Here is a 114,593-nt window from a genome sequence, read left to right as displayed (position 1 = left end):
CATGGTGACTCCGGAGAGCGTCGCTGCACCGCCACTTATGTTGAGCGCGTTGGCATCGGCTCCATTGGCCGTCAGTGAGCCACCGGTCATGCTCAGCGTACCGCCGCTTGTCACGCCGGCCGCATGGGTGCCTGCGCCTGATGTGGTGACCGTCGAGCTGCCGTCGAGCGTGACGCTGCCCGAATTGTCGGCCTGCACTCCGCGGCCCCCGCTGCTGTTCGGAACGGTTACCGTCACGCCGCTCGCCGTGAGCGTGCTTCCGGCACCGCTCGCCTGCAGGCCGATCTCGCCCCCGCCGCTGCCCGTCGCGGCGACGCTGCCTCCCCTCAAGATGATCGCGCCGCCGTCGAGTGCCTTGGCGCCGACATCTCCACCGCCGCCGGAAACCGTGACCGCAACGCCGTTTGCCGTGACAGTGCTTCCGGACGATTGCGCCAAGAGGCCGGTTTCGCCGCCGCCGTTCCCCTCAACGTTGACGGTGCCGCCGGTCAGCGTGACCGCACCACCGGTGTCCGCGCGCGCGCCAACGTCGTTGCCGCCGCCGCCGGGCATCGAAATGGTTGTACCCGTCGAGCTAATCTGGCTGCCGGTGCCCGTTGCCCACAGGCCTGTGTTGCCGCCACCGCCGACCGCATAGGCGATTGAGCTGTTGAGCAGACTGACCGTCGCCGTGTTGGTCGCCTTCGCAGCGACGTTGTTGCCGGCGCCGTTGAGACTGACGGTGAGTCCCGTCGCGCTGATCTGACTGCCCGTTCCATCAGCGCTCAGCGCAGTTCCTCCGCCGCCGAAGGCCGGGTTGATGATCGAACCCGACTGAAAGATGATCTGGCCGCCGCTCTGTGCCGACGCGGCAGTGCTCCAGTTGCCGTTGATGCTCGCCCCGGAACTGAAGATGATCGTACCTGCAGCGTCCGCCAAACCGCCGATACTGCCGCCATTGAATGGGTTGATGTTGACGTTGTTGGTCGTGATCTGAGCGCTCGAACTTGTGTGAACGGCGGGCGTTCCGGTCAACGTCGTGTTCGCGTCGATCGCGCAGCTTCCACTCGTTGCGGAGACAGTCGAATCCGGCGCGACCGTGCAGGACTGAGCCGAGGCCGCATCAATCAGCGCGCCCGACGCCATCAAGGCAAGCGCGGCGAGCCGGAACCGGCTCAGACAGGTCGCGACACATGGTCCCGGCTTATTCCCGAAGAATTGGACCGATGATTGCAGGGCGGCGCGTGTTGATGCCTGTTCCCTGCAATTGCGCGCGCGATATCCAAGGAGAGTCGAGCCGGTAAAGCACTTCATTTGCGCCGCCTTCCAAACCTGTCGTTCTCAACAACGTCAAATTGAAAAGAACGGGTTGCTTGGTCGCGGTGCAAGAAAGCAGGAGCGGCTACAATTCAAGATCGCAAATCATCATCCGACTATCAGGACGAAGATCAAACTCGAATGTGGCGATCCGAAACGCGTGCTGCCGTTTGTTGGCAGTTGATGCTTTCGCATCACACAACTTGTGCAGTTCGTGCCAAACGTCGCGCGCACGTCCGACGCATCTCGGCGTAGTCATCGGGCAGTTCCGCGATGACGCAACCTTTCATCAATTTGCATTCTCGCTTCTCCCTCCGGGGTCGCCTGACGAATGGAATTGCCGTCACGTCGTTCACGAACTGATCGCGGCATCCTTGCTCGCCGCGACTCCCTGCCGCACCCATGCCGCCTCTGCTGAAGTCGGCATTCCAAATCGATCGGCAAGTCACGTCGATTTGATGCCGCGCACGAGATGCACAGGAACCACTTCCGGAGGTTGCATTTGGTTAGGTGCGAGAAAACGGGAACTTGCAGACCTGGCATTCAGTCATGCCAAGCTTCGCAAGCAAACCATCCAGGGAGCAAGCCATGATGAGTCTAAGAGTTCTTGGCGCGGCCGTGATAGTGGCGTCCGCAGTTTCGAGCCCCGCATCGGCGCAAGCGGTCTTCTCCAACCCGGCCGCCTGTTCATCTCAATTCGCCAGTGCCAACTGCCTCAATAGAGGAGCCGGGAGCCCGTACGACAGCAGGAGGGGCTATTATCAGCGGCGAGCCGCCTATCGCGAACCCGTGGGGCCGGTGGGGGCCGCTGCCGGCGTGGCCGGCGCTGCCGTCGGAACCGCCGCGGCGATCGCGACCGCTCCCTTCGGCGGCTGGCGCAATTCCTATGCCGCATACGGCACCTACGATCGGCCCGCCGCATATGGCGACTACTACGCGTGGAACGGCGACTGGAACAGTTACGCGTCGCACAACGGCATCGTCTGCAGGCCCGGCACCTATTTCAAGGGGGCCGACGGACTCCAGCATCTCTGCCAATAGGGCTCTTCTGCCCTCAGGCTAATCTACCCAGGCGGCCCGCAGGGGCCGCCTGCTTCTCTTGCCCTGTCGCTAGCGGCAGCGTCGGGCGCCGCTGCAGCTCGCGTCACCGACGACGTCACGACACCATGCATGGACGGAGTGGACCACACATGCCGACCAGACCATGGCGTCGACCAGCAACCGCTTCAGCCGTGTTCTCGTCCTCCAGCGTCTTCAGCCGCTTGGCTCCGACACCTCCATCCCGCCGAACTTCGCTCTTCATTTGTAGATGCTGGCGTCGCTGACGCCATGCTTGCGGCAGATCGGCGGGCCGAAACGTCGGCCTCATGCTCTTTCAAAATTCCGATGATCTGCCCTTCCGAAAGGCGGCTACGCTTCCGTGGTCTGGTCGTCTTGCGGCGCGTCATCACTGCAGTCCGCGTCGTAGCGTCGCATCATTCGGAACATTCTTGCCAAACCCCGGCGCAAGACTTTGACTTGTCCCAATAAAAAAGGCCGATCCGCAAAGGATCGCTATTCCAGGGGGAGGAGGCAGCCATGACCAAATCAAACAGGGGCAGAACTTCGAGCCGCCGCGGCTTTCTCAAGGTCGCTGCTGCGGGGGCCGCCGCGACGGTAGCCGCGCCGAGCGTCGTCAGCGCCCAGGGGCCGATCAGCATGCGCTGGCAAAGCACCTGGCCGTCAAAGGACATTTTCCACGAATACGCCCTCGACTACGCCAAGAAGGTCAACGACATGACCGGCGGCGAGCTCAAGATCGAAGTGCTGCCGGCAGGCGCTGTCGTGCCCGCCTTCGGCCTGCTCGACGCCGTCTCCAAGGGCGTGCTCGACGGCGGCCATGGCGTGCTTGTCTATCACTACGGCAAGCAGACCGCGCTGGCGCTCTGGGGCTCGGGACCGGGCTTTGCGATGGACGCCAACATGCTGCTGGCCTGGCACCGCTATGGCGGCGGCAAGGAGTTGCTCGCAAAACTTTATGAATCGATCGGCGCCAATGTCGTCTCGTTCCCCTACGGTCCGATGCCGACCCAGCCGTTCGGCTGGTTCAAGAAGCCGATCACCAAGCCCGAGGATATCAAGGGTCTGAAATTCCGCACCGTCGGCATCTCGATCGATGTGTATTCGGGGATGGGCGCTGCCGTGAACGCGCTGCCCGGCGGCGAAATCGTAGCTGCCATGGACCGCGGTCTTCTGGACGCGGCGGAGTTCAACAATGCCACCTCCGACCGCGTGCTCGGCTTCCCCGACGTCTCCAAGGTCTGCATGCTGCAGAGCTATCATCAGAACGCCGAGCAGTTCGAAATCACCTTCAACAAGGACAAGTACAACGCGCTGCCGGACAAGATGAAGGCGATCATCGCCAACGCGGTGGACGCAGCCTCGGCAGATATGTCCTGGAAGGCGATCGACCGCTATTCCAAGGACTATGTGGAGCTGCAGACCAAGGACAACGTCAAGTTCTACAAGACGCCCGATACCATCCTGAAGCAGCAGCTCGAGATCTATGACGGCGTGGTGCAGAAGAAGGCGGCCGAGAACCCGCTGTTCAAGGAGATCGTGCAGTCGCAGATCGCGTTCGCCAAGCGTGCGACACAATGGGAGCAGGACACGGTGGTGAACCGCCGCATGGCCTACGACCACTATTTCGGGCCCAACGCCGCGGCCAAGAAACTCTGATGCCGAAATAAACCCGGCACGGGCGCCGTCCGGACCACCCTCCGGACGGTGCCTTGTGTTACGTTGGGATCGTTTTTATGCCGAACCATATCATATGAGCGTCCAGAGTTTACTGTACAAGATCGACGGCATCTCGACCTGGGTCGGCAAGGCGACCGCCTGGCTGATGATCCTCCTGATGAGCGTTGTCTGCATCGAAGTGTTCAAGCGCTATGCCGTCAACATGCCGACGGCATGGATTTTCGACGCCGAGAACATGCTGTACGGGTCGCTATTCATGCTGTGCGGCGCCTATACGCTGGCGCAGAACGCCCATGTCCGCGGCGACTTCCTGTACTCCTCGATGCGGCCGCGCACGCAGGCCACGCTCGATCTCGTTCTCTATTTCGTGTTCTTCATTCCGGGCATCGCCGCGCTGATCTATGCAGGCTATTTCTACGCCGCGGATTCCTGGCACATCAACGAGCATTCCAACGTTACGGCGGACGGCCCGCCGGTCTACCACTTCAAGACCGTCATCCCGATCGCGGGCGCGCTGATCATGCTGCAGGGGATCGGCGAGATCATCCGCTGCATCGTTTGCCTGAAGACCGGCGAATGGCCGAGCAGGCTTGCCGACGTCGCCGAGACCGACGTCATCGGGGAGCAGCTCGCGCACTCTGAATTCGTGGACGAGGAATCGCGCAAGCTCGCCATCGAGGGCGCGGCGCGCATCGATGAAATGGCGCGGCAGCGCGGCATGGGCGGGGACCTGAACACATGAGCGATCCCGCGCTCGGCCTGTTGATGCTGGCGCTCATCGTCGTCGTCATCATGATGGGCTTTGCCACGGCGTTTACGCTGATGGGCCTCGGCATGTTCTTCGGCTTCATCGCGTTCTACGATCCGTCGCAGAACTGGACGCACAACAAGGTTTTCGAGCTGATGGTCCAGCGCACCTACGGCGCGATGACCAACGACGTGCTGATCTCCATCCCGTTGTTCGTGCTGATGGGCTATGTGATGGAGCGCGGCGCCCTCGTCGACAAGATGTTCTATTCGATCCAGCTCGCCTTCCGCCGCCTGCCCGCCTCGCTCGCGGTCGCGACCCTGATCGTGTGCACGTTCTGGGGCATCGCCTCCGGGCTCGTCGGCGCGGTGGTGGTGCTGATGGGCGTGATCGCCTTCAACCCGATGCTGCGCGCCGGCTATGACGTGAAGCTCGCCTCCGGCGTCATCACCGCGGGCGGCACGCTCGGCATCCTGATCCCGCCTTCGGTGATGATTATCGTCTATGCCGCGGTCGCCGGCCAGTCCGTGGTCAAGCTCTATGCGGCGGCGATGCTTCCCGGCTTCTTCCTGGCGTTCCTCTACCTCGTCTATGTCGTGGGTTGGGCGATGATCAACCCGAAGATCGCCCCGCCGCTGCCGGAGGAACAGACCTGCGTCAACGTGCCCGAATGGATCAGGAATTTCGCGTCGCTGTATTCGCCGAACCTGTTCGTCGGCCTGTTCAAGGCACTGCTCTCGCCCGCAAAGGCGAAGACGCTCCGGATCGACGGCAAGCCGATGGGCTATGGCGCGATCGTGCAGAACTTCCTCATTTCGCTGGTGCCGTTCCTGACGACCGCAGCCGCGCTCGGCACGGTCTGGTGGTACGTCGTGATCCACCAGCAGCCCGGCGCCGCGAGCGGAGCCGTCGAAGGCCTGCAGCAGCTCGGCAGCCCGGTCGAGCCGAAGGAGCTGTCGCCCGCTGAAAAGGGACCGGACACCCAGTTCTACGTCTGGTTCGCGATATCAGCCGCCGTGCTGGCTGCGTGGACGGCGCGCTCTTACTTGCGCATGGACGGCGAACGCTTCGAAGTGTTGAAGCTCCTGACGTCGTCGGTGATGCCGCTCGGCATCCTCACCGTCGTGGTACTAGGGGTGATCCTGTTCGGCATCACGACCGCGACCGAGTCCGCCGGCGTCGGCGCCGCCGGCGCCTTCATCCTCGCTTTCCACGCCCGCACGCTCGACTGGAAGCGCACCAAGGAAGCGGTGTTCCTGACCGCAAAGACGACCGCGATGGTGTGCTGGCTGTTCGTCGGCTCGGCGCTGTTCTCGGCGGTGTTCGCCATTCTCGGCGGTCAGGCGCTGCTGGAAAGCTGGGTGCTGTCGCTCAACATGACGCCCGTGCAGTTCATGATCTTGTCGCAGGCGATCATCTTCGTGCTGGGCTGGCCGCTCGAATGGACCGAGATTATCATCATCTTCGTGCCGATCTTCCTGCCGATGCTGAAGCACTTCAACATCGATCCGATCCTTTGGGGCACGCTGGTGTTCGTGAACTTGCAGGCCGCGTTCCTGTCGCCGCCGGTCGCGATGTCGGCGTTCTATCTCAAGGGCGTCGCCCCGAAGCACGTTACGCTGAACCAGATCTTCGCCGGCATGATGCCCTACATGCTGATCGTGATCCTGTGCATGGTGATCATGTATCTCTGGCCGGGCATGACGCTGTGGCTGCCGAACTATCTGTACGCGAGTTGATGCGCAGCGGGGAGCACCGGGCGCTTGTCAAACGGAAATGGTGCGCCATTCAGAACAAACCTGCGAACTCGTATGTCATTGAAATATCCATGTAGTTTCCAAGGCCGCCACGCCTGGCGCTTGACTCGCCGTCAAAAGATGCCTGTAGCCACTACCAGCCGGCAACTCCTACGGCCCGCCATAAGTACCCCCCGTCAACCGGGAGCACGACGCCCGACCCACGTGGGACGCATCATCGGACACGAGAAAAGCGACGGCAGCCGCGATTTCATCCGCGGCGCCAAGCCGCCGCATTGGCAATCGCTGCTCGATCCGGCCGCGGTTCGACGCGTGAATCGGCGAACATCTCCGCCGACATCGGCGCCTCGATATAGCCAGGTGCAACGCAACTGACCCGAATGCCTTTCGCGGCCCACTCGCAGGCAAGATTTCGCGTCAGATGCGCGATCGCTGCCCTAGAAGCGCCGTACCCGTTGGAACCGGAATGCCACCCAGCCCTGCCAACGAGCCGATATTGACGATGGCGCCTCCGCTGCCGCGCGGCAAGAAGCTCGACAAGCGAGGAAGGTGCCACGGAGATTCACGCCCGCACCCGGCAATTGCTTCAGCCGGGGAAGTGACCTGCGCGGGAAGATCCGGCTCTGTCGAGCCGTCCACGCAGTCGAGGCAATCGACCTATCTGGGTTGGGATCGATCGATGGCCCCGCTGTCCAGCAATGGCGCGGCATCGATGTTGTGCGCGTCCATCAGCATGGCCAGCCGCTCTACTGCAGCAAGGATCATGGCCTGCTCCCATTGCGGCAACTGGACGAAGCGATCTGTAAACGTCAGGTGAAGCAAGTCGGGTGCGTTGGCCACGATGTCCCTGCCTGCCGGCGTCGCCGTCAGAAGGAACTGGCGCTTGTCGTTTGCGTTACGCTGGCGCTGCACTAGATCGAGCGCCACAAGCCGATCGACGATCGTCGTGATCGTTGCCTGACCGAACTGAAGCGCCTGCGCAATGACACCCGGCGTGGTTTTCTCGCGCGCGTCGATCTCTCGCAACACGAGCCATTGCGATGTCGTAAGGCCGGTCGCAATGGCCAGCTGGCGACTGCCGATCTCAGTTGCCCGCAGCACTCTTCGCAGGGCGCGCAGCGTCAGTGAGGCGATCTCTGATTTCATGTGGCTTTTCTTATAGCTACGGCCGCGCCGAGGCGAATCGTAACCGGTTCCAAGTCAGTCCTTCAAATTTTATTCGTATAACGAAATATCTACGAAGCTTTTGATGTGAGATCTCAAGCCAATTTTCAAGATTTCGCCACTTATTTTCCTATAAGGTAAAGCGCTATATATTTCGGAGAATGAAGCGATTAATTCGAAATCTGAAGCAATAGCCGGCCGTCGGGTCGACGCTTTCGGTGGATTCTCGCCAGTGGCTTTCGACGCCGCTCCGGATGTCAGCGAAGCGTTCCAGTTGAGAAAGCCGTCGCCCGCTGACGGCCCCGCGGTTACCCGCCTGGTCGCAGCCTGCGCGCCACTGGACTCCAATTCCGCCTATTGCAACCTCCTCCAGTGCACGCACTTCACGGACTCCTGCCTCGTTGCGGAACGTCACGCGCAAATTCTAGGATGGGTTTCAGGTTATCGCCCGCCTTCGGAACCGAACAGCTTCTTCGTCTGGCAGGTCGCGGTCGCGAAGGCGGCGCGCGGCAAAGGCCTTGCTCAGCGCATGATCAACGCGCTGCTGGATCGCCCTTCCGCCGAAAGTGCCAAGTATCTCCTCACCACAGTGACCGACGACAACGCTCCATCCTGGGCATTGTTCAACGGACTGGCCCGCGCGTGGGGCGCTCCGCTGATCCGCAGTGTGATGTTCGAGTGCGACGCGCATTTCGCCGGTAAGCACGCCACAGAGTGGCTGGCCCGCATTGGCCCCCTGCCAAACCGACAGCCCGGAGCCAGAGATCAGGAGAACTGACGACATGACCACAACAACCACACTTGGTCGCCATACACGACCCAAGCCGACCAGCCATATCCCGGACCGATCCATTTACGAACGCCGGGAGTCGGTCGTGCGGAGCTATGCGCGCACCATGCCGCGCCAGTTCAGCCGAGCTGACAATGTCTGGATGTATGATAATCAGGGCGGACGCTATCTGGACTTCCTGTCGGGATGCTCGACGCTTAATTACGGACACAATCATCCCGCGCTGAAGCAAGCGCTGATCGACTACATCTCGACTGACGGCATCACGCACGGGCTTGACCTGCATACCGACGCCAAGGCGGAGTTCCTCGAAACATTCGAGTCGCTGATTCTGAAGTCACGCGGGCTGGACTACCGCGTCATGTTCACCGGACCGACCGGCACTAACGCGGTCGAGGCCGCCATCAAACTGGCCCGCAAGGTGACCGGCCGTGGACTGGTGATCGCTTTCACGAACGGTTTCCACGGCATGACCCTCGGTGCGCTGGCCTGCACCGGCAATGCCGCCAAGCGCACCGGCGCGGGCGTACCACTCAGCCATGTCAGCCACGAGCCTTACGATGGCTATCACGGCCCGGATCTCGACACCGCCGCGCTCCTGGAACGGCGGCTGTCCGACCCTTCCAGCGGGCTCGATGCGCCGGCCGCGATTCTAGTCGAGACGGTTCAGGGCGAAGGCGGTCTCAACACCGCATCGCCGGATTGGCTGCGTGCAATCGCCGATATCGCAAAACGCCACGGCGCACTCCTTATCGTCGACGATATTCAAGCCGGATGCGGGCGCACCGGTCCGTTTTTCAGCTTTGAAGGCATGGGTTTTACGCCCGACGTCGTCACCATGGCAAAATCGCTGTCCGGCATGGGGCTTCCCTTCGCGCTGACACTGTTCCGACCCGAGTTGGATCAATGGTTGCCCGGCGAACACAACGGCACGTTCCGGGGCAACAATCACGCCTTCATCACGGCAACCGCGTCTCTGCGGAACTTCTGGAAGGATGATGAGTTCGAGCAGGACGTCCAGCGCAAGGGACGATTGCTCGCACGACGCCTGGATGCCATCGCTTCTGGATTCGGCCTTTCGACACGCGGCCGCGGCATGATGCGTGGCATCGACGTCGGGTCCGGTGAAACTGCCGATGCCATCACCAGCGCCTGTTTTGCCGCCGGACTCATCATCGAAACGAGCGGCGCACACGACGAAATCGTCAAGGTGCTTGCACCTCTCATTATCGACGACGCCGCTCTCTCGGCCGGCCTCGACATCATCGAGGAGTCGGTCCGCGCGGTGCGGACCGGCAGCTACGGCATTGCAGCCGAATAACGAAAGGAAAGAACAATGATCGTTCGTCAACTCCGCGACATTCGAAAGACCGATCGTCTCGTCAAATCGAAGGGCTGGGACAGTGCCCGCCTTCTGCTCAAGAGCGACGGCATGGGCTTCTCTTTCCACATTACGACGATGCACGCGGGCGAAGAACTTAAGATGCACTACCAGAACCATCTCGAGGCGGTTTTCATACTGAAGGGAACCGGGACCATCGAAGACCTCGGGACCGGCGAAACGCACAAGCTCGCACCGGGCATCATGTACGCACTCAACAAGAACGACCAGCATATCGTTCGCCCGGACACCGACCTCCTGACGGCCTGCGTGTTCAACCCGCCGGTCACCGGCCAGGAAGTGCACGACGAGACTGGTGCCTATCCGACTGATGTCGAAGCGCCGCGCGAGGCGGCCGTTAACTCCTGAAACAACTGAAAGAGGGAAAGGCATTGACAGACATTTACCCATCCCGTCTCACCTCGGAGGCCCAGATGCTTCCGCGTCTCGATCCCGTTATTCATAGCGACTGGAGCGAGAGCGCACCGCTAACGCGGCAGCAGGCCGAGCAGTTCGATCGCGATGGCTTCCTCGTGCTCAAGGATGTCCTCTCTCCCGAGGAAGTCGACCACCTGCAGACGCAGGCAAAGAAACTGCTATCGAGCCCTAACGGCCTCAATCCGGAAACGATCATCGCCGAGCCGGACAGCCAAGAAATCCGTTCGGTCTTCGAGATCCACTCTCAGAGTAGAGTGATCGGGCGCCTCGCCGCCGACGCACGCTTGGCAGGCATCGCTCAGTTCCTGCTGAACGACAAGGTCTACATCCATCAGTCACGCCTGAACCACAAGCCCGGCTTCGAAGGCAAGGAGTTCTACTGGCACTCCGACTTCGAGACTTGGCACGTGGAAGACGGCATGCCGCGCATGCGAGCACTCTCCATGTCAGTCCTGCTGGCGGAAAATACGCCGGACAATGGCCCCCTGATGCTGATGCCCGGATCGCACCGCGTCTTCCTGACCTGTATTGGCGCGACGCCGGAAGACCACTATCGCACGTCACTGAAGAAGCAGGAGTATGGCGTGCCCGACCGGCAAAGTCTGACCGAGTTGGCGCACCGCCACGGCATCGTGGCGCCGACCGGTAAGGCGGGCACGGTGGTGATCTTCGATTGCAACACGATGCACGGATCGAACGGCAACATCACGCCATTTCCACGCGCTAACGCGTTCTTCGTCTATAACGCCGTGAGCAACCGGCTGCAGGCGCCATTCGGCGTCAAAAAACCGCGGCCGAGCTTCGTTGCCGCGCGCAGCGACCCGAAAGCTCTCGTGCCTCAGCACGGCCCGTTGATGGAGGATGCTCTCGCATGAGCGGTTTTCATAGTGTCGAGAAGATCGGCGGCACATCGATGGCCGCGACTGGCACGCTATTCGACGACGTTCCGATCGCGGAGCGCAAGGACGAGGACCTTTACAATCGCGCCTTTGTCGTCTCCGCCTATGCCGGGATGACTGACGTGCTGCTGGAGCACAAGAAAACCTACGAGCCTGGTATCTATGCACGCTTTGTTGCCGATGACGGCGCGGACGGATGGCGTCAAGCGATGGCCGACAGCGACATCGCTTGGCAAGGCTTGGTGTTCGATGCGCTGCGAGCCCTCGATAACGCACGAATCGACGTGATTGCGACGCGGCATCAGATTCGCAATGCTGACGTTCAGTTCGTCGTGACCGTTTGCCACTTCGATGCTAGCGCTAGGGTTCTGGATCGTGTCCCGGTGGAGGCCGACGGGGAAGCGGAAGGCCGGCGCGCGGCCTGACGGCGCGCGTCGCAATCGTCATGCTTGCGGCAATCTCCCCGGTTCGTAGCCTGCTGCTCGCCATCTTTATGCTCATGGCGGGAAGCGGGTTTATGGCGACGCTCCTGAGTTTGCGGCTCGAGCGGGCGGGACAGGGCACGATCGTGATCGGCGCGGTGGCGACCGCCTATTTTGCCGGGCTGGTCGTCGGAGCCCTGCGCTCGGGGCGTATCGTCCGGCGCGTGGGACATATCCGCGCCTTTGCGGCGTTCGTTGCGCTTCTCTCCGCGAGCACGCTCGGCTACGCGCAAATCATCCATCCTCTGCTCTGGTCGGGACTGCGGCTGATCGACGGCTTCTGCGTCGCCGGCGTCTTCGTCTGTCTCGAGAGCTGGCTAAACGAACGCGCTGACGCGGCCTCGCGCGGCAGCATTCTAGCGGCCTACATGGTTGCACTATATTGCGGACAGGCGGTGGGACAGTTGCTGCTAGGAGCCAGCGGTGATTTGCCTGCTGTTCCGTTTCAACTAGCCTCAATGCTAATCTCGCTCGCGATCATTCCACTTTGTCTCACACGCAACTCGGCGCCGCCGCCTGCCGAAGCCGCGGCGTTCGGAACCCGAACACTCTTTGCCGCATCTCCCCTCGGTGCTGTCGGAGTAATGACGACCGGCTTGATGTTAGGGGCATTTTACGGATTGGCCGCAGTGCAGGTTCGACGCCTAGGGTTCGATTTATCGCAGACAGCCCACTTCATGATGATCGTGATTCTTGGCGGCGTGATCCTGCAATGGCCGCTCGGACGCATTTCCGACCGCTATGATCGTCGCCAGGTCATCGTGCTCAGTTTCGCGGCAACCCTGTGTATCAGCTTGGTCATCTCCTTTCTCTCGTCGGTCGGCCCCTGGCTGCTGATTCTCGGAACAATGTTTGGTGGCCTCAGCTTTGCGCTCTATCCACTCTGCGTGGCCCATTGCAACGACCGTCTGCACGCCGCACAACGTATCGCCGCAAGTGGACGGCTGGTGCTGCTGTATTCCGTCGGCGCCGCGCTCGGGCCGATCGGTGGAGCGATATTCATGACAGGCTGGAGCAGCGGCGGGCTTTTCCTTTTCATCGCCCTTTGCGCCGGCGGCGCGGCCGCGTTCGGCATGTGGCGGCAGACGGCAACCCCACCTGTTCCTGCACCCGAGCAGCAGGACTTTCAGATTCTTCCACGCACGACGCCGATTGCATCGCTGCTTGACCCCAATACGCCCGACGCAGCGGTGATCGGAGAACAGCAATCGTGAATGCCTCTGTTTCCGCACCTGATCCAACTGCTGATCGCGCCACGTTGCGCCGTGCGATTGCCGCCTCTGCCGTCGGCAATGCGACGGAATGGTTCGACTACGGCATTTATGCGTATGGCGTGACGTACATTTCCGCGGCACTGTTTCCCGGCGACGTCGGGGAAGCGGTGCTTTTTGCGTTGGCCACGTTCGCGATCTCCTTCCTCATACGGCCGCTAGGCGGGATATTCTGGGGATCGCTGGGAGACCGGGTGGGCCGGAAATCCGTGTTGGCGCTAACGATACTGCTGATGTCGGGCGCGACGCTGTGCGTCGGGCTTATTCCCCCCTACAACAGCGTCGGCTTCTGGGCGCCACTGTCGCTCGTTCTTCTCCGCATCGTACAGGGCTTTTCGACCGGTGGCGAATACGGCGGCGCCGCGACGTTCATGGCCGAGTACGCTCCCGATGACCGACGCGGCTTTTATGGGAGTTTCCTGGAGTTCGGAACGCTGGCCGGCTTCTCGCTGGGCGCATTCCTGATGTTATCCTTCTCGCTCTTTCTGGGTGATCAGGCGATGCACGACTGGGGATGGCGCGTTCCGTTTCTGGTCGCCGCGCCAATGGGCCTCGTCGGCGCGTATCTGCGCGCGAGAATGGAAGATACGCCGGTCTTCCGTGCCCACGAAACTGCAAGCCAGGCACGATCCTCACCAGGCCTGATCGCCCTTCTGGCACGTCACCGGCGTCCTATGCTCGTCGTCGGCGGCCTGGTGGTTGCGCTCAATGTCGTCAATTATACGCTGCTCAGCTACATGCCAACCTATCTTCAGAGCCGCATAGGCCTGTCGCCGGATGAGGCGCTTGCGGTGCCGCTCCTCGGCATGCTGTTCATGATGCTGTTCCTGCCATTTGCTGGCCGGCTCTCGGACCGAATCGGGCGCCGTCCGATGTGGAGCTTCTCCCTGATCGGGTTGTTTCTGCTGGTGGCCCCTCTCTACATGCTCATGGGCACGGGCCTCGTCGGCGCCTGTGTCGGCTTCATTCTGCTCGGGCTGCTCTACGTACCGCAACTCGCGACCATTTCGGCGACTTTCCCGGCCATGTTTCCCACCCATGTGCGCTTCGCCGGCTTCGCCGGCGCTTACAACATTTCGACATCCATTTTTGGCGGCACGGCGCCGGCAATCAACAGCGGCCTTATCTCTGTTACCGGGAACGAGCTGATGCCGGCCTATTACATGATGGCTACATGCGTTGTTGGGCTGATCGCGCTGCGCTTCATGCCGGAGACAGCTGGACGGACTCTTTATGAAGATCCTTTCGCGCGATAGGCCTAGCTAGCACGCCAAGCTTCCGAGGCCGAGGAACGGCTGGAGCGCCTTTATGCGGCCATTGAGACCGGCGCTATCGACGGTGCCGATGGATCCGGATCCCTCAAGAACCGGATCGCCGCGTTGATGGCAAGCCGGGGTAGGGCCGTTGTGGCTCGCTATCGATCGGTTCACCCGCCTGATGCGTCAGCAACTCGTGTCGGGCGACGTCGCTGCTCGGAAGGCCTATCTCGCAAGCGTGGTCGACGCGATCATCGCGTCGGAGGACCGTCGGCTCAAATGACAACATCCGGTCCGTTTTCGGCCGAAAGGGTCAACCCAAACCTGGTTTCATAAATCTGTTCAGGAGTGGTGCCCAGGGAGGGAATCATACGCAACCACCGACACGACGAACCGCTGTTTGTCCTTAGTATGATAGCGTGAGTGCCGGCATGGCGGAGAGAGTTCAGTCACCCCCTTGAAAGATAAAGCATTTTCGACGTTCCTAGACCAAAATCCACCGTTCGACCTACGGTCCGAAATGGAATTTCGCCTTCCGACAAAGCCTGTTCCGCCAATGGCCGTCATCGATAACACGCCACCAAGCTAGCGAGGCAAATTGCCGTCGCACCTCCCGTTCAGTCTTTTCGCAGAATCCGACGTAGGCTGATTCAAGTTCCGGCCAACCCTTCGATTTCTTGTCGGGGGTTGACGTCGTGAAAGAGCCATAGCGCGGCTTCGGAAGGCGACGTAACGCGGAAGTAAGGAGGCTTCCCGATTCTCGGGTCTGATGCAGCCAGATCACGGAACGGCAGCAACTCAGACCTCAATTGGAAGTCGAACAGGCTTCGCCATGGCGTCCACGGCCAAGCTCCAAAACCGCATTGGCGCTATCGAGGAATTCGACCGTGGTGAACCACAAGTCGGCATCGCCAACGTTTTCAAGATCGTGGATCTTGTATTCGCTCTTCGCATAGGCGAGCGTCCGTGTCAGGTTTTGCGCTCCAAAGGCAAATGTCACACGTTAGAATCGTGTCGGGCGCGCCATTCAGAACAAAACAGCGAACTCATATACCATTGAACTTTCAATATAATCGACGCTCCCGCCATTAGCGCGCAGCTAAGCGCGGCTGGTGATGTCCCAGTCGCAGCAGAAGCTTTTGCTGATGCCCTGGTTTGTCTGTTTTTGCATAGCGGCGCAGGTTCGTTACGCACATGATCGCACGACGCTGGAGGCCGTGGCCGACATGTTGTTGAAGACGATTGCCGCCGTCGTTTCGAGCGCCACCGTGGCGCTCAAAAAGCCGCACGAAGGAAAAGGGCTCACTTCGATGGTTCTGGGGTTGCTCAGGCCGTATCGAGGCTGGCTACTCATCGTTTTCGCCGCCATGCTGATTGAGATTGCGATGAGCCTGGCGGCCCCCTGGCCGCTAAAGCTGGTCCTCGATGACGCGCTGGGACGGCACCGAATGCCGGACTGGCTGGCTTGGGCGCACGATTATGGGTTCGGACAACACACCGCAGGCGTTGCGCTGTTTGCTGGCATCGCAACCCTGCTGATCGCCGTCGTCGGCGCAGTCGCGGCTTATATCGACAACTACTACACCACCAGTGTCGGCCAATGGGTTGCCAACGATTTACGCGTACAGATCTACACGCATCTGCATCGGCTATCGCTGCGCTATTATGACAATGTCAAGACCGGGACCCTGATGTCTACGATCACCAGCGACGTCTCGACCATCCAGGATTTCGCATCGTCCGCGACACTCGATATCCTCGTCGATCTCATCACCATCCTGTTTATGCTGGGATTGATGTTCTACCTAGACTGGGACTTCACGCTGATCGCTGTCGCGCTCGTGCCCTTTCTGCTGGTGTTTCTGTTTCACTTCAAGAAGGCTGTGAAAGAGGTGACGCGAACCGTGCGCGCCCGGCAGAGCGAGATTGTTGCAGTCGTGCAGCAAGGAATCGGATCGGTTCGTGCAGTGAAGGCATTTGGTCGGCAGGACCTTGAGATAGCGCACCTGGAATCCGCAAGCCACGCCACGGTGGAAGCTGCGCTGAAGGCGCGCAAGATCAAATCCTTGATGTCACCGACGGTGAGCATTGTTGTTGCGATCTGCACCGGCATTGTCCTTTGGAGGGGGACGTCGCTGATCGTTGCGGGTGCCCTGACGGCCGGAGCGTTGACGGTCTACCTCGCGTACTTGGCCAAGTTCTTCAAACCCGTAAAAGATCTGGCGAGCATGACCAGCACGATCGCACAGACGACCATTGCGCTGGAGCGCATTCAAACGATTTTGTCGGCCGACGATGTCATCAACGACCCTGTGGACGGCGTCGATCCCGGACGGGTCAAGGGGGCCATCAGCTTCGATAAGGTGGCCTTCGGATATGACGACGTCCCGATACTGCGAGAAGTGAGCTTCGAGATAGAGCCCGGTCAGGTCGTAGGCCTTGTCGGACCCACCGGCTCTGGCAAATCAACTGTACTTAGTCTGCTGCCACGGTTCTACGAGGCGAGCAGCGGGCGGGTGCTGATTGATGGCCTGGACGTTTCTTCATATAGGCTCGCGACCCTGCGCTCGCAGGTCGGATTCGTGCTTCAGGAAACAGTGCTGTTTCGCGGAACGATCCGCGAGAACATCGCCTACGGTTGCCCAGGTGCCACCGAGGAACAGATCATCGCCGCGGCAAAAGTCGCCAACGCTCACGATTTCATCAGCGCCATGCCGCATGGCTACGATTCGATGGTCGGCGAGCGGGGCGACACATTGTCGGGCGGCCAGCGGCAACGTATAGGCATCGCCCGCGCCGTTGTGCGCAACAGCCCGATCATGATTCTCGATGAGCCCACCGCCGCGCTCGACACAGAATCGGAACACCTCGTCATCGACGCATTGCGTCGGCTGATGAAGGGGCGCACGGTCGTCATGATAGCCCATCGCCTCAGCACGATTGCCAACGCCGACAAGATCGTCGTGCTGAAGGATGGCGTTGTGGTTGAACAGGGCTCGAACGACGCGTTGCTCGCCCTGGGCGGGGTGTACGCCGAACTTCATCGCATTCAATACGACACTTCGAACCAGGCTTCTGCGAAAGCCGTCTCGTGATTGCAGCGTTTCGGCCCGGAGATTCATGAACATGTCGCACAGCCTCATCGTGCTTCCCGACGATACCGTCAACTCGATTCTCGATCCGATCAATGCGGCCAAGCGCTCGCTCAACATCCGCATGTTCCTGTTCACCGACCCGACGCTGCTGAAAGCGGTGATCGCGGCCAGGCAGCGTGGCCTTAACGTTCGTGTCATGCTCAATCCGGCCCGCCGCGACGGCAATAGCGAGAACGAAATCGCGCGCGAGCAGTTGACTGCCGGCGGTGTCGAGGTTCGATACAGCAGTCCTGATTTTGCCGTTACTCACCAGAAATCAATGGTGGTCGACGACGAGCTTGGCTTCATCGAATCTTTGAATTGGGAAACACGCGACCTGACCGAAACACGGGATTACGCGGTTGTCACGACCAAGAAGATCGAGGTTTCGGAGATGGTGAGGTGCTTCGACGCCGATTGGATGCACCAGAAGTTCGATCCCAGTGCGAGATCGGGGCTGATCTGGTGCCCGAACAACGGGCGCGAACGTATTGCGCGCTTCATCGATTCCGCCAAGGAGACGCTCTGGATCCAGAACGAGCGCTATCAGGATACGGTGATCATCGAACGCCTAGTCCGCGCCATTGAGCGTGGTGTCCGAGTTCACATCATGGCACGCCCGTCGCATAAATTGAAGAAGAACAAACTCGTCGAAGGAATCGGTGGCCTTCGGATCATGCATGACGTGGGAGCTAAGATCCACACGCTGAAGCACCTGAAGTTGCATGGCAAGATGCTGCTCGCCGATGAGGAGCGGGCGATCGTCGGGTCGATCAACCTCACACCGGGCAGCTTCGACGATAGGCGTGAGCTTGCCGTCGAAACTGATGCCCATCATGTTGTCAAACGACTGGTCGAGACCACTCGACACGACTGGAAGCATTCAAAAAAGCTTGATCTTTCCGATGCGGGCATTCTTGCGGACTTCGAAAAGCACGGCACCAAGGGGGCTGATTTGCTTGCCCTCGACCCCTCGCAAAAACACGAGAACGACTAATTGGCTGAGTCGGTCGATAATCAAGAACAAGAGCCCTCTATCTGGCAATGATCTCCTGCATCGCTGGTGCCTGCGAGAAACGGGACTGCTGCACATGTTTGCATTGCGCACCGACGGAGTTGCGAACGAACCATCGCACCTGCGAGAGAGGACAGCCACGGACTCGTCATTTGGCATCTCGGCTCGTCGTCGAGTGGACGCCACGGCGCTGGTCGGCGCCGATACGGCAAGTCGGAATTTTCCGTTAAGCGTTTGAGACCGGCTCCCGTCGAATGCCTTTCTATGTTCGACTATCATTTCCCGAACGGCCGGGAACCGATGACGGCAGAACATTCAACCTATCCCGTGTGCCAGGCATGCTACTGCGATCGCCTCGACGATGCGCTGGTCGGGACTGGCGTAACCACTCCGATCGACCTGTGCATGCGCCAATTGGATAATCGCAAGGCTCGACGACGCCGCAACGACGGTCGTTTGCCGCCCGGTCCCAGTTCCTCCTGTTCGCCCGGAACGGTTAGAGTTGGTTTTGTGCTCGGAAGCTCGTGTCCAACGAAGTGACAGCATAGCGCGGTGACTACAATTGAAAGTATCCATTGATTCATCCGAGCGGCTTAAAAGTCCGGACCAAACACATCGTTATTGAACTCGGCCGAGGCCTCGTCGTTGTCCATGCTGTTGATCAGGTTCTGCTCGGGATCCGTAAAGCCACCTGCTGAAAGCGCATCTGCCGGCAATGCGCCAAAGCTGGCGCGATATTTGTTCATCGCGGCCACGCTGCCGACATACGCACAGGTGCATCCGGTGGGATCGGCGTAGACATAGTAGGGCCGCCCGCCCTTTTGCCGTAGCTGGAATTGATTGGGCGGAAACGACATCAGTCGTTTCAGCATCTCCGGCGCGGTGGCGGCGATGGGATTGAAACCCGATGATATCAGCAATTGGCCCGTCGATTGCTGAGCGTAGACGCGGGCGCCCGAATATACCTCGGTGAGAAGAACGACCGAGACGATGGTGGCAGCGGCGCATGCAGATCGAAGACTCATTTTCTCCTCCGGGATGCCTGAGTGGACCACCGATTCGAGCCGAGAGTGAAACGGAAGGCGTCTATAGATATGCCGTGTACGAACCGATCCATACCAGGATCGACATGAGCAAGCCGATGACGCCGGCGTTGTCCGCGAACACGGTGGCGGTGGCGCCGGGCATGCCGAGCCTGAGCTGACTGCGGTCGATGGTTTTCGGTATGGAAATGGCGGCCGGATAGACCTTGGCGCCGCCGATCGAGCCGACGCGCGCCAGCGAACCCGAGACCGCGATCTGGCCCTGGCCTACGCCTTGCGGAATGGCCGCGACCGTCGCTTCATGGATGCGGCCGGGGTCGTCGTCGAAAACCAGCTTGACGCGCGCGCCGGGCTTGATGGTCTTGAATCCGTTGGGGGCGAACATGCCTGCGATTAGGATATCGTCCGTGACGACGAACGACATCACCGATCGCGCCGGCATCGCGCGGTCTCCAGCGGCCAGGGCCATGATCGTAACGACGCCGTCGCCGACAGCACGGATCGTCGTTTGCTCGAGCTCCCATTTGGCCTGGTCAAGCTGGGCCTGGATCTGCGCGACGGTCGTGTTGACCCCGCCGATCTCCGACTCCATCGCCAATTGCGCACTCAGTTGCGCGGCCTTGGCCGCCTGTAGCTGGAATTCGACCGTGTCGTATCGCACCTGGACGTCTTGCAGACGAAACTCGGTCTGCGCCTGCTCGCTGGTGAGCTTGCGGTAATCGGAAAGCCGCTGGGCGTGAAAGGCAAGTTGCTTGGTCAGCCCGTCGACATTTGCAGTCGCCTGCTCGTAACTGGCCGTCAATTGCTTGACCTGCTGGCGCGCCTGGGCGAGCGAGGCTTCAAGTTGGTTGACCTTGTACTGGAACGGCGCCGGATCGATGCGGAACAGCACGGCGCCGGCTTTCACCGGTTCGTTAGGCTTGACCGGAATGTCGATCACCTCGCCGGACACATTCGGCGTGACCTCCATGACGCGGGAAATCACGACAAAGCTTCCCGACGGGGTGAGGTAATTGAACATCGCGAGGAACGCCGCGAGAATGAAGGCGCCGAACAGTCCTGCGACGGTGCCGGACGCCCACCCCCATCGCACCAACTTGATCCTGAAGAAGACGAGCCACACCAGGATCAAGTACAGCGTCAGGATGATGAGCACGATTGAATTCCTCTAACTGGCGCGTACCGGATTGGACACCAACAAGCCCGGTAGCACGGCAGTATCGGCCAAATGCTTGCATCCACGACTGTCGCCTCGCATCTAGCCGACCCAGATCCGATCTCTATGAGAGGCGCTTGAAGCCGGGAGAACTTCGACGTCTCCTCACCAGCCTTCAGAATCGATGGCGGCGTGGCTACTCCCTTTCCGTGGTGGACGGGCCCGACACGCTAAGCGTCATCTCGTCCGCTAGCCAAGCTACCGAAAATGCGGCGACCCGCTATGCAGATTCGGCAAGCCCCGCTTCCGGCCGCGGCGTCCGATCTATGGCCTGGGCTCGGCCTTCAAACCCGTAGTGCGCGTGCCAGATAGATCCAGCGCGGGCATCAGACCGAAACTGGCCCGGCCCCGGCGCAAGAACGCCGGGGCCAAGTTACGCGCAGTTCCGTTAATAGCATGGAGGATAAGGATAGTACCCGCAAACGGGTGGCCGATAATACGGGCCGTACGCGTAAGCTGCTGCGGCACCTGCCGCGGCGGCGGCTCCAGCATAATACGCACCCCGATAGGCCGTGCGTCGCGCAACGCCCGCGAATGAAAGCGGCGTAAAGGGAAGGCCGATGATGTCGATAAAGACGGACGCGGGGCCATCGGCGCCCTTGATGTCACCTTCGAGAAGGTCGACATCGAAGGCAAGGTTGTCGCCCTCGAGCTTGGGATTTTTCAAGGTAACAACAACATCGCGCACGGTGTTGCCGTCCTTCTGGAATACGGACACTGTGGCGTTGGGCGGATTCTTTGCAAAATTGTCGCTGCCGGCTCCCCAATCTTCAACGATATGACTGGTCAGGTCATGGCCAGCCGAGCGAACCGGCCGATCCGCAAATATGATCGCATTTGGCGCAATGCCTGTGAGAACCAGTTTGCCGGGCTGCAGGTTTGCGCCCCTGGAATTGAAGACGATCAGCGATGGAACGATCTGGGGTTTGCTGGCCCCGATCGTCTTTAGCGGTGCATGGGACGCAGTATCCTGCGCTAGGGCCATGTTTGCGACCGTCAGAGCACCGAGAAAGGCAACTGCACGCATCGTATTCGACAACATGATTCAACTCCAAAATCAGGGATTATCCGGGCCGAGGCATGATGGGAAAGAATGGAGGCCGGCCGAACCGGCCGGCCACCTTTCTTCATTAGTAACCACCGAACTTGTAGTTGAGGCGAACTGCGAGAAGATTCGCGTCCGTCTTGGTGTTGGTGGTGATCGACGCGATGGGCGCCAATGACGGCGTCGAGAAAGTGTTGCTCTCGTTCACCCGCCACAGATAGTCGTACTCGATGCCGGCCGTCCAATTCGGAGAGAAGCCGTACTCGAAGCCGACACCCACGACGCCACCCCAGCGGGTCCGGCTCGCGAAGGCGAGGCCCGTGCCGGTCACGCTGTCAAGGATGGCAAAGTCCTGGCTACCAACCGCGCCGCCGCCCTTGACGTAGAACAAGGCCTCGTTGACCGCGTAGCCAAGTTGAGCCGTGAAGAGACCCAGGCCGGCGAGGGTCGACTTGTAAGTGCGGGCCGGATCCTGCGCACTGATGCGCGTGTTGCGGATGTTGGCCCAGTCGCCCTGCGCTTCAAGACCGTACACCAATTGTCCGGCCTGCCAGCGATAGCCAATCTGGCCGCCGACGATGCCGCCGCCCTTGCTATTGCAGCCTTCGGCGAAGACGCCGCCAATTCCATTGATGGCGGTGAGATCGACACACTGATTGCTCCAGCCATACCCGGCGTTCGCGCCGAGATAGAAGCCGGACCAGTTATACATCATCGGCGCCGGGATCGGAGCCGCCTTGTAGACCGGCCGCTGCGGAAGGTCCGCGGCCTTTGCAATACCGGTGAACGCAACGGACATCACCGCCGCCGTGGCAAGCAAACCAACTTTTCTCATAACCTGACAACCTCATCGAAGGTGGAGAACACATGAGCCATGTGCCATCGACCTTCGCTCGGTTGGTATGCAGAAACTGTCATCGCCGACCAATTCACGGTGGTGTTGCACCAAAACACCACTCCAAACTCACAGCGATTTGTCGGGCCTCAATGCGCTAGATCGACGATGTGCCTCGGATGGCAACTCGCCGAACAGCCACCGGTAGCGGCCGGCAAACCTGCCGAACTCGGTGACGCCGTGGGCTACCAGGATATCGACGAGCCTGCCGGCCGAACCCATGTGACGGATCTCATGGTAAACCAGATTTAACTGCCGCAGCTTCAGATAGTGCTTTGGCGAGAAGCCGAGATAGCGCTCGAAAGCGCGCAGCAAGGTTCGGTACTCCACCTTGGTAACTCTTACGATATCCTTGATATGGATAATGCTTTCCGGATTTTTCCTCACGAACTCGAGGGCCTCCAGAACGATACGCTCGGACCCGACCGTGTATTTGTTGGGCAGCAGGACTTCGCTTGCGCGATTGTCCCAGACGTAAGCAAGTTCATCCATCAAGGCGAGCTCCGTCACCCAGGCGATCACCGGCCGGTCGGCCGGAGCAGAATCGGAGATAGAGCGCAGAGCCTGCCTCGATGCTTCGATCAGTCGCGATGCGATTCGCTCTGGCAGCCGGACGAGATGCTTGGCCGTCTTCGGCGGAGCCTGGCTCGTGACCGCGGGAAGGATCTTCGATGCAATACTCTCTTCCCGCGGCAGCGACCACGCTACCCATTCGACATGACCGGAACGAACAAAGGTGAAGTGACAACCCGGAGGCAAAATGACCAGGTCCGACGCTTGGCAACGCGCGCCATCGAGCAGGACGCGATCGTCGAAGTTGGACGACTGGATGATCAGGGTGGTAAAATTCGGGTCGGTGACGCCATGGACGATTCCCGGGCCGCCGTCTGCGCCGAATTGAAGAATCGCGCGACGCAATGCGAGATACTTCACGCCCCACCGGTGCGAGGATGGAGCGGACTTTAGAAACGTCACCCTCGCGCCCCGAATGGCGTCGGTGTATTCCCCGAAATCATTCAATTCTAAAATACTCCGCCCGTCAGAGCGGCAATTCAAGCGAAGAAGATAGGAGGAAAGTGTGCTGCGTCGGCAGAACTGCACGAGCGGATCGGGTCCGCAGATGACCGATCCGCTCGCGGACGATCTACTTCATCTGAATGCCCATCAGCTCCCGCTCGGCTTTGAACACCACAGCAATGGCATCGATGATGCGCTTTTCGGGATTGGCCTTGCAGTAGACGATCACCTCGTGCTCCGCGATCTTGCCCTTACGCAGGTCCAGGAAATGCTTCTTGGCAAGGCCGTTGTACCACCCGCTGTACCAGGCCGTTAGCGCATCGGCGTCTTCCTGATAGGTCCCTGCGAGTTGCGCGCAAGTCAGCGTCTGGACGTCGATGAATCCATTCGCATCAACATAAGACGACAGCGGCACCTGAGCCCTGGCTGACGTCATGGCGACAACAAGCAGCGTGGCGGAAAGCAGTAATCTCAAACGCATTGGGACTCCATTCGTAAGTGAATCAGAGGTGGAAAGATTCCGGCGATCGAATGCGAAACGCCGCCGGCTCGACCGGCATCCGAACCGAAACCGTCGGCTCGGATGCGCGATCAGGATCAAGGCAATACTACGGGATGGTCTGCACCGCGCAGACTGGCACCCAGCTTGTCGGGACGACTGAGCATGCGGCTCCGCTCAGAACCGATAGTTGACGCCGGCACGCACGATATTCAGGTCATCCGTGCTCACTCCGGTGCCGACGACTTTCGTGTAGAGATACTCGGCTTTCAGAGACCAGTTCGGCGTGAAGCCATATTCGAAGCCCAGACCAGCCGAGATGCCCGGGCGCCAGGACGAGCCCGAACACGGCAGGACGCCAAGCGTGCCGCAGGGCACACCGGCAATGGTCGATGCATTGGCGCTCGACTTGACGAAGGCTCCGCCGCCCGTGACGTAGAGCAAGACGTTGTTCATGGCGATGCCGACCCGCGCCCTTGCCGTTGCAAGCGCGCTAATGCTCGACGAGGTGTTCAGCGTGACACCCTGCCCGAGGCCGAAAATCCTGGGTGTTACTACGGACGAGCCGCTGATGTTGGCCCAGTCAATGTCACCTTCCAGACCGAGCACAACATATCCTTGCTGAATCTGCGCGCCCAGTGTGCCGCCGATCATGCCGCCGTTGATGTCGAAACCGGCACGATCGAACCTGTTTGAGAACAGCACCAGCGGGTCCTGGTTACCCCAGCCATAGCCGGCGTTGCCGCCGACATAGAACCCCGTCCAGTTATAGACGGCGACAGCGGGAGCTGGCGCTTTGTAGGCGGGCGACGCTGGCAAATCCGCTGCAATCGCATAGCCGCCCATCATCCCCGAAGCTGCGATCGCAACTGCAAACTTACTAATCTTATTCATCGCCCCACCTGAGTGATTGAAGAATTTCGAGCAGCATCAAATCGCATCTGGCGCGCGCAACCCGCTATGCAGAATCTGACGCCTGCTTTCAATTTTTCCACCTGTGGCGCAGTTGCCGCAGCCGAAGCATCGCCCCATCGATGTTGACCGCAGGCCTACCTTCGCGAGTTGCCGAATATGCCAATTCTGACAGTCCGGTGATCTGGAGCGGCGGTCGGGTGCTCTGGCTTGGTTGAACTTTGCCGAACGCCATCATGGTCAGCAGCGTGCGAAATGCAGCGGCGTCCTCGGCGGATCGTCGTCTCCGGCACGGGCGATTCTGCTGGAGCAGAAATCAAAACGGAGGACACAGCGAATGCAATGGCGCGCCCAACTTTTGTGGTCGCGCGAGCTTGGTGGAACGATATCGACAACGCGCCTGAACGGTCTATGCAAATTGTGCGGGTGCATAGGTCGCCGCATCGCGGGCGGCTTCTACGGCAGATCTGCCTCGTTGGCGTCCTCGAATGAGGCCGGCTCGACAAATGGCGGCTCGGTCATTTCTGCAAGCCAATGGTGAATAAGCGTCGAGGGAATTGCGCGTCGCGGTATGCAGGGATTGATGGTGCCCGCGGTCACGATGTATCCTTGCTCGAATTTCTCGCGCGCAAACCTCTGGGCATCGAGCTTGGTCGGAAAGCTCTCACTTTGTCTCGGACGTCGTTGCGCCGATGCCTTGCGCACCTTCTTCGGCACCTCAAACGAAACATACCATGTTTTCGACAGGTCAGTTGGCACCGGGTCTTCCGATTCGTTTCCTGTTGGCTCGCCTATCTTCGCGCGCTCGCTCCCGCCAAACGGCACCACGAACTTGAGCTGCGTCCCATCCCGTCACGCAAAAAGGTGTGGAGCTTCAATAGACCGGACGCAGCTGCAGGCCGGAAAGGCCGACGGTGACATCAATGGCAATTGATCCCTCTACGGAGACGGGCTGCAACGCAAATGACCGCCCCGAGCCACCGACAAGGACATTGACGCCGGCGCCGAGGCCGAGGCCGATATCGCCTGACGCCCCGACATATTCGCCGGCGAGAGCTCCGACTGGGGGGCCCGCGGTCGGAGCAAGAACCGCCCAAGCGAATGCGCCTCCAGCCGAAACGCCGATATCGATTCCGACGGTGTTGAGCGCGCCTTCATAGAGTTGAATCGGGAACGGCGGGTTTTGAGTAAAGCGACATGACATTGATTGATGGCCAAATATAACAAACCCGACGCTAGGGTCGACCTTGCACGCCAGCATGCCGATCTGCGTCCAAGATGCCTGTTGGGCGCCCGCGGAAGACACAGAGCCAGACCATGCCCCGAAGGCGCAGAGGACAGCCAGAACCTGTACGCGCATTCGCTTCCCGATCATCTCGCAAAACCTCGTTGATCGCGGGCAGGCGCTAGTCCTGAACCGCCTTCTGCTTCTCGTAGATGAGCATGCACTGGGCCGACGAGACTATGCAAAATCGGCAGGCCGAACCGGCCGTGAGCGAAAAATCGCACCTCGACGGCTGAATAGCAGGGCGGCCCATTAGCCGAGCCGCTTTGCGCATGCGCGCGTCTGCCTGGCGTAGGCGGGAACGACGAGGCTGGACAAACCAGTGGTTGCTCTGCCAAAAATTGCATAATCGATCCTTGAAAGCGCGCGCTAGCCGATTTTTCGATCCGGGCATTTCGTCCCAACAGCGCCTGAGATTCGGGGCGCGCGCACCTGGTTAACGGAGAAAAGGATGCAGATGCTGATCGACACACCGACCGCCGCGCACCTGTCGCAGGTCATTTCGCAGGTGACGGCACCAGCATTTCTCCTTGGCGCAGTTGCGGCTTTCGTTTCGCTTCTGATCGGACGGATGAACCGCATTGTCGACAGGCTACAGGCACTGCACGCTACAATCGACGTCGACATTTCCCCAACGCCCCCCGACGTGCCGCACCTCAGGCGCCGGGCCGTGCTTTTGAACAAGGCGATCGTTCTTTCGACGATCAGCGCGATTGTCACGTCGCTCCTGGTAATCCTGGCGTTCGTCTCCGCCTTCTTCCAGTTTCGGCACGAATACGGGGTTGCTTTGCTCTTTGTTATTGCACTGAGCTTCTTCACCCTTTCGCTGGTGGATCTGGTTCGCGAGGCCCGCCTGTCGCTGCATGATCTCAGCCATCACAAACCAAGCCGAAACCCGCGGCAAAATGCCTCGTTTCAAAATTCAAACGTCTGAGCGCTCCAAATCATCCATCATTCCTCGTGATGGCCGAGACCCGCTTCATTGAGCGGAAGTTGTATGAGATAGGATTTCAACTTGCATTTTTGAAGACGATGTTTTCGTTTGAGCGATCTCGCTCAGGCATCCGAGTGTTGCGGAGGTACCCGAGGTGTTTTGGGTTAGAAGGATAAGGATCGAGGATCCGCTGCTTTGCCCGAGTGCCGTTCAAGGAATGGAGACCAACGTATTTCCGACGAAGCGTGGCCAGCTCGATCTGAGGATTGAGCAGATTGGTTTGGATCGCCTTTGGATGAGCCGGTACGAGGTGAATCTGCCTCAAATCGCTAGATTTGCCGTCCGGCCCGGTCGCAGATCCATCAGCTTTCTGCCGCAGTTGGAAGGCCCCTCGATTCAACACTGCGGCATGGACGTCGCGCCGGGCGATATCGTTATCGACAAGCTCGACGTATTGCAGCACCAGCGCACCGGCGCCAACCATCGCTATTGTGGAATGTCGCTCCCCGAGGATGAACTGAGTGCAGCGCTGGCGACCGTCGTTGGAACTGACTTTCTGGAAAAGCAGCTGGCAACCCGCGTGGTTCGGCCCCGCCCGGAGTTGATGTCGCGCCTATTGAAGATGCACCAAACCGCTGGCGAGTTAGCCCGCACGACGCCGGACGTTCTAGAATCGCCGGAGCTACGTCGCGGATTCGAACAACAAATGTCTTATCTGATGGTTCGATGCCTTGCCGAAGGCGCCGGCATCGAGACCACCGCTGGCAGGCGGCGTCACGATGCGATTATCGCGCGGCTCGAGGATTATCTGGCTGAAAACTCGGACCGTGCCATCTATCTGACCGAACTCTGCGCTGCGACGAACGTTTCCGAGCGAACGCTGCGATCGGCTTGCGAGGAACATCTCGGCATGGCTCCGATCCGCTATCTCACGATGCGAAGAATGTATCTGGTCCGGCGCGCGCTGCTGCGCGCTGACGCATCCAAGGCGACCGTTACCCATATCGTGACCAATTACGGGTTCTGGGAGCTCGGGCGTTTCTCGGTCGCCTACCGCACGCTGTTTAGAGAGCTACCCTCGGAAACACTGCGACGGCCCGCGCAGGATCCCGATGTCCACCTCATTCGTCCCACAACACTGCCAACCGAAGTCTTCGTGGGACGGCTTCACTAGTCGCAGCATTTGCTTTACCCCAGTGTGGAGATCGACCGGCCGATTTGCACCAGCGCAGCTTCCGAGCGAAATATCCTTCCGATCTTTTGAAGCGCCCTTTTGTCTCATGGCGCAGGAATTGCATAGTCGACCCCTGTCGATTGCCTGATGGTGCCTCATCGACGGGCCCCATGGGCATCAAATGGTCGCAAGAGCCATCCGCCCGTCCGATGGGACGAGGGGACATGGCTGAACGCTCCATTTCAAGGTTTGACGATCCCGGAGCCTGCGAAGCCGGCTTTGGCGATATCGGTGTCAATCTCACGATAACCGGTCCTGGGGATTTCGAAGCGGAGTTGCTGCGGCTGAAACTGGACCATCTCGTCGTCATGCGGCTGCGCGAATCGCTGCCGCGCATTGCCTGCATTTCGCTCGCAGCCGACAGGGTCTTCTTGTCCTTTCCAGTTGGCCGGGTGAGCCTGGAATGCGACGGGCTAGCCTTCCAAAGCGACCAGATCGCCTTTCACGGCCCCGGCCAGCGGATGCATCAGCGATCGAACGGCAAATGCCAATGGGGCCTGATATCCTTGCCCATGGAGCAGCTTGCAAAGAGTGGTGCGGCATTGACCGGCGAGCCAATCCTGCCGCCGCGCTCCACCAGACTACTCCGCCCTTCCCGTGCGGACTTGTCCCGTTTTCAGCAGCTGTTCCAACACGCCTGTCACCTCGCGACTCCTGCAAACAAACTGATTGAGCAGCCCGAAGTGGCAAGGGCGCTCGAACAAGACACAATTCATGCCGTGATCCATTGCCTCACCGGCGACGGGACGGAGGACAGCTCCAGGACCCGCTCCGACCACACAGCCTTGATGACCCGTTTCGAAACAGCGCTGCGCAAATCCGTCAACCGGAAGATCACGTTGCCCGATCTTTGTGCCGAAATCGGCGTGGCCGAACGCACATTGCGGATGTGCTGTCACGAGATTCTCGGCGTAAGTCCGATGCGATACCTTCTGTTGCGCAGGCTGAACAAGGCCCGCGCCGCGCTACGACACGCCGATGCCTCCAGCGCAAGCGTCGCCAGCATCGCGCGGGAGCATCAATTCTTCGAGCTCGGACGCTTTGCTGCGACGTACCGTGCTGCTTTCGGAGAAGCGCCCCTGACGACGCTTCAGCGCAAGACTTAGCTGTATTCCGGAGAGCTGCTCGATGACAGCAGGCGGAGCGCGAGGACGAGTTGTCCGAGATGGACAACCGGGTTGATCACGGAAGCAACGATTGGCGGGTCTGGCCAGAAGTCAGATCTTCGACCGGCTTTGGCGCCCCCCGACGCAACTAGTCGCGACAACGAGAGGGAGTGACGAGCTGGTCCAGCGATCCTCGCTATTGGCTGATCGCGTTGCGGACACCATGCCAGATTTGGTCCTTCAGCGCGATCAGCGCCGGCGGCGACAGCGTGGGAGCCGGCTGGGCTTGCCTGATGCCCTCGACGACGAGGGTGGCAACATCGATCTCGCCGTCCGTATAGTAGGGATCGCCTTCGCCATTTCGGCCAAAGAGTGTCGGACCCGTTCCAGAAATCTGGAAGAAGTATTGAACCATGCCGGCGTCGCGCAGATCGCGCATCAACCCATCACGCTCGGCATCGATATCGGGAGCAATGTGATGCGTCACCTGCCCCGTGTCATGGCTCAAGCCGACCCCGCGGTCGAAGGTTACTGAACCGAGCCAAACCGGACGGCCTTCCGTTCCCTTGTCGAGGACCTGCCAAAAGCGGACGTGGTGCCGTCGGTCGGCACTCTTGCCCTCGGGCTTCTCGAAGGCGAGTTGTTCCTTTTTTCCTTCGTAGTAGAGCGGACTGACGGGCGCGTCGTGATATGGCCGATCAAGCACCACGCTGCCAACGATCTCGATGCTTGTCCGTAACGTGATCGGATCGGCCGGATACCAGCCGGCAGAGTGCATCGCGCGAAGGACGTCGTTCCTGCTGCCGACAAGTCCGACATTGAGCGCATCGCCTGGAATACCGTCGCCGGTACGCGTGACCATGGGCAGGCCGGCGACGCCCGGCTCGCGCTCGTGATGGCTCCATAACGCGGGCAGCACGATATAGGCCAGCAGGAGGTAGGCGATCAGCGCGCCGCCCACAAGAATGATCCACCGTCGTCGCCTGCCTTCAATCTGCGTCATGTGTCGCCACCACCGCCCAGTCGGTTGCGATAGCTCGTTCTGCAGCCTCCGTCCGTGCCCCTCGCGCCTCAACCGGCGGACGAGCCTTTGTTGCTGGTGGATGCGATCAGCAGGGATCCTTACCGGTCCGCAAGCCCTGCCGGCATCTTGCCGGCAAGGTCGCTCCTGCTGCCAGTCCTCGCCGAATCGGCGCTCCGCCAAGCTTACCAGTAAGCCCTTCGATAGGCGCGTCGACCGACGCCGGCGAATGACATCGGTGTCAATGGCCGCCCGATGATGTCGATGAACACCGATACGTCGTTGGCTTTCACTGGAACCTCACCCTTGAGAACCTTGACCGTGTAGCTAAGATCGTCACCGTTCAGCACCGGCTCTTGCAGTTCGGCTATGATTTGCGTGAGCCCTCCGTTTTCGAGCAACGAAATATCTGCGTTGGGCGGATCTGATTTGAAGCTATCCTTTCCTTCGCTCCAGAAGGGAATGAATGCCGCAGTCTTCATATTGCCCGCAATCCGTTCAGGACGATCGGTAAAGTAGACCGTTATCGGACTTATGCCGGTCAGCGTCAGCTTGCTCGAACCCTTGTCGAAAGTCATGCCTTTCGAGGTCTGAACAAACAGAAACTCACCCATCTTGGGCGCTTCTCCCGCGGCTCTGGCGCGATTCCATTTTGTCGAGGCCAGCGCCGACGTGGCCACCGCCGCGCCGGCGAGAAATTTACGTCTCGTGGCCATGATATCCTCCTTGCGATCTGAAAAACGACTGATAGCTCACGACCTGACCGAATTTGGTCGGACGACGTCCATGAGGTCGATGCTCGGTTGATGCGCTACAAACCATGCAAAGGATAAACGTGGTTCGCAGTGATGACTATGCAGTTTCAGACCTGCGCTCGGCGGCGTGGATGAACTCTCTCAGTGCTTCCTATGTACGGTCGGACAATAACCCTCCTCGACGAGCCTGCACGACAACGGCCGGGCGCGGATTGATCCACCACGTTAGCCTTCGACATCTTTCAACGTAGCCGTAGTCCAAAGTGTCAGATTTTGCATAGGCCAGCGCTCTGCCAGCTGGTATTGCTGAAGGGGACATCCTCCTGACCAGCCCAGCGCAAGGATTGAGCGTCGATGCCGGCACCATCACCGATCTGACGCAGTCACTGGTCGACATGGACCAGCCTCCTGCCGGCGCTCGGCCTCGCGTAAGGTTTGGGCTTGATGGGATTCTCGCGGTGGACGAAAGCCGCGCCAGCGCCGCCAGGTCATCGCCACCTCGCAGAGTTATTGGACCATGTTGCGCTCTCTGATCCTGACAGCACTAGCATTGACCTGCGGCGCGTGCGCCAGCCTCCCCGACAAGATGATGACGCCGGTCGACGTCACCGTGGACGGCGCGACGCAAGTGCCGATTCTTGTGGCGACGACCAGGCAGGCTGTCCCCGACAACCCGGGAATGATGTTCAGCGGTGAACGCGCGAGCAAGGTTTCCTACGCCACCGTCACAATCTCGATTCCGCCGGATGCGGCGCGGACGGTCGGGCAGGTCCAATCGCCGGCATCAGCGCCGGGAAATCCCCAGCGCGAATTCGTGACGACGGCCGCGAGTTACATCGACAAGGTAGAGTTCAGCTCAGCAATCGCCCGGGCGACGCAGGCCGGCCCAAGAAGGGTTCTCATCTTCGTCCACGGATTCAACAACCGGTTCGACGAAGCCGTATTCCGGTTTGCGCAGATCGTCCACGACTCGAAGTCGCAGGCTGTCCCAGTTCTCTTTACATGGCCTTCCCGTGGCGAAGTGGCATTGTCTGCCTACACCTATGACCGCGAGAGCGCCAACTATTCGCGCGATGCGTTGGAACAATTGCTGGCGACACTCTCACGGGATCCCAACGTGGCTGAGATCAACATCGTCGCGCACTCCATGGGCAACTGGGTCACGCTGGAGGCATTGAGGACCCGCTCCATTCAAATGGCAGCGGTGACGAACCGCGATCGCTCCAACAAGTTGAAAAACGCGCTCCTCGTTGCCCCGGACATCGACGTCGATGTCTTTCGCAGCGAAATCCAGCGGATGGGTCCATATCGGCCACGCATCGAGTTGTTCGTATCACGCGATGACACGGCACTCGACGTCTCGAAAATCATCTGGGGTGGCATTCCGCGGATGGGCGACGTGAACGTCCATGAAGAGCCGTACCGCAGCGAGCTCGCGCGCGACAATATCGCCGTGTTCGATCTCACCAAGCTGAGGACTTCCGGCGACAATGCGCATAGCCGGGCCTTTGACGACATCACCGATGTCATGACGATGATCGAGCAAAGACTGCCGGACGAGCAACGATCAGCCTCGGCTCAGGTAAAGCACAGATAGCACCAGGTCTGGCAAGCAAGACAACTCAATAGATCTCGTCGCGAACGTGTAATCGGGATTGAGGAGCACGAGATCCGCCTGCGCATTCAAACGGAGATTCAGATCGACCTTCACCCGTGGCAGGGAATCCGCCAACTTGGATCTCCTTGGCGGTCGCTTTATTGCAGAAATCGCTTACGCTGGTGTGATAGCAAACTTCCGCCATCGACCAGCCGGGGACCTGAGGGGGCGCTGCGAGGCTGCTGAAGCGGCCGGAAAGCCAATAAGAAACGCCACCTTCGTCGGCGTGGACAGTCGCGGACGCTAGTGACGTCGTTACAATCGCCATGGCTATGACTGAAGCTCTAAATGAAAGCCGGGGTCCGTGTCTTGTTGTCCCCGCCTATGGGCCTGGCTCCTAGGATCAACAGGGCACATCACATCCCAATTTTGCGTGCATCGAAGCAATTTGTGCCGCCCGCATGATCCAGCTTTTCGCGGCGGCGCAACGTAAGCCGGAAGGCTTGGCCCGTGCCGGCCCACTCGAGGGCCGGCACGAGTTCAAGTTCTTTTTCAACTGACCTTCTTGGCGGGGGGAACCGTCCACGTGCCGTTGATGATCGACGGATCGGTTTCTTGCGGCCAGTACATGCGCAGCATGAGGATGAAATCTCCTTCGGGCGCGGGAAGCCAGTTCGACTCCTTGTCCTTACCAGGGGAGTCCTTCTGGAGGTAGAGGTCGGTTGAGCCGTCCGGATTTTGCTTCAGCTCTTGCCGCGCGCTGATCGAGTAGCGATTGAGCGGATTGTTCACAAAGAAGTAGCCGCTGTTGTACATCGTGAGCGACCAGAAGCCTTCCGCCGGGGGCAGATGCCCCTTGGGGAATCGCATGACGTACTTGTTTGCGCCATTGTACTTGCGGCCATCCGCGTCCTTTTGCGAGGTCGGATAGACCGCATCCTGCGGACGGTTGGCGCCGAGCCCGATCGCGGTGATAAGGGCCCGCATCAGATAGTCGGTGCCGTAGATGCCGGTTCTCGTCGTGAAGTCAAAGCCGTTCTCGTTCTTGACGGCCTTGTTGACCTTGAACTGGATCATGATCCTGTCGAACGACACCTCCGGCACACGCTTCATGAAGTCCGCCTTGAGCTTGCTCTCGTCAAAATCCTGTCCGGGGACGATGCCGATGCGGGCAAATTTGGCAAGCTGTGGGGCGTCCGCTTCGTTTGGCGGATTGGTTTTCATGAGCTCGCAGAGCAGCTTGAAATACGACACCGTGTCCATGCGATTGACCTGTTCGCGGACAGCCGTCTTCATGTCGATCGAGGGATCGACCTTGCCCGCAGGTGGCGTGTACGGCTTGCCATATGCGCTGAGCGGAACGAGCTTGCACTCGTCCTGCAGCTTGTGGACGGCGGCGTAGTCCTCTGGCGTGCCGGTGCAATAGATGCGGCCGAGCAGCCACACGATGTTGGTCTGCGACTTGTACTCCTTCACGCCGTCCGGCAGCGTGCCTTTCCAGCCAGGTCCGGTGATCGCGTAGGTCTGTGCTCCGGTGCCGGTGGTGCGCTTGCCCGGCACCTGGAACACCGTAGTCCAGCCGTCCAGCATCGGCATCAGGAAATAACGCCCCTTCATGTCCGGGATGCTGAGGACCCACGGTTCTTTCCCGACATCAAAAAAGGAAGTCGTGTAGAGCGTGTCCGCGTTCGGTGCCGTGACGTCCTTGAATGAGGCATCCGGATATTGGCGCATCTTGATGATCTGCCCCATCGGCGCCTTCGTTTCCGCGGGTTCGGCGACGTTGGTGAGAACCCGGCGGGTCATCTCCATCGTCACCAACGGATAGCCGAAAACGTAGGCGTCGCTCGCGAGCCAAAAATCCTCGAGGCCCTCCCTCACGCCAAAGAAGGAATCCTGCGCAAGGGCTGATCGTGTTGCAGCCGCACCTGCCAGCAGGCCCATGCCTCCCAGCGCAAGATTACGACGAGTGATCTCCATTTTGTTCTCCTGATACCTGATGAAACAACTTCAAACGATTGGCGAGTGACAACGATACAACTTCCAGGAACTACCGCAGAAATTCGCGCTTCATCGGCGCGTACGAGCTCTGGATCGATCGCTTTTGCATCAAATGCTCCCGTGCCATGTTGAGCGAGCTGGCATACGAGCCACTCCTCGTCGCCTTACCAACTTACGGAGAACTTGGCGGCCCGCTATGCAAATTCGGCAAGCGCGAGCTATGGTCGCGGACCAATGGACGCAGGATCGGTTTCGGTGCGACCGCGAAGGGCTTTTCACGGCACGCGGCCAACGGCCCCTCACCCTTTTGCCGAAACTGCATAGCCGATCGGGAGAAAATTGGCGCTTATAACTTCTTCCATTGCGCGCTCGCCCCGACGATGGGGGAGCGCAGGCGCGCTTGGCCGGTTCGCGAGGAAACCACTCAATGAAGGCATTCAATGCAGATTTATACCCCGTCAGCCGCGCACCTGCCGCAGGTCCCTTCGCGGGCGACCGTGCGCGGGGCGCGCCTCTCGCTACATGAGCTCACACATCATAAGCAAAGCCAGAGTCGGTTCGCGGCGTCGAATGGGGCTTGATATCCCTCTCACCTCGAGCAACTCGCAGACAGCGATATGGCATTGACCGGACAGCGGATCGTCCCACCCTGCGGCAGGTTGCTCCGCCCCTTGGGCGTCGACCTTTCCCGCATCAAACGTCTCTTCAAGCAAGTCTGCCGTCTGGCGGCCCCTGGAAATAAACACATCGAGCAACCTGGGGCGGCACCAGCGTTCGAACCGCTTCATGCCGTGATCCATTGCTTGACCCGCGACGGAACGGAATACAACTCAGAGACAAGATACGGCTGCGTCAGAGAAGCGCCGTTGATGACGCTTCAGCGCAAGGCTTAGTTTCAGTCGGGGAATTAATCGATGACCGCCATCAAACTGCCGGCCTGGCTTCGTATTGTGATGGTGAGCGGCGCATTGCTGCTGGCGATTGGCGCGGGGCTGTTCGCCTATTTCTGGTACGTTCGACCGGTCACGTTTACCGTCGCGGTTGGATCGCTTGACGGTGAGGCCGCTACGGTCTTGTCCACCATCGCCAGTCGCCTGACCGCCACGTCGGCACCAGTGAGACTGCGGATCGTCAATCAGTCGAGCGCCCTCGAGGCCGCCAACGCCTTTTCTTCGAGCAAGGTCGACCTCGCCGTCGTCCGTGGCGATGTCGGCGACCTGTCGCAGGCCCAGGCAATCCTCGTGCTTGCGCACGCGGTCGTGCTGATTGTGGCCCCTCCCGGCTCGCCGCTGAGCGACGTGGCGAGCTTGAGAGGCCGTCGCGTTGGCGTGGTCGGCGGAGAGATCAACAGGGCCGTCGTTGACGCACTGCGTCAGCAATATGATCTCGACCGCGCAAACGTGAAATTCAAGGATGTCTCGTTGCCTGAGGCGCGCCGGGCAGTCGAATCCAAGAGCGTGGACGCCCTTCTGCTCGTCATTCCACTGACCCCAAAATACCTGTCGCTGGCACGCAGCCTCTTCCCGCAGAACTCGAAATCCCTGCCGGTGCTCATTCCCATTGAAGCCGCCGGCGCGGTTGCGGAAAGTCATCGAGCCTACGAAAGCTTCGACGTGCCGAAAGGTACGCTCAGAGGTTCGCCGGCAGTCCCCGATGACGACCTGACGACACTGCGGGTGTCTTTCTACCTGGTCGCGCAGAAAAAGCTCAATCGCGACACCATATCCGATCTGACACGATCGCTTCTCGCCGCGCGCCGTGACCTCATCGGCGAACTGCCGATCCTGGCGCAGGTCACCGCCCCTGATACGGATCCGGACGCCTTCCTGCCAGTCCACGCTGGTGCAGCGGAATACTTCAACGGCACCCAAGAGAGCTTCTTGGACGAATGGAGCAATGCGATCTACCTGACTCCGATGATCCTTGGCGGACTGGCTTCTATCCTCGCCGCGGCCTGGAGGTTTATCGGCTTGCGGACGTCAAAGCCGGATGCATCGGCGCTCGACGCGCTCTATGCCCTGGCTCGCCGGGTTCGCAAGGCCCAGCGCGAGGATGAATTATCCGACATCGAAGACCGGATTGATGACATCTTGAGCGACCAGCGTCTCAAGATCGCGAACGGGGACGACGATGCGGCCGATATGGCCACGTTGAACGTTGCGGCGAACAGGGTCGAAGGTCTGATTCATGCCCGCCGAGCCACGCTGAAACCGCCTCAATCGGACGGTGGCTGAGACTGCCGGCTCCGGAATAGCCGCGGCAATATGCGATACTTCGGATGTTCTGATCGGATTCAATGAGCAATGGCCAGCCGTATCAAAGCGAACTTCCGCAACCGCTACCTACCGCCTTTCCCCACACCAACCAAACCTACGGTATCTTATCCAATCTTCCGCATGACGCCGTTCATGAGCCCGTAAGCGAGTTCAGCTTACGCTCTGAAAGGCGAATGTTGAAAGGCCGCGAAGGTCCGGGTCGGGGAAAAGCCAACAATATCGCGCAAACTAAAAGGGGAGTATCGTGCCAACGTAGAACCTTTGCCCTCCGACGGTTGAGGCCACACGTTCGAATCGTGTCGCGTGCGGCGCGCCATCTGCATACAAGACCGCCCCCCTTTCCCAACCGGTAATTGGAGAGGCTCCAGGCCAGCGGCTCAGTCGAGCGACCTCAGTAGGGGACGGCCAACTTCACGGCGACCGCGGCGGCAGAGTTGCCATTAAATGCTGCACTGCCGCCACCTGAGACAACCTTGACGTCGCCGAGCCACGCATACTCGGCGCCGACAGTGATCCTCGAGCCCGACGCCGTCGTATAGGTGACGCCGCCGCCAAGGGACACGTAGCCGTCGTAGGGGTTAAGCGGGCCGAGCGGCTTGTTGATCGCGGGCTCGTAAGTCGTCTGCACTGCAACCGACCATGTCTCGTTGAGCTTGCGGCCGAGGCCGGCCTTGAAGTTCCAGATATCGTAGTCCTTCGACGCGAGGGGTACGCCGGCCACCGCGAGGAGACCGCCGGGCGCGATCGACCAGCCGTCGTAGTTCGCCCAGCGCGCGGTGCCGTAGAGCAGCGTGTCCTTGGCAACGCCGACCTGGAAGTCCACGTTCACCGACTGCGGCATCGTGACGTTGGCGGTCGAGGAGGCGAGAATGTTCTCGTGGGTGTCGAGCTGGAAACTGATGGGCGAACCATAGGTCACTGCCAGGCGGCCCGCAATCTGCGGAATCTCGACGGCGCCGCCGACGACGTAGCCGAGGCTCCAAGCGTTATCCATGTCGAGCTTGTAGCCCGAGAGCCGCCCGTACGCGGCCCCGCCCAGGCTCGCGTCGGCGCTGAAGCTAGCCAGGCGGGGACCGCCGTGCACACTGAAAAACTGGTTGAACTTGTAGCGCACGAGCCCGGTCAACTCGACCGAGTCGACATTGGCGCCGGTGCCGCCGAACAGGCGTGACGTGGGGGAGTAGGCGAAGTCAGCTCCATAGGGCTGGTCGATGATCAGCGCGGCGGACCATTTCTCGTTGAAGTCGTTCTTGATGCCGCCGCCGAAGCGGTAGGTGTTGTTGCCGACGTTGCCGCTGGATGTGCCGGCGGCGTCGATCCCGACGGCGCTGGGCGTCAGGTAGTAGAGGTCGAGGGTGACCAGGTTGCCCTTCTCGAACAACAGCGTGACGGGCTGGCCGGAACGCTCAAGGCCGCCGGCGAATGCCGGGGACGCCGCGAGCAGAGAGCCGGTGATCAGGAGCGCTTTCCTCACATGTTTCTCCTTTTTTGGATGGCGTCGCGCGGAGAGTTGATGGGGGAGACCGTGGGCCCACGGCGCTTGATTGCGATTTGCTGTCAGTCGCGATAATTTGATATTTCGCGTCATGCAGGAGAATTGGCGCAAATGGCGCAGTACTTCACTCGGGCGACCAGCCTGACCGGCTTCCGCGAGATCGCCGCTGAACGGGGCGCTGACCTCTCCGCAATCATGCGTGCGGTCGGTCTCGACCCGGTATTGCTGCGCCGGCCGGAGGAGCAGATCGATTTCGTAGCCTTCTGCAATCTTAGCGAACAATGCGCAGCCAATTGGGGAATACCCGACCTCGGGTTGAGGATCGCCTCCTACCAGCATTTGGAGATCCTCGGGCCGGTAGCGCTGGTCACCCGAATGGAGCGCAGCCTGCGCGACGCACTGGCGGCGATCGGCGAGAATCTAGTGATCCACTCGAACGCGCTCGTGCTGGCGCTGAAGGAGGAGGGCGACCTGGCGGCAATGGTGGTCGGCCTGCATCCGGTGCCCTGCGTGACGCGGCAATACATGCTCGGGGCGCTGGCGGTCGCAAAGAACACGCTCGACCAGGCGGCCGGCCGCCGCGTGAAGCTTGTCGAGGCCAGCTTGCGGCAGGAGGCGATTGGAAGCGACGCGACGGCGGCGGAGGCTTACTTCGGCTGCCCGGTCCGTTTCGGCGAGGAACGCAACGCGCTCTACTTCGACCGGGCGTTGCTCGATCTCCAACTCGAGAGCCGGGACACCGCCTACCACGCGATCATCCGGCGCTACCTGGTGACGTCGCGGCGCGAGGTGGCGGGCCGGGCGGGTGATGAGGTGCGCGCGGAGATCGCCCGGCAGATGGAATTCGGAAGCTGCTCGCTCAACAGCGTCGCGCGGAGCCTGCGAGTGGAGCCTCGTAGCCTGCAGCGGCGACTGAGGATCGAAGGACTGTCGTTCAGCGTGCTGCTTGACGACTGGCGACGGACGCGAGCGCTCTCGCTGATCACCCATACCCAGCTGCCGCTATCACAGGTTTCAGAGGCGGTAGGTTATGCCGACCAGAGCGTCTTCACCCGCGCCTTCCAACGCTGGTACGGGGATTCGCCGCTCGCCTATCGCTCTGATGTCCTTCGTCAGGCGAATTGATCATGTCGGATGATCGCCGCCTGGAGATCTTTGAACGATGATCGTGCAACTGCGGGCCTGAGACGTCGGTGATCATGCTCTAGAGGACAGCGAAGCGCGCGATCGACGGTGCGTCGGCGATGTCGGGCACCGCGAGGAACCCTGGATCGGTATAGGCCGGGTCGGGGTAGCGATAGTAGCCCTCGCCTCCCATCGCGCCCTGCAACCCGCGGTCGAGGAAGCGTTCCTTCAGATAAGCGGCGTTGGCGAGCATCTGCCGGTCGTTCCGCTTGGTGCCCCAGAAGTGGGAAATGTCGTGGACTAACTTGATGCCGACCATGTCGATCATGCCCATGGGGCCCATGGCGCAGCCGCGATTGGCGATCATATAGGTGCGATCGACATCCTCCGGCGTCGCGATGCCGTTGGTGACGAGGCTCTGGGAAGCGGTGAGAAGCGCCACGAACCAAGTGTTCAATATGTAACCGTTCTGCTCTCTGCGGACCGGCACCGGCACCTGGCCAATCTCTATGGCGAAGGCGGTGACCGCCTCGAGGGTCGCGGGCGCGGTACCGGGCTGCGCCATGATCTCGACCACGTTCAGAGCCCAGATCATGTTGGCGAAGTGCAAGGCGCAGAACTGTGCGGGTCGGCCGGTCGCCTCCGCGAAGTCGCGCGGTAGGAAGGTCGAGGAGTTGGTGACGACGATGGTGCGCTCCGGCAGCAGGCCCGCCATCTCGTGATAGACCTCGGCTTTGATGTCGGGCATCTCCGGCACCGCCTCGATGACGAGGTCGGCGTCAGCCACCGCCTTGGCGAGGTCGTCGGTATAGCTCAGGCGGGCACGGGTGGCCTCGACTTCCGCCTCAGTGGCGCCGAGCTGCGCCGAGTAGATCGCAGCATACCACGCGTGCGCGGCCCGCGCCTTGTCGAGGGCTTCCGGATAAGGATCATAGATCACGACAGTCTTGCCCTTGAAGGCGCCGTGCCAGGCGATTTGGCCGCCGAGGACGCCTGCGCCGAGCACCGTCAGCCGCTCGAGTCCGCTCTTGGACATGTGGATCTCCTTCGCACCCTATTTCGACATGTGAGGGGGTTTGTCAGCCCGTGGGCAGACTGCAAAATGCCTGCTTGGGCGGCGCCCGAGCGGGGCGATGTCGGTGAGGTTCATCCTTGGTCGCTGCGTTTGGGGACCGACGGCCGTGCTTTAGGTGGCACGGCAGTAGCGCTCGAGGCCGGCCGCCCGGTTGCGGCGATCGAAGTCGGTGTGGCTGCCTGGCCAGGTCAATCGATTGCGGCCGTGGCCATCGAGATACCAGGAGGCACAGCCGCCCTGGCTCCAGACCATTTTTTGGACCCGCTCGTCGAGCTCGGCCGTCAGGGCCGTATAGGCGGCTTCGTTCGGCTCGATGGCGTCGGTGCCCTTGTTCCAGGCCTCAGTGAGCACGCGGGTGAGATGCTCGACCTGGCTCTCGATCATCAGCAACGCCGAGATCCAGCCCGAGCCCGTACGCGGCCCGTGAACCAGGAAGAAGTTCGGAAATCCGGGCACCGCACCACCAAAGTAGGCTCCGACCGAACCGTCGCGGGCCTGCCAGGCCTCGCCGAGCGTCCGGCCGTCGCGGCCGCGGACTGGCAGGCGCATCAGCGCGTCGGCGACATGGAAGCCGGTGCCGAACACGATGACGTCGGCCGGGATCTCGGTGCCGTCGCGCAGCGCCACCCGGTCGGCGCGAACCTCGGCGACGCCGGCGGTCTCGACCGCGACATTCGGCCGGGCGAGCGCGGGGTACCAGTCGTCGGACACCAGCACGCGTTTGCAGCCGATCTCATAGTTCGGGGTCAGCTTGGCGAGCAGGATCGGATCGGTGATCGCCTTCCTGAGGTTGCGCAGCGCCTCCTTCGCGGCAAACCGGTGCAGCAGCCCTGTGTGGGTGAAGATACCCTTCTTCATTTCGACGTCGAGATAGTAGTGGATGGTGCGGCGCAGGGCGCGGGCGCCGGGGATATGGCGGTAGGCCCACTTCAGCCAGGCAGGCAGCACCCGGTCGTGACGCGGGATCACGTAAGGTGCCGAGCGCTGGATCACGGTGAGCCGACCAGCGACCTTGGCGATCTCCGGGACGAACTGGATGGCGCTGGCGCCGGTGCCAATGACGACGATCCGCTTGCCCGTGAGATCGATGTCGTGGCGCCACTGGGCGGAGTGGAAGGCTGCACCGGCGAAGCTTTCGAGGCCGGGGATGTCAGGCCGCTTGACCTGATGGAGCGGCCCGGTGGCAGATGCTAGCGCCCGTGCGAGGAAAAGGTCTCCCTCGGCGGTGCGGACCTCCCAACGGCGGGTCTGCGGATTCCAGTCGGCCGAGGTCATGGTCTTGCCGAAGAGGGTGCGCGCGTAGAGCCCCTCTTCACGGGCGACGTTCTGGGAATAGGCGAAAATCTCGGCGCCGGGCGAGTATGTGCGCGACCAGTCAGCGTTCGGGTTGCGGCGGAACGAGTAGAGATGCGAGGGGATATCGCAGGCGATACCCGGATAGGTGTTCTCGCGCCAGCAGCCGCCGAAGTCCGACCCCTTGTCGATGATCAGGACATTCGTGATGCCACGGCGGCGCGCCTCGATTGCGGCGAGCATGCCGGCAAAGCCGGCACCAACTACCAGAAGGTCGACTTCGCCGGCCGGAGCGGCGGCGGCGCGGGTGCTAACGGTGTCGAAGGTGGCGTGCATCATCGTCTTGGCTCCTCGAGCATGTCATCCAAGACGCGACAAGTTCGGTTCGTCGCGACTCGGGGTCGGTCCGCGCGGCGCTTGAACATCGCCAATACGCGGCTGCGGCTGCATCTGTGGGCTTTGGGATCAGTTCGGATCACGGGACCGGCGTTCCTCCGGGTGGCGGATCGGCTTGCCGCCATTCCCTGTCCCGCAGCTTGGGCGAAACCGGTCCCGGCGGCCTTGCCTTGCGGGTCGTAATCTTGATTTCATGCGACACGGGGCGATGGCGCCGCCGCCGACCGGCCCCTCCTCAGACCGGCGTGCGCAACTCGCGCCGCAGGATTTTGCCCACGGTTGACTTCGGCAGCGCGTCGACGAAGACGATCTGCTTCGGCACCTTGTAGCCGGCGAGTTCCTTGCGGCAGTAGGCGATGACGTCCGCCTCGCATACCGTCGCCTCGGGCCCTTTCACCGCGTAGACGCGGACCGCCTCGCCGCTCTTCTCGTCGGCGACGCCGATGCAGGCGCACTCGGCGATACCGCCGCAGGCAGTGACGATGGCCTCGACCTCATTCGGGTAGACGTTGAAGCCCGAGACCAGGATCATGTCCTTCTTGCGGTCCACGATCTTGACGAACCCGCCCTCGATGAAGACTCCGATGTCACCGGTGCGGAAGAAGCCGTCCGTGGTGAAGGCCGTCGCGTTGGCGGCGTCGTTGTTCCAGTAACCGCGCATCACCTGCGGGCCGCGCGCACAGATCTCGCCGGCCTCGCCCTCGGCGACCCTTCGGCCCTCGTCGTCGAGCAGAGCGATTTCGGTCGAGGGTAGCGGCAGGCCGCAGGCTCCGGAAAAGGCCTCGCCGGCGATCGGGTTCAGGCAGAGGATCGGCGAGGTCTCCGAGAGGCCGTAGCCCTCCTTGATGTGGTGCCCGGTCAGCGCCTTCCACCTCTCCGAGGTCGCCTTGATCACGGCGGTGCCGCCGCCGATGGCAATCTTGTAGTTCGAGAGGTCGATCTCCTTGAAGCGCGGGTGCATCATTAGCCCCTGGAACAGGGTGTTGACGCCCGGCAGCACCGAGAACTTCGCATCCTTGATCGCGGTGATGAAGGCGTCCAGGTCCCGCGGATTCGGGATCAGCACCGCCCGAGCGCCGATGGTGGCGTAAGCCAGCATCATCATCAGCCCGAAAATATGATAGAGCGGCAGCGCCAGGACGAGCACCTCACGGCCCGGCTCGGTCGCCTCCGGCAAAAACGCCTTGAACTGCTCGGTGTTGGCGACCAGGTTGCGGTGGCTCAAGATCGCGCCCTTCGAGAGGCTGGTGGTGCCGCCCGTGTACTGGAAGAAGACGATGTCATCGCCGCCGAGTGCTACCGGATCGAGCCGCAGCCGCGCACCCTCGGCGAGCACGTCGGCGAGGCGCAGCGTCGAGGTTAGCCGCAGGTCGACCGTCGGAGACGGTATGGCAAGGCCGCTGCAGTCGCCGAGGTCATGAGTGATCACCGTCTTGACCGGGGTCTGATCGATGATCTCGGCGAGCGCCGGGGTGGAGCCGCCAAAAATGACGATAGTCTCGACGCCGGCATCGTTCAATTGGTGAGCAAGCTCGCGTGGTGTGTAGAGCGGGTTGATGTTCACCTGAGCGGCACCCGCGCGCAGGATGCCGAGCGTTACGATCGGGAAGGCGAAGATGTTCGGCGACATCAGCGCCAGACGGTCACCGCGACGCACGCCGAGCTTCTGCTGCAGATAGGCCGCCAGGGCGCGCGAGGCGCGGTCGATCTCGGCGTAGGTCATGGCACAGCCAAAGCACTCGAAGGCCGGCATGTCGGCGAAGCGCTCAACCGCGGCGTCGAAGAGCGCGACGACCGAGGGATAGGCGTCATCGTCGATCTCTGCGGGGACGCCGGGCGCGTAGGTCTTGATCCAGGGCTTGTTCATCGGGAATTCCTCCCAACCCCCTCGGGGACAATGCGACTTGTTATGGTTGGCGCTGGCTCGACTAGGACGCCTTGTCTTGCCTCGGCAGGATGGCCTCAGGCTCGATCGCCTCCTCGGACTTCGCTCGGGGCGCCGCCGTGGTCCTTGCGTCGCATGGAGCGGATGCTCTGTGCTTGTGACGGCGCGATCGGAATTTGATATCGCGCGACAATCGAGACGGCCCGGCAAGGTCCAATGGATTGCCCGGGATCAAGGTTCACTGCAGCGGCAGCGCGCGCGGCCCGTATGCGAAACGATCGAAGTCGCATACAACGGTGCAGTTCCTGAGATACGCTCTAACAGCTCAACAACTTAGCGCTGGCGGACCGCGAACCATGGTCGCAGAAATCTATATTCTGCGACGGAGCAAGCGCCGTGCTCATCACAACAGCAACAGCGACCGTCGAGAACGGTTCACTCGATGATGCCGCCGGTCTCGTTGCCCTCGCGACGATGACGTGGGTAGAAACCGCAACGCTCGCAAAAGTCGCCCCGGCAGCTCGTCGCTGCCGGGTCCAAGTCGAAACTGATTGCCGCCTTCGGTCAATTGACCTTGACTACTTTCGGCGGCGTCCAACTGCCGTTGAGGATCGAGGGACTGGTTTCCTGCGGCCAGTACATGCGCAACATCAGGTTGAAGTCGCCCTTGGGAGCCGGCAACCAATTGGCTTCCTTGTCTTTGCCCGGCGATTCGGTCTGGAAATAAAGCGTGACCGTGCCGTCTGCGTTCTTCTTCAGATCGTCGCGCGGGCTGACTGTGAATTTGTTCAATGCGTTCGGAACGAACCACCAGCCCTGGTCGATTTGATACATGGTGATCGACCAGAAGCCCTTCACCGGCGGCTCCTGGCCCTTTGCAAAGGTCACCGTATACTTGTTCGCACCGTTGAGAGAGGCACCGGCACTATCCACCATGGTATAAGGATAGACCGCGTCCTCCTGCACGTTCGAAGGCCAGCCGAAGGCCGCCACGACCGCGCGCTTCATGTAGTCGGTGCCGAAATCGCCAAGGCCCTTGGTGATCAGCCAGCCATCGACGATCTGGCCGAGGCTCTTTTGATTGTCGCCAATCTTCTTTAAGGCCTCCTGAGGGAGGTCCTTGAGGGCCGCCTGCGTCTGGGCGTCGAACTTGCCCATGTCAAAAGCTTCGCACGGCTTCAGGCCGATCCGCGCCATCTTCTCAACAATCGGCGCGTCGGCGGCAACGGGCGGGGCGTCCTTGCACATCAGGCTGGCGAGCATGTCGAAATAGCCCTTGGTCCCCATGTCGAGGATGACCTTCTGCGGCTTGTCGGTCATCGAGAAGGGCGGGTTCGGATTGAGCGGCGCGGACTTGGGTTTGTAGTCGGTGCCCCAAGCGGAAAGCGGCGTGACTTTAAGCTGTGCCTGTAGACCGTTCACCGCCTTGTAGTCCGCTTCCGTCCCGTTAGCGTAAGTGCGCCCGAGGATGACCATGTAGCGGGTCTCGACCGGCACATGGACCATCCCTTTCGGCACCTCACCCTTCCAGTCCGAGCGCGTCAGCAGATAGTTCGCCGCGCCTTGGCCGGCGGTCCGGCTGCCCTTCGAGGCAAAGTCGACCATCCACAGGTTGTACATGGGAAACATGTAGAAGCGGCCGTCTGGCATCGCCGGATGGCTGAAGACCTGCGGCTCCGACACGTCGATCCAGGCGATCGAATAGAGCGTGTCAGCATTGGGGGCCGAGACGCCGCGATAGTCCGCCGGCGGATAACGCGGCACGTTGAGGAACTGGGCTAGCGGCGACTTCAGTTCTTTCAGCGACACTTCGGCCGTGTGGGTCATCTGCACCCGCGTGACATCGGTGGTGATGAGCGAATAGCCGTAGACATAGGCATCCATGGCGATGCCTTTCACCTCGTCGGCTGTCAGTGCGAGCGCCGGCCCCGAACTGGCTACAAGTCCGGCAGCGAGCACCAGGCTCGCCATTCTTTTGCAATTCATTAAAATGCTCCAGCTTTCTGTTGTATTCCATCAAGGCACGGCCGCTCCCGGCACTCGGAAGGATACTTCATTCAATCCGCTCTGCAGGCTATGCAATTTCGGCAGAGGCCTCGATTGTTCGCGCTGAGCGCGACCGAGTTCGTGGTCCCCGCAGTTAAGCGGCTTTCCTGGGACGAGAACGAGAGCTGCTGCCTGACAGTTGGATGCGCGCCTATCCTTGGTCGCCGACGGAGGGGCGCATTTCCAAATGCCCTTTCCCAAACGAACAACGGAAGCCGGCCACAGTATCTTAGATTTCACTGGTAACGTCTGGCTTGAGCCAACCTCGATATGGCGGAATCAAAATGCCGTATCAAGCCGTCGAAATCGTCCGCTCAATGACAAATCATTGGCATACCTGAATAGATCCAAAGTGCACCAGCGGCGATTCCACTGAACCATGCAATTACCAGCCAGCGCCTTTCATGCCGCAACCATGCCGCAAGACGTGATTGCTTTGTTGTGCGACGGCATGAAAGGCTGGACATATTATCGAACCGCCACCGGTCAGCTTGGTGTGTCATCGAAATTGGGCCGACGCTCTGCGGATGCCGGCGAACGAATAACAAACGCCAACCACATAGACGGCTATGCTAAGTCCCTGCGCCGCGAGCCACAGATTCTTTCCGGTCGGAATCGCATGGTAATAAAAATTCGGCCAGAAATAATTGCAAATCACATAGCCCGCAGCAGCGGATACGAGCGTTGCGATCAGACCGAATGAGCACAGCACGGGCGCAACGCGCTCGTGACTGGAAATATTCGCCGACGCGCCCTGCCGATTGATGGCCTGATAGCAAAAGCCGATTGCAACCATGCCAAGGCCGCCTGTCTTGAGAGTCAATTCCGCCAGCACCGCCGGACAACCCCACCAGAGCGTAATGTTTCTCAGGAAGTCCGGCCCCACGTCTCCGGCTATGGCACCGTACATGTAATGCGCGATCGGGATAAAGCCCGTCAAGAATCCTGTGATGAACAGCCCGAGACCCCAGCGGATGAAATTCCAGCTTAGTGTCGCGGGCGTGACAGCGGCTTGGCCGTCTATTGCAATGGTCGCGTTGCTCATTCCTACCTCCATTTTGTGGCGCGAGTTACCGGTCCCCCACTCTCATCATGCGTTCAAGGTTATTCAACCGACCTTCTTGGCGGCAGGGACCGTCCATGTGCCGTTGATGATCGACGGGCTCGTTTGCGGCCAATACATGCGCAGCATGAGGATGAAATCTCCCTCCGGCGCGGGCCGCGCCTACGCCAAAGAAGGAATCCTGCGCAAGGGCTGATTTTGTTGCAGCCGCACCTGCCAGCGCAGGCCCATTCCACCAAATGCAAGGGATCGACGAGTGATCTTTATCTATCTCTCCTTAGTGGCCGGACTGAAACGACTTCGCGAATCGTGCTGCTGATGCGTGAGGAGATCAGCGTCTTCTTGCCACGCCGGTGTCCAAAGTCAGCATAAGGCGCTCAGATCAGCCTGTGCATGCGCTGACTAGATGATCGGAAGGCTTAGCGTTAGCGACACCGCAACGACAGTCATTTGCCGCCTGGCACCTATTTGCCCCAACGGATGAAGTCGGTCGACCTATGACCGCACGGCGCGACGCGTGGATGAACATACCTCGGCCCATCGACCTTCTCCTGTCCACAGTCCATGTAGTTGGCGCCACTTCAGGAAGCCGCGCTATGCAAATTCCAACCTCGACGTTGCGCCGACGCCACGCTCGACCCCGATACAGCAGGTCCGAACTCTTCCATAAAGCGTTTGAGACGGACTCTCGCCGAATGCCTTTCTATACTCGACAGAAAAGCGCCCCAGCTCACTGAAGCCCCAAGCTGTTGCAACATGGGTAACGGTGGTCAGCTCGCGGTCAGCCACCAGAAGGACTTTCCTAGCGTGCAGCAACCGCAACATGCGAAGACGCCGGCAGGGCGGGACGCCGTGGATCTCGTTGAATGCATTGCGCAGCGTACGCTCACTCACCATAAGGGTACGACATATGACCGAAACAGATAGTGGTTGATGAGGACGACTCAAGGCCAACCTCTCCGCTCGTCCGACGACATCGCAACAGGACTCTCTCCGTTGCTCGGGCATCATTTCCACAACGGGGCCAGCCGGTGGCGCTGGGACATTCAACAAATCCCATGCGCCAGATACGCGACTGCGATCGGCTCAGACGGCTTCCAAAGCACACCGTGTTCCATGAACGTCAAAACAGTCAGATCCTTCCGGAGCGTGATAATCTCACTAAACTTTTCGCGCCAATTCAGGTCACGCGTCTTGCCATTTCGCGCCAATCATCTGGGATACTTCAGCGGTGGATTGCGCACCGGTCCTATGCGATGACGCGCCCGCTCAGCTTACGGGCACGTTGCTGCCGCCTGTATACAACGGGCTGAACTTTCATCGAACGCACGAAAGCGCGGCTGAAGCTGCTTGCGTTGGAATAGCCAAGGAATTTCGCGATATCCGACAGGTGCTTGCTGGAATCCACGAGTAACCGGCACGCCAAGTCGAGGCGAACGTCCGCGAGCATTTCACTGTGACTTGTGCCGATTCGACCGAGGTGACGCTGCAACGTCCGGACGCTAATCTTGAGTGCGCGAGCGGTTCGACCTATGGTTACGTCACCTTGTCGCAGCGACGCGACAATAGCCGCGCGGATCGCCTCCGACGACGGCAAACGAACAGCTCTCATCTGTTGGATGTAAGGCACGAAGCCCTTGCTCACTCTAGAGAGAAAATTCAATGGGCTTCGAGGCTGTAGGTGTTCTGGGCCTCCCTCTGGCCAACCGCCCGGGAAAAACCGGGGCTCGCCAGAAATTGCCTTACGATCACCCAGCGGCTCTCGCTCGACCATTGTCGCGCGCACGCAATACTGCGAAGGTACGATGATGGGATTCATAGAACGCGGAGCGACAGGCTGCGCTTCCTTCCACTCCGGCTCTAGTCTTGGTCTTATGTCAGCCTATGAAGCGAGTCGTTGGCCGTCTGGCCATAAGGCGCCAAAAAAGCCGGCAAGACCCGCATCGAAAGAGCCGCATCTCTGCTCGACGCGAGATCTAGCTGCTGTGCGAGAACGAGGCCTGCCGGGAGAGGGACAGCGAATTCTCCCATTCTTGTCGGCGACGCAAACGCCCGGGCCCGGCGAAATTGGCGCGGACGGACAGTATCAATTCTACGATCGAGGGGCAGCCGGGTGGCAAATATTCATTTGACGCGCTGCCAATTCCTGATTCCCTTCGCTGATATCCTTAGCGATATCGGCGCATCGACAGGTTCGTTTCTAGAAAGATCTCGTCTTCCGGCATCGCTGGAAGAAAAGGCCAACCACTACGTACCGATACTGCAGGCAATCGACTTCGCGGAAATCGCCCGGAGGTCGCAAGGCATTACAGATTTCGGATACCACGCCTCCCGACGTCTGCACTATTGTCACCTGAGCGAGAAAACCCGGACCCTGATCAGCCATGCCCCGACGCTGTTGGTCGCGCTGCAGCAGGCCTGCAAATGGGCGTCGATCGAGGACTCGAACTTGAGCAACTGGATCGAGCGATACGACGATCACGTGAGGTTTTGCAGCAGACTCACTGGAACAAAAGGGCTCCTGCATCTCGAGCATTCGCAATGGCTCCAGAATATTTTCCCCCATATACATGGTCCAGCAATTCGCCGGGCCGGATTGGGCCCCGGCAACAATGGCCTTTGAAGCCCGCTATACGCCCAGCCCCGCGTGTCAATCATTCTGGCCAAACACGCGCTTCCTGTCCGGTCAGGACGCATCGTGGATCGATATTCCCATCTCCCTCCTCAGCCTCGTCAATCGCGCAAACGAAAAAATGCTTTCTCCGCAGGACGATGGGGCTGGCCCAGCAGGTCATGATATTATCGCAACTCTCAAATTGATGTTGCCGTCTTATCTGGGTGAAAGACTTCCTGCTCTCGCTGAAATCGCGGAGATGGCTGGCGCAAGCACCAGGAGCTTGCAACGCAAGCTCGCGCACGCCGGCCTGACATACTCGGATCTGATCGATACCATTCGGTTCGAAAATGCCAGAAAGCTTTTACGCGACACGGATTTCAAGATCATCGAAATCGCATTCGCCTCCGGCTACACTGATCCGGCGCACTTCACCCGTGCCTTCCGCCGAATTGCCGGTGCCGCTCCGCGGCAGTATCGGGAGGAATCGCGACAATGATTAGAGGCGCACTTCGCCAAAGCTCGGCCCGTACATGCTGACCAAGCGCGATTTCCTGCGATCTGCCGCACTTGCGACCACCACCGTGGCTGGCACCAAATCAAACCAAGCTTGGGCCCAATCATCAGTGCGCCCGGGCTTGCCGCGACCGGGGTCGAGAGTCTGATCCATGCGCGCCGGGCCACGCTGAATACGTCATAATTGGACGTTGCCCATTTCTACCGATTGCTTGGCGATCACACGTTCGCAGCCCCATTCCAAGCAAATCGAGCCCTCGACAACGGCAATCGATGACTTAAGCGATGTTGTCCCCGCTTAACCAACCACTCATTTCGCGAAACACACTACTTAGGAAATGGCTTGCTTCGCAGCCGGCGCCTCTCCTCGGATGCTACCGCTAGCCCTACGAAATCGCAGAAGATCGTAGTTTGGCGTAGAAAATCGTACGATTGGTAGCGGGGGAGCGAATCGAACCCCCGAAAATGTTTTTTGTCGTCACTATAGTCCGCAGAATTTTTCGCCGTAGGCTGGCCCCGAGCGCTACTCCTACGTGCACAAATTGATCCTCTGCCAGGCGCTTATCGACGCTATCGCGCAAAATCGTAGTCTGGCGCACAAAAGCGTAGTTTTGGTGCCCAGGGAGGGAATCAAACGCAACCACCGACACGAAGAACCGCTGTTTGTCCTTCGTATGGTGGCGTGAGCGCTTGGCACGGTGGGGGAGCTTCGGTACATCGCAAAATCCGCAATGGCGGGAGCCTGCTTTGCTATTGGCAGCCTAATTCACTGGGAAGCACCTTATGCCCGCCGGAACCCGCTGCCTGTTCGACCCCCTAGTAGATTCAAATCCTGGAGGCGCAACCACCGATACCGACAATCGATTCAAGTTGCGATCTGACTGTGGGATAACCTATTGATCTTTCTTGATGTAACGGCCGCAGCGGTCGCGTTCTGTTCACGGCCGTTTCACCCCACTTCGTTGCGGCGTCCTGGGCGCGAACGAGAGTGGCCCAAGATCTGGGCACCCCCTCCTGAAATCGATCGACCGGCAAATTAAGAGTCAGCCCTGGCCTGAGAAAACTCAGTGACTTACTGATCTCGATTAGACGTCATTTGTCCCTATCGACGGCCCGGCAGCGGATTCCAACTTGCGCGCCGGGCCGGCGAGATGAGCGCGCCAAGCTCTCATCTCGCCGGCTGCTCGTCATTTCACGAGCGCATCATACGCTCGAGACCGGAGCAGCCTTCATCGCCGGCTCCGAGTCCGCATCGGCTTTGAAGCCCTTCGCGGACAAATCCCGACCGAGCGTCTCAGGAAGCAGAAGAGAGGCCAGAACGAAGGTAGCTGCGGCGGGAAGAGCCACGGCGACCATGCCGTTCAGCAGGCTTCCGCCGAAATGAGCGGCCGCGAGGGGCACGATAACCGGCGCGATGCTGCCAAGGCCACGACCGCCCATATAGAATGTGGACACCGCCGTCGCGCGCAGATTGACCGGATAGAGCTCCGATATCCAGACGCCCGTCACGCCGAGCGCGACGTTGCCAATCCCGAAACCGATATAGAGCCAGAACATCGGCCACCCGGTCTTCGAGCCGGCATAGAGCTGACCTCCCCATACCGCCATGCCAACCAGGGAACCGATCCAGAACAATGCCGGCACGAGAGCACCGAACCGGCGGCCAGCCCTGTCGTTGAAAAAGCCGTTGGCGAGATAGCAGATGCCGCTGACCACGGAAAGAAGAACGGCCGTGGTGCGAACCACGTCGCCCGGCGTGTGCATGTCCCGGAGCAACAGCGTCGGAATGAAGGAGACGACACTGTAGTAGCAAAGCATGTAGCTCATCAGCCACACGCAGGCAGTGACGGTCTGGCGCGCCAGCCCGTTGCGGAACAGATCGGCCAGGGGAAGAGTGCGGGCTGCCTCTGCAACCTGACCGGCCTTGCGTTGGGCCTCGTACTCCAGCCAGATTTTCGATTCAGGCATGAAGAAGCGGATGAAAATGATCAGCAGGATCGGCACTCCGCCGCTCAGCAGGCCGATGCGCCAGCTCCACTCGTCGCTGAACGTCGCGATAAGCCAGATTCCGACGATCGACGCCGTGGACGATGCGATCACGGCGCAGCCCTGCAGCGCAGCCGCGCCCAGGCCGCGGCTGCCTTTCTTCCAGGCCTCGTTGAAAAGCACCATGCCAACGCCGTACTCGCCGCCAAGACCGATGCCGGTGATGAACCGCAGCACCGCAAGCGACCAATAATTCCATGCGAACGCGGAAATAATCGCCGCGACCGAGAACAGCGCGATCGTGAGCTGAAGCGAGGTCTTTCGGCCAAGGCGATCACCGATGACGCCGAACAGGGCCCCGCCGATCGCCGATCCGAAGAGTGTCAGGGCCTGCAGAGAGCCGATCTCGGTCAACGATAGCGACATTGAGCGCTGGATCGCGGGTAGGAGAAACGGAAAGATCAGGACATCGTAGAAGTCGAGAATGTATCCCAGCATCGCCGAGATCATGATCGAATAGCGTTGCCTGGCCGTGTAATCTTCCGCGCCTGAGACGGTTTTAGACATGCAGTGCGTTTCCCGTTGAAAGAGCTGAACAGTGGATGATCGTCGCCGAAGCGCTTTCCGCGTCATTGGGAGCCGCAACTGCGGCTCCGGGTCCCGGTTCGATGGCGAGGCCTAGCGGCCGGGCGCCCTCAACTCCGGGTAGGCAAACTCGCCCTTGTCGAGGATGTGGATATCGTCGAGCCAGAGACTGCAGCCGCGAAGCGGGATATCGAGATGACACGGCGTGTCGTTCGTGCCGCCAAGCTCGGTATTCGGTCCCGTCGAGAACAGAACGTTTCCATAAAAGGAAAGCGCGTTCATGATGTGCTCCGACGCGAGCTGCTGAGATGCAGCTATATGGTGCCAGTCGGCGCGCTCATTCGATCCCCACCCGATATGCGAGATTGCCCAACCTCGCGGATCGCCGAAACTGTCGATATAGTTCCTGATGAGCGTCGCGTCGGTGCCCTCGCCCTTGAGGTCGACGATGTAGCCGTCCTTGATGGTGAGCGTGACCGGAGACTGGATGTAGCGCTTGAATGCGCAGAGAATGTCGCCCGGCATCAGAACGACAGTGCCGTTGACGTCCCCATCCGTGGCTTGCGTGAAAGCAAATCCTGACGGGAAATGATCCCAGCGGCCCGGTTCATCGGTGTATCCATACTCGGAAATGACCGGATATTGCTTTAGGCCGTAGGTCACATCCGTTCCGCCCGGCGACGTGATGCGCATGGTTCTGGCTGACTGCAGGAGCGTTCGTGAGAGCTCGGTTCGCCGGCGGAGATCCTCAGTCGGGAACATCTTTTTGAGAATGTGGAACGGCTCCATGACGCGCAGAATGCGCGTGCCTGCCTCCTGAATTTCGAGCTGCTCGCGCGAGAACAGCAGGCCCAGAAGATCAATCACCATATCCACGCGCTTGAGCGTGTCGATCGCCGGCTGGTTGCCGCTCAGCGCGTGTCTGCCCTGCTGGCCCGCAACCTTGCTCTGGCCGTACTTTGGAACATTGAGGTGGAAGGTTGTCGCGCCAAGGCTCCGCGCGGCCAGCATGAACGTCTGGGCATACTCCGACTGATCCTCGCCGCCGCTCAGGACAGCTACGACCTCGCCTTCGCTCACCCTGCAAAGTGCAAGTTCGGCCTTGAAGAGTTCGAGCATTTCAACATCGATGCGTTGCCGGGTCATCTTCAGTCATCTCCTTCCAGGCATGTATTCGCAGCGCTCCGACCGGTCTTTCGAGTGGTCAGGCGAGGACGTCGCTGACGATCGAAAGGAAGCCTTCCGTGTCGTCGATGTGCATTTGGTGACCTGCGCTCTCCAGTCGCTTGATCTCGATGGACGGCAATAATCTTTGAATCTCTCTTTCATCTTCGGGACGGATGACGTCGCCTTTGCCCGCAACGAGCAGCCAGGTGCGGACGCTGAGGTTGGCGAGATCATTGTGAATGTCATCGTGATGAAAGCCCTTGTGACTTTCGATCAGGGCGCGCTCATCGCAGGTGTGCATCCACTCGGCCCGGGCACGAATGTGCTTTTCGGGCCAGCGCGGCGCGGACGGGCTCCGCAGCACCGCGTCCGCCTCTCCAAGGCTTGCGCTATGAAGCAGCTTGAGAAGAGGCCCGATCGGACTCGGGTAGGCGCGACGTCCGGGGCCGGAGACCGGTGGATCGACCAGGATCAACTGCTTTATGGACGATGGATGCCAGCGCGCGGCACGAATTCCGATCCGGGCCCCCATGGAGTGGCCGAGCAGGGTATACGCGCCTATTTCCAGCGCCTCGGCGAACGAGACCAGATCGGAGGCGCAGGCATCCAGCGAATAATTGAGGTGCGGTCCGCTTTCGGAAAGGCCGCGCCCCCGGACGTCGAGTACATAGACGTCATTTCTGATGCACAAACGTTCCGCGATGAACGCCCATTGTGCCGCGGCCGTGGAGATGCCCGGGACGATGATGATGGCAGGACCGGATCCGCCGAAGCGCAGGTAATGCTGGCGGATGCCGTTTGCGCGCACGTGAGCGCCGTAGAGCAGACCGGAGACCTGGGCGACACTCATGTCGGGCGATCCTGCGTACGATCGGCCGGCAGAGCATGAAGCCGCTCGATGGCTTCCGAGGTGGGCATCACATCTGCGTACTTGCTGGCTATATCGAACAGGTTGACGGCGTGCGAAGTCGGCGATCGATCGTAGACGGCATCGCTTGGTACGATCGATTTGAAATTCAGCGCGCAGGCATCGACCACCGATGCCCGGACGCAGCCGCTGGTCGTGCAGCCGGTCACCACCAGTGAATCGATCCCGGCCCCGACGAGATACGTCGTGAGCGGGGTGCCGAAGAATGCGCTTGCCTGCGTCTTTGGCAGCAGCAGTTCTCCCGGCTCTGGAACCACCTCGCGAACAAAGTCGTAGCCCTCGGGCGGAATCTGCATGATGCCTGGAATTTTTGCCGCGAATGCCCCCTGGTCATGGCTGACCTTGCAGGCGACATGCGGAAATATCACCGGCCATCTTCTGCCGCGAAACAACCGTATCAGATCGGCAATCTGCGCTATGGCGTACCAACCAGCCTCACCACAGCTGGTTGGATATTGCTTGATCGCCTCGCGGATCGGCATCGGCCGGTCACCGACCGAGCGGTACTGCACGTCAATCACCAGCAGCGCGGGCCGCTTGCCGAATCCAGCCGCGCCACCCAATCCTGCGATCGCATAGGTCTCGCGCTCTTCGAGCGGTATCACCCTGTCCCAGGGCTGCTCTTTGCCGATCATCCTTGTGCACCGGTGCTCGTGGGGAGAGATGTCAATGAAGAGGAATGGCGGTCGCGTCGTATTGGTAGATCCAGTCGTAACGAGCGGCGGTCGCTTCCGGCGCCCACTGCGTCCTGATGTAGTCTCCCGCCGTTTCGGCCCTGGAGAGCGCCGAGTTGTGGAAGATCGGCAGCATCCCGGCCGCGGACTTCACAACCCTGGTTGTGCGGTCCAGGCGCAGGCTCTGATATGTCTGAAAAGCTCTCGCTGGATCGCCGGGGTGCTGCTCGAGGCATCGGGCGAGAACGGAGGCGTCCTCCAATGCCATGTTCACTCCCTGACCGAGATATGGCAGCATGGAGTGGCACGCATCTCCAAGAAGCGTGACCCGTCCTTGCGACCAACCGGCCAGCGTGGGCCGCACGAACAGGCCCCACTTGTGAAGGCTCTCGACGTTGCTGACGAGCGCGATGATGTCGGGATGCCAGCCCACGAAGTCCTTCAGGCACTCCTCGACAGATCCTTTCTCCGACCAGGATTCCAGAAGCCAGTCGTTGCGATCGACCTGCCCCGAGAACGTGATCAATTCCGTGTTCTGCCAGCGGACCGGATATGCCGTGACATGCGCGGTCGGCCCGATCCATGTCGACACCACGGGCTCGCGCTGATGCGGCTCGAGCCGGTCGACCGGCACAAGACCACGCCAGGCGATGGCGTTGGTGTACTGGCTTTCGATCTGGCCGATCAGCCCGGTTCGGACCTTCGAATGCGAACCGTCGGCGCCGATCAGCGCCCGACCTTCGATCTCGCGGCCGTCCGCGAGCCGAGCCCGAATCCCGTCCCGGCTCTGGCTGAATCCCACAACATGGGCGTTCAGATGGATGGCGTCCGCCTTCAATCGCCGTACGCCGTCGACAAGGATCTTCAACAGGTGCGCGCGCAGCAGAAGGTAGGGTTGGTTACGGGCTGCGTCGGTGCTCCGGTCATACAGGGACCACGTTTCACCGGTGTTCCAGAGCCGGATGGAACGTCGCTCGGCCGCGATGCAATTCTGTTCGACTTGCTCGGCGAGGCCGAGATCGCGAAGTACGCGCACACCGTTCATGGAGACCCAAAGGCCGGCGCCAACTTCACGCAACTCGGACGCCTGCTCGAAAACGTCGCAATCGATGCCGCGTCGGAGCAGCGATAACGCCATCGCCAAACCGCCGATGCCGGCGCCCGCGATCAAGACGCTCGTCCTTTTGACCTGATCAATACTCATGATACCTCCAGAAAGTAGCTGCGCCGTCTCGCGCGGTTTCAAGCGGCATCCTGCCGGCCCGCAAGGCTCTTCACGGCTTCGAAAATCTTGGTGTAACCGGTGCAGCGGCAAAGATTGCCGTCGAGATAGTGCCGGATTTCCGCGTCTGTCGGATGTAGCGTGGTCTTCAAGAGCGCCGTGACCGCCATGATGAACCCGGGCGTGCAGAAGCCGCACTGCAGGCCGCCATGAAGGACGAACGCCTGCTGGATCGGGGATAGTCCGTCCGGCGGCGTGACACCCTCGATTGTGGTGACCTCGCGGCGGTCCACATCGACCGCGAGCGTTGTGCAGCTCGAGATCGGCTCGCCGTCGAGGAGGACCGTGCAAGCGCCGCACACTTCCATGTCGCAGGAACGTTTCGTTCCCTTCAGGCCCAAACGATCTCGGATAAGGTCGATCAGGAGCATATGTGCCGGGACGTCGACGGCGATCGTCTTGCCGTTCAACGAGAAGGAGATCGCCAATACCTGTGTCATTTCAGCCAGCTCCCGCCGGCGATGACAGCCTCATCGGCGCTACGCAGAAGAAGCACGCCTGCAAGATGACGCTTGTAATCAGCCCCGCCATGCCGATCGGCGTTGACTTCAAGCTGATCCAACGCTGCGGAAAGAGCAGTCTCAATCGCCTGACGAGCCTCTGCTACCGCTACGTTTCGGAGGGCATCCTCCACGGCCAGCAAAGGCTGTGGCCGCGAACCAAGCGCACCGACTCGTACCCGGGCGCTCGTGATAGTGCTCCCGCCGGCGTTCAGTGACCAGGCCATCGCGACGTTCACGGAAGGCCTCTCACCATGCTTGAACCGGCGATAGGTTACGGGCCCCGCTGGCAGCGGGAACACGATCACTCTCAGCAGCTCGTGAGGTTCGCGCACCGTTTCCATTTCGCTTCGGATGAAATCATCGGCGTGAATTTCACGCGTGCCCCGTGATCCCTCGAGCACCAGCCGCGCGTTGAGGGCGGCGAGCATCGTCGGCGGATCGGCGTGAGGCTCTCCGAAGCAGAGATTGCCGCCGATTGTTCCGACGTTCCGGACCCTGATGTTTGCCACCTCGGCGCAGAGCGATGCGAGCGCCGGCACGTGCTCGCGGATAACGGGATCGCCGCTGATCTTCCTGTGCGTGCAGCGCGCGCCGATCTCGATCTCGTTCATGCCGTTGACGGCAATGCAATCGAGCCCAGGGATGCCCTTGATGTCGATGAGGCGGTCTGCACGGATGACGCGCATTTTCAGCGCGAGCAGCAATTCGGTCCCGCCGGCGTAGAACATGCCGTCGCCGGAATCGCCGACGGCACGAACGGCATCGGCAATCGTCGAAGGCCGCTCGAATTGGAAGGGTGACGGCAGCATGATCAGGCCGCGCCCAGCATTTCTTTGAGCCGCTTCTCGAATTCTTCGAAGTTCTGATCGACCCGGCGTTTGATGATGCCGAACCCCATGGTCGCAAGCCGGCCCTGCACGTCGACTTTCGCGTCCACGGCAAATGTGGACCCAGAACCGGCCTGCGTGACGGTCACGTCGAGGACAACTGCCAGCCGCGTTCCTGTGATCTTGTCGCGGCCCGTAGCGCGAGTGCGCACGTGAGACGGCTCGGTAATCGATTCAACGATGATGTCAGCCGGCACTTCGAGCTTGAACGGACCGATCTTCTGCTTGACGGTTGCTTTGTAGGCTGCAAGCCGCTGGATTTCCTCGACGCTTTCGCACCCGGGAATGCAGCTCGATATGCGTGGAACGTCGAGCAGCGTGCTCCAAAGCTGCGCCGGGGTCGCCGGCACCGCCATTGACATGTTGAATTCCATCAATTCAGTTCCTCTTCTGGAGTGCGCGCCACACTTTTTCGGGTGTCATTGGCAGATCGGTGATTCTGATGCCGTAGGCGGCGAACAGCGCGTTGGCGATCGCCGGTGCGACCGGCAGGATCGCTCCCTCGCCCATTCCTTTGGCGCCGCCAGGTCCGGGGCCGTCGCCGTTTTCGACCAGTATCGTGTCGAACGAGGGCGGCACGTCGGTGATCCGCGGTATCGAATAATCGATCGGCGTCGCGTTGACGGGTTGCCCGTCCTCGAACTCGAGCGCCTCGTGAAGCGCGTGACCGAGCCCCATGACAGCAGCGCCCTCATCCTGACCTTCCGCAGCGACGCGATTGATCACACGGCCGACGTCGGCGGCGCTGGCGTACCGAGGCACACGGACCTCGCCGGTTTCCTCATCGACCACGATCTCTGCGAGAGCCGCGGATGTCTCCCAGAACAGAGGTGACTCCGCCAGGGAGCCTTTCTTCGAACGCGGCGTGATGGCGCCGCGGCCGACGACTTCTCCCGAATCGACACCCAGGCTGCGGTGAAATATCTGATGGAAAGTGAGAACGTCTGGACCGGTCGAGACGCCTCCCTCGACGAGTGACAGGCCGTCGCGGGGAAGCTCCCAGACCTCGGCAACCAGATCGAGAATCTGATCGGCTGCGTCGAGAGCGGCGCTCTCGACAGAGAGGCCGACGACGACCGTCGAGCGGCTCGCACCGGTACCCCAGTCGTAAGGAGCGACCGCTGTATCCGAGCGCAGGACGGTGACCGCAGACACCTTCTGCTTCAATGTCTGCGCCGCGATTTGGGCCATCGTCGCGTGCGCACCCTGACCAACCTCGATGCTCGAGACCGAAACGAGAATCGACCCATCGATCTTGAGACGCACGATCGCGTTGCTGATCGGCGTATTCGCCGGATCGGTTGCGGCAAGCGCCAATCCATGCGCCTTGCGGTTGGAGGGTTGCGCGTCCGGCGCGAGCGACCGCGTCACCCGGCCGATCAACTCGCTCATGTCCATGTCGAGCGCGCGCAGGTCGGGGCGAATGCGCTCACCACGTGAGGCCAGGTTCAGCATGCGGAACTCGATCGGGTCCATGCCGATTGCCGCCGCCACATTGTCCATGTGCGATTCCTTGGCCCAAACCGCCTGCGGGCCACCGATTGAGCGGAATGCCGCGCCAGGGACGGTGTTCGTGTAAACCGCACATGCTTCGAGCCGCATGTTCGGCACCACGTATGGCCCCATGATGCGATTCGCCGATTTCGTGGCGACTGCTGAGCCCGTATCTGAATACGCTCCGCCGTCGAGCAGAAGCCTGGCGCTCTTCGCGAGGATCCGTCCGTTGGTATCCACCGCGGTTCGAACCGTGATGTCAGCGCCGAGCCTTCGGCAGGTGAGCATCGATTCGGCCATGGATTGAGCGACACGAACTGGGCGCCGCACCTTCCAGGATGCGGCGGCGACCAATGGTTCGATCTTGACGGATGCCTTGCCGCCGAATCCCCCGCCAACGAACGGGACGATCACGCGGACCTTGGCCAGCGCCAGGCCAAACAGCCTGGACAGGACCTTCTGAACCGCGGTCGGCGTCTGCGCACCTGCCCAGACCGTCAGGGAGTCTCCATGGAAGTCGGCGATGACCGCATGCGGCTCCATCGCGAAATGCGAGATCGCCGGAAACGTGAAGTGGTCTTCGTGAACGTACGCCGCGGCCGCCTCCGCGGCGTCAACATCTCCAACGTTGTTCCTGTAAGTGTGGAAGATGTTGCTGCCCGGTGTCGGCCGGGCGCCGCCCTTGAAGTAGAAGTCTTCGAGGTTTTCGTGATGCTCATGGATGAGCGGCGCATCCGCCATCATCGCTTCACGGATGGTCGTTGCATGAGGGAGTTCGTCGTACGCGATCTCGACAAGCTCCGCGGCGGCTTCGGCGATCTCGATGGTCTCAGCGATCACCACGGCGACCGGCTCGCCCACATACCGGACCCGGTCGATTGCCATGATCGGCCGGTCCCTGAGCACGACACCCCAGCAACCGAACGAGACGACATCCGCTCCGATGAGCACGTCGACGACGCCGGGCACGGACCTGGCAACGCTCGCGTCAATCGACGAGATGCGCGCGTGAGTAGCCGGCGAACGAACCACAAAGCCGTGCAGCATCCCCGGGATCACGAGGTCGGTAACGTATTCTGCCCGCCCCGTAACCTTCTCGATGAGGTCGGGTCGTACGGCACTCATGCTGTCAGTGACCGACATGCTCGGATCCGGGGTGCGAGGTCGCCGCCGATGGTCAGAAAGCCTGCGCGGCTCCTTCCAGGGGGCAATTCTCAACCCCTATCCTATTTATCGCTCGTATGCAAGCGCTACGCTCGCGTACAAGTGATTGATCACCCACCGGACGGATAGGCCTCGCCGTCAGACGGCATGGATTCTTGGGGGCAACGAATGTACACAAATGATCAACTCGGGACTTCCGAGGCCGAGCCATCCAGCTTTGTTCAAGCCGAGCCACGGCCAAGTGCCGCAAGAGGACGAAAATCGTGCAACCGAAAACCAGGACGGCTCCGACGGAGAAGCCGAAAGAGGCCGCACAGTCTTACAGGTTGGACGATGCACCAGGATTCCTGTTGCGCGTCGCGCTCCGTACCCACACATCGATCTTTGTCGCGAAAATGATCGAAGAACTGACCCCACCCCAATTCTCGACGCTGGCGAAGCTGAGGGAAGTCGGATCATGTTCTCAAAATCACCTGGGACGACTGATCCACTATGATTCAGCAACGATCACTGGCGTCATCAATCGCCTCAAATCGCGTGGGCTGATCAAGAGCTCCAAGGATCCTTTGGATCCACGACGACGGCAGATCGAACTAACAGACAAAGGGAGGCGGACGGCGGACGCTGCGATCGAGACCATTGGCGAGATTTCCGGCGAGACATTCGCCCCCTTGACCAGGGAAGAATTTCGGACCCTGACCGAAATCCTCAAGAAAATCATACGCCGCTGAGCCACACAGCGCTGAGCCGGCCGACAAGCTGATCCCGCAAACCCTTCAGCCGCCGCCAGGCAAAAAAAATGGCCCGGCACGAGCCGGGCCAAGTCCAGGGAGGAAGCGAAGGATGTGGATCCTTCGCAAACGCCGATCGCGGATCTCGATCGAAGACAGCCCAACGAACGATCTCAGCGGCAGAACTATCCGGTATGCCGCCCGGCATTTTGTGCTGAAGAAGGGGGAACTGCGCTAGTTTCCGGCATTTTCGCGTGACAAGGCCGGGATGAGCCACATCGGCGCGCGCCATGCTGCATGGACCGGAGGCCAGTTGGTCGATAGCCGATGACGGCCCGATCACAACAATTGATGCAGCCCATCACTGGCCATATCTCGAATGCCGGCATTCGTCGCACGATTGATCGACGCGTTCCCTGAGCGGCTAATCCGCGCGTCTGCGCAGGGCCCGGACAATTTTTGTCCTGAAGCGCGCGAGATCAAACAGCAATCTGGGTGCTCTCCTGATCGCAATCGCTTTACCCACGATCGCGAGCCGCAGAACGCGGACCAATCTCGCCAGGCCCAATTCCATGAATGCCTGCCGGACATGTGGCTGGTCGGCGATCGAAAGCATATTGTCCGCTACCACGATGGACGATCTGAGCTCGGGTTTCTTCTGCAGAACAAAGTCACGGCATGCTGCCGCGAACTCCAGCTCCTGAGCGCTCAAGGATATGCTGAAGATAGTTCGATTATCCTCCGCCATATTCAATTGCCCCCGAACGATCGCCCGGCGCGGCCTTCCGTCTCTCGACGTCACAGCCTGCGCGGCCTGGCTTTCGCCTTCCAATCGGCAATACGTACGTGCCGGCTTTCTGCGAAATTGTTCCTTGGTAGCATTGGGGGCCACGGCATTTTCTGGCGAAAACCCTTGCGGACAACGTGAAAACGCGATCGGCGGAGCCGATTGACGCGGGAACGCGGCATTTTCTACCGTCGGGACGGTGCCCGGTCTGGCGCCCTGAGACGCGTCTTGTCGCAGCAGCTTCCTGCGTTGAGCCTTCCGGCTGCTGTCCCATCGCGGAGCCCGGCGATGAGCAGCCGCGACAGTCACCGAGATCCTCGTTCCCGGAAGGGACGAGGCTAATCCGCAGGATCAGATCCTTGCATCCTCGCGTTACTTTTCGGTGACGAGCATTTCCCGGAGCGCTATCGTCACCCGGACTCCAGGCGCGCCCCTTATTTCCGCCTCCTGAATTGCGGGAGCCGTAGCCAATAACGAGCGAATTCGATGAGCGTGTTATCCACGTCCGAAATGGATCCTGGTTTTGCCAGAATGAATTTGCCCGAGCTTCGGATCAACTACGATCCGATTGATCCGGATCAGTTCGATCGGCCGATCACCTCATTCTGCATCGAAACCGGTGAAGACAACGACGAGCTTCCGCTCCACTCACACAAGAAAGGGCAACTCGTTGTCGCTTCACATGGATCGGTGATGTGTCGTGCCCCCGGCGGACTATGGATCGTTCCGCCGCAGGGTGCCGTGTGGATACCGGCCGGCGTCATGCACAGCAATTGCGTCTCGGACAATGGAACGGTCTACGTCGTCTTCATCGATCCGCAGGCGAGTACGCTTCCGAGCACATGCTGCACATTCACGATATCATCGCTCGTCCGTGAACTGATACATCGGCTCTCCGTTTTTCCTCCCCTGTATCCGGTCGAGGGGCCGACCAGCCGGCTCGGACGCGTGCTGCTCGACGAATTGGTGCAGATGTCCACCGAACAGATGTACTTGCCCATCTCCACCGACAGCCGGCTTCAGCATCTCGCGGCATCGCTGCTTAATGACCCCGGCGATCGCAGCACGATCGACGAACTAGCGACCAGATATGCGATGAGTGTCCGGACCTTCGCCCGCCTGGTCTTGAAGGAAACCGGGATGACGTTCGGACGCTGGCGACAGCGCCTTCACATCCTCGTCGCGCTGCAAAGGCTGTCTGCGGGATCTTCCGTTCAGGCCGTCTCGCTCGATCTGGGCTATGAAACCCCCAGCGCCTTCATAACAATGTTCAAGAAGGCAATGGGCAAGAGCCCGCGCCGCTTCCTTGCCGAGCGATCCAGCTTCGTCGGCCGTGAGCCCTTGGCTTGAAGACCTTCGCCCGGGAGCCCCGGCCCCAACATCGCCCGCTGGGGCCGTAGCTCGCGGCGTCTCCTATCGCGAGTTGAATGGGACGAGAGGGTATTGGAGCGCAGCTTCGGCGACCGACTGCGGCGCCACCACACGAGGCTTCCCGTTCTGCCCTTGAAGGATGGTCACGTCGCTGCCCATATTCTGGCCATTGGCGTCGAACTTGATCTTGCCGCTGGACATCAGGATAGGCGTCATGTCCGTTCCTTTAAGCGCGGCGTGGATCGCAGCGGACTCGGAAGAACCGGCGCGGCTTACGGCGTCCGCAACAATCTGAACAGCTTCGAAAGCACAGCCTGAATTCCCGTCGACCCAGTCATTTGGATAATCGGACGCGAATCGCTTCAGGATCGCCGCGGCGTCGGGCGCTTTCGGATTGTACCACAGGGTCGAGAGTATCGCGCCGTCGCCGTACTTGCCCAAGGCGTCATAGTACGCCTTGTCCTGCGCGCCATTCGAGTTGGGTGAGAAGATCATTTTGGGATTCCACCCCTGCTTGGTGCATTCCCGAATGATCATGATGGCGTCGTTGACACGCGTCACGGAGACCAACGCGTCCGCGCCTGACGCTTTGGCTTTTGCAACCTCGACCGAGAGATCCTTGGCTCTTTCATCGTATGGAATATACTCGGCAATCCTGAGAGGTACTTCGACCTCCTTCCAGGCCTGATCGATGCTCGCCGCGGTCGACTGTCCCATCGTATTGTTGAGGTGCATTACGGCGGCGCTTGTTGGAGCGTCCTTGATCGAGGACAGGATGGACTTCAGCTCCATGAGGGACTTCCTGACGATTGTCAGGGACGTCGGGTAATACCTGAACACCTCGGTGAATCCTTGAGAGGTCACCTGGGTCGCGCTCGCGATGTGAACCACCATAGGCACCTTTGCGGCCTCTGCGGCCTGAAGCGCGGAGATGGTTGCTCCGGAATCCCAAGCGCCGATAAGTGCCGTGCACCCCTGTCTGATCAGGTTCTCGGCGGCAATCCGTCCGTTTTCCGGCCGGCTTTGCGTGTCCGCATGGATGATTTGCAGCTCTATACCGAACTTCTCCTTTGCGAACTTCGCACCGACATCGATGCCGCGTACGCAAGCCTGCCCCGGAAAGGCCAGGACGCCACTACTCGGATTGATTGCGCCGACGCGGACCTTGGCTGGGGTGGCCGCTCTTGACTGCCACGATGCGAGTCCGACTGCGGCGCCAATTCCGCTACCGATCAAGGACCGGCGGGTCAAACCGCTTTCGCTGTGCTTTCTCATGTAGTTCCCCCTTTGGTTGGCTGTAAGAATATTGATGCGGTCTGATAGCGCTCACTGAACAGTGAGGCGCTATCGCGCCAGGGACGTGCACTCGCGCCCCGGCGCTTCACGAGATGCGCCGCCCGCGTGATTTGGCTCAGGGTCTGATTTCTGCCTTGACGAGCTTTTCTTCGCTCTCGTCATAAAGCGTATCGATTAGTGATCGATACCTCTCCATGATCTGCTTGCGACGCTTCTTTCGAGTCGGCGTCATCGTGCCGTTCTCGGGAGAAAGCTCTTCCGGCAATATCCGGAACGCCTTGATCTGCTCGGCCCTGGCGAGACTGCCATTCGCCTTGCCGATCTCTGCTTCGATCATCCGCACCACGATTTCGGAGTTCGCCAGTTCCGAGTACCGGTCGATCCGAAGACCGTGCGATCTGGCCCAATCCATCGTCGCGGTCGCGTTCACCTCGATCAGCGCGGTGAGATACTTCTTTCCTTCTCCAAGCACAGCCGCCTCAGAGATAAACGGGCTGCGCCTGAGCTCGTTTTCGATCTGCGTCGGGCTGATGGATTTTCCATTGGATGTGTTGATGATCTCCTTTTTTCGATCGACCAGCCTGAAAAGGCCCGCCGAATCGACGTCCACGATGTCTCCGGTGTAGAGCCAGCCATCGCGCAGAGCGGATTTGGTCTCTTCCGGCTTATTCCAGTAACCGACAAATAGTCCGGGTCCCCTGACAATCATTTCCCCGTCTTCAAGAACAGCGGTCTCCCAAGCCGGATCCCGCAGGGGTATGCCCACGGTGCCGGCTTCTGGCCATTCCGCCATCTGCACCAGATTGGCGCCGACCAACTCCGTCTGTCCGTAACATTCCTTCAGCTGCAATCCCCATAGCTGCCACAGCGACATCAGCTCGGGAGGCATCGCCGCAGACGAGGTGTATGTAACCGTGAGTTCCTCGAACCCGACCTCACCAAGCAGCGGACGGAAGACGTGTTGCTGGCACACGGCAAAGAGGCCGGAAATGAACGGGTCCGGCACGCCACCGGCCTGACGATCATCAAGGGCCTTGCGGGCGATGGTCATCGCGAGCTGATAGTCCTGCTTCTGCTTCTCGGACCCGGAGTGAACCTTGCTGAGGATCTGGGTGGCATACCGCTGGAAGAACCGCGGCGGAGCCATGAAGTAGGTCGGCTTCACTTCCTTGACCGTTTGAGCGAACTCTGCGCTGTTCTCGCCGAAATACGGCACCAGGCGGATGAGCAGAGGCAGTGTCGTTGCCTGTGCGCGTGCCACCGTGTGTGACATCGGCAGGTGTACGACGACACGGTGGACATCGGAGCGCAACTTCGACGTGAACAGGGTTACGCTGTGCGCGCCGGCGAGCAGCGACAGATGGGTCAGCATCGCTCCCTTCGGAAATCCCGTCGTTCCGGACGTGTACCCGATGCTGGTCAGGTCGCTCGCCTTTGCTTTCGCGACCTGCTCCTGCAGAAAGATGTCGGCGTTAACCGATGTTTCGCTCGAGAAATCATGAAGAGAGACGACGTTCGCCGGCCCACCTGTCTTCTTCCACGCGGGATCGAGCACAATGATTTTTTTAAGCTGGTCAGCATGGCCCGATGCAAGGACGGTACCGAGCTGAAGTTCACTCCCGACGAACATAAACGACGTTCCGGAGTCGCCGAGATAATAGCCGACCTCCTCCGCCGATGAGGTGAAGTAGACGCCGACCATGATGCCGCCGGCACAAATGATCGCCATGTCCGCAAGAAGCCATTCCTGGGACACATCCCCCATGATCGCCGCGCGATCGCCGCGTTCGAAACCAGCCTTTTGCAAAGTGGCCGCCAACTTGGCCACCTCGTCCGAATACTGCTTCCAGGTTGTGGCGATCCACTCACCGCGACGTTTTTGCTTGAAAGCGATCTCGTCAGAAAGCTCCACCCTCCGCCGGCTCAGGAGCTGCGGAATGGTCACGTCGGCGAGTTGGGCGCCCGACGCAAAACCCTCGGCGCTCACCTCAACGCTCCGCGAAGCGCTTGCGCTTTTCAGCGAAGGCGGCAACGGCATCGCGCCGTTCGGGCGCGGCAAAAGTGATCGTCTCGAGGGCGGTCGAGGTGTCAAGGAGCAGATGCGCGTACTGCTTGATGATCTTGTTCACGCAATACTTGGTCCAGATGATTGATTCTCTTGGGCCGCTCGCGAGCATCTCCGCGTACTCGATTGCAGCATCCTTGACGTCCCTGTTCGAAATCACCTCGTTGATCATGCCGATGGACGCGGCCTTTTCCGCGGAGATGAAGTCACCGGTCATCAGGTAGTGCTTCGCACGGACGGGTCCCATCAACAGGGGCCACATCACCGCGCCGCCATCGCCCGCGACCACACCTGCGGTAACATGCGTGTCGGCAAATCTCGCGGCCGGACTCGCGAATATGACATCGCAGAACAAGGCGAGAGTTGCCCCGAGACCGACCGCGACGCCGTTGACCGCGGCGATGATCGGCGCCTCGACTTCCAGCATGTTCCGGATCAGATGGCGTCCGCCCCGGGTCGGCGACGGGATCGGACTCTTGTCGAGCGTTTTCTGATCGCCGCCCGAACAGAACCCCCGTCCCGCCCCCGTCAGAACGATCGCGCGGACCGCCTTGTCCTCGTCCAGCTCGACGAAGACCCGTTCGAGCTCGCTGTGCATATCCCAATTGATCGCATTGAGGATCTCCGGCCGGTTCATCGTGACGATGGCCACACCGCTCGGCCGCTTCTCGACGATCAGATATTTATAGTTCTGCTTCGACATGGCTATCTTCCGTTTGTTCCTGTTGGCCTTACTTTTGCGGTCGCATGGCGCGGATCTGTCCGAGAATATCTTCCGTAGGCCGGACGACATTGTTTCTGTCGTTGAAGTGGGGGATCACATAGCGGCCACACATGTCGATCGCTTCCATGATTTTCTCGTGATTGACGGAGTCGAGATGGAGAAGCACCTCGTCGACGCCCATCGCCTGGAACTTCTCGATCTGACGGATGACGGTGTCGGGGCTTCCGCAGACCGTTGTCGCGGAGTGGTTGAGCAAGTAGTCCCAGTCCTTTCCCGCGCGCTCCATGGCTGGCACGCTCTCGCTCATATACGCATAGTCGTCGGCAAGCTTCGCGAGACGGGGATAGGCGTCCGTTGAAATCCTCGCATAGTGCATGAGGGGCTCGGCGTAATCGTCCTTCGCTTTCTGATCGGTTGACCCGATGCCGAAGAAAAGCGGAATGCCGATGCGCGGCCGATCGAGCGGACCTTGTTCGTCACGCTTCCAGCCGCGACGGTAAGTGTTTAGAAGCTTTTCCTGGACCTCCCATCCCTGGTAGATGCAGTTGCTCATGACCGCGAGGCCTTCGGATCCCGCCCAGCTATGGCTCCGCTCGCTGGTCGCAGCGATGCCGATCACCGGATGCGGCTTCTGCATCGGCTTCGGCACCAGCATCCGCGGCGGGATCTGATAGTACTTGCCCTCGAAGGTGAAGATATCTTCGCGCATCGATTTCTTCAGGAGCGCGATACCTTCCTCCATCTGAGCGAGAGTTTCGCCCGGATCAACGTTGAAGGCGCGCATGGCGATGGTCGTGTTGGCCCGGCCGGCGTAGAATTCCATGCGGCCATGCGACAGGATGTCGGTTACTGCCAGTCGCTCCGCCGATCGCAAGGCATGATTGATCTTCTGGGGCATCAGCGTCACCGCTGACCTCAGCTTCACGCGCGACGTAACGGCTGCAAGGTACCCGTAGACGACCTCAGGCGCGGAGCTCGAGATACCGCCGAGTGCAACGTGTTGCTCGGAAAGCGCGACGCAGTCGAATCCGACCTTTTCCGCCAGACGCACCTCGTCCACGAGTTCATGGAGTCGGCGGGCATAGCTCTGCCCGACCTGGGTTTCTTGCTCCGACCAAAACCCGAACGTAAGTGCCATCTTCTGGATCCTCATGGAGTGTCAAGATGGCGAAGCATTTCATGGGCGCGGCAACATTATTGTTCGAATGCGCCCCGCAGTTAGATAACTTTCCAAATTTTGTGCTGTGAGCAGTCGACGCCTGTCCCTTTCGCAGCCAACGCCGCTGAGCGTGGCTCGACAACCATTCTCGGCGTTCATCTGCGGAGGAGCACGAGAGATTCAGACAACGTTGCTTTGGCTTCCAAACGAGACAGCCAGAAGATCTGCTATCGCCGCGAGACATCGCTCGCCGATCCGGGCTGTCGAGCCGAACGGGTTGCCGATGATGCCGTTGGCGGTGACGGACTTGATGCCGTTTCTCCACATTGCCTGAAGCTGCTCCTCGGATAGCGCACCGAGATGCCCGACCTCGAACCGATCGAGCCGAACGCTGTCGGGGCGGAGCAACATCATGAGCGACGTCTCCGCGATATCGGCATGTCCTCCAACCGCATCCGGGTCACCACCCGCTTGCTCGACGGCGCTTCGCCATCTCTCGATCCAGGCGACGGCATCGCAGTACGTGTCGATCTCGACGTCTGCCGGAACGGCGCTCCTCAGCCGGGGAAGCATGTCCTGGAGCGCGGGAAAATTCCCGATGTGGCCTGAGAACAGCAGAATGCGCCTGAAGCCGTGCCTCGCAAGGCTTGTGCAATAATCCAGGCAGATCGATTCGAACGTCTCCGGGCGAATGGAGATCGTCCCCGGAAAGACCAGATGGTGGGCTGAACAGCCGACCTTGATGGTGGGCGCGATCAGGGTGCGTCCCAGATGCCGCGCCAGCCTTGCCGCGATGGCGTCTGCATGATCTGCATCCATGCAGAGCGGAAGGTGCGGTCCATGTTGCTCCACAGCTCCGCAGGGTATCAGGACGGTCGATGCCCCCGCAGCAAGGGCGGCCGATACCTGTTCGAAGCTCATCAGTTCAAGACGGAGCTCGTCAGGCCATGCCGGTGCGGTCATTCACGCTTTCCTTGGCTGTTTCGACAGGAAGCGGGAACGCGCCTGTGCCGAACTATCGTCTACCAGATAGGCCGCGAGATCCTCGATCGTCACCGCCTCGAGCGCAGCATCGTCCATTTGGCCCGTCAGGTTCAGCGAACGCTTGATCGCCGCAAACAGCTTGCGCTCCTTTCCACGAAGATACCTGCATACCTCCCCGGCCCTCACCATCACTTCCGCGGTGCTTGCGATCTCGTTGATCGCCCCAATTTGGAGTGCCCTTTGGGCGTCGGTCAAGTCGCCCCAGTAGAGCAATGCCTGCGCCTCACGATGCCCAAGCTTCTGCACTGCCTTCCGGATTCCCTTGGCTGCAGGCAACAGGCCGTGGTTGATTTCCGGGAAACCGACCTTGCATTCATGGTTCGCTACGACGTAGTCGGCGTGAAGAAGAAACTCCAAGGCGCCGCCGACGGCGTATCCACGCACGGCACACACGAAGGGCCCGGGGTATCTCTCCATCTCGCAAAGAAGCGCATGGAAGCTCCGCATCCGAGGCCGTGATATTTCGATGCCGGCGACCTCCTTTATGTCTCCGCCCGCGCTGAAGAAGCGCTCGCCCTGGCCGGTCAGCACAATGCCCGGTGGCGACGCCTCGCGAGACAATGCGCGAAACGTGTCCAGCAGCCGGCCAACAAGGGCGTTATTCAATGCGTTTGCCGGCGGCCTGTTCATGGTCATGGTGACCACATCGCAGTCGCGTTCGATCAGAAGGGCGTCATCGGCTTCCATAGAAACAGCCTAAGCGAGGCCTTATGGAATTGATTGCGGTACACCCTTTCCCCGACGCCGCCGCTCGGCACAAATGGTCGTGCCCGGGCTATTTCGCGGCATCTTCTGCCGCGATCGCTCGGCCGCCTTTTCGGATGACTGGCTAATCCCGCCATTCAGGACCGTTACAATCCAAGATAAGCGCGCTGAATCTCGGGATTGTCCAGCAACTCGTCGCTGGATCCGTGGAGCACGATTGAGCCGTTCTCCAGAACGTAGCCGCGATTGGCCAACGCAAGCGATTTCGCCACATTCTGCTCTACCAGCAAGACCGTGGCTCCCTGCTCGTGCAGGGACTTCACCACACGAAACATGACGTCCGTCAGCGCGGGCGACAACCCGATGGAAGGCTCGTCAAACATGACGACCTCGGGCTTCGACATGATTGCACGGCCGATAGCCAGCATCTGCTGCTCGCCGCCCGATAGCGTACCGGCCAATTGCCCCCGGCGCTCACGAAGCTTCTCAAACAATTGATAAACGAAGTCGAGCGTTTCGGACTGCCCGGCCTTCGCGCGCTTCAGCGTCCCTCCGAGCAGCAGGTTTTCTTCCACAGAAAGACTTCCGAAAATCTGCCGACCTTCCGCGACCTGGGCAATGCCGCGCTCGCAGATCTCCCATGGCGGCATCCCGGTGATATCATTACCGTTCATCTTGATGACACCGCTCGAGGATCGAACGATGCCCGAGATTGATCTGATGAGTGAGGTCTTCCCTGCGCCGTTCGCGCCAACGACGCAGATCAATTCGCCTTTGTGGATCTGCAGGGAGACGCCGTTCAAAGCGCAGGATCCATCGTAGGCGACACAAAGTCCATCGATCGTGAGAAGCGCACCACTAAGCATGGAAGCCTGCCCCCAGGTAGCTCTCGAGGACTTTCGGATCTGCAACCACCTCTCCGGGAGGTCCCTCTGCGATCTTGGCGCCGTGATGCAGCACCACCACACGCGAGGCCACTTCCATCACGATGCGCATCACGTGCTCGACAAGGAGGATCGTCAATCCACCTTCGGCAAGCTTCTGCAGTACGCCTACAATACCCGCAGCTTCGGTCGGTCTCAGACCCGCCATAACCTCGTCCAGCAACAGCAATTTGGGCCGGGTCGACAGCGCCTTGGCCGTTTCCAGCATTTTCCGGTCCGGTAGCGTTAATTGATCCGTCCTCGCATGGGCCTTGGCGGCCAGACCAACGCTTTCAAGAGACTCGTACGCCTTCGATCTGGCCTCGCTTACGTTTCTGGTCCAGCTGAAGGCTCCGATCATGGCATTCTCAAGCACCGACATCTCACGCATCGGCCGCACGATCTGAAATGTTCGCGCGATACCCATCCTGCAAACAGTCTCGGGTGGCGAATTGTCGATCTGGCGGCCTTCGAACAGCACCCGGCCGCTGGTCGGCTTCAGGGCACCAGCGACCAGGTTGAAGCATGTCGTCTTTCCCGCTCCATTCGGTCCAATCAGCGCTGTGATCCGCCCGGCCCGAAGTGAGAAGCTTACATCCTTCACCGCGACCAAGCCTCCGAACGATCGGGACAGGTTCTCGACCTCGAGCAGAGTTGTCATTCTTCGACCTTTCGGGACTGCCACAGCCATGCCGTGGGTGGCGCCTGGATAGCTTTGCAAAGGCGCACAATCGCCGGCCAGATGCCGTCTGGCAGGAACCAGACGACCGAGATCAGGACAACACCGTAGGTAATATTGTTCAGTCCCGGGATCCGAAGACTGTCGCCGAGCGCGCTCATCAAGTGATTGAGCGGAATCGCGGCGAGCGACCCGACCAGCGGACCGAACGTGGTCCCCAGCCCCCCGACCACGGGCCCTATCAGGACGTCTACCGATAGCCCCATCCCCATGATCGAGTCCGGGAATATCGACCCTTGAACGAGCGCCAGAACTCCACCGCCAACGGCGGCCGTTGCGGCCGATATCGAGATCACGAGAATCTTGTGCTGGAAGGTCCGGACGCCGAGTGCGCGTGCGGCCGATTCGTCGTCGCGCATCGCCCGCCATACGTATCCGAGGTAGGATCGTGAAATAAATTCGGTTCCGATTATTCCCAACGCCGCCAGTGCAAGCGCGACGAAGTAGTAGAAGCGGGCATCGCCGCGAAGCATGGAGATCTCAATCCCACGTGTTGGCGCAGGAAAGAACAATCCCTGCATTGCGCCCACGAACTCCCAGCCACTGAACATGATCCTGGCGAACTCGGCGGCGGCAATCGTGAGCAGCGCGAAATAGATACCGCGAACCTCGAACCGAAAGCTCAACCAGGCGATCGACGCGCCAACGGATCCGGCGAGGATCATTCCGGTCAAGAGCCCGACCCAAGGCGAAATGCCGTACTTTACGTAGAGGACACCGACGGAATAGGCTCCCAGCCCGACAAAGAGGGCGTGACCGATCGATAGCTGCCCGCCGATCCCAAGCATCAGGTTCCAGGACTGTCCGAGGAAGGTGAACAACAATACGATCGTCATCAGCGAGATGACGTAGGGGTTTGCCAGCAACCCGACCAATCCCAGGACAGCGAAGACCGTTATTCCGGCAAGCCACCGTGTCCTTTCCAGCCTACGGTCAAATTTCTTTTGCACCAAAAAACCCCCTCGGACGGAAAACCAGGATGATGATCAGGAGCGCGTAAGGAAGCGCCGTCTTCATCGAAGGCGTGAACATCAACGCCGCGATTGCCTCGGCGACGCCGATCACCAGACCTCCGAGGAGTGCTCCGCCAAAGCTGCCGAGCCCGCCCACGATGACCGTCACGAAAGCAAGGAGAGTGAAATCGACGGCGAGATATGGTTGAGCGTCGAACAGGGGAGATATCAGGGCGCCCGCGACCCCTGCGCAAGCTGCGCCGATGCCAAAGGTAACCGCATAGACTCGTGGAATGTTCAGTCCAACGATGAGACCGCCCAAACGGTTGTCCGCCGCCGCCCGCAGCGAGCGGCCGAACGAGGAGAACTTCAGATACGCTCCAAGCAGAGCTATAAGCAGCCCGGCAGTCGCTGCCGCCTGCACTCTCGCCAGGTCGAGCGTCACAAGGCCGAGAGACACGGTCTGAAACGACAGCTGCGAAGCAGTGGGACGCGGATCCGGCCCGAACGCGACCAACAGGGTTCCGCTAAAGAGCAACGACAGGCCGATGAAAACAATGAATTGATAGTGATGCGGCCGGTTCACGAACCGCTTTACGATCAGCGTTTCCAACAGATATCCGAAGACGAACATCACGACCGCAGCGATTGCTGCCGCCACGATGATTGGGACGTTCCACAGCCGAACCGTCCAGTAGCCGATGTAGACACCGAACACGACCATCTCGCCGTGCGCAAAATTTACGACGCGCATGACGCCAAATATGATGGTCAGGCCCAACGCGACGAGGCCGTAAACGAGACCGAGCAGAATGCCGCTAGCAAGAACATTTAGCCAGAGCGAGAGCATCAGCAGGCACTGACTGGCGCGAGCGAATGCCGGGGGCTGGACACCGCAACACTCAGATAGGCTGCTACCCGCGGCTGGCCGCGCTCGGGCGGGATCGAGACCACGCCGGCGTAAAGTTCCCACCTGATCTGGTCAGCGAACATGGTCCCCCGCATTGGTATTTCTCCTGCGTTTGTGACAGATATCCTCTTGGCCGCCGGACGCTATGACCTGAGCCTTTGCTTCGCATTCTCGGTCGGCGTCCGGGCGCTATTCTCACTGAGTGCGACACTCATTCGGCAGCCCATGCGCTGGACCTTCTAACGCTTCGGTACGGTGAATTCGCCTCTTACGTAGACAAGCGGCTCGCGATCGAGGTTGGTTGTTTGGGCAACAACTTCGCCGACAAAGATCGTATGGCTGCCGGCATCGTACGAACCGGACACGCGACAGTCGAAGCTGCAAATTGCCTCGATGAGGCTCGGCGCACCTGTCGTGAGTTGACGCCACAAACCGTCAGTGAAACGTATGTCGCCCTTGCTTCCGTCCTGTCCCGCAAACTTCTTTGCGAGCTCAGCGTGATCCGCCGTGAGAATGTTCCAGCAGAACGATCCGCTCTGCTTTATTGTGTCATGACCACCGGCGGACTTGTTGACGCAAACGAGCACGCTCGACGGGTCGGTTGACAATGAGCACCCGGCTGTCAACGTCAAACCGTGCCTGCCCGGGCGCACGCCCGTCGTCACGATAGACACCGCGCCGGGCACGTTGCGCATTGCGCTCCGGAATTCCGCGCTGCTGAACACCGGGGATGGTTGGTTTGGCATCGGTGACACTGGGAAGTTCATGGTGATAGGTTCCCGCAAATACTCGGACCGAATGTCCGGAGCCTGCTAGTCGCCCTGCTTGTTCGATGCCTGAAAGAGCTGGATCGTGTTGTTTTGCGGATCCTTCAAGCAAGCCACACAGCCATGCGCCCCCATGTCCCGCACTTCGCCGAAAACCTCGGCTCCCAGGGCGCGAGCCCGATCGAGTGCCAGCTCCAGATCATCCACTTCAAACACGACGACCGCGTTCCGAGCCCCTTCGGAGGCCGACTCTCCGGGGCCTGCGATGCAGAAGGCGGCCTTCTCTCCGGCGAATTGAACCCATTTGGCGCCGTCGGCGAAGCGGATCGTCACTCCAAGCCCTTCATAGAAGCGGGCTAACGCTTCAGGTTCCGGGGCGGTAAGATAGATGTGCTTGAGCTTCATACTTTGCTTTCAATTCGAGCGCACCATCAATCCGTGACCTCCGGCCACGTTTGTCCGATGATACTTGCGCCGCGCGGTCGGCATTAATGTTCGAAGATTTCACCGCGCGCATCGTCCATCAGCATATTATGCTGCAGGCTATCGGGGCCGGCTTGTTTAGTTTCCAACGCATGCGACGGCGAGAGACGATGCATGGCGTCATTTTCCCGGCAAAGCGTTCGGCGCGTAGCATCACTTGCGCCGGTTGCGATTTGCCTGGCGCTGATCCGTTGATCATTCATGTCAATCCGCTGCTGCTGAGCGCTTGCGCAGCTCGCGAGTTATCCGATGACCCAATTTTCCTTTATTGAGCCCTGCCGGCGCATTCGCGCATCTGCGAACAAGCTCGATTCTTGAGCCGTCGCATGTCGCATGAACAAGGCTTTCAGAATGCTCGCTTCATCGTGTCGTGGAACTACGCACGCCTTGATGTGGTGGGAACTGAAAGCCAGATGCGGGCGCAAAATCGGTCAACCTTGATCGCCCGCAGCCCGTTGCATATGGGAGCGGTCGCCCTTTTCCCGCCTTGGGTTAGCCGACATATCCTTACGGTAGAATGCGAAGATCGCGATCCCTATTGTCAGGCGAACTCCAGGATCAGCGCATCGACCGCGAGCGTGGCGCCGGCGGCGGCGTGGATCTTCTTCACCGTGCCGTCGCGCTCGGCGCGCAGCACGTTCTGCATTTTCATGGCTTCCACGATCGCGAGCGTCTCGGCGGCCTTGACCTCCTGGCCCTCGGTCACCGCGATCGACACCACGAGGCCGGGCATCGGGCACAGCAGTTTCTTGCCGGTGTCGGCGGCCGAGACCACCGGCATCAGCTGCGCCGAGGTCGCCTCGGTCTCGGTGAAGACGTAGACCGGCACCTCAAAGCCCTGATGCGCGAGGCGGAAGCCGTTGTTGATCGCCCGCACCTGCACGGCGACAAAATTGCCGTCGATCGTGCCCTGCCAGACCGGCTCGCCCGGCACCCAGTTCGACACGAGATTGTGCGGATTGCCGGGCAGCCCGTCGGCGCCGATGAAGCGCACCGCGATGGCGTCGGCCTCGCGCGCCACATCGAGCGCGATCTCGGCACGGTCAAGCCACACCGCGCGGCGGCGCTCGCGCAGCACCACGCGGCCGCCCATCTGGCCGGAAATCTGCCGCTTGCGCTCGCCGAGCACGTGATCGATGGCAGCACCCACTGCCGCGAGCCGCCGCGCGATCTTGCCCTCGGGGGCGCGCGCGGAAAAGCCCTTGGGGAATTCCTCGGCGATGAAGCCGGTCGAGAGCCGGCCCTCGCGCCAGCGCGGATGGTTCATCAGCGCCGACAGGAACGGAATGTTGTGCCTGATGCCGTCGACATAGAAGCCGTCGAGCGCGGTCGCCTGCGCCTCGATCGCGGCGGCCCGCGACGGGGCGTGGGTGACGAGCTTGGCGATCATCGGATCGTAATGGATCGAGATCTCGCCGCCCTCCTGCACGCCGGTATCGTTACGTACAGTGATGCCGTCATGGCTGGCTTCGGCCGGCGGACGGTATTTCACGAGGCGGCCGATCGACGGCAGGAAGTTGCGGAACGGATCCTCGGCATAGACGCGGGATTCCACCGCCCAGCCGGTCAGCGTGACGTCCTTCTGCGCGAGGCTGAGCTTCTCGCCGGCGGCGACGCGGATCATCTGCTCGACGAGGTCGATGCCGGTGATCAGCTCGGTGACGGGATGCTCGACCTGCAGGCGGGTGTTCATCTCCAGGAAGTAGAAGCTCTTGTCCTGGCCGGCGACGAATTCCACGGTGCCGGCCGAATCGTAGTTCACCGCCTTGGCCAGCGCGACCGCCTGCTCGCCCATCTTGCGGCGGGTCTGCTCGTCAAGCAGCGGCGACGGCGCTTCCTCGATGACCTTCTGGTTGCGGCGCTGGATCGAGCACTCGCGCTCGCCGAGATAGATCACATTGCCATGCTTGTCGCCGAGGATCTGGATCTCGATGTGCCTGGGATCGACGATGAACTTCTCGATGAAGACGCGATCATCGCCGAACGAGGATTTCGCTTCGGCCTTGGCGAGGTTGAAGCCTTCGGCCACCTCTCCCTTCGAATGCGCGATGCGCATGCCCTTGCCGCCGCCGCCGGCGGAGGCCTTGATCATCACGGGGTAGCCGATCTCGTCGGCGATCTGGACCGCGTGCTTGTCGTCCTCGATGACGCCGAGATGGCCGGGCACGGTCGAGACCTTGGCCTTCGCAGCCGCCTTCTTGGATTCGATCTTGTCGCCCATCGCGGCGATGGCGCCGGGGTTGGGGCCGATGAAAACGATGCCGGCGGCTTCCAATGCGCGCGGAAACGCCTCGCGCTCGGACAGGAAGCCGTAGCCGGGATGCACCGCCTGCGCGCCGGTCCTGCGGCAGGCCTCGACGATCTTGTCGATCAGAAGATAGCTCTCGGCCGCAGCAGGCGGGCCGATCAGCACGGCCTCGTCGGCCATCTCGACATGCAGCGCGTCGCGGTCGGCCTCGGAGTAGACGGCGACCGTCTCAATCCCCATACGGCGCGCAGTCTTGATGACCCGACAGGCGATTTCGCCGCGATTGGCGATCAGGATTTTCTTGAACATGTTCACAGCGGCAAATTGTCGTGCTTCTTCGCGGGGATCTCGACCTTCTTGTCCCTCAACATCGCGAGCGCCCTTGCGATCCGCCGCCTAGTCGAATGCGGCATGATGACGTCGTCGATGTAGCCGCGCTCGGCGGCGATGAAGGGGGACAGGAAGCGGTCTTCGTATTCCTTGGTGCGGGCGGCGATCTTGTCGGGGTCGCCGATGTCAGAGCGGAAGATGATCTCGACCGCGCCCTTGGCGCCCATCACGGCGATCTGGGCGGTCGGCCAGGCGTAGTTCATGTCGGCGCCGATCTCCTTCGACGCCATCACGTCGAAGGCGCCGCCATAGGCCTTGCGGGTGATGATGGTGACGAGCGGCACCGTGCACTGCGAATAGGCAAACAGCAGTTTCGCGCCGTGCTTGATCAGGCCGCCATATTCCTGCGCGGTTCCGGGCAGGAAGCCCGGCACGTCGACGAAGGTGACGATCGGGATGTTGAAGGCATCGCAGAACCGCACGAAGCGCGCGGCCTTGCGCGAGGCATCCGAGTCGAGCACGCCGGCCAGCACCATCGGCTGGTTGGCGACGAAGCCGACGGTGCGGCCGGCGATGCGGCCGAAGCCGGTGACGATGTTCTTGGCGAAGGTCTCCGAGATCTCGAAGAAGTCGCCCTCGTCCACGACCTTGAGGATCAGCTCCTTCATGTCGTAGGGCTTGTTCGGATTGTCGGGGATCAGCGTGTCCAGCGACATGTCGACCCGACCGATATCGTCGAAGCTCGGCCATTCCGGCACGCCGTCGGTGTTGTTCGACGGCAGGAAGTCGATCAGCCGGCGCATCTGCAACAGCGCATCGACGTCGTTCTCGAACGCACCGTCGGCGATCGAGGAGCGCGTGGCGTGCACCGAGGCGCCGCCGAGTTCCTCCGCGGTCACTACCTCGTTGGTGACGGTCTTCACCACGTCGGGGCCGGTGACGAACATGTAAGAGGTGTTCTTCACCATGAAGATGAAATCGGTCATCGCGGGCGAATAGACGTCGCCGCCGGCGCAGGGGCCCATGATGACGGAGATCTGCGGGATCACGCCGGATGCAATGACGTTGCGGCGGAACACGTAGGAATAACCTGCGAGCGCCGCGACGCCCTCCTGGATGCGCGCACCGCCGGCGTCATAGAGGCCGATGATCGGCGCCCTCGCCTTCATCGCCATGTCCTGAAGTTTTGTGATCTTCAGCGCGTGGGTTTCCGACAGCGAGCCGCCGAACACCGTAAAGTCCTTGGCGAACACGAAGGCCTTGCGGCCGTTGACCGTGCCCCAGCCGGTGACGACGCCGTCGCCGGGGATCTTGGTCTTCTCCATGCCGAACTCGATCGAGCGGTGCTCGACGAACATGTCGAATTCCTCGAACGAGCCCTTGTCCAGCAGGAGCTCGATCCGCTCGCGGGCGGTCAGCTTGCCGCGCGCGTGATGCGCCTCGATGCGCTTTTCGCCGCCTCCGAGCCTTGCGCCGGCGCGACGTTCTTCAAGAGCTTCAATTGTGGAGATCACCCAACATCCCCCAAGTGGGTCCGCGAGCAGGCCTTACCCGCCATATACAAGCGATCCGAGACTTGAGAAGGCTTGAAGACGCACATTTGCGCATGTTACACAATTGCAGACAGTAAATTGCGAAGTTGCAAATGGCAGGGAAGCTTTATATTGGCCGCAGGTTCCGCGAGATAAGGGAGAGCAAAATGCTCACCCAGGCGGCGTTCGCGGAGCGGCTGGGTATCTCGCTGAGTTACCTGAACCAGATCGAGAACAATCAGCGGCCGGTCTCGGCCTCCGTACTGGTGCTGCTTGCCGAAAAATTTCAGGTCGACCTGAGCTCTTTGTCGCTCAACGATAGCGACAAAGTCATTTCGATGCTGGCCGAGTCGTTGGCTGATCCGATCTTCGCCTCCTACGCGCCCAGCATACAAGAATTGAAGCTGGTGGTTCAGAACGCTCCCGGTTTTGCTCAAGCGCTCCTGAACGCGCATCAGGCATATCGGCGCAACAGCGAACAGCTCGCCAGCCTGGATGGCCAGATCGCCAACCTGGCGGGAGAACCGACTGCTTATGAGGAAGTTCGCGATTTCTTTCACCTGGTCGACAATTACGTCCATGAGTTGGATACCGCGGCCGAGGCTCTTGCCGGCCAGCTGAATATTACCGACAGCAACGCGACGAGCGCGTTGATCAGCTACCTGGAATCGAAACATGGCGTGCAGATTCGCCAGAGCGCTCCGAACGAGACTTCATTGCGGCAATTCGATCGCGCATCGCGCACGCTTTTTCTGAGCCAATATCTGCCGACACCAACCCGAACCTTTCAGATTGCCCTGCAAATCGCGGCTCTTGAAGAAGAAGACCGGATTGGTCAGATTGCAGATAAAGCGACATTTCGATCAGTCGATGCGCGAAACGTGTGCGCCGCCGGATTGCGAAACTATTTTGCGGGCGCTCTCATTCTACCGTACCAACGATTCCTGCAATCCGCTCGAGAGCTGCGGCACGATCTCGAATTGCTCGCAACCAGGTTCGGCGCAAGCCTGGAGCAGGTTGCTCATCGCTTGTCTACGCTTCAACGGCAAGGCTGGAAGGGTGTGCCCGTTTTCTTCGCCCGATTGGACCGCGCCGGGAACATCACTAAACGCCACAGCGCGGCAAAACTGCAATTTGCACGCTACGGAGCCGCCTGCCCGCTCTGGAATGCGCACCAGGCATTCGAGGCCCCAAGCCAAATCATTCGGCAACTCGCCGAGACACCGGACGGCATTCGATTTCTTTGCATCGCAACCGAACTTTCGAAAGGCCGGGGCGGCTTCGGCTCTCCTCGTCCGCGCTATGCGATCGCGCTGGGATGCGAAGTCTCCTATGCAAAAGATTTCGTATACGCAGACGGGCTCGACCTCACAAGCAAAGGCACTTTCGATCCGATCGGCATTTCTTGTCGAATCTGCGAGCGGACCAACTGTTCTCAACGCGCGATCCCGCCGCTCAAGAGCAGATTGAGAATAGACCGTGATCGCAGGGACATACTGCCGTACCAAATACCTGGCTAGGCCCGTCGACGACGAAGATTCGGATCTCCAGAGATCGCGAGCTTCGCGCTGGAGCCCGATTCAGGCCCCGCGACCAAATGCAATGCCCAGATTGCAGCCGTGTTGCCCATCGCGAGGGCAACAGGCAACGGCCCGTAGGCTACATGTTCGGGCGGCAAGATCAGATTGACCGTTTTTCGATACAAGTCGTCATTTTATCGAAATTCTACGTGCCCGGGCGAGAGATAGCATTTGTTTCATCGAGATGTCACCACGCGGAATAACGCGAGGGGCCGGGCCTCGATGGGACGACGAATGCTTGCCCATGGGAGAATGAAATGACGACGACGGCTTTGGACAGGATCGACATAAAGATCTTGAATGAACTGCAGCAGAACGCAAGTTTGACCAACGTTGAACTCGCTTCCCGCGTCAATCTCTCACCGTCTCCGTGTCTCGCTCGAGTTCGAACGCTCGAAAAACTCGGGGTCATTGACCGGCGAATTGCGGTACTGGATCCCGCAGTTCTCGGCATCGGCGTTACGGCATTCATACAAGTAAAGCTTGAAAGGCAGGCCCAGCCATCACTCGAGAGCTTTACGCGTTCAATTGATCGCCTTAGCGAAGTGATGGAATGCTACCTGATGACCGGGGATAGCGACTATCTTCTCCGCGTTATGGTGTCCGACATCGATGCTCTTGAAGACCTCATCGTAAACAAGCTCTCGCGTATAACCGGCGTTTCGAGTATTCGCTCGAACTTGGCCTTGAAGCGGATTTCCCACAAGACGGTCCTCCCTATCGACACGAACCGGCCAGTTCAGGTCAAGTCGTGCAGCTCAGCTTCAAGGCGACTCGACAGGCCCGCCAAACAGCGATTTGACGCTTCGTCCCAGGCGCAGATTGATGGCGGCATGAATCTCGAGACCTCTCGGATATTTGATCACGGCACGGCCAGCCTTTAGCGACCGACCAGCACCAACGCCGTCCGACCTCAGGTCGCTTGTCCACAGCGGCATTGTCCACCCTAAAGGCCCTTTGGGAAGGCTCGAGGTCGAGGAAAATCCGGCCGCATTGGTCGGCGAGGGCTCTTTCTAGAGGCCCACCATAGTAGTGGGTCATACGCAGCGGGCGAAAGTAACTTCTGTCGCGGAAAATCGAAAGCGAGCCAATATTCGAGGCCGCTATCATAGGGCTGGGCGGGCCGTGTCCCTGGTCGGAACCTGCCCAGCTGGATTGCAGGTGCAAATTCTGGACTGGATTTGAACGTACGTGAACTCAGCGAGCGCTGAGAATCCAGCGAACGCAATCGTAGTCCAGCGCACAAAAGCGTACTTTTGGTGCCCAGGGGCGGGATCGAACCACCGACACTGCGATTTTCAGTCGCATGCTCTACCAACTGAGCTACCTGGGCATACCCGCGGGGCCGAAAGGCCGGAGCGAGCGGGCGGTTTATAGAGAGGTCGGAGCGCCGTGTCCACCCGCCTTCGCCAAAGGCTTCGGCGCGGCGAGCCCGACCGGCACTCTTTCCCCAACTTGTTGGGAAATCTTGGCTATTCCGGGTCCTCAGCGTCGTCCTCGCGGCCCGGGACGACATAGCGGCCGGTCAGCCAGCGGTTGAGGTCGACGTCGCGGCAGCGCGCCGAGCAGAACGGGCGGAAGGCCTGCTCGACGGGCTTGCCGCAGATCGGGCAGGCGCGCGGGGTGGCAGAGGGTATGGCCTTGGGCGTTCGGGCTTGGTCGGTCATGGCTGGGCCGGAGTTTACATCATCTGCCGCATGTTCCGCTGCGCTCCCCCTCTGCTTGCGGGTAGGGCAATCGCATATGCGTCTTCGCCAGCCGCGCAGGTGCTTGGCCTCGTGGCTCGAGACGGCGACCTCGCCCGCAAGCGCAGGGCGATAGCCTCGGAGCGAGGGGCGTCTCCGCGATTTCTGGATAATGGAAGAATGCCGCTGATTTGCCCGACGAGTCAAGTTGTCGTGTCGAACGTGTCGTGTCGAACGTTGTCGTGTCGAACGTTGCCTGGTCGAGCGCCGGCGGCCGCCGGCACCTTTGCATGGGGTTGTTTTCGATATTTTGGCAGCGCCCCCCTGCGGCAAGCTATCGCGTCCGGCTATCGGCCTCGTTCCATAGCCCGGCCATGACGATGTGGAGCAGTTGGGGTGGAGGGTCTCACCGCGAGTCGTTCAGGAGGAAAAAGAGGCCCCACCCGTATCGCATCGTCGATGCGATACGACCTAAGAGCGAGCTTCGCTCGTCTCGGCCCCCGCAAGCGGGAGAGATGGACTGCCGTCGCCGCGCGAAAGTGGATACCTCACACCGCGACGGAGTTGAGCCAGCCGTGGCGGATCGGAAAGCCCTCGCCGCTGAGCAAGGTCACGGTCTCGTAGAGCGGCAGGCCGACCACATTGGTGTAGGACCCGACCATCTTGACCACGAACGATCCGGCAATGCCCTGCACCGCGTAGCCGCCGGCTTTGCCGCGCCATTCGCCGGAGCCGATATAGGCCTGGATGTCGTCCTCGCTGAGCCGCTTGAAGCGCACGCGCGTTTCGACCAGGCGCTGACGGAATGCCTCGCGCGGCGTCACCACGCAGATCGCGGTGTAGACGCGGTGATTGCGGCCCGACAGCAGCCGCAGACACTGCGCGGCCTCGTCGACCAGATTGGCCTTGGGCAGGATGCGGCGGCCGACCGCGACCACGGTGTCGGCGGCAATGATGAAGGAGCCGCGCAGGTCGTCGTCAAGATGCACCGATTTCAGCGCCGCGTCGGCCTTGGCACGCGCCAGGCGGTTGGCGCAGGCGCGCGGCAACTCGCCCCGCCGCGGGGTCTCGTCGACATCGGCCGGGCGCAGCGCATCGGGCTCGATGCCGGCCTGGTTGAGCAGGGCCAGCCGTCGCGGCGAACCGGAAGCAAGAACGAATTTGGGACGGCCTAGCATGCGGGCTTTTGGGCTGAATCGGGGGGCAGACGCGGGCGGAACCTATCGGATGGGGCATGGATGCACAACCTTGGAACCGGCCGCGAATCGCGCCCCGCCTGGAGACCAGGCCCCATAAGCACAGCTGTTTGTCAGTCTGGCGACAGGCGGCGGTTCTGCGAATCGGAACAAGCTGGTCCCCTCGCCTCGCCGAGCCTCACAGGTTTGCCGCGCCGGCCCTGGCAAAGCGGCGGCGGATGCGCAGCAACAGGCCGTCGCAGACTTCGCGGTAGGCGGCGAGCTTCTGCTCGCGGTTGCCGCTGGTGCCGGTCGGATCCTGCGTCGGCCAGTATTCGACATCGGCGGCGAGCGTGCGGGTGAGATCCAGCGCCCTGTGGTGCGCCTCCGGCGACAGCGTGATGATGAGATCGAAGTTCAGCCCCTCCCAGTCCTCGAGCTCCTCGAAGGTTTGCGGCTTGTGGCTGGAAATGTCCTGGCCGAGTTCGGCCATGACCGAGACGGCGAACGGGTCGAGCTCGCCCTTCTTGACGCCGGCCGAGCGAACATAGAGGCCTTGCGGAAACATCTGCTGCAGCAGGCTTTCGGCCATCGGCGACCGCACGCTGTTCAGGCCGCATGCGAACAGCACGGCCTGGGGATTGCGCGCGCGCGGCGCTTCCATGCGATCAGGCTTTTTTCGATCGGGGTACGCCCCCGTCAATCACCGCGTCACCGATCATGCGCCTCTTCTTCTGGCGCATAATCTCCGCGCAAACGCTCGCGTTTGTCGCGACCGAAAACCGGTATCCACTTTGCGCTAACGCGGCCCTCCGGGTCGGGATCATGCGCCTTCACCCTTCCAGTGCAGCACAGTGATCAGCGTGAACAGCCGCCGCGCGGTCTCGAAATCGACGCGCACCTTGCCCTTGAGCCGCTCCTGCAGCGTGCGTGAGCCCTCGTCATGGATGCCGCGGCGGCCCATGTCGATCGCCTCGATCTTGTCCGGCGTCGCGGTCCGGATCGCCTGATAGTAGCTGTCGCAGATCATGAAGTAGTCCTTCACGACGCGGCGGAACGGGGTCAGCGACAACAGATGCGCGACCACCGGCGCGCCGTCCTCCTTGCGGATATCGAACATCAGCCGGTTGCCGGTGATCGCGATATGCAGGGTGTAGGGCCCCGGCCCGGCGGCGCCCTCGGGTGCGAACAGGTTCTGCTCGATCAAATCGTAGATCGCGATCGCGCGCTCATGCTCGATATCGGGCCCGGAACGGCCGATCGATTCCTCGTCGAGCGTCACCGCGACGATGCGATTGTTGGAATCCTCGTCGTCTGGTGGCTTGTTCATGAGAGGTTGAGGCGCAATCCGACGGAACGTGAATGGGCATCGAGACCCTCGGCCTGGCCGAGCGTCATCGCGGCGGGCCCGAGCGCACGCAACTGATCCGGCCCACACCGCAGGATCGAGGTTCGCTTCATGAAGTCAAGCACCCCGAGGCCCGAGGAGAACCGCGCCGAGCGCGCGGTCGGCAGCACATGGTTGGAGCCGCCGACATAATCGCCGATCGCCTCCGGGGTATGGGCCCCGAGAAAGATCGCCCCGGCGTTGCGGACCTTGTTCGACAGGCCCTCGGCGTCCGCGGTCATGATCTCGAGATGCTCGGCCGCGATCGCATTGGCGAGCTCGACGGCGTCGTCGAGTATTGCCACCTTGATCACGGCACCGAAGTCGTTCCACGAGGTGCGGGCGATCTCGGCGCGCGGCAAGGTCGCAAGCTGCGTCTCGACCGCGCGCTCGACGTCGGCGGCGAGCCGTGCACTGTCGGTGATCAGGATCGACTGCGCGCTGACGTCATGCTCGGCCTGCGCCAGGAGATCGGCCGCGATCCAGTCGGCATTGCCGGTGTCGTCGGCGATGACCAGCACCTCGGAGGGGCCGGCGATCATGTCGATGCCGACCTTGCCGAACACCAGCCGTTTTGCCGCGGCGACATAGGCGTTGCCGGGGCCGACGATCTTGGCGACCGGCGCGATTGTCGCGGTGCCGTAGGCCAGCGCCGCCACCGCCTGGGCGCCGCCGACGCGGTAGATTTCCGAGACGCCGCCGAGATGGGCGGCGGCGAGCACCAGCGGGTTGAGCTTGCCGTCCGGCGCCGGCACCACCATCACCACCCGCGGCACGCCGGCGACCCTGGCCGGCACCGCGTTCATCAGCACCGACGACGGATAGGCCGCGGTGCCGCCGGGCACATAGAGCCCGACCGCATCGACCGCGCTCCAGCGCCAGCCGAGCTCGACGCCGGCGGCATCGGTGAAGCGCTCATCCTTCGGCAACTGGCGGCGGTGGAAGGTCTCGATCCGGTCGCGCGCGAACCTCAGGGCCTCGACGGTCTTGGGGTCGCAGGCCGCCACCGCGGCGTCGATCTCGGCTGCGGTAATGCGCAGGCCGGCCGCGTCGATATCGAGCCGGTCGAACTTTTTGGTCGCCTCGAGCAGCGCCGCGTCGCCGCGGGCCGCCACGTCGTCGACGATGGCGCGGGTGGCGCGCTCGACGTCGGCCGACACCTCGCGCTTGGCCGCCAGGAAATCGCGGAATCGCTGCTCGAAATCGGCGCTCTGTCGGTCCAGGCGAACGGGCATGACGGCTTTCTTAGGAGGAATTCGGGTCCCTGCTCAATGGCGCGACGGATAATGGCCGTCAACCCTTGGGGGATGTCATTCCGGGATGGTCCGAAGGACCAGACCCGGAATCTCGAGATTCCGGGTTCGGTCCGGAGCCTGTCATCGGGCCGCGCTTTGCGCGGACCGTTGGGACCGCCCCGGAATGACGTGCCCAATCACCCCGGCGCCACGCCGAGATCGTCGATGCCCAGATCAGTCAATTCGCACTCCAGGCACTCGACATCCAGCCGCAGCGCCCCGCCATGGCCGAACATCAGGAGCGCGCTGCCGCCCGGCGGGTCGGAGGCATAGAACTCGATCCCGAGCAGTTCCAGGGTGGCTTCCGGGGCCTCCAGGTCGATATTGCGCGACTTGCATGCCAGCACCCGGTCGAACCTGAGCGCGGCGATCAGCCGGCACGAGCAGGTGCCGCCCGACAGGGTCTGCTCCCAGTCCAGCCGGTTCAGGCCGACCACGAGCCGCTTCTCATCCTGGCGCCAGACGATGTCGGAGGGCTGGACGTGGGCGTCCTGCACATGGGCCGAGATGACCGCGAGGTCATCGGCATCGAGGGCGATCAGCTTCAGCGGCGCGGGTGGGGACATGACGGTGGTTATAACGCCTCGCGGCCCGGGAGGTACCAAGAGACCTGGCGAAATCGCCGATCGAGGGAACCGGCCACCGCGCTTCAGAGGCGATTGATGTCCTCGCTCTCCAGCACCGGCCTGGGGTAGCCGTCGCGGGCGACCTTCAGCATGGCGCGGCCCAGTTGTTCCGACGTCGTCATGTAGCTCGGGGCGACCCGCACCAGAAAGGAAAGCAGCGGCGAGGTCGCGAGATAGATCGCCTGCACCCAGCCGGTCTTGGAGCGGACGCCATGCAGCGGCTGGATCCCGGCGGGCCGGAACATGTAGGCGGCCTTGAACGGCAGCTTGAGCAAATCGTTCTCGGTCTTGCCCTTCACCCGGGCCCACATCAACGGGCCGCGCTCGGTGGAATCGGTGCTGCGCCCCGTGACATAGGTAAACACCATGCCGGGATTGAGCCGCGCCAGCACCGTCGCCGCGGCCAGCGTGATGTCGTAGGTGAGATGGCGGTAGCGTGCCTCGTCCATGCCGATCGAGGAGACGCCGAGGCAGAAGAAGCAGGCGTCGTAGCCGGCAAGCTGCGGTTCGATCGCGCTGTAATCGACGAAATTGTCGTGGATCAACTCGACAAGCTTGGCGTCGCGCTGCCCGGTCGGGCTGCGCCCAACCGCGAGCACGCGCTCGACACCGGGATCGAGCAGGCATTCGCGCAGCACGCCCTGCCCGACCATGCCGGTCGCGCCGAACAGGATGACCTTCATCTCGATTGCCCCGCTGCCGCCCGATCCGTTCAGGCGGCGGTTGCGACCTGATCAAACGATACACCGGTCAGCGCAGCCGAGATATCCCATAGCCGCTCCGCTACCGCGGCGTCCCTGGCGTGCGGCATGATGCGCGCCGGCGCAGGTGGGCCCTTCAACTCGTAGAACCCATTGGGCCCGTAATAGCCGCCCGGCTGGGCCGCGGCTGAGGTCGCCGCGAACAGCGTCGGCAATGCGCCCGCCGCCGCGGAGTGGCTCATGATCGGCTGCAAATATCGACCGAACCGCCACGACAGGCTGTCGGTGCCGGGACCGTTCGGGATCAGCTCGGTGCGCGCGTAGCCGGGATGCGCGGCATTGCTCATCAGTCCCCAGCCGTTGATCGCACTGCGACGCTGCAATTCGAGCGCGAACATCAGCATCGCAAGCTTCGACTGGCAGTAGGCGCGCCACGGCGCGTAGGAACGGCGGGCCTGCAGATCGTCGAAATTGATGACGCCGGAGCGATGCGCAAGGCTGGAAAGATTGACGACGCGGGTCTGGTGGCCGCGGCGGAGCTGCGGCAACAGCAGCGCGGTCAACGCATAGTGGCCGAGATAGTTGGTGCCGAACTGCATTTCGAACTCGTCAGCGGTGACCTGCCGCTTCGGCAGCGACATCACCGCGGCATTGTTGATCAGGAGATCGAGCGCGGTATGCGTGGCGGCGAAGCGCCCGGCGAAATCGGCGACCGATGCGAGGTTCGCGAGGTCGAGCGTTTCATAGGTCACCGCGGCATCGGGAAGCTGCGCGCGGATCCGCGCCAGCGCGTCCTGCCCCTTGGCGCCGTTGCGGCCGGTGAGCACGACATTGGCGCCGGCGCGCGCCAGTTCCAGCGCGGTCTCGTAGCCGAGTCCGCCGGTAGCGCCCGTGATCACGGCGGTCCTGCCGCCCTGCCGCGGAATGTCTGCAGTGCTCCAGCCGGTCATGCTTATATCTCCTTGCGACACGATTCGGGTTTCTCGTCGGGTTCTTGCGGGTCCAGCCGCATCCGACGAAATGTGCACTAGGTGCATTTTTGCAAGGGGTGAAAAATTGCAACGTCCGGCGCCCGCGCGCAAACCGGCCAGGAAATCGGCCAAGAGACCAGTCAAGTCGATGCAATCCAAAGCGAATCCGGCGCCGCCGGCGGCGGGCCTGCGCGCGCGCAAGCGGCAGGAGACCCGGGAGCGGCTGACCAAGGCGGCGATGATGCTGTTTCTGGAGCGCGGCTTCGAGGCGACCACGCTCGACGACATCGTCGCCGCCGCCGACGTCTCGCGCCGCACCTTCTTTCACTATTTCGCCTCGAAGGAAGACGTGGTGCTGGCCTGGCAGGAGGACGGTACCGCGGCACTGATCGCAGCCGTTGCGGCGCGCCCGGCCACCGAATCCATGCTGCAGGCCGCCGAGAACGCCATCGCCGACATGGTCAAGCAGATCGACCCGCGCGAGGCGGTCGCGCTGGCGCGGCTGAAGCGCGACAATCCAGCGCTGCAGGCGCGCGATCAGGCCAAATATGAAGGGCTTGAGCGCGAACTCGCCAACGCGTTGCTCAAGCGCGCCAACCACAAGAATGACCGGATGAAAGCCCGGCTGGTCGCGATGATCACGACCGGCGCGATGCGCGTCGGCAGCGAGCTCTGGGCCGACGATGGCGCCCGCGAGAAGCCGGACCTGGTCGCCAAGCGCCTGTTCGCCGCGATCCGCGCGATTTTCGAGTGAGCCAGCCGATCACGGCGCTTCCGAAACATAGTCCTCGTAAGGCGAGCACATGCTTCGGACTCCTCCCCCCTTGTGGTAGGGCAATCGCATATGGCCGTTTGAGGTAATCGGAGTTCCCACAAACTCGTCATGCCCGGGCTTGTCCCGGGCATCCACGTCTTCGTTTCCACGCGAAGAAGACGTGGATGGCCGGGACAAGCCCGGCCATGACGGCGCGGAAGAATCGGTTAATTCCATATGCGATAGCCCTGCCCTTGTGGGGAGAGGAGTAAGCCACCGGGCGAGGTGGATTGAGGCTGCGCAATGTTGAGACGCGCGGCGCAGAGCACAGCCGCTCTCACCTTCAGCCCTTGATGAACGCCAGCAGGTCGGCGTTGATCGTCTCGGCTTCGGTGGTCGGCATGCCGTGCGGAAAACCCTTATAGGTCTTCAGCGTGCCGTTCTTCAGAAGCCTGGCCGAGAGCGGGGCGGAGTCGGCGTAGGGCACGATCTGGTCGTCGTCGCCATGCATCACCAGCACCGGCACGTTGATCTTCTTCAGATCCTCGGTGAAGTCGGTCTGCGAGAACGCGACGATGCCGTCGTAATGCGCCTTGGCGCCGCCCATCATGCCCTGCCGCCACCAGTTCTGGATCACGGCTTCCGACGGTTTTGCGCCGGGCCGGTTGTAGCCATAGAACGGCCCGGCCGGCAGGTCGCGGTAGAATTGCGAGCGGTTGGCGGCGAGCTGGGCCTGCAGTCCGTCGAACACCGACTTCGGCAAGCCGCCGGGATTGTTCGCCGTCTGCACCATCAACGGCGGCACCGCGCTCAGGATCGCCGCCTTCGCCACCCGGCTCTCGCCGTGGCGGGCGATGTAGTGCACCACCTCGCCGCCGCCGGTGGAATGGCCGACATGGACGGCGTTCTTCAGATCGAGATGCGCGGTGACGGAAGCGAGGTCGTCGGCATAGTGATCCATGTCATGACCGTCGGCGACCTGGGCGGAGCGGCCGTGGCCGCGGCGGTCATGGGCGACGACGCGAAAGCCGTGCCCCACGAAGAACAGCATCTGCGCGTCCCAGTCGTCCGACGACAGCGGCCAGCCATGGCTGAACACGATCGGCTGGCCCGAGCCCCAATCCTTGTAGAAAATCTCGACGCCGTCTTTGGTGGTGATGGTGGGCATTTGATTGCTCCTCTTGTTGCCAATGCGTCATTCCGGGGCACGCGAAGCGTGAACCCGGAATCTAGAGATTAGATTGCGAGATTCCGGGTTCGACGCTGCGCGTCGCCCCGGAATGACGAGGTGTTGTCAGATCAGGCGAACGTGACCGGCCTGAACCGGCGCCAGGCACCGATGGTCACCAGGACGAAGAACACCAGCACGATGCCCTGCACCACGGCAAAGACCGGCCCGGATGGCGGGTTCGGCGGCACGGCTGGCGCCAGCGCCTGCAACGCCGGCACCTTGAGGAAGCTCTGGATGACCAGCACGAAGACGTTGAGATAGAGCGAGACCATCGCGGTCACGATATAGATCGGACGCCAGACACCCTTGAGCTGCATCGCATAGAGCGCAATGCAGGCGATCGCGAGCAGCACCAGCGAAAGCCCGCCGATGATGTGCGACGGCAACAGCTTCTCGGTCACCAAAGGCGGGATCACGAAGCCGGTGGCGCTGGTCAGGATCGTGAGCGCGAGGAAGGTCGCGGTCAGCCCCGGCATCGCGCGCGAGCCGAGCAGCCCGAACATCACGAGCACGCCGGCGACGATTGCAATCAGGCTGATAATGACGTGCACAAGCACCAATGTCGTCATGTGGCGCACTCCCCGTTGAGACCCGCGTGCGAGGTTACGATGCGTGAAGGAAAATTGCTACATGCTTCGATGGCAGGACGGCCGACATCTCATCAAAAATTGCCGGCGCCGGCGACTGCTGAAAATTTTCGCACGTATGTCACACGATGCGGCACGTGCGCCGTGCGAGAAGCCTCATCAATCATAGCGCGGGATCGGTCCGTTATGCGGCGTCTTGCGCTTCGACAGATCGAACAGCGCCTCGTCGACATAGCACCAGCCCCAGCCTTCCGGCGGATCGTAGCCCTCGATCACGGGATGGCCGGTGGCGTGGAAATGCGCCGTCGTATGCCGGTTCGGCGAGTCGTCGCAGCAGCCGACATGGCCGCAAGTGCGGCAGATGCGCAAATGCAGCCAGCGGCTGCCGCTCTTCAGGCATTCCTCGCAGCCGAGCGCGCTCGTCGTGACATCGTGGATGCCGGCGATATGGGTGCAGCCTTTCGTCATTTGGGACCTCGTATATGAAGTGAGCTCTTTTTGAACCGTCATCCTGAGGTACGAGCGGAGCGAGCCTCGAAGGATGCACGGCCCGCATTGTGGCCGATTCATCCTTCGAGACGCCGCTTCGCGGCTCCTCAGGATGACGGAGGAAAAGCTACAGCGTCGGACTGCCCGCGTCAGCGAGATAGCCGTGCAGCGCGGCCACCACCTGCGCGCCCTCGCCGATTGCGCCGCCGACGCGCTTGACCGATCCGGAGCGGACGTCGCCGACCGCGAACACGCCGGGCACCGTGGTCTCGAGCAGCGGCACGGCGCGCGCGCCTTCGCCGGTCTGCACGCCGGTCATCACGAAGCCACCGCGGTCGACCTGCACGCCGCAGCCCTCGAGCCAGCCGGTCGCGGGATCGGCGCCGACAAACAAAAAGAGATTACGGATATCCATGGTGAACTCGTCGGGCGCGAGCCGGCTGCGCCAGCGCACCCGCTGCAGCGTCTCCGCGCCGTCGAGCCCGATCACCTCGGTGTTGAACATCAATTCGATGTTCGGCGTCGCCTCGATGCGCTCGATCAAATAGCGCGACATGCTGGCTCCGAGCCCGCCGCCGCGGATCATCATGTTGACCTTGCGGGCATGCGCCGACAGGAACACCGCCGCCTGTCCCGCGGAGTTGCCGCCGCCGACCAGCACGACGTCCTGGTTGGCGCAGAGCCGCGCCTCGATCGGCGAGGCCCAGTACCAGACGCCGCGGCCTTCAAACGCATCGAGATTGTCGATCTCGGGCCGGCGATAGCGCGCCCCGCTGGCGACCACCACGGATTTCGCGCGCAGCGTATGCCCGCAGGCGGTGTCGAGCACGAATGCGCCGGATGCTTTCGTGCAGTCGAGCGATTTGATCGAGACCGGGATCAGCATCTCGGCGCCGAATTTCTGCGCCTGGTTGAAGGCGCGCCCGGCCAGCGCCTGGCCCGAGATGCCGGTCGGAAAGCCCAGATAGTTTTCGATGCGCATGCTGGCGCCGGCCTGGCCGCCGAAGGCGCGGGAGTCGAACACCGCGACCGACAGGCCTTCCGACGCCGCATAGACCGCGGTGGCAAGCCCGGCCGGGCCGCTGCCGACCACGGCGACATCGTAGAGTTTTTCATGCGCGCTGTTGCCGATCATGCCGAGCGCCATCGCAAGCGCGGTCTCGGACGGATTGCGCAGCACCGTGCCGTTGGGACAGACCACCAGTGGCAGCTCGGCGCGCGTCGGCGAATAGCGCGCGACGAGGTCGGCGGCATCCTTGTCGGTCTCGGGGTCGAGGAAGTGGTGCGGCTGGCCGTTGCGCGCCAAAAAATTCTGCAGCGAGGCCATGTTGCCGACCGAGACGGGGCCGATCAGCACCGGCCCGCCGGCGCCGCCCTGGATCAGGCTGACGCGGCGCAGGATCAGCGCGCGCATGATGCGTTCGCCGAGATCGGCCTCCGCAACCAAAAGCGCGCGCAGCCGGTCGGGCGGCAGCAGCAGCGTCTCGACCACCCCATCGGCATGGCCGTCGACCAGCGCCGGGCGGCCGGAGAGCTGGCCGATCTCGGCAAGAAACTGGCCCGGTCCCTGGTCGATGATCGGCGCGACATGGCCGAGGCCGTCGCGCTGGGTGATCGAGACATTGCCCGATAGCACCACGAACATGCCGGGCCCGGGTTTGCCGGTCTCGAACAGCGCCTCGCCGTCCTGGTATGAGCGCGGCTCGCCGAAGCGGCGCATCCGCCCGATCTCGTGCGCGGTCAGGGTCGGAAAGGTCTGCTCATGGCGCGGGAAGGCGTAGGCGGTTGCGCTCAGCCGATCGATCGTCGTCTCATCTACAGCCATCTCGGCGACCCGCTTCCTTATGACAGCACGAACTGGGTTAACGGCGCGGCTCGTTTCCGCCGGCGTCATCTAGCGAGCCATCGGCTGGTTCGGAAGCCACATCCTCGCGACCGCGCGCCTGCGATTTCCGCCGCTTCAGGTTTTCGCGCAGCGCGAGCTTGAGACGATCCTGTCGTGAATCCTTCACGCGGGCTCCGGCCTGCCCGCCGCCTCTGTCCTGGTCGCCTATCATTGCAAAACTCTCGAACCGCCGCCGCTCTGCGCGAGGTGAGCATAGCCAATGGCGGGTGCCCGCGCACCCTGCCCGGTCGGCCAGTTGCGGCGATATGATTCGGCGGCAAGCGCGGATCGGGATAGTTTCGGCGCGATCGGGAACCCAATCCGGCCGAAATCGGCCAGATTGGCCGGAATCAACGGCGAGGCCGTCGATTTCTGCCGATTTCAAGGGCGACAGGGGCGCTGTTTCGCTTGCGCCAAAGGGAGGCCTGTGGCAAGAACCGCCCGCTTGGACGGGCCCTCGGGGCCGATTCAATTTTTCCCGGGCATGCTGCCGTAGCTCAGTGGTAGAGCACTCCATTGGTAATGGAGAGGTCGACAGTTCAATCCTGTCTGGCAGCACCAGGATCTTCGCAAAACGATGGCAGTCGCAGGCACGCGGTGCGCCCGCGTGCGCTGGAATCAATGCGCCAGCAGCGCGCCCATCCCGCCGATCGTCAGCACGACGTAGAACGCGAACACACTGCCGACCCATTTCCAATCGATCTGATCGTGTTCGGGGCTGAGGCTTTCGATGATGCCGTGCATGATGGTTTCCTTTAGAACTCGCCTACGTGGCGTATAACCCGCGCCTCGAGCACGTCATGTGACTCACTTCACATTTTGCCATCGCGGAGCTGACCAAGCGTGACCGGCCCAGAACTGAAGAAACTGCGCGAACATCTCGGCGAGGCGCTGGGCCGCGAGTTGACGGCGGCTGACATGGCGAAGCTGTGCGGGCTATCGGCCGCCGGCGGCGCCGAGAAGCTGCGCAGATGGGAAGTCAGCGGCCCGACCCCGAAGGTTGCCGCCCTGCTGCGCGTGCTGGCGATGGCGAGCGAGCACTATCCGATCCTGGAGAAGTTCGACGTGTTCGACCGCCACGACGTTCCGGTCAGGGATCGCGCCGCGCGCCGCCAGGCGTTCCGCGAGCAGATGCGCGACGACGTGCGCAAGCGACTGGCCTAAAGCGCGATGAGATTAGGTTGAATCATCATCGCGCTTTAGCTCCTTGTTTGAGCATGATCTTCTCGGAAAACCGCTTCGCACTTTTCCGGATCATGCTCTAACCGACGGCTTGGTTAACAGGAAACGCGCGCCGCGCACACCGCGTTAAGCCTTGCTTCATTCCACCTTAAGCGTTCGTTAGGCACAACAAAACGTTTCGCCGCAAAGGCTGCGACTTAACGCTCCGCGCAGCGTTCCGGTGACTGCATTTTATTCAAATGCGGTCTAACCCATCGCCGTGGATGGCGCCATTCACGCTGCGCCTTATGACTTGTCCGGAGACTGCCCCCATGAAGAAGTTCCTGCTCGCAACCGCCGCCGTCGCGGCGGCCGTCGCTGCCTTTGGCGCGACCGCCAACGCCGCCGATTTCAACCGTGGCTACTATCAGAAGGCGCCCGCGCCTGTTTACGCCGCGCCGCTCTACAACTGGACCGGCTTCTATCTCGGCGGCCATCTCGGCGGCGTTTTCTCCCAGAACAACAATTTCAACGGCCTCGCGCTGTCCGACTCCGACGCCCGCTTCATGGGCGGCGTGCAGGCCGGTTACGACTGGCAGCTGTCGCCGATGTGGGTGATCGGCCTCGAAGGCCAGTATTCCTGGGTCGGCGGCCATCAGCTCAACGCGATCTTCCCGGGCGGCTACGTCTACAACAACAACCAGCGCGGCATCGGCTCGATCACCGGCCGCATCGGCTACACCTGGGGTCCGGGCCTGATCTATGTGAAGGGCGGTTATGCCTATTCCGACAACAACGAAACGGTGACGCTCGGCGGCGCGCCGGTTGGCTTCAGGCTCAGCGACAACCACAGCAACGGCTGGACCATCGGCGGCGGCGCCGAATACATGTTCGCGCCGAACTGGTCGGCCAAGGTCGAGTACCAGTACTACGACTTCGGCGACAGCCGCTTCACCGCGCCGGGCGCGCTGGTGCCGGTCGGCAGCTTCCACAATGACGAGCACACGGTGAAGGCGGGCCTCAACTATCGCTTCAATCTCGGCAACCTCGGCGGCCCCGCTTACGGCCGCTACTGAGATCGCCCTTACAATCAGAAGTGGAAAAGGCCGGCGCAAGCCGGCCTTTTTGCATCCGATCGCGTGCATCGATTCCGCACGGCGAACCGAGACGTCGCCACTGCGCGGCAGCCCTGAAAAATCCTGCAGATCGTCGCAATTTTCCCGATTTTGTTAACCGGCCGCACCGATACTCCCGCGCCGGGGAAACATCCAAGAGTAGTGGCCAAGGATAGTGGCCAAGCGTAGTGGGCCAGGGGGCACAGGGGCAATGGCGTTTCGGTTCAAGCTCGGCAAACCAAATCTCAAGCGTATCCATCTGCCGCAGATGGGCGTCAGGGGCAGCCTGTTCGCGGCATTCGCGGTCATCGCAGGCATGGCGCTGGTGATCAGCGCAGGCGCCGGCATCGTGCTGCATCAGCTCGGCGGCACCATGACCGACCTCAGCGGCCGCGACATTCCGCGGCTTGCCGCGAGCCTGCAACTTGCCGCGCAAAGCGCTTCGCTGGCGGCGCAAGGCCCCGGCCTGCTCGCCGTGCAGAGCGACGACGCGCTGAACGATCGCACCAAGAAGGTGCAGGACGTCGCACGGCTCACCAACGCCAAGCTTGGCGAGATCATCGAGCTCGGCGCCGACAAATCCGTGGTCAGCGCGCTGCAGGAGAACGTCAAGAACACCGACGAGGCGACCAAGAGCCTGATCTCGGCGGCGCGCGAGCGGCTCGAGGTCGGCGCGCTGCGCGACAAGCAGTACAACGCACTGCGCAAGGCGCAGGCGGCGTTCGTCTCCGCCGCAAGTCCCGCGATGCTCGACGCGCAGACCCGGCTCAACGCCATCCTCGCCGCGGCCGAAGTCTCCGCGGACGACGCCACTGAAGCGGCCCGCACCGTCGGCCAGATCAGCAACGTGCTCGCCGCCGGCAATCTGATGGCCGCCGACATGACCGCGGCGCTGTCGGCCAATTCCAGCGAAACCCTCGATGCGATCGAGGCCGAGTTCAAGGCCGGGCGCGAACGCGTCAAGTCCAACCTCGAGGACCTGCCGAACAATCCCGCGATCGTGGCAGTGCGCGACACCGCTTCCAGGCTGCTCGTGCTCGGCGAAGGCAAGACCGGCGTGTTCAAGATCCGCCAGAAGGAGCTCGACGCGATCGACTACGGCCAGACCATCCTGGAAGAGACGCGCAAGCTCAATGTCGGGCTCGGCATCAGCGTCCAGCAGCTGGTCGACGCGGTGCAGAAGGAGACCGACAGTTCGACCTTCCAGGCGCGGCAGCAGATCTCGCTCGCCACCATGGTGATGATCGGCCTCGGCGCCCTGACGCTGGTCGGCTCGTTCCTGTTCGTTTGGCTCTATGTCGGACGCAACATCCTGCGCCGCATCCGCGGCCTGCAGCGCTCGATGCAGCTGTTGTCCGACGGCGACCTCGACACCGAGATCCCGCAGAGCCGCCAGCGCGACGAGATCGCCGTCATGGCCGACGCGCTGCAGGTGTTCCGCGAGAGCATGGTCGAGAGCCGCGAACTCACCGAAAACCAGAACAAGGACCGCAGCGCCAAGGCGGAGCGCGCCTCGCGCATGGAAGCGCAGATCGTCACGTTCGAATCCAACGTCCGCAGCGCGCTCGGCAGCCTGCAGACCGCGGCGAACTCGATGCAGTCGACCGCGCAGAGCATGTCGGCGACCGCGGACCAGTCGAGCGCATTGGTCAACGCCGTCGCGTCGGCCGCCGAGGAAACCTCGGTCAACGTGCAGACGGTATCGGCCGGCACCGAGGAGCTCTCGTCCTCGATCCAGGAGATCGGCCGCCAGGTCGTCACCTCGGCGGAGATCGCCCGCAAGGCGGTGGAGGAAGCCAGCGCCACCGACAGCACGATGCAGGGGCTCGCCGACAATGCCGCACGCATCAGCGTCGTGGTCGACCTGATCCAGACCATCGCCTCGCAAACCAATCTGCTCGCGCTCAACGCCACCATCGAGGCGGCGCGCGCCGGCGAGGCCGGCCGCGGCTTTGCGGTGGTCGCCTCCGAGGTGAAGAACCTCGCGAGCCAGACCGCGAAGGCAACCGAGGAAATCCGCCAGCAGATCGTGAGCATGCAGGAGGTGACGACCACGGCGGTCTCCGCCATCCGCAACATCTCGAGCACGATCGGCGAGATCAACGACGTCACCACCGCGATCGCCGCCGCGGTCGAGCAGCAGGGCGCGGCGACCCGCGAGATCGCCCGCAACATCCAGCATGCGGCGGGCGGCACCAGCGAAGTGTCGAGCAACATCGTCGGCGTCTCGACCGCCTCGGCCGAGGCGGGCACAGCCGCCGGCGAGGTGCTGAGCGCCTCCGACGCACTGCGCCGCGAGGCCGACGTGCTGCGCTCGGAGATCGACGGCTTCCTGTCGAACATCCGCGCGGCGTAAGGCAGATATTCCGTAGCCCGGATGAAGCGCAGCGAAATCCGGGACCACGATTTTTCTTCCCCTTCCCCCTGAAAGGGGGAAGGTCGGGATGGGGGTTCAGCCGCAGGCGACGCTCTATGTGGAGAGAGCAGATCCCCACCCGCTTTGCTCTGCGAGCAAAGCGACCTCCCCTTTTCAAGGGGAGGTTTGTCCGGATTGCGCTTCGCTTCATCCGGGCTACGGAATTCCGGCGACTTCCCAACGAATTCTCCGGACGACTATCTGATTTTTCGGCTGGCGCGGCGGCCCGTGTGCCGCTAAGCCGGTAGCATGCATACGAAGACCGACCCCGTGCACTCCTCGGCGGAGGCACTGCGATACCCCTGGGAAAACCATCCCGGCCACGATCAGGTCGTGGAGGTGGCTCCCGGCGTGCTGTGGGCGCGGCTGAAGCTGCCGTTCCGCCTCAACCATGTGAACATCTATCTGCTCGCCGACGGCGACGGCTGGACCATGGTGGATGCCGGCTTCGGCAATGAGGAATCGATCGCGGCCTGGACCACGCTGTTCGAGGGGCCGCTGAAGCACGTCAAGGTCACCCGCCTGATCGTGACGCATTCGCATCCCGACCATGTCGGTCTCGCCGGCTGGATCACCGAGCGCTTCGGCTGTCCGCTGTTCATGTCGCAGGTGGAATATCTGCAGTCGGTCTATCACCAGAACCGCGGCACCGAGGAGCGACGCAACGCGCAGCGGCTGTTCTTCCGCCGCCACGGCATGGACGAGGACCTCACCGAGAAGCTGCTCGGCCGTGGCCAGGACTATCTGAAGCGCGTGTCGGTGCTGCCGCCGTCCTATCATCGCCTCACCCATGGCGATGAGGTCGTGATCGGCACGCGGCGCTTCAAGGTGATCACCGGCGGCGGCCACGCGCTCGACCAGGTGATGCTGTATTGCGCGGCCGACAAGCTGTTCCTGTCCGCCGACCAGGTGCTGAGCAAGATCTCGCCCAATGTCAGCGTCTGGGCGGTCGAGCCCGAGCAGAACTCGCTCGGCGAATATCTGGCCTCGCTGGCAAGCCTGACCACCACCCTGCCCTACGACGTGATGGTGCTGCCGGGCCACGGCGTGCCGTTCTACGGGCTGAAGACCCGGATCAAGCAGCTCGCCGATCACCATGAGGAACGCTGCCGGCTGATCGCCGAGGCCTGCCGCGAGGTGCCGCAGACCTCCAAGGAGCTGGTGCCCGTGGTGTTCCACAAGCACGTGCTGGACGAGCACCAGATGGGCTTCGCCGCCGGTGAGCTGGTCGCCCATGTCAATTACATGCTGGTCGAGGGCCGCCTGACGGCCGAAATGCACGCCGACGGCATGCTGCGCTTCAAGACCACCTGAACCCGGCCGGGCGGCAAGGCATCGCCCGGCGATTTGACCGAAATCGAGCCGAACGGCCCCGGCTAGGGCAATTTGCCCAACTGCGGCGCATGCCCAGATGTGGGTCAATGCATGGACATTAGAGCTGGAAAAGCTCTAAGAAGAAGCAATCATTCCGGTCAGGTTCCGCTTTCTGGGTTTGCCGATGGATTACAGCCAGTTCTTCAATGCCGCCCTCAACCGCCTCCACGACGAGCGGCGCTACCGGGTGTTCGCCGACCTCGAACGGATCGCGGGACGCTTCCCGCACGCCACCTGGCATTCACCGAGGGGCAGCCGCAACGTCGTGATCTGGTGCTCCAACGACTATCTCGGCATGGGCCAGCACCCCAAGGTGGTCGGTGCCATGGTCGAGACCGCGACCCGGGTCGGCACCGGCGCCGGCGGCACCCGCAACATCGCGGGCACCCATCATCCGCTGGTGCAGCTCGAGGCGGAACTCGCCGACCTCCACGGCAAGGAAGCCTCGCTGCTGTTTACCTCGGGCTATGTCTCGAACCAGACCGGCATCTCGACGCTCGCCAAGCTGATCCCGAACTGCCTGATCCTGTCGGACGCGCTGAACCACAATTCGATGATCGAGGGCGTGCGCCAGGCCGGCTGCGAACGCCAGATCTTCCGTCACAACGACGTCGCCCATCTCGAGGAGCTCTTGATCGCCGCCGGTCCCGACCGGCCGAAGCTGATCGTCTGCGAGAGCCTTTATTCGATGGACGGCGACGTCGCGCCGCTCGGCAAGATCTGCGATCTCGCCGAGCAATACGGCGCCATGACCTATCTCGACGAGGTGCATGCGGTCGGCATGTACGGCCCGCGCGGCGGCGGCATCGCCGAGCGCGACGGCGTGATGCACCGGATCGATATCGTCGAGGGCACGCTGGCGAAAGCCTTCGGCTGCCTCGGCGGCTACATTGCAGGCCGCGCCGAGGTCATCGACGCGGTGCGCTCCTATGCGCCGGGCTTCATCTTCACGACCGCGCTGCCGCCGGCAATCTGCTCGGCCGCGACGGCTGCGATCCGGCACCTGAAGACCTCGAACTGGGAGCGCGAGCGCCACCAGGACCGGGCCGCCCGCACCAAGGCGATCCTGACCGCCGCCGGCCTGCCAGTCATGTCGAGCGACACCCATATCGTGCCGCTGTTCGTCGGCGATCCCGAGAAGTGCAAGCGGGCCTCCGACCTGCTGCTCGAGGACCACGGCATCTACATCCAGCCGATCAACTATCCGACGGTCGCCAAGGGCACCGAGCGGCTGCGCATCACGCCCTCGCCCTACCATGACGACGGCCTGATCGACGCGCTGGCCGAGGCGCTGCTCCAGGTCTGGGACCGGCTCGGCCTGCCCCTGCACCAGAAGTCGCTGGCCGCCGAGTAACCCTATCCGTTTCCGACCCCGAATTTGGGCCGGCCGTGCATCGCGCGGCCGGCCCTTTGCGTTATAATCCTGACAACCGGCCCTTCCCCAGCGGCCGGGACAGGAGATGAGCAGCGATGCTGCACGACTGGGGCGTAATCGCCACGGCGTTCGCCTACATCGGATTGTTGTTCTTCATTGCCAGCCGCGGCGACCGCAGCTCGCCGGGCGAGCGCGGCCGCGCCAGCCAGTGGATCTATCCGCTGTCGCTGGCGATCTACTGCACCTCCTGGACCTTCTTCGGCTCGGTCGGCTTTGCCACCCGCACCAGCATCGACTTCCTGGCGATCTATGTCGGCCCGATCGTGATGGTCGGGCTTTGCACGCCGCTGCTGCGCCGGGTGATTGCGCTCGCCAAGTCGCAGAACATCACCTCGATCGCCGACTTCATCGCCGCGCGCTACGGCAAGAGCCAGGCGGTGGCGGCGACCGTGGCACTGATCGCGATCATCGGCTCGGTGCCCTACATCGCGCTGCAGCTCAAGGCGGTGGCGGCGTCGCTGGAGACCATCCTGAGCGAGGACCAGGCGTTCTCGAAAATCCCCGTGATCGGCGACATCGCGCTGATGGTCACGCTGGCGATGGCGGTGTTCGCGGTGCTGTTCGGCACCCGCCACACCGACGCGACCGAGCACCAGCACGGCCTGATCCTCGCGATCGCGGCCGAGTCCATCGTCAAGCTGGTCGCCTTCATCGCCGCCGGCGCTTTCGTCACCTTCTGGATGTTCTCGCCGGTCGAGCTCTACGAGCGCGCCCTGAAGACGCCGGAGGCGGTGCGCGCGATCGAATATGTCCCGTCGATCGGCAATTTCCTGATCATGACGCTGCTGTCGTTCTGCGCGGTCATGCTGCTGCCGCGCCAGTTCCATGTCAGCGTGGTGGAGAATTCGACGCCCGCCGAAGTCACCCGGGCGCGCTGGCTGTTCCCGCTCTACCTCATCGCCATCAACCTGTTCGTGATTCCGATCGCGATCGCAGGCCTCGTCATCTTCCCGTTCGGCGCGGTCGATGCCGACATGTTCGTGCTGGCGCTGCCGATCGAGGGCAATTCGCAATTGCTCAGCCTCGCCGTGTTCGTCGGCGGGCTGTCGGCGGCGACCGCGATGGTGATCGTCGAATGCGTCGCGCTGTCGATCATGGTCTCCAACGACATCGTGCTGCCGCTGGTCTTGCCGCGCAGCGACGACGCCAGCGCCGGCCAGAAGGACTTTGGCGATTTCCTGCTGAAGGCGCGCCGCTTCTCGATCTTCGCCATCATGGTGCTGGCATATTTCTACTATCGCGCGCTCGGCAACACCCAGCTGGTCGCGATCGGCCTGTTGTCGTTTGCCGCGATCACCCAGCTGGCGCCGGCGTTCTTCGGCGGCCTGTTCTGGCGCAGAGCCACCGCACGCGGCGCCATGGCGGGCATGCTGGTCGGCTTCGCGACGTGGCTCTACACGCTGTTCATCCCGAGCTTCCTGGAAACCTCGACCGCCGGCCTGATGCTGCTGCAGCACGGGCCGTTCGGGATCGAGGCGTTGCGGCCGCAGGCGCTGTTCGGCGCCGACCTGCCGCCGCTGCTGCACGGCGTGCTGTGGAGCCTTGCGCTCAACATCCTCACCTATGTGCTGTTCTCGCTGGCGCGCGCGCCGTCCTCGATCGAGTTGTTGCAGGCCGACGTGTTCGTGCCCAACGCGCTGGCCCCGATCGCGCCCAGCTTCCGGCGCTGGCGCACCACGGTGACGGTGGAGGATATCCAGAGCACGGTGACGCAATATCTCGGCCCCGACCGCACCCGCGAGGCCTTCGCCTCCTTCGCCGTCGACCGCAACATCGTGCTGCTGGCGTCGGCTCCGGCCGATTTCGAGTTGCTGCAGCATGCCGAGCGGTTGATCGCCTCCTCGATCGGGGCCGCGTCCTCGCGCCTTGTGATGTCGCTGCTGCTGCAACGGCGCACGGTGTCGGCCAAGGCCGCGCTGAAACTGCTCGACGACTCCCACGCCGCCCTGCACTTCAACCGCGAGATCCTGCAGACCGCGCTCAATCACGTGCGCCAGGGCATCGCGGTGTTCGACGCCGATCTGCAGCTGATCTGTTCCAACCGCCAGTTCTCCGAATTGCTGGGGCTGCCGCAGCATCTGGTGCAGCTCGGCATCCCGCTGTCCGAGATCCTCGAATTCATGGGCGCGATCAGTCCGCCTGCGTCCGGCGACGGCGACAGCCTGCTGCAGGCCCGCCTGCGCGCTTACACCACTGAGGGCGAGCCCTATCTGGAACGCTTCACCGACCGCCATCTGGTGATCGAGGTACGTGCCAACCGCATGCCGGGCGGCGGGCTCGTCATCACCTTCTCCGACGTCACACCGAGCTTCGAGGCGGCGGAGGCGCTGGAGCGCGCCAACGCGACGCTTGAAAAGCGGGTGCGCGACCGCACCGAGGAGCTGACGCGGCTGAACTCGGAGCTCGCGCTCGCCAAGGGCATCGCGGAAGACGCCAACGCCTCGAAGACACGCTTCCTGGCGGCCGCCAGCCACGACATCCTGCAGCCGCTCAATGCGGCGCGCCTCTACGTCACGAGCCTGGTCGAGCGCCAGAACGGCGGCGAGGATTCGCGCCTGGTCGAGAACATCGACGACTCGCTCGAGGCGATCGAGGACATCCTGGGCGCGCTGCTCGACATTTCCAGGCTCGATGCCGGCGCCATGACGCCGGCGATCACGAGCTTCCGGATGGCCGACCTGATGCGCTCGCTGGAGATCGAGTTCATGCCGATCGCCCGCGACAAGGGCCTCGACCTGCGCTTCGTGCCGTGCTCGCTGCCGGTCGAATCCGACCGCTCGCTGCTGCGCCGGCTGCTGCAGAACTTCATCTCCAACGCGATCAAATATACCCCGCGCGGCCGCGTCTTGATCGGCTGCCGCCGCCGCGGCACCACGCTCCAGATCAGCATCTTCGACACCGGCGTCGGCATTCCCGTGCAGAAGCGCGGCGAGATCTTCAAGGAGTTCCACCGCCTCGAGCAGGGCGCCCGGATCGCCCGCGGCCTCGGCCTCGGCCTGTCGATCGTCGAGCGGCTGGCGCGGGTGCTCAACCACCGCATCGCGATCTCGGCCAATGTCAGCGGCGGCTCGGCGTTCTCGGTCACCGTGCCGGTCGCGACCGCGGTCAACCATACTGCGGCCGTCACCACCGCCACGCCCCTGTCGAAGACGCCGATGAGCGGCTCGCTGATTGTCTGCATCGAGAACGATCCCGCCATCCTCGACGGCATGAAGACGCTGCTGACGGCGTGGGACGCCGAGGTGATCGCGGTGCTCGACGCCGACGGCGCGATCAGCGCGATCGAGGCCGCCGGTGGCCGCGTCACCGGCGTCCTGGTCGACTACCATCTCGACCGCGGCAACGGCGTCGCCGCGATCCGCGAGATCCGCCGCCGCTTCGGCGACGGCATTCCGGCGATCCTGATCACCGCCGACCGCAGCCCTGCGGTGCGCGCCGCCGCGCGCGAGGAAAACATCGCGGTGCTGAACAAGCCGGTGAAACCCGCCTCGCTCCGCGCCCTACTCGGACAATGGCGCACCCAGCAGATGGTGGCGGCGGAGTAGCGCGCGGCGGCGCAATCCGGGCGCGCATCTCGCATTGGATCATGATGCGACTGGATCGAATCGCATCATGAAGGCACGGCAAAGACACGGCGCTCCCTCCCGCAAGCGCGAGAGGTGAAGCGAGCCTGCGCAGTGGCCGGCTCAACCGAAAATCACATGCTCCAGCAAGATCGCCAAGCGTCGGTTCAGTTCGGCCCCATTCCGGCCGACGCCGGGTGCCCTGGCACCTGAAAGCGCTTGCCTGTGTCGGTGACGTTGGTTCCGTCGACCTTGAGGATCGAGAAATCCTGGCTGAGGTAGTTCCCGACCAGGATGTATTTTCCGTCAGGCGTGAAGACCGCGGCCTCAGGCAGTCCGCCGACTTCGATATCTCCGGTCTTGGTCACTTTCTTGCCGTCGATCTTCAGGACCGAGACGCTGCCGTTCTTCTCATGGAAGAACGCATTCTTCATGTTCGAGCCGCGCAGGATCACCGAGACTGCGAGATCCCCCTTCGGACTGACGCCAAGCCCCTCCGGTCCATCGCCGACCACCACGCGATCGATGATGCGCGGCGGCTTCGCTTCGAGATCGATGACGCTGGCCGTGTCGACGCTGCCGTCCGACGCGCCTGAGTTGCCATTGTCCGACGTCAACGCGATCTTGCTGTTCGGGGTCACTGCCACATTGTAAGGCCATTGGCCGGTCGGCAGGTCTATCTTGGTGTAGGTGACTTTGTCGCCGGCGATATCGAGCACCGATATCTTGTGCCCGGGAAAACGCGCGACCAGCGCGTGCTTGCCGTCTGGCGCGAACGCGACATGTGCGACACTGTCAGGCATCGATATCGTGTCCGTGATCTTGACGTCAGTGCCGTTGACTGAAAGTACGCTGATCGAATTGTCCCCGCGGTTGGCAACCAACGCCATCTTGCCATCGGGACTGAAGCTCAACCCTGATGGCTGCTTTCCGCCGGCAATGGTCGCTGCCAGCTTGGGCGGGGTCGCCTTGAGATCGATCACATAGATCTTGTTATCCGGCACCTGCTTCAGAGCGTCGCCCTCCTTCACCACGTCGACCGAATCCGCGACCAGCGCCACGGTTCCGGTCGGATCGATAGCGACGTTGACCGGGGGGCCGACTACCGAGTTCTTCAATGGGAGAGAAGCCGCAATCTTCGGGTTCTCGGGATCGGCGAGATCGATGATCAGCACTTGATCCTTGCCGGGCGCGGACAGCACCGGCTTGCCGTCGTCGTCCCACAACAGCTTCTCGTCCAGGCCGACGATCATGAAGGGCTTGGCCTGAGCGAAATTGAAAGAGCTGGTACCGAGAAGGATTGCCGCAGCCAGAGATAGTCCGGCGACGCGAGTGACGGAAATCATGGCGTTCTCCCCAAAAGCACGCGGCCTCTCACGGGCCGGTGCCGGACAGGATACTCGGTTTTCGACCGATGCGCAGTTTGAATGGGATCTGGATGGCTTCGCGAAAGCGTGCCATCGGGCGCGCTTTCGCGCCACCCGCCGGCTCGCAATGCCGTGGCCCGAGCCCGGCAATCACAGCTGGAGTTGCTCGGGACTACGTCGGCGGCGTGCCCTGGCGCCATTGGCCGCCGGCGATCTTGGCGGCGGCGATCACGGCTTGGGTGCGGCTTTCGACGCCGAGCTTCTGCAGGATCGCCGAGACATGGGCCTTGATGGTCGCTTCGGAAACGCCGAGCTCGTAGGCGATCTGCTTGTTGAGCAGCCCCTCGGACAGCATCATCAGCACCCGCACCTGCTGCGGGGTCAGCGTCACCAGCCGGTCGCGCAGCCGCGTCATGTCGGGATCGCCGGCCGCCGACAGATCGGTGTCCGGCGGCACCCAGACGTCGCCCTCCATCACCTTTATGATGGCATCCCGCAGCGTCTCGACGCCGAAGCGCTTGGGGATGAAACCGGAGGCGCCGAAGTCGAGCGAGCGGCGGATGGTTCCGGCATCGTCACTGGCAGATACGATGACGACCGGTATCGCCGGGTATTGCGCCCGCAGATAAATCAGGCCGGAGAAGCCGCTGATCCCCGGCATGCTCAGGTCCAGCAGGATCAGGTCGACCTCGGAGTCCCGTTCCAGCAGCGCGGTCAGATCCTCGAACGATCCGGCCTCGCTGATCGTGGCCGAACTCACGACGCTCGACACCGCCTGACGCAACGCATCGCGGAACAGCGGATGGTCGTCGGCGATGACAAGATGAGTATTGGCAGCAGCAGTCATCTCAGTCCCACAAGCGGGCTTAGGCAAACCCGCGTCGCTCGGTTTTCGCCCGCGCGGCAGTATCACGCAAGCGCTTGATAATACCAGATGCCAACGCGGTTAACCCGCGCAGCTTGTGCGCCGCAATAGACGCCTGCGGAGGCGTTCCATCCTGCTCTTCCTTCAGAAGATAGGTTCGATCCTGAAAAGGCCAAAAGTCTTATTGGGGCGGGTTTCACTGCGATGTTACCTTCATCTCAAGCCGAGGGCCTATTCGGGCCTCACCCGCCAGCCGGGGGCGAGCATGGCAGCAATATTTCGGGGGGAGCAATCCAGATGTCCACTATGACTGCAGCTTCGGCGCGGCCCGCCGGCATGACAAAGGATGAGCGTTTCGTCATCCTCGCGTCGTCGCTCGGTACCGTGTTCGAGTGGTACGACTTCTATCTCTACGGTTCGCTGGCCGGCATCATCGGCGCGCAGTTCTTCTCGGACTATCCGCCGGCGACCCGCGACATCTTCGCGTTGCTGGCATTCGCCGCGGGCTTCCTGGTGCGCCCGTTCGGCGCGATCGTGTTCGGCCGGGTCGGCGACATCGTCGGCCGCAAATACACCTTCCTCGTCACCATCCTGATCATGGGTCTGTCGACCTTCATCGTCGGCCTGTTGCCCAACGCCAAGACCATCGGCATCGCGGCGCCGATCATCCTGATCTCGCTGCGCCTGCTGCAGGGCCTCGCGCTCGGCGGCGAATATGGCGGTGCCGCGACCTATGTCGCTGAGCATGCCCCGCCCGGCAAGCGCGGCTACTACACCTCGTTCATCCAGACCACGGCAACGCTTGGACTGTTCCTGTCGCTGCTGGTGATCCTGTTCACGCGAACCCTCACCGGCGAAAAGGACTTCGCCGACTGGGGCTGGCGCATTCCATTCCTGGTGTCGGTGCTGCTGCTCGGCATCTCGGTCTGGATCCGGCTGCGGCTGAACGAATCGCCGGTGTTTCAGCGGATGAAGGAGGAGGGCAAGACCTCCAAAGCGCCGCTGACCGAGGCCTTCGCGACCTGGAGCAACGCCAAGATCGTGATCCTCGCGCTGCTCGGCCTGACCATGGGCCAGGCGGTGATCTGGTACACGGGCCAGTTCTACGCGCTGTTCTTCCTGCAATCGATTCTGAAGGTCGACGGCTACACCGCCAACCTGCTGATCGCCTGGTCTCTGTTGCTCGGCACCGGGTTCTTCCTGGTGTTCGGCGCGCTGTCGGACAAGATCGGCCGCAAGCCGATCATCCTGGCCGGCTGCCTGATCGGCGCACTCACGCTGTTCCCGATCTTCAAGATGATCACGACCAACGCCAATCCGGCGCTGGAGAAGGCCTATGAGACGGTCAAGGTGCAGGTGGTTGCGGATCCGGCCGGCTGCGGCGATCTGTTCAACCCGGTCGGCACCCGCGTCTTCAGCGCGCCTTGCGACACCGCCCGCGCCTTCCTTGCCCAATCGTCGGTGAAATACTCGACGGTGCCGGGCCCGGCCGGCTCGCCGGTGAAGATCCTGATCAACGACAAGGAAGTGCCGTATACGGACGCCAAGACGTCGAACCCCGCAATCCTCGCGGCGGTGCAGGCGGCGGGCTATCCGAAGCCGGGTGACGCCGGCATCGTGAAGATGTCGCACCCGTTCGATGTCTTCCGTCCGCAGGTGGCCGCGGTCATCGGCCTGCTGTTCATCCTGGTGCTCTACGTCACCATGGTCTACGGCCCGATCGCCGCCATGCTGGTCGAACTGTTCCCGACCCGCATCCGCTACACCTCGATGTCGCTGCCCTATCATATCGGCAACGGCTGGTTCGGCGGCCTGCTCCCGGCGACCGCGTTCGCGATCACCGCCTCGACCGGCGACATCTACTCCGGTCTCTGGTATCCGGTCATCTTCGCCGCAATCACCGTCGTGGTCGGCGCGCTGTTCATTCCGGAAACCAAGGACGTCGACATCACCAAGACCTGACCGTCGACATCGCGATCAGAATGCATCGGCCGCGGAGCGATCCGCGGCCGATGTCATTTGGAGGCCGCGTCTTAAAAGACAGGTCGCGCGCGTCAGCGCGTGGCGCCGATGAATTGCAGCACGATCTCGCGCCGGTGCGGACGGGCGCGATGCTCGATCAGATAGATGCCCTGCCAGGTGCCGAGCGCCATCTCGCCGTCGAGCACGGGGACCTGCAGCGAGGTCGCCGTCAGCATGGACTTGATGTGCGCCGGCATGTCGTCAGGGCCTTCGGTGTCGTGACGCCAGCCGCCGTCTTCGGGCGCTGCGCGGTCGAGCGCCGTCTTCAGATCGACCAGCACGGTCGGATCGGCATTCTCCTGGATTGTCAGCGAGGCCGAGGTGTGGCGGATGAACAGCGTGACCGCACCCTCGCCGGCACGCGCCTCGCGCAGGAATTTGGCGACCTCGCGCGTGATGTCGGTAAAGCCGGCGCCCGACGTTTCGACCGCCAGGCGCGACGACACGATGCTGGTTGCCGCGACGGAGGATGGCGCCGAGTGCGACATTTGCTTCGATGAACTCATCTTACCTCTAGACCGTCGTCCCGGCGAAAGCCGGGACCCATAACCACCGATGTTCATTGGTTACGCGAGATATCAACTCCGAGTCGTCGAAATCGAGAGGCTACGGCGTATGGGTCCCGGCTTTCGCCGGGACGACGCTGGAGAGACAGCGCCAGCACAACATCAAATCTTGCCGCCATTGACGTCGCGCTGCACGCGGTTGGCCATCTCGATCAGCCGCCGCCAGGCCCGCTCCACGAACGACATCATGCGATCCATGTCGCGGTCGCTCGGCAGCGGGATCTCGATCTTGCGCTCGCCCTCGGCGACCTTCGGCTCGGTCTTGGGCTCCGGCTTCTTCAGCTGATCGGATTTCGGCAACGCTTCGTCGGTCTTGGCCGACGGTGCGCGCGCGGCGAGCTCATCCTTGAGCTTGTCATTGTCGGCTTGCAGGCGTCCGATCTCGGCATCCAGCGCCGCCCGCTCGTCCGGCACCATGTAACAGGCCCAGCCGGCGCTGGAATTGGTGCAGGTCGACACCGCGCCGGTGCGCGTGTCGAGCCGCAGGAAACCATCGCCGGCGGGTGATAAGGCGTAGCGGCCATTTTCGGTGTCCGGCGCGGTTTGCGCGATCGCCGCGCCGCCGCTTGCGATCAGGATGGCAGCAATTGCGATGGACAATTTCGACGGCGACATCGCGATGGGCATGGCTTGCTCCGCCTCAACCTGATTCCTGCCCTAGACCACAGAGCTATAGGGCTTGCGGCCCGACTTCAACGCGTCTTCAAGCAATTCGATCCGGTCCTGGCCCCAGAACACCTCGCCATCGAGCACATATCCGGGCGAGCCGAACACGTCGGCGTCCAATGCATTCTGGCGATTCTGCTCATAGGCCGCGCTGATCGCTTCAGTGCCGGAGCGCTCCACCAGCTGCCGGCCGGGCAAACCGGCATCGTCGGCGAGCTTCACCAGCGTCGCAGGATCAGCAAGATTAAGCTGCTGCTCCCACACCGCGGGATAGGCCCGTTGCAGGAACGGCTCGGGGTCGAGGCCGGCCTCGAGCATCGCGATCACCACGCCATCGGCAAGGCGCCCGTTGAACGGCCAGTTGGCCGGCTGCAAATGAAAATTCAGTCCGCGCTTGTCGCGCCAGCGCTGCAACTCGATCATCCGATAGCGCTGCCGCACCGGATGGCGCTTGGCGAGCGGCAGTCCGCCGGTCTCGGAGAACAGATCGACCAGCAGCACAGGCCGGTAATTTACCTTGAGATCGTAAGCGCTTACGAGTCGAACGAAGGGCTTGTGGCCGATATAGGCCCAGGGGGATTGCAGCGAGAAGTAGTAATCGATCTGGCGCGACATGCGGAACCTGACTGCGTGAGAGGACGGGACTTTCGGCGATCCCAGCAGAGCGGGAATAGCCACGCAATATCGCTCAATGCCACGCAAGCTGTTGCACTGCGATCACTGCGTCACTCTGACCTTGAATATCTCCAAATAAAACCAGCAGAATCAAAGCAATAACTGGTTACGACGCAATCTTGACTTGATTAGACGCGGTAAGTATGGTCCGCGCGGCTTTTGACGGGGACGGGCGCAATTTCCATCATCCGCGGCATCGGTTAGTGTTTCCAGCATGGCTGAGAACACCAACGACGGCGCAAATGGAAGTCGCGATCAATCGCCTCCTGACGAAGCTGCGCTTTCCGCAAGGCTCGGAAGTCTCGATCATCGGTTGTCAGAAATTCGCGACAGCCGCAGGAGCAAGACTGATCAATCCGGTAATGAAAGCGGGGACAGTGCGGCCAGAGCTTCGGCTATGGCGCTCGGTTTTCGTCTTTCCTCGGAGCTGATCGCGGGCGTTGCCGTCGGAGCGGCGATTGGCTGGGGGTTCGACCGTTTGCTGTCGACGTCGCCATTCGGCTTCATCGTGTTAACGCTGCTCGGCTTCGTCGCCGGGGTGGTCAACGTGGTGAGGTCCGCGGGCGTGGCCTCGGGCAAGCGCTGAGCGCTGGCGGGAAGTCACGACATTTGAAATTCGATTACCGGCACGATAGCCGGTGGACCAAGAGCCGCGCGGATGAAAATCGACCCGATCCACCAGTTCAATATCGAGCCCCTCTTCACGCTCGGCCACATCGGCAATCACACGATCGCCTTCACCAATTCCTCGCTCTTCATGCTCATCGCGGTGCTGCTGATCGCGCTGCTGATGCTGGCGAGCGGCCGGGAACTGGTTCCGGGACGGCTGCAGTCGGTCGCCGAGATCTCCTACGAGTTCGTCGCCACCACGATTCGCAGCACGGCCGGCGCGGAAGGCATGAAGTTCTTCCCGCTGATCTTCTCGCTCTTCATGTTCCTCTGCGTCTCGAACCTGGTCGGCGTCATCCCCTACACCTTCACGATCGCGAGCCACCTGATCGTCACCGCGGCGCTTGCGCTTTTGGTGTTCTTCACCGTCCTGATCTACGGCGTCTACAAGAACGGCCTGAAATTCTTCAGCATCTTCGTCCCCCACGGCGTTCCGATCTACATCCTGCCGCTGGTCATGTTCATCGAGATCCTGTCGTTCTTCCTGCGGCCGGTCTCGCACAGCGTTCGTCTGTTCGCCAACATGCTGGCCGGCCACATCGCATTGAAGGTGTTCGCGGGCTTCGTCGCGATGCTCGGCTTCTCGCTGGGCGCGCTCGGCTGGGTTGGCGGCGTGCTGCCGCTGGCGCTCACGATTGCGCTGTATGCCCTCGAACTGCTGGTCGCGTTCCTGCAGGCCTACGTGTTCGCGATCCTGACCTGCATCTACCTCAACGACGCCATTCATCCGGGACACTAAGCGGTCCGGGGAATCTCCACCCACCAATCTGTCTATCTTTCTCAAGGAGCTACATATGGAACCGGCAGCAGCAAAACTTATCGGCGCGGGCATCGCGTGCATCGGCATGGGCGGCGCGGGCGTCGGCGTGGGCATCATCTTCGGCAACTACCTCGCCGCTGCGGTGCGTAACCCGTCGGCCGCTCAGGGCCAGTTCGGCAACCTGATCTTCGGCTTCGCCGTGACCGAAGCGCTCGGCATCTTCTCGCTGCTGATCGCGCTGCTCCTGCTGTTCGTTCCGCTCTGAGCGGCACGCCGGTTCCGCTCTGCGGTAACCCGGTTCCGCTTTGCGGTAACCCCTTCGCGCCGCCCAAGGTTCGTTCCAAGGGCGGCGCGCATGACAGCAACAGGAGAACACCATGGCTGAGAGTCATGGCGAGGCAAAAGGCCAGAAAGCCGGCGCCCACACCGAAACCGACGGCGGACATCACGGCGGAGCCTTTCCGCCGTTCGATTCGTCCAACTTCGCCTCGCAGCTGGTGTCGCTGGCGATTGCATTTGTCGCGCTCTACCTGATCGTGTCGCGTATCGCCCTGCCGCGCGTCGGCGGGACGATCGATGCACGTCAGAACAAGATCGAGGGCGATCTGGCCGACGCGCAGAAGCTGAAGGACGAGTCCGACGCGGCGCTGAAGGCCTACGAGACCGAGCTGGCGAATGCGCGCGCCAACGCGCAGGCGATCGGCAACGAGACCCGCGAGAAGCTGAACGCGGCCTCGGAAGCCGAGCGCAAGGCGCTGGAAGAGAAGCTGGCGGCAAAGCTTGCCGACGCCGAGAAGCAGATTGCAACGACGAGGACCAACGCCATGAGCAACGTCCGCGGCATCGCGGCGGATGCGGCCGGCGCCATCGTCCAGCAACTTGCCGGCGTCACGCCGGACGCCAATGCGGTCAACAGCGCCGTCGACGCGTCGTTGAAGGGATAGACGATGTTTTACGAACCGGAAACCTGGGTTGCGATCGCCTTCGTCCTTCTGCTGGTCGTGTTCGGCTATCTCGGCGTCCATCGCACCCTGCTGACGGCGCTCGACCACCGCGCCGAGCGCATCAAGGCCGAGCTGGAAGACGCCCGCCGTCTGAAGGACGAGGCCAATAAGCTGCTCGGCGAGTACAAGGCGCGCCGCGCCAGCGCGGAGCGCGAGGCCGAGGAGATCATCTCCAATGCCAAGGCCGAAGCCGAGCGGATCGCGGCCGAGGCCAAGACCAAGATGGAAGATTTTGTCGCGCGGCGGACCAAGACCGCCGAGAGCAAGATCGCCCAGGCCGAGGCCCAGGCCGTGGCCGATGTCCGCGCCGCCGCGGCCAACGCCGCGGTGACGGCCGCCTCGACCATCCTGTCGCAGTCGGTCAAGGGCTCGGTTGCCGACGACCTCGTCGGCAAGGGCATCGCCGAAGTCCGCTCCA

108 protein-coding genes, 2 tRNA genes and 1 pseudogene (2 of these 111 cut by a window edge) are annotated in these 114,593 nt (G+C 61.7%); 41 read left to right on the top strand and 70 right to left on the bottom strand.

Annotated elements, in window-relative coordinates; all coding sequences use genetic code 11:
* On the bottom strand, positions 1-1,014 hold the 5' portion of the coding sequence (locus ACVIYL_RS13215) for a hypothetical protein (RefSeq protein ID WP_456778771.1). It extends 651 nt beyond the left edge of the window; 1,014 of the gene's 1,665 nt are visible here — the first part of the coding sequence; it begins with the start codon at positions 1,012-1,014; the stop codon falls past the left edge of the window.
* An 870-nt stretch (positions 1,015-1,884) separates the two neighbouring features.
* On the opposite strand from ACVIYL_RS13215, the gene ACVIYL_RS13210 reads away from it, so the two are divergent.
* Complete coding sequence (locus ACVIYL_RS13210) at positions 1,885-2,337, top strand: hypothetical protein (RefSeq protein ID WP_456778770.1); 453 nt, start codon at positions 1,885-1,887, stop codon at positions 2,335-2,337.
* A 144-nt stretch (positions 2,338-2,481) separates the two neighbouring features.
* Here ACVIYL_RS13210 and ACVIYL_RS13205 read toward each other — a convergent pair.
* Positions 2,482-2,744 (bottom strand): annotated as a pseudogene (locus tag ACVIYL_RS13205) (transposase); the annotation flags it as partial.
* Positions 2,745-2,874: 130 nt separating this feature from the next.
* Here ACVIYL_RS13205 and ACVIYL_RS13200 point away from each other — a divergent pair.
* The 3 genes from ACVIYL_RS13200 (at position 2,875) to ACVIYL_RS13190 (ending at position 6,522) form a co-directional block, all read left to right on the top strand.
* Positions 2,875-4,014, top strand: a complete 1,140-nt coding sequence (locus ACVIYL_RS13200; protein ID WP_092080289.1) for a TRAP transporter substrate-binding protein — start codon at positions 2,875-2,877, stop codon at positions 4,012-4,014.
* 94 nt (positions 4,015-4,108) lie between these two features.
* Positions 4,109-4,777 (top strand): TRAP transporter small permease subunit, encoded by a 669-nt coding sequence (locus ACVIYL_RS13195; protein ID WP_092080286.1) that lies wholly within the window; start codon positions 4,109-4,111, stop codon positions 4,775-4,777.
* A complete protein-coding gene (locus ACVIYL_RS13190) occupies positions 4,774-6,522 on the top strand; it encodes a TRAP transporter large permease (RefSeq protein WP_456778769.1) in 1,749 nt (582 codons plus the stop codon). Before ACVIYL_RS13195 ends, ACVIYL_RS13190 begins: the two co-directional genes overlap by 4 nt.
* A gap of 268 nt (positions 6,523-6,790) precedes the next feature.
* On the opposite strand, the gene ACVIYL_RS13185 is transcribed toward ACVIYL_RS13190, so the two are convergent.
* The gene (locus ACVIYL_RS13185) at positions 6,791-7,096 is read right to left on the bottom strand and encodes an SDR family oxidoreductase (RefSeq protein ID WP_253606499.1); all 306 of its coding nucleotides are present in this window, start codon (positions 7,094-7,096) and stop codon (positions 6,791-6,793) included.
* Positions 7,097-7,197: 101 nt separating this feature from the next.
* Complete coding sequence (locus ACVIYL_RS13180; RefSeq protein ID WP_057017678.1) at positions 7,198-7,686, bottom strand: MarR family winged helix-turn-helix transcriptional regulator; 489 nt, start codon at positions 7,684-7,686, stop codon at positions 7,198-7,200.
* 250 nt (positions 7,687-7,936) lie between these two features.
* Between ACVIYL_RS13180 and ectA the strand changes: the two genes are divergently transcribed.
* The 8 genes from ectA to ACVIYL_RS13140 all read left to right on the top strand — a co-directional run bounded on the left by ectA (position 7,937) and on the right by ACVIYL_RS13140 (position 14,504).
* Positions 7,937-8,482: a diaminobutyrate acetyltransferase gene (gene ectA / locus ACVIYL_RS13175; RefSeq protein WP_225648356.1), complete on the top strand. Its 546-nt coding sequence runs from the start codon at positions 7,937-7,939 to the stop codon at positions 8,480-8,482.
* A 4-nt stretch (positions 8,483-8,486) separates the two neighbouring features.
* Complete coding sequence (gene ectB / locus ACVIYL_RS13170) at positions 8,487-9,815, top strand: diaminobutyrate--2-oxoglutarate transaminase (RefSeq protein ID WP_092080274.1); 1,329 nt, start codon at positions 8,487-8,489, stop codon at positions 9,813-9,815.
* 15 nt (positions 9,816-9,830) lie between these two features.
* On the top strand, positions 9,831-10,244 hold the full coding sequence (locus ACVIYL_RS13165) for an ectoine synthase (protein WP_456778768.1): 414 nt from the start codon (positions 9,831-9,833) through the stop codon (positions 10,242-10,244).
* A gap of 65 nt (positions 10,245-10,309) precedes the next feature.
* Complete coding sequence (gene thpD, locus ACVIYL_RS13160; protein ID WP_456778767.1) at positions 10,310-11,188, top strand: ectoine hydroxylase; 879 nt, start codon at positions 10,310-10,312, stop codon at positions 11,186-11,188.
* Positions 11,185-11,637 (top strand): hypothetical protein, encoded by a 453-nt coding sequence (locus ACVIYL_RS13155; protein ID WP_456778766.1) that lies wholly within the window; start codon positions 11,185-11,187, stop codon positions 11,635-11,637. The genes thpD and ACVIYL_RS13155 overlap by 4 nt, the downstream gene beginning before the upstream one ends.
* Positions 11,638-11,657: 20 nt before the next feature.
* Complete coding sequence (locus ACVIYL_RS13150) at positions 11,658-12,908, top strand: MFS transporter (protein WP_141342790.1); 1,251 nt, start codon at positions 11,658-11,660, stop codon at positions 12,906-12,908.
* Positions 12,905-14,221 carry an MFS transporter gene (locus ACVIYL_RS13145; protein WP_206601512.1) on the top strand — a complete coding sequence of 439 codons (1,317 nt, stop codon included), beginning with the start codon at positions 12,905-12,907 and terminating at the stop codon, positions 14,219-14,221. The genes ACVIYL_RS13150 and ACVIYL_RS13145 overlap by 4 nt, the downstream gene beginning before the upstream one ends.
* Before the next feature lie 148 nt (positions 14,222-14,369).
* Positions 14,370-14,504, top strand: coding sequence for a hypothetical protein (locus ACVIYL_RS13140; RefSeq protein ID WP_256560538.1), 135 nt, complete (start codon positions 14,370-14,372; stop codon positions 14,502-14,504).
* Between the two features lie 522 nt (positions 14,505-15,026).
* Here the strand turns inward: ACVIYL_RS13140 and ACVIYL_RS13135 are convergent.
* Positions 15,027-15,221 carry a hypothetical protein gene (locus ACVIYL_RS13135; protein WP_456778765.1) on the bottom strand — a complete coding sequence of 65 codons (195 nt, stop codon included), beginning with the start codon at positions 15,219-15,221 and terminating at the stop codon, positions 15,027-15,029.
* Between the two features lie 115 nt (positions 15,222-15,336).
* On the opposite strand from ACVIYL_RS13135, the gene ACVIYL_RS13130 reads away from it, so the two are divergent.
* Together ACVIYL_RS13130 and ACVIYL_RS13125 are read left to right on the top strand one after the other, a co-directional pair.
* Entirely contained in the window at positions 15,337-17,316 is a 1,980-nt protein-coding gene (locus tag ACVIYL_RS13130; protein ID WP_456778764.1) for an ABC transporter ATP-binding protein, read from the top strand.
* Positions 17,317-17,341: 25 nt separating this feature from the next.
* Positions 17,342-18,352 (top strand): phospholipase D-like domain-containing protein, encoded by a 1,011-nt coding sequence (locus ACVIYL_RS13125; RefSeq protein ID WP_456778763.1) that lies wholly within the window; start codon positions 17,342-17,344, stop codon positions 18,350-18,352.
* A gap of 611 nt (positions 18,353-18,963) precedes the next feature.
* On the opposite strand, the gene ACVIYL_RS13120 is transcribed toward ACVIYL_RS13125, so the two are convergent.
* The 9 genes from ACVIYL_RS13120 to ACVIYL_RS13080 form a co-directional block, all read right to left on the bottom strand.
* Positions 18,964-19,425, bottom strand: a complete 462-nt coding sequence (locus ACVIYL_RS13120; protein ID WP_163151333.1) for a hypothetical protein — start codon at positions 19,423-19,425, stop codon at positions 18,964-18,966.
* 31 nt (positions 19,426-19,456) lie between these two features.
* Complete coding sequence (locus ACVIYL_RS13115; protein WP_456778762.1) at positions 19,457-20,569, bottom strand: HlyD family secretion protein; 1,113 nt, start codon at positions 20,567-20,569, stop codon at positions 19,457-19,459.
* Between the two features lie 448 nt (positions 20,570-21,017).
* Positions 21,018-21,674 carry a hypothetical protein gene (locus ACVIYL_RS13110; RefSeq protein WP_456781816.1) on the bottom strand — a complete coding sequence of 219 codons (657 nt, stop codon included), beginning with the start codon at positions 21,672-21,674 and terminating at the stop codon, positions 21,018-21,020.
* A gap of 85 nt (positions 21,675-21,759) precedes the next feature.
* Complete coding sequence (locus tag ACVIYL_RS13105; RefSeq protein WP_456778761.1) at positions 21,760-22,473, bottom strand: outer membrane protein; 714 nt, start codon at positions 22,471-22,473, stop codon at positions 21,760-21,762.
* A gap of 165 nt (positions 22,474-22,638) precedes the next feature.
* The gene (locus ACVIYL_RS13100) at positions 22,639-23,502 is read right to left on the bottom strand and encodes a helix-turn-helix domain-containing protein (RefSeq protein ID WP_456778760.1); all 864 of its coding nucleotides are present in this window, start codon (positions 23,500-23,502) and stop codon (positions 22,639-22,641) included.
* A gap of 211 nt (positions 23,503-23,713) precedes the next feature.
* Positions 23,714-24,067 (bottom strand): HdeA/HdeB family chaperone, encoded by a 354-nt coding sequence (locus ACVIYL_RS13095; protein WP_050423713.1) that lies wholly within the window; start codon positions 24,065-24,067, stop codon positions 23,714-23,716.
* Positions 24,068-24,262: 195 nt separating this feature from the next.
* A complete protein-coding gene (locus tag ACVIYL_RS13090) occupies positions 24,263-24,934 on the bottom strand; it encodes an outer membrane protein (protein WP_456778759.1) in 672 nt (223 codons plus the stop codon).
* Between the two features lie 519 nt (positions 24,935-25,453).
* Positions 25,454-25,825 (bottom strand): hypothetical protein, encoded by a 372-nt coding sequence (locus tag ACVIYL_RS13085; RefSeq protein WP_456778758.1) that lies wholly within the window; start codon positions 25,823-25,825, stop codon positions 25,454-25,456.
* Positions 25,826-25,871: 46 nt separating this feature from the next.
* A complete protein-coding gene (locus tag ACVIYL_RS13080) occupies positions 25,872-26,357 on the bottom strand; it encodes a DUF992 domain-containing protein (RefSeq protein ID WP_456778757.1) in 486 nt (161 codons plus the stop codon).
* Between the two features lie 376 nt (positions 26,358-26,733).
* Here ACVIYL_RS13080 and ACVIYL_RS13075 point away from each other — a divergent pair, with 376 nt between their 5' ends.
* The 3 genes from ACVIYL_RS13075 (at position 26,734) to ACVIYL_RS13065 (ending at position 29,556) form a co-directional block, all read left to right on the top strand.
* Complete coding sequence (locus ACVIYL_RS13075) at positions 26,734-27,216, top strand: DUF2721 domain-containing protein (protein WP_456778756.1); 483 nt, start codon at positions 26,734-26,736, stop codon at positions 27,214-27,216.
* 217 nt (positions 27,217-27,433) lie between these two features.
* Positions 27,434-28,390, top strand: a complete 957-nt coding sequence (locus ACVIYL_RS13070) for a helix-turn-helix domain-containing protein (protein ID WP_456778755.1) — start codon at positions 27,434-27,436, stop codon at positions 28,388-28,390.
* Positions 28,391-28,614: 224 nt separating this feature from the next.
* On the top strand, positions 28,615-29,556 hold the full coding sequence (locus tag ACVIYL_RS13065; RefSeq protein ID WP_456778754.1) for a helix-turn-helix domain-containing protein: 942 nt from the start codon (positions 28,615-28,617) through the stop codon (positions 29,554-29,556).
* A 196-nt stretch (positions 29,557-29,752) separates the two neighbouring features.
* Here the strand turns inward: ACVIYL_RS13065 and ACVIYL_RS13060 are convergent, their stop codons facing one another.
* Entirely contained in the window at positions 29,753-30,559 is an 807-nt protein-coding gene (locus ACVIYL_RS13060; protein WP_456778753.1) for an LssY C-terminal domain-containing protein, read from the bottom strand.
* A 203-nt stretch (positions 30,560-30,762) separates the two neighbouring features.
* A complete protein-coding gene (locus ACVIYL_RS13055; protein WP_456778752.1) occupies positions 30,763-31,293 on the bottom strand; it encodes a hypothetical protein in 531 nt (176 codons plus the stop codon).
* A 556-nt stretch (positions 31,294-31,849) separates the two neighbouring features.
* Here ACVIYL_RS13055 and ACVIYL_RS13050 point away from each other — a divergent pair.
* Positions 31,850-32,929: an alpha/beta hydrolase gene (locus tag ACVIYL_RS13050; RefSeq protein WP_456778751.1), complete on the top strand. Its 1,080-nt coding sequence runs from the start codon at positions 31,850-31,852 to the stop codon at positions 32,927-32,929.
* A gap of 552 nt (positions 32,930-33,481) precedes the next feature.
* On the opposite strand, the gene ACVIYL_RS13045 is transcribed toward ACVIYL_RS13050, so the two are convergent.
* Together ACVIYL_RS13045 and ACVIYL_RS13040 are read right to left on the bottom strand one after the other, a co-directional pair.
* Positions 33,482-34,909, bottom strand: coding sequence for a DUF1254 domain-containing protein (locus ACVIYL_RS13045; protein ID WP_456778750.1), 1,428 nt, complete (start codon positions 34,907-34,909; stop codon positions 33,482-33,484).
* Between the two features lie 539 nt (positions 34,910-35,448).
* Positions 35,449-35,718, bottom strand: a complete 270-nt coding sequence (locus ACVIYL_RS13040) for a hypothetical protein (RefSeq protein ID WP_456778749.1) — start codon at positions 35,716-35,718, stop codon at positions 35,449-35,451.
* 126 nt (positions 35,719-35,844) lie between these two features.
* Here ACVIYL_RS13040 and ACVIYL_RS13035 point away from each other — a divergent pair, with 126 nt between their 5' ends.
* Positions 35,845-37,164 (top strand): TAXI family TRAP transporter solute-binding subunit, encoded by a 1,320-nt coding sequence (locus tag ACVIYL_RS13035; RefSeq protein ID WP_456778748.1) that lies wholly within the window; start codon positions 35,845-35,847, stop codon positions 37,162-37,164.
* Positions 37,165-37,597: 433 nt separating this feature from the next.
* On the opposite strand, the gene ACVIYL_RS13030 is transcribed toward ACVIYL_RS13035, so the two are convergent.
* A complete protein-coding gene (locus ACVIYL_RS13030; RefSeq protein WP_456778747.1) occupies positions 37,598-38,680 on the bottom strand; it encodes a hypothetical protein in 1,083 nt (360 codons plus the stop codon).
* A 132-nt stretch (positions 38,681-38,812) separates the two neighbouring features.
* Between ACVIYL_RS13030 and ACVIYL_RS13025 the strand changes: the two genes are divergently transcribed.
* Complete coding sequence (locus ACVIYL_RS13025) at positions 38,813-39,826, top strand: AraC family transcriptional regulator ligand-binding domain-containing protein (RefSeq protein ID WP_456778746.1); 1,014 nt, start codon at positions 38,813-38,815, stop codon at positions 39,824-39,826.
* Positions 39,827-39,905: 79 nt separating this feature from the next.
* On the opposite strand, the gene ACVIYL_RS13020 is transcribed toward ACVIYL_RS13025, so the two are convergent.
* The 7 genes from ACVIYL_RS13020 to ACVIYL_RS12990 form a co-directional block, all read right to left on the bottom strand.
* Complete coding sequence (locus tag ACVIYL_RS13020) at positions 39,906-40,862, bottom strand: 3-hydroxyacyl-CoA dehydrogenase (RefSeq protein WP_456778745.1); 957 nt, start codon at positions 40,860-40,862, stop codon at positions 39,906-39,908.
* Positions 40,863-41,012: 150 nt separating this feature from the next.
* Positions 41,013-42,533, bottom strand: a complete 1,521-nt coding sequence (locus ACVIYL_RS13015) for a flavin-containing monooxygenase (protein WP_456778744.1) — start codon at positions 42,531-42,533, stop codon at positions 41,013-41,015.
* Positions 42,534-42,825: 292 nt separating this feature from the next.
* On the bottom strand, positions 42,826-44,457 hold the full coding sequence (locus ACVIYL_RS13010; protein ID WP_456778743.1) for an AMP-binding protein: 1,632 nt from the start codon (positions 44,455-44,457) through the stop codon (positions 42,826-42,828).
* A 582-nt stretch (positions 44,458-45,039) separates the two neighbouring features.
* Positions 45,040-46,446 (bottom strand): DUF1254 domain-containing protein, encoded by a 1,407-nt coding sequence (locus tag ACVIYL_RS13005; RefSeq protein WP_143270850.1) that lies wholly within the window; start codon positions 46,444-46,446, stop codon positions 45,040-45,042.
* A 574-nt stretch (positions 46,447-47,020) separates the two neighbouring features.
* A complete protein-coding gene (locus ACVIYL_RS13000) occupies positions 47,021-47,566 on the bottom strand; it encodes a hypothetical protein (protein WP_143270848.1) in 546 nt (181 codons plus the stop codon).
* Between the two features lie 612 nt (positions 47,567-48,178).
* Entirely contained in the window at positions 48,179-48,481 is a 303-nt protein-coding gene (locus ACVIYL_RS12995) for a helix-turn-helix domain-containing protein (protein ID WP_349535758.1), read from the bottom strand.
* Positions 48,482-48,833: 352 nt separating this feature from the next.
* A complete protein-coding gene (locus ACVIYL_RS12990; protein ID WP_057017764.1) occupies positions 48,834-49,196 on the bottom strand; it encodes a helix-turn-helix domain-containing protein in 363 nt (120 codons plus the stop codon).
* A 501-nt stretch (positions 49,197-49,697) separates the two neighbouring features.
* On the opposite strand from ACVIYL_RS12990, the gene ACVIYL_RS12985 reads away from it, so the two are divergent.
* Complete coding sequence (locus ACVIYL_RS12985) at positions 49,698-50,207, top strand: hypothetical protein (RefSeq protein ID WP_456778742.1); 510 nt, start codon at positions 49,698-49,700, stop codon at positions 50,205-50,207.
* The gene (locus ACVIYL_RS12980; protein ID WP_456778741.1) at positions 50,197-50,697 is read left to right on the top strand and encodes a helix-turn-helix transcriptional regulator; all 501 of its coding nucleotides are present in this window, start codon (positions 50,197-50,199) and stop codon (positions 50,695-50,697) included. The genes ACVIYL_RS12985 and ACVIYL_RS12980 overlap by 11 nt, the downstream gene beginning before the upstream one ends.
* Positions 50,698-51,917: 1,220 nt before the next feature.
* Here the strand turns inward: ACVIYL_RS12980 and ACVIYL_RS12975 are convergent.
* From ACVIYL_RS12975 to ACVIYL_RS12935, 9 genes are all read right to left on the bottom strand, one after another.
* Entirely contained in the window at positions 51,918-53,267 is a 1,350-nt protein-coding gene (locus ACVIYL_RS12975; RefSeq protein WP_456778740.1) for an MFS transporter, read from the bottom strand.
* 111 nt (positions 53,268-53,378) lie between these two features.
* Positions 53,379-54,431 carry a leucyl aminopeptidase gene (locus ACVIYL_RS12970; protein WP_456778739.1) on the bottom strand — a complete coding sequence of 351 codons (1,053 nt, stop codon included), beginning with the start codon at positions 54,429-54,431 and terminating at the stop codon, positions 53,379-53,381.
* Between the two features lie 58 nt (positions 54,432-54,489).
* Positions 54,490-55,302, bottom strand: coding sequence for an alpha/beta fold hydrolase (locus ACVIYL_RS12965; protein ID WP_456778738.1), 813 nt, complete (start codon positions 55,300-55,302; stop codon positions 54,490-54,492).
* Positions 55,299-56,015 (bottom strand): isochorismatase family protein, encoded by a 717-nt coding sequence (locus ACVIYL_RS12960; protein WP_456778737.1) that lies wholly within the window; start codon positions 56,013-56,015, stop codon positions 55,299-55,301. Before ACVIYL_RS12960 ends, ACVIYL_RS12965 begins: the two co-directional genes overlap by 4 nt.
* Positions 56,016-56,046: 31 nt before the next feature.
* Positions 56,047-57,258, bottom strand: a complete 1,212-nt coding sequence (locus tag ACVIYL_RS12955) for an FAD-dependent monooxygenase (RefSeq protein WP_456778736.1) — start codon at positions 57,256-57,258, stop codon at positions 56,047-56,049.
* A 38-nt stretch (positions 57,259-57,296) separates the two neighbouring features.
* A complete protein-coding gene (locus tag ACVIYL_RS12950; protein ID WP_456778735.1) occupies positions 57,297-57,776 on the bottom strand; it encodes a (2Fe-2S)-binding protein in 480 nt (159 codons plus the stop codon).
* A complete protein-coding gene (locus ACVIYL_RS12945) occupies positions 57,773-58,648 on the bottom strand; it encodes an FAD binding domain-containing protein (RefSeq protein WP_456778734.1) in 876 nt (291 codons plus the stop codon). Before ACVIYL_RS12945 ends, ACVIYL_RS12950 begins: the two co-directional genes overlap by 4 nt.
* A 2-nt stretch (positions 58,649-58,650) precedes the next feature.
* On the bottom strand, positions 58,651-59,100 hold the full coding sequence (locus tag ACVIYL_RS12940; protein ID WP_137483550.1) for a CoxG family protein: 450 nt from the start codon (positions 59,098-59,100) through the stop codon (positions 58,651-58,653).
* Positions 59,101-59,104: 4 nt separating this feature from the next.
* Positions 59,105-61,363, bottom strand: coding sequence for a xanthine dehydrogenase family protein molybdopterin-binding subunit (locus tag ACVIYL_RS12935; protein WP_456778733.1), 2,259 nt, complete (start codon positions 61,361-61,363; stop codon positions 59,105-59,107).
* 284 nt (positions 61,364-61,647) lie between these two features.
* On the opposite strand from ACVIYL_RS12935, the gene ACVIYL_RS12930 reads away from it, so the two are divergent.
* The gene (locus ACVIYL_RS12930; protein WP_456778732.1) at positions 61,648-62,115 is read left to right on the top strand and encodes a MarR family winged helix-turn-helix transcriptional regulator; all 468 of its coding nucleotides are present in this window, start codon (positions 61,648-61,650) and stop codon (positions 62,113-62,115) included.
* 424 nt (positions 62,116-62,539) lie between these two features.
* Here ACVIYL_RS12930 and ACVIYL_RS12925 read toward each other — a convergent pair whose 3' ends face one another.
* Entirely contained in the window at positions 62,540-63,211 is a 672-nt protein-coding gene (locus ACVIYL_RS12925; protein ID WP_456778731.1) for a hypothetical protein, read from the bottom strand.
* 177 nt (positions 63,212-63,388) lie between these two features.
* On the opposite strand from ACVIYL_RS12925, the gene ACVIYL_RS12920 reads away from it, so the two are divergent.
* Positions 63,389-64,252, top strand: coding sequence for an AraC family transcriptional regulator (locus tag ACVIYL_RS12920; RefSeq protein WP_456778730.1), 864 nt, complete (start codon positions 63,389-63,391; stop codon positions 64,250-64,252).
* A gap of 63 nt (positions 64,253-64,315) precedes the next feature.
* Here ACVIYL_RS12920 and ACVIYL_RS12915 read toward each other — a convergent pair whose 3' ends face one another.
* The 13 genes from ACVIYL_RS12915 to ACVIYL_RS12855 form a co-directional block, all read right to left on the bottom strand.
* A complete protein-coding gene (locus tag ACVIYL_RS12915; RefSeq protein ID WP_456778729.1) occupies positions 64,316-65,548 on the bottom strand; it encodes an ABC transporter substrate-binding protein in 1,233 nt (410 codons plus the stop codon).
* A 136-nt stretch (positions 65,549-65,684) separates the two neighbouring features.
* Positions 65,685-67,556 carry an AMP-dependent synthetase/ligase gene (locus ACVIYL_RS12910; protein WP_456778728.1) on the bottom strand — a complete coding sequence of 624 codons (1,872 nt, stop codon included), beginning with the start codon at positions 67,554-67,556 and terminating at the stop codon, positions 65,685-65,687.
* Between the two features lies 1 nt (position 67,557).
* Complete coding sequence (locus ACVIYL_RS12905; RefSeq protein WP_456778727.1) at positions 67,558-68,286, bottom strand: enoyl-CoA hydratase/isomerase family protein; 729 nt, start codon at positions 68,284-68,286, stop codon at positions 67,558-67,560.
* 79 nt (positions 68,287-68,365) lie between these two features.
* Positions 68,366-69,496 (bottom strand): LLM class flavin-dependent oxidoreductase, encoded by a 1,131-nt coding sequence (locus tag ACVIYL_RS12900; protein WP_456778726.1) that lies wholly within the window; start codon positions 69,494-69,496, stop codon positions 68,366-68,368.
* 201 nt (positions 69,497-69,697) lie between these two features.
* On the bottom strand, positions 69,698-70,480 hold the full coding sequence (locus ACVIYL_RS12895) for a creatininase family protein (RefSeq protein ID WP_456778725.1): 783 nt from the start codon (positions 70,478-70,480) through the stop codon (positions 69,698-69,700).
* Positions 70,481-71,248: an enoyl-CoA hydratase/isomerase family protein gene (locus ACVIYL_RS12890; RefSeq protein WP_456778724.1), complete on the bottom strand. Its 768-nt coding sequence runs from the start codon at positions 71,246-71,248 to the stop codon at positions 70,481-70,483.
* A gap of 164 nt (positions 71,249-71,412) precedes the next feature.
* A complete protein-coding gene (locus ACVIYL_RS12885) occupies positions 71,413-72,069 on the bottom strand; it encodes an ABC transporter ATP-binding protein (RefSeq protein WP_456778723.1) in 657 nt (218 codons plus the stop codon).
* 55 nt (positions 72,070-72,124) lie between these two features.
* Positions 72,125-72,850, bottom strand: a complete 726-nt coding sequence (locus ACVIYL_RS12880) for an ABC transporter ATP-binding protein (protein ID WP_018268995.1) — start codon at positions 72,848-72,850, stop codon at positions 72,125-72,127.
* A complete protein-coding gene (locus ACVIYL_RS12875; protein ID WP_456778722.1) occupies positions 72,847-73,878 on the bottom strand; it encodes a branched-chain amino acid ABC transporter permease in 1,032 nt (343 codons plus the stop codon). The genes ACVIYL_RS12880 and ACVIYL_RS12875 overlap by 4 nt, the downstream gene beginning before the upstream one ends.
* Positions 73,862-74,731 (bottom strand): branched-chain amino acid ABC transporter permease, encoded by an 870-nt coding sequence (locus ACVIYL_RS12870; protein ID WP_456778721.1) that lies wholly within the window; start codon positions 74,729-74,731, stop codon positions 73,862-73,864. Before ACVIYL_RS12870 ends, ACVIYL_RS12875 begins: the two co-directional genes overlap by 17 nt.
* Positions 74,731-74,886 (bottom strand): hypothetical protein, encoded by a 156-nt coding sequence (locus ACVIYL_RS12865; RefSeq protein WP_456778720.1) that lies wholly within the window; start codon positions 74,884-74,886, stop codon positions 74,731-74,733. The genes ACVIYL_RS12870 and ACVIYL_RS12865 overlap by 1 nt, the downstream gene beginning before the upstream one ends.
* A 144-nt stretch (positions 74,887-75,030) precedes the next feature.
* A complete protein-coding gene (locus tag ACVIYL_RS12860) occupies positions 75,031-75,486 on the bottom strand; it encodes a flavin reductase family protein (protein WP_456778719.1) in 456 nt (151 codons plus the stop codon).
* A 117-nt stretch (positions 75,487-75,603) separates the two neighbouring features.
* On the bottom strand, positions 75,604-75,963 hold the full coding sequence (locus tag ACVIYL_RS12855) for a VOC family protein (protein WP_456778718.1): 360 nt from the start codon (positions 75,961-75,963) through the stop codon (positions 75,604-75,606).
* 86 nt (positions 75,964-76,049) lie between these two features.
* Between ACVIYL_RS12855 and ACVIYL_RS12850 the strand changes: the two genes are divergently transcribed.
* Entirely contained in the window at positions 76,050-76,313 is a 264-nt protein-coding gene (locus ACVIYL_RS12850) for a hypothetical protein (RefSeq protein ID WP_456778717.1), read from the top strand.
* 269 nt (positions 76,314-76,582) lie between these two features.
* On the opposite strand, the gene ACVIYL_RS12845 is transcribed toward ACVIYL_RS12850, so the two are convergent.
* Together ACVIYL_RS12845 and ACVIYL_RS12840 are read right to left on the bottom strand one after the other, a co-directional pair.
* Positions 76,583-78,598: an acetyl-CoA carboxylase biotin carboxylase subunit gene (locus tag ACVIYL_RS12845; protein WP_456778716.1), complete on the bottom strand. Its 2,016-nt coding sequence runs from the start codon at positions 78,596-78,598 to the stop codon at positions 76,583-76,585.
* Positions 78,599-78,600: 2 nt separating this feature from the next.
* Entirely contained in the window at positions 78,601-80,130 is a 1,530-nt protein-coding gene (locus ACVIYL_RS12840) for an acyl-CoA carboxylase subunit beta (RefSeq protein WP_456781815.1), read from the bottom strand.
* A 134-nt stretch (positions 80,131-80,264) separates the two neighbouring features.
* Here ACVIYL_RS12840 and ACVIYL_RS12835 point away from each other — a divergent pair, with 134 nt between their 5' ends.
* Together ACVIYL_RS12835 and ACVIYL_RS12830 are read left to right on the top strand one after the other, a co-directional pair.
* Entirely contained in the window at positions 80,265-81,671 is a 1,407-nt protein-coding gene (locus ACVIYL_RS12835) for a helix-turn-helix domain-containing protein (protein WP_456778715.1), read from the top strand.
* A gap of 317 nt (positions 81,672-81,988) precedes the next feature.
* On the top strand, positions 81,989-82,615 hold the full coding sequence (locus ACVIYL_RS12830) for an Lrp/AsnC family transcriptional regulator (RefSeq protein WP_137482463.1): 627 nt from the start codon (positions 81,989-81,991) through the stop codon (positions 82,613-82,615).
* Positions 82,616-82,988: 373 nt separating this feature from the next.
* Here ACVIYL_RS12830 and ACVIYL_RS12825 read toward each other — a convergent pair.
* The 9 genes from ACVIYL_RS12825 to ACVIYL_RS12785 all read right to left on the bottom strand — a co-directional run bounded on the left by ACVIYL_RS12825 (position 82,989) and on the right by ACVIYL_RS12785 (position 89,550).
* A tRNA-Phe gene (locus tag ACVIYL_RS12825) sits at positions 82,989-83,064 on the bottom strand.
* A gap of 139 nt (positions 83,065-83,203) precedes the next feature.
* The gene (yacG, locus tag ACVIYL_RS12820; protein WP_057018155.1) at positions 83,204-83,398 is read right to left on the bottom strand and encodes a DNA gyrase inhibitor YacG; all 195 of its coding nucleotides are present in this window, start codon (positions 83,396-83,398) and stop codon (positions 83,204-83,206) included.
* A 566-nt stretch (positions 83,399-83,964) separates the two neighbouring features.
* Positions 83,965-84,594, bottom strand: coding sequence for a Maf-like protein (locus ACVIYL_RS12815; protein WP_456778714.1), 630 nt, complete (start codon positions 84,592-84,594; stop codon positions 83,965-83,967).
* Between the two features lie 196 nt (positions 84,595-84,790).
* Entirely contained in the window at positions 84,791-85,255 is a 465-nt protein-coding gene (locus ACVIYL_RS12810; RefSeq protein ID WP_076828053.1) for an arsenate-mycothiol transferase ArsC, read from the bottom strand.
* A gap of 159 nt (positions 85,256-85,414) precedes the next feature.
* A complete protein-coding gene (locus ACVIYL_RS12805; protein WP_016841326.1) occupies positions 85,415-85,921 on the bottom strand; it encodes a UPF0262 family protein in 507 nt (168 codons plus the stop codon).
* On the bottom strand, positions 85,918-87,213 hold the full coding sequence (gene hisD / locus ACVIYL_RS12800) for a histidinol dehydrogenase (RefSeq protein ID WP_456778713.1): 1,296 nt from the start codon (positions 87,211-87,213) through the stop codon (positions 85,918-85,920). Before hisD ends, ACVIYL_RS12805 begins: the two co-directional genes overlap by 4 nt.
* Before the next feature lie 197 nt (positions 87,214-87,410).
* Positions 87,411-87,839, bottom strand: a complete 429-nt coding sequence (locus ACVIYL_RS12795) for a DUF2948 family protein (protein WP_456778712.1) — start codon at positions 87,837-87,839, stop codon at positions 87,411-87,413.
* Positions 87,840-87,922: 83 nt separating this feature from the next.
* On the bottom strand, positions 87,923-88,582 hold the full coding sequence (locus tag ACVIYL_RS12790) for a Rossmann-fold NAD(P)-binding domain-containing protein (RefSeq protein ID WP_253638532.1): 660 nt from the start codon (positions 88,580-88,582) through the stop codon (positions 87,923-87,925).
* 29 nt (positions 88,583-88,611) lie between these two features.
* Complete coding sequence (locus ACVIYL_RS12785; RefSeq protein ID WP_456778711.1) at positions 88,612-89,550, bottom strand: SDR family oxidoreductase; 939 nt, start codon at positions 89,548-89,550, stop codon at positions 88,612-88,614.
* Between the two features lie 169 nt (positions 89,551-89,719).
* On the opposite strand from ACVIYL_RS12785, the gene ACVIYL_RS12780 reads away from it, so the two are divergent.
* Complete coding sequence (locus ACVIYL_RS12780; protein WP_456778710.1) at positions 89,720-90,325, top strand: TetR family transcriptional regulator; 606 nt, start codon at positions 89,720-89,722, stop codon at positions 90,323-90,325.
* Positions 90,326-90,668: 343 nt separating this feature from the next.
* Here the strand turns inward: ACVIYL_RS12780 and ACVIYL_RS12775 are convergent, their stop codons facing one another.
* The 4 genes from ACVIYL_RS12775 to ACVIYL_RS12760 form a co-directional block, all read right to left on the bottom strand.
* Positions 90,669-91,493, bottom strand: a complete 825-nt coding sequence (locus ACVIYL_RS12775) for an alpha/beta fold hydrolase (RefSeq protein WP_253588735.1) — start codon at positions 91,491-91,493, stop codon at positions 90,669-90,671.
* A 131-nt stretch (positions 91,494-91,624) separates the two neighbouring features.
* Entirely contained in the window at positions 91,625-92,125 is a 501-nt protein-coding gene (locus tag ACVIYL_RS12770; RefSeq protein ID WP_076830922.1) for a hypothetical protein, read from the bottom strand.
* Between the two features lie 177 nt (positions 92,126-92,302).
* Positions 92,303-92,611 (bottom strand): UBP-type zinc finger domain-containing protein, encoded by a 309-nt coding sequence (locus ACVIYL_RS12765; protein WP_456778709.1) that lies wholly within the window; start codon positions 92,609-92,611, stop codon positions 92,303-92,305.
* A gap of 148 nt (positions 92,612-92,759) precedes the next feature.
* Positions 92,760-94,457, bottom strand: coding sequence for an FAD-dependent oxidoreductase (locus ACVIYL_RS12760; protein WP_456778708.1), 1,698 nt, complete (start codon positions 94,455-94,457; stop codon positions 92,760-92,762).
* Positions 94,458-95,003: 546 nt separating this feature from the next.
* Between ACVIYL_RS12760 and ACVIYL_RS12755 the strand changes: the two genes are divergently transcribed.
* Positions 95,004-95,078, top strand: a tRNA-Thr gene (locus ACVIYL_RS12755).
* A gap of 57 nt (positions 95,079-95,135) precedes the next feature.
* Here ACVIYL_RS12755 and ACVIYL_RS12750 read toward each other — a convergent pair.
* Positions 95,136-95,261, bottom strand: a complete 126-nt coding sequence (locus ACVIYL_RS12750; RefSeq protein ID WP_256521266.1) for a hypothetical protein — start codon at positions 95,259-95,261, stop codon at positions 95,136-95,138.
* 99 nt (positions 95,262-95,360) lie between these two features.
* On the opposite strand from ACVIYL_RS12750, the gene ACVIYL_RS12745 reads away from it, so the two are divergent.
* The 6 genes from ACVIYL_RS12745 to ACVIYL_RS12720 all read left to right on the top strand — a co-directional run bounded on the left by ACVIYL_RS12745 (position 95,361) and on the right by ACVIYL_RS12720 (position 105,563).
* Positions 95,361-95,681 carry a hypothetical protein gene (locus tag ACVIYL_RS12745; RefSeq protein ID WP_050382334.1) on the top strand — a complete coding sequence of 107 codons (321 nt, stop codon included), beginning with the start codon at positions 95,361-95,363 and terminating at the stop codon, positions 95,679-95,681.
* Positions 95,682-96,010: 329 nt separating this feature from the next.
* On the top strand, positions 96,011-96,754 hold the full coding sequence (locus ACVIYL_RS12740; protein ID WP_456778707.1) for an outer membrane protein: 744 nt from the start codon (positions 96,011-96,013) through the stop codon (positions 96,752-96,754).
* Between the two features lie 250 nt (positions 96,755-97,004).
* Positions 97,005-99,149, top strand: coding sequence for a methyl-accepting chemotaxis protein (locus ACVIYL_RS12735; RefSeq protein WP_253606452.1), 2,145 nt, complete (start codon positions 97,005-97,007; stop codon positions 99,147-99,149).
* Between the two features lie 309 nt (positions 99,150-99,458).
* Positions 99,459-100,523, top strand: coding sequence for an MBL fold metallo-hydrolase (locus ACVIYL_RS12730; RefSeq protein WP_026191925.1), 1,065 nt, complete (start codon positions 99,459-99,461; stop codon positions 100,521-100,523).
* A gap of 184 nt (positions 100,524-100,707) precedes the next feature.
* Positions 100,708-101,937 (top strand): 5-aminolevulinate synthase, encoded by a 1,230-nt coding sequence (gene hemA, locus ACVIYL_RS12725; RefSeq protein ID WP_092080188.1) that lies wholly within the window; start codon positions 100,708-100,710, stop codon positions 101,935-101,937.
* A gap of 116 nt (positions 101,938-102,053) precedes the next feature.
* Positions 102,054-105,563, top strand: coding sequence for a PAS domain-containing hybrid sensor histidine kinase/response regulator (locus tag ACVIYL_RS12720; RefSeq protein WP_456778706.1), 3,510 nt, complete (start codon positions 102,054-102,056; stop codon positions 105,561-105,563).
* A 185-nt stretch (positions 105,564-105,748) separates the two neighbouring features.
* On the opposite strand, the gene ACVIYL_RS12715 is transcribed toward ACVIYL_RS12720, so the two are convergent.
* Together ACVIYL_RS12715 and ACVIYL_RS12710 are read right to left on the bottom strand one after the other, a co-directional pair.
* Complete coding sequence (locus ACVIYL_RS12715; protein ID WP_456778705.1) at positions 105,749-106,927, bottom strand: YncE family protein; 1,179 nt, start codon at positions 106,925-106,927, stop codon at positions 105,749-105,751.
* A gap of 193 nt (positions 106,928-107,120) precedes the next feature.
* The gene (locus ACVIYL_RS12710) at positions 107,121-107,795 is read right to left on the bottom strand and encodes a response regulator (protein ID WP_456778704.1); all 675 of its coding nucleotides are present in this window, start codon (positions 107,793-107,795) and stop codon (positions 107,121-107,123) included.
* A gap of 315 nt (positions 107,796-108,110) precedes the next feature.
* Here ACVIYL_RS12710 and ACVIYL_RS12705 point away from each other — a divergent pair, with 315 nt between their 5' ends.
* Positions 108,111-109,775: an MFS transporter gene (locus ACVIYL_RS12705; RefSeq protein ID WP_456778703.1), complete on the top strand. Its 1,665-nt coding sequence runs from the start codon at positions 108,111-108,113 to the stop codon at positions 109,773-109,775.
* A gap of 92 nt (positions 109,776-109,867) precedes the next feature.
* On the opposite strand, the gene ACVIYL_RS12700 is transcribed toward ACVIYL_RS12705, so the two are convergent.
* From ACVIYL_RS12700 to ACVIYL_RS12690, 3 genes are all read right to left on the bottom strand, one after another.
* Complete coding sequence (locus tag ACVIYL_RS12700) at positions 109,868-110,341, bottom strand: secondary thiamine-phosphate synthase enzyme YjbQ (RefSeq protein ID WP_456778702.1); 474 nt, start codon at positions 110,339-110,341, stop codon at positions 109,868-109,870.
* Positions 110,342-110,503: 162 nt separating this feature from the next.
* Positions 110,504-111,028: a hypothetical protein gene (locus ACVIYL_RS12695; protein ID WP_456778701.1), complete on the bottom strand. Its 525-nt coding sequence runs from the start codon at positions 111,026-111,028 to the stop codon at positions 110,504-110,506.
* Positions 111,029-111,058: 30 nt separating this feature from the next.
* On the bottom strand, positions 111,059-111,682 hold the full coding sequence (locus ACVIYL_RS12690) for a DsbA family protein (RefSeq protein WP_456778700.1): 624 nt from the start codon (positions 111,680-111,682) through the stop codon (positions 111,059-111,061).
* A 274-nt stretch (positions 111,683-111,956) separates the two neighbouring features.
* Here ACVIYL_RS12690 and ACVIYL_RS12685 point away from each other — a divergent pair, with 274 nt between their 5' ends.
* The 5 genes from ACVIYL_RS12685 to ACVIYL_RS12665 form a co-directional block, all read left to right on the top strand.
* A complete protein-coding gene (locus ACVIYL_RS12685) occupies positions 111,957-112,328 on the top strand; it encodes an AtpZ/AtpI family protein (RefSeq protein ID WP_028338953.1) in 372 nt (123 codons plus the stop codon).
* 72 nt (positions 112,329-112,400) lie between these two features.
* Positions 112,401-113,150 carry a F0F1 ATP synthase subunit A gene (locus ACVIYL_RS12680; protein ID WP_016847053.1) on the top strand — a complete coding sequence of 250 codons (750 nt, stop codon included), beginning with the start codon at positions 112,401-112,403 and terminating at the stop codon, positions 113,148-113,150.
* Between the two features lie 55 nt (positions 113,151-113,205).
* Positions 113,206-113,436: a F0F1 ATP synthase subunit C gene (locus ACVIYL_RS12675; protein ID WP_016847054.1), complete on the top strand. Its 231-nt coding sequence runs from the start codon at positions 113,206-113,208 to the stop codon at positions 113,434-113,436.
* A 112-nt stretch (positions 113,437-113,548) separates the two neighbouring features.
* Entirely contained in the window at positions 113,549-114,115 is a 567-nt protein-coding gene (locus tag ACVIYL_RS12670) for a F0F1 ATP synthase subunit B (protein ID WP_456778699.1), read from the top strand.
* A gap of 3 nt (positions 114,116-114,118) precedes the next feature.
* Positions 114,119-114,593 carry the 5' portion of a F0F1 ATP synthase subunit B family protein gene (locus ACVIYL_RS12665; protein ID WP_057019441.1) on the top strand. It continues 11 nt past the right edge of the window, so the window shows 475 of its 486 coding nt (coding positions 1-475); it begins with the start codon at positions 114,119-114,121; its stop codon lies beyond the right edge, outside the window.

It is taken from the genome of Bradyrhizobium sp. USDA 3315, assembly GCF_054056795.1.
Note: the sequence above shows the minus strand (reverse complement) of the source record. Positions and strands in the feature narration are given on the sequence as shown.

Bases quoted from the DNA above. Each gene is read 5' to 3' on its own strand.
- ACVIYL_RS12685 (WP_028338953.1), top strand. From the start codon at position 111,957: ATGGCTGAGAACACCAACGACGGCGCAAATGGAAGTCGCGATCAATCG.
- ACVIYL_RS12815 (WP_456778714.1), bottom strand. From the start codon at position 84,594: ATGCTAGGCCGTCCCAAATTCGTTCTTGCTTCCGGTTCGCCGCGACGG.
- ACVIYL_RS13045 (WP_456778750.1), bottom strand. From the start codon at position 34,909: ATGGAGATCACTCGTCGTAATCTTGCGCTGGGAGGCATGGGCCTGCTG.
- ACVIYL_RS12680 (WP_016847053.1), top strand. From the start codon at position 112,401: ATGAAAATCGACCCGATCCACCAGTTCAATATCGAGCCCCTCTTCACG.
- ACVIYL_RS12770 (WP_076830922.1), bottom strand. From the start codon at position 92,125: ATGACGACATTGGTGCTTGTGCACGTCATTATCAGCCTGATTGCAATC.
- ACVIYL_RS13200 (WP_092080289.1), top strand. From the start codon at position 2,875: ATGACCAAATCAAACAGGGGCAGAACTTCGAGCCGCCGCGGCTTTCTC.
- ACVIYL_RS13070 (WP_456778755.1), top strand. From the start codon at position 27,434: ATGGAGACCAACGTATTTCCGACGAAGCGTGGCCAGCTCGATCTGAGG.
- ACVIYL_RS12720 (WP_456778706.1), top strand. From the start codon at position 102,054: ATGCTGCACGACTGGGGCGTAATCGCCACGGCGTTCGCCTACATCGGA.
- ACVIYL_RS13105 (WP_456778761.1), bottom strand. From the start codon at position 22,473: ATGTCCGTTGCGTTCACCGGTATTGCAAAGGCCGCGGACCTTCCGCAG.
- ACVIYL_RS12695 (WP_456778701.1), bottom strand. From the start codon at position 111,028: ATGCCCATCGCGATGTCGCCGTCGAAATTGTCCATCGCAATTGCTGCC.
- ACVIYL_RS12935 (WP_456778733.1), bottom strand. From the start codon at position 61,363: ATGTCGGTCACTGACAGCATGAGTGCCGTACGACCCGACCTCATCGAG.
- ACVIYL_RS12915 (WP_456778729.1), bottom strand. From the start codon at position 65,548: ATGAGAAAGCACAGCGAAAGCGGTTTGACCCGCCGGTCCTTGATCGGT.
- ACVIYL_RS12810 (WP_076828053.1), bottom strand. From the start codon at position 85,255: ATGGAAGCGCCGCGCGCGCGCAATCCCCAGGCCGTGCTGTTCGCATGC.
- ACVIYL_RS12675 (WP_016847054.1), top strand. From the start codon at position 113,206: ATGGAACCGGCAGCAGCAAAACTTATCGGCGCGGGCATCGCGTGCATC.
- ACVIYL_RS12945 (WP_456778734.1), bottom strand. From the start codon at position 58,648: ATGCTGCCGTCACCCTTCCAATTCGAGCGGCCTTCGACGATTGCCGAT.
- ACVIYL_RS13000 (WP_143270848.1), bottom strand. From the start codon at position 47,566: ATGAGCAACGCGACCATTGCAATAGACGGCCAAGCCGCTGTCACGCCC.
- ACVIYL_RS13050 (WP_456778751.1), top strand. From the start codon at position 31,850: ATGTTGCGCTCTCTGATCCTGACAGCACTAGCATTGACCTGCGGCGCG.
- ACVIYL_RS13155 (WP_456778766.1), top strand. From the start codon at position 11,185: ATGAGCGGTTTTCATAGTGTCGAGAAGATCGGCGGCACATCGATGGCC.
- ACVIYL_RS12690 (WP_456778700.1), bottom strand. From the start codon at position 111,682: ATGTCGCGCCAGATCGATTACTACTTCTCGCTGCAATCCCCCTGGGCC.
- ACVIYL_RS12980 (WP_456778741.1), top strand. From the start codon at position 50,197: ATGGCCTTTGAAGCCCGCTATACGCCCAGCCCCGCGTGTCAATCATTC.
- ACVIYL_RS13060 (WP_456778753.1), bottom strand. From the start codon at position 30,559: ATGACGCAGATTGAAGGCAGGCGACGACGGTGGATCATTCTTGTGGGC.
- ACVIYL_RS13090 (WP_456778759.1), bottom strand. From the start codon at position 24,934: ATGATGGGCGGCTATGCGATTGCAGCGGATTTGCCAGCGTCGCCCGCC.
- ACVIYL_RS12795 (WP_456778712.1), bottom strand. From the start codon at position 87,839: ATGTCCCCACCCGCGCCGCTGAAGCTGATCGCCCTCGATGCCGATGAC.
- ACVIYL_RS12760 (WP_456778708.1), bottom strand. From the start codon at position 94,457: ATGGCTGTAGATGAGACGACGATCGATCGGCTGAGCGCAACCGCCTAC.
- ACVIYL_RS13210 (WP_456778770.1), top strand. From the start codon at position 1,885: ATGATGAGTCTAAGAGTTCTTGGCGCGGCCGTGATAGTGGCGTCCGCA.
- ACVIYL_RS13055 (WP_456778752.1), bottom strand. From the start codon at position 31,293: ATGGCCACGAGACGTAAATTTCTCGCCGGCGCGGCGGTGGCCACGTCG.
- ACVIYL_RS12880 (WP_018268995.1), bottom strand. From the start codon at position 72,850: ATGACAACTCTGCTCGAGGTCGAGAACCTGTCCCGATCGTTCGGAGGC.
- ACVIYL_RS13095 (WP_050423713.1), bottom strand. From the start codon at position 24,067: ATGCGTTTGAGATTACTGCTTTCCGCCACGCTGCTTGTTGTCGCCATG.
- ACVIYL_RS12960 (WP_456778737.1), bottom strand. From the start codon at position 56,015: ATGATCGGCAAAGAGCAGCCCTGGGACAGGGTGATACCGCTCGAAGAG.
- ACVIYL_RS12865 (WP_456778720.1), bottom strand. From the start codon at position 74,886: ATGCGGGGGACCATGTTCGCTGACCAGATCAGGTGGGAACTTTACGCC.
- ACVIYL_RS12870 (WP_456778721.1), bottom strand. From the start codon at position 74,731: ATGCTCTCGCTCTGGCTAAATGTTCTTGCTAGCGGCATTCTGCTCGGT.
- ACVIYL_RS12835 (WP_456778715.1), top strand. From the start codon at position 80,265: ATGGCAGGGAAGCTTTATATTGGCCGCAGGTTCCGCGAGATAAGGGAG.
- ACVIYL_RS12890 (WP_456778724.1), bottom strand. From the start codon at position 71,248: ATGGAAGCCGATGACGCCCTTCTGATCGAACGCGACTGCGATGTGGTC.
- ACVIYL_RS13015 (WP_456778744.1), bottom strand. From the start codon at position 42,533: ATGATGCACGCCACCTTCGACACCGTTAGCACCCGCGCCGCCGCCGCT.
- ACVIYL_RS12955 (WP_456778736.1), bottom strand. From the start codon at position 57,258: ATGAGTATTGATCAGGTCAAAAGGACGAGCGTCTTGATCGCGGGCGCC.
- ACVIYL_RS12920 (WP_456778730.1), top strand. From the start codon at position 63,389: ATGAGCGTGTTATCCACGTCCGAAATGGATCCTGGTTTTGCCAGAATG.
- ACVIYL_RS13190 (WP_456778769.1), top strand. From the start codon at position 4,774: ATGAGCGATCCCGCGCTCGGCCTGTTGATGCTGGCGCTCATCGTCGTC.
- ACVIYL_RS12965 (WP_456778738.1), bottom strand. From the start codon at position 55,302: ATGAGTGTCGCCCAGGTCTCCGGTCTGCTCTACGGCGCTCACGTGCGC.
- ACVIYL_RS13075 (WP_456778756.1), top strand. From the start codon at position 26,734: ATGCAGATGCTGATCGACACACCGACCGCCGCGCACCTGTCGCAGGTC.
- ACVIYL_RS12970 (WP_456778739.1), bottom strand. From the start codon at position 54,431: ATGACCCGGCAACGCATCGATGTTGAAATGCTCGAACTCTTCAAGGCC.
- ACVIYL_RS12765 (WP_456778709.1), bottom strand. From the start codon at position 92,611: ATGACGAAAGGCTGCACCCATATCGCCGGCATCCACGATGTCACGACG.
- ACVIYL_RS13165 (WP_456778768.1), top strand. From the start codon at position 9,831: ATGATCGTTCGTCAACTCCGCGACATTCGAAAGACCGATCGTCTCGTC.
- ACVIYL_RS12990 (WP_057017764.1), bottom strand. From the start codon at position 49,196: ATGAGAGCTGTTCGTTTGCCGTCGTCGGAGGCGATCCGCGCGGCTATT.
- ACVIYL_RS12940 (WP_137483550.1), bottom strand. From the start codon at position 59,100: ATGGAATTCAACATGTCAATGGCGGTGCCGGCGACCCCGGCGCAGCTT.
- ACVIYL_RS12740 (WP_456778707.1), top strand. From the start codon at position 96,011: ATGAAGAAGTTCCTGCTCGCAACCGCCGCCGTCGCGGCGGCCGTCGCT.
- ACVIYL_RS12995 (WP_349535758.1), bottom strand. From the start codon at position 48,481: ATGGTGAGTGAGCGTACGCTGCGCAATGCATTCAACGAGATCCACGGC.
- ACVIYL_RS13005 (WP_143270850.1), bottom strand. From the start codon at position 46,446: ATGGCGAGCCTGGTGCTCGCTGCCGGACTTGTAGCCAGTTCGGGGCCG.
- ACVIYL_RS12845 (WP_456778716.1), bottom strand. From the start codon at position 78,598: ATGTTCAAGAAAATCCTGATCGCCAATCGCGGCGAAATCGCCTGTCGG.
- ACVIYL_RS13035 (WP_456778748.1), top strand. From the start codon at position 35,845: ATGACCGCCATCAAACTGCCGGCCTGGCTTCGTATTGTGATGGTGAGC.
- hisD (WP_456778713.1), bottom strand. From the start codon at position 87,213: ATGCCCGTTCGCCTGGACCGACAGAGCGCCGATTTCGAGCAGCGATTC.
- ACVIYL_RS12715 (WP_456778705.1), bottom strand. From the start codon at position 106,927: ATGATTTCCGTCACTCGCGTCGCCGGACTATCTCTGGCTGCGGCAATC.
- ACVIYL_RS12670 (WP_456778699.1), top strand. From the start codon at position 113,549: ATGGCTGAGAGTCATGGCGAGGCAAAAGGCCAGAAAGCCGGCGCCCAC.
- ectB (WP_092080274.1), top strand. From the start codon at position 8,487: ATGACCACAACAACCACACTTGGTCGCCATACACGACCCAAGCCGACC.
- ACVIYL_RS13150 (WP_141342790.1), top strand. From the start codon at position 11,658: ATGCTTGCGGCAATCTCCCCGGTTCGTAGCCTGCTGCTCGCCATCTTT.
- yacG (WP_057018155.1), bottom strand. From the start codon at position 83,398: ATGACCGACCAAGCCCGAACGCCCAAGGCCATACCCTCTGCCACCCCG.
- ACVIYL_RS12975 (WP_456778740.1), bottom strand. From the start codon at position 53,267: ATGTCTAAAACCGTCTCAGGCGCGGAAGATTACACGGCCAGGCAACGC.
- ACVIYL_RS13130 (WP_456778764.1), top strand. From the start codon at position 15,337: ATGTCCCAGTCGCAGCAGAAGCTTTTGCTGATGCCCTGGTTTGTCTGT.
- ACVIYL_RS12850 (WP_456778717.1), top strand. From the start codon at position 76,050: ATGTTCGAAGATTTCACCGCGCGCATCGTCCATCAGCATATTATGCTG.
- ACVIYL_RS12750 (WP_256521266.1), bottom strand. From the start codon at position 95,261: ATGCACGGCATCATCGAAAGCCTCAGCCCCGAACACGATCAGATCGAT.
- ACVIYL_RS13010 (WP_456778743.1), bottom strand. From the start codon at position 44,457: ATGAACAAGCCCTGGATCAAGACCTACGCGCCCGGCGTCCCCGCAGAG.
- ACVIYL_RS12830 (WP_137482463.1), top strand. From the start codon at position 81,989: ATGACGACGACGGCTTTGGACAGGATCGACATAAAGATCTTGAATGAA.
- ACVIYL_RS12700 (WP_456778702.1), bottom strand. From the start codon at position 110,341: ATGAGTTCATCGAAGCAAATGTCGCACTCGGCGCCATCCTCCGTCGCG.
- ACVIYL_RS12950 (WP_456778735.1), bottom strand. From the start codon at position 57,776: ATGACACAGGTATTGGCGATCTCCTTCTCGTTGAACGGCAAGACGATC.
- ACVIYL_RS13195 (WP_092080286.1), top strand. From the start codon at position 4,109: ATGAGCGTCCAGAGTTTACTGTACAAGATCGACGGCATCTCGACCTGG.
- ACVIYL_RS13180 (WP_057017678.1), bottom strand. From the start codon at position 7,686: ATGAAATCAGAGATCGCCTCACTGACGCTGCGCGCCCTGCGAAGAGTG.
- ACVIYL_RS13125 (WP_456778763.1), top strand. From the start codon at position 17,342: ATGAACATGTCGCACAGCCTCATCGTGCTTCCCGACGATACCGTCAAC.
- ACVIYL_RS13020 (WP_456778745.1), bottom strand. From the start codon at position 40,862: ATGTCCAAGAGCGGACTCGAGCGGCTGACGGTGCTCGGCGCAGGCGTC.
- ACVIYL_RS12805 (WP_016841326.1), bottom strand. From the start codon at position 85,921: ATGAACAAGCCACCAGACGACGAGGATTCCAACAATCGCATCGTCGCG.
- ACVIYL_RS13040 (WP_456778749.1), bottom strand. From the start codon at position 35,718: ATGAAGCGGTTCGAACGCTGGTGCCGCCCCAGGTTGCTCGATGTGTTT.
- ACVIYL_RS12710 (WP_456778704.1), bottom strand. From the start codon at position 107,795: ATGACTGCTGCTGCCAATACTCATCTTGTCATCGCCGACGACCATCCG.
- ACVIYL_RS12855 (WP_456778718.1), bottom strand. From the start codon at position 75,963: ATGAAGCTCAAGCACATCTATCTTACCGCCCCGGAACCTGAAGCGTTA.
- ACVIYL_RS12895 (WP_456778725.1), bottom strand. From the start codon at position 70,480: ATGACCGCACCGGCATGGCCTGACGAGCTCCGTCTTGAACTGATGAGC.
- ACVIYL_RS12900 (WP_456778726.1), bottom strand. From the start codon at position 69,496: ATGGCACTTACGTTCGGGTTTTGGTCGGAGCAAGAAACCCAGGTCGGG.
- thpD (WP_456778767.1), top strand. From the start codon at position 10,310: ATGCTTCCGCGTCTCGATCCCGTTATTCATAGCGACTGGAGCGAGAGC.
- ACVIYL_RS12735 (WP_253606452.1), top strand. From the start codon at position 97,005: ATGGCGTTTCGGTTCAAGCTCGGCAAACCAAATCTCAAGCGTATCCAT.
- ACVIYL_RS12780 (WP_456778710.1), top strand. From the start codon at position 89,720: ATGCAATCCAAAGCGAATCCGGCGCCGCCGGCGGCGGGCCTGCGCGCG.
- ACVIYL_RS12860 (WP_456778719.1), bottom strand. From the start codon at position 75,486: ATGCGCAACGTGCCCGGCGCGGTGTCTATCGTGACGACGGGCGTGCGC.
- ACVIYL_RS13080 (WP_456778757.1), bottom strand. From the start codon at position 26,357: ATGCGCGTACAGGTTCTGGCTGTCCTCTGCGCCTTCGGGGCATGGTCT.
- ACVIYL_RS12775 (WP_253588735.1), bottom strand. From the start codon at position 91,493: ATGCCCACCATCACCACCAAAGACGGCGTCGAGATTTTCTACAAGGAT.
- ACVIYL_RS12705 (WP_456778703.1), top strand. From the start codon at position 108,111: ATGTCCACTATGACTGCAGCTTCGGCGCGGCCCGCCGGCATGACAAAG.
- ACVIYL_RS12785 (WP_456778711.1), bottom strand. From the start codon at position 89,550: ATGACCGGCTGGAGCACTGCAGACATTCCGCGGCAGGGCGGCAGGACC.
- hemA (WP_092080188.1), top strand. From the start codon at position 100,708: ATGGATTACAGCCAGTTCTTCAATGCCGCCCTCAACCGCCTCCACGAC.
- ACVIYL_RS12730 (WP_026191925.1), top strand. From the start codon at position 99,459: ATGCATACGAAGACCGACCCCGTGCACTCCTCGGCGGAGGCACTGCGA.
- ACVIYL_RS13065 (WP_456778754.1), top strand. From the start codon at position 28,615: ATGGCTGAACGCTCCATTTCAAGGTTTGACGATCCCGGAGCCTGCGAA.
- ACVIYL_RS13025 (WP_456778746.1), top strand. From the start codon at position 38,813: ATGGCGCAGTACTTCACTCGGGCGACCAGCCTGACCGGCTTCCGCGAG.
- ACVIYL_RS12790 (WP_253638532.1), bottom strand. From the start codon at position 88,582: ATGAAGGTCATCCTGTTCGGCGCGACCGGCATGGTCGGGCAGGGCGTG.